Below are 112101 nucleotides of genomic sequence, written 5' to 3'. Positions count from 1 at the left end.
AAGCTCTTCCAGAGCCAGCCGAGGTCCTTGGACTGGAGGACCGTGATGTCCGTGTGTTTCACGGGGATCTTCGACGCGAACGGTACGCCGTCGTCGACCAGTTGCTGCTTGACCTGCTGGGTGATGGGCGCGAGGTCGATGGTGACCTCGCCGTTCGAGTCGTCGTTCAGGGCCGACTGGACGGCGTCGTGCGCCGCGCGGTTCGCCGCGTTCCAGGCCGTCTTGTACGACGCCGTCTCCGTGAAGGAGCGGACCGCGTCCCGTACGAACGACTCGACCGTGCCCTGCAGCGGGCCCACGTCGATCTCCTTCATCACCGAGCCCGTGACCTCGTCCGCGACGGCCGCCCGCACCGCCGGGTCGGAGGCGAGCGGCGCCATCGTGGCGACGTAACTGTCGCGGTCCCCGATCTCGTACTTCGCCCAGATGGAGAGCACGCCGAGCGGCACCAGGACGCAGGCGAGGACCAGGAGGACGACGGACAGCGGACCGCGGACGGATTTCGGCACGCCTCCCAGGCAAGACCCCGGTCACGCGGGACGCGACCGGGGCGACTGCATATGGGGCAACGCGACCTACTTACGGTTGTACAGACGCATCGTCACCGGACCGAACACCGCCACGAGCAGCAGCGCCCAGCCGAGCGTCCACGCCAGCTCCGTCGTCGGCGACGTGCCGTCCATCAGGGCGCGGACCGCCGACGAGCAGTGGGTGATCGGGTTGTTGTTGACGAACGCCTGCAGCCAGCCCGGCATCGTCTCCGGCTTCACGAAGATGTCGCTGAGGAACGTCAGCGGGAAGATCACCATCATGCTGACGCCCATCACCGACTTCTCCGTGCGCAGCAGCAGCCCGAACATCGTCCAGATCCACGAGAACGCGAAGGAGAAGACGAGCAGGACCGCGATCCCGGCCACGACGCCCACGAAGCCGCCGTCCGGGCGGAAGCCCATGATGAGGCCGACGGTCAGGATCACGACCGACGCGATGGCGTAGCGCAGGGCGTCGCCCAGGAGGTAGCCGACCATCGTGGACGGGCGCCAGATCGGCAGCGTGCGGAAGCGGTCGAAGACGCCCTTCTCGATGTCGGTGTTGACCGACACACCCGTGTACATCGTGATCATGACGACGGACATCACGAGGATGCCGGGCAGCAGGTACTGGATGTACTCGGACGGGGAACCGGCGAGCGCGCCCCCGAACAGGTACGTGTACATCAGCACCATCATGATCGGGAAGGCCGTGACGTCGAAGAGCTGCTCCGGCACGTGCTTGATCTTGAGGATGGCGCGCCAGCCGAACGTGAGGCAGGCGGAGAGCGCGGTGGGCCGGGGCGGCCGCTCGGTGGCGATGAGGAGCTCGGCGAGGGACTCGGTCCTGACCGGCGCGAGGTCCTGCGTCTCGGTGGTGGCTGCGGTGCTCATGCCGTGGCCTCTTCCTTCAGGTCCGACGTGGGGGTCTGGGTCCGGTGCGAGGCGTCCGTGCCGGTCAGGGCGAGGAACACCTCGTCGAGGCTCGGCTGGCCCAGGGAGAAGTTGTCGACGGTGATCCCGGCGCGGGCGAGTTCGGCGAGCGCCCGTGAGGCCTGGTCGGCGGCGCCTCCCCGACCGGACCCGGTGCTCGCCCCGTCCGTCCCCACCCGCGCCGTCAGCGCGACCGGATCCGGCTCCAGCTGCACCCGCGCGTCGAGGACCGCCCCCAACAGCCGCGCCGCCTCCTCGCGCTGCGCGGCCTCCCGCAGCCGCACATGCACCGAGCCCGCGCCGACCGACGCCTTGAGCTCGCCCTTGGTGCCCTCGGCGATGACCTTCCCCCGGTCGATGACGGCGATCCGCGCCGCCAACTGGTCGGCCTCGTCGAGGTACTGGGTGGTGAGGAGGACCGTCGTGCCGTGGCCGACGACCGCGCGCACGATGTCCCAGACCTGGTTGCGGCTGCGCGGGTCGAGCCCCGTCGTCGGCTCGTCGAGGAACAGCAGGTCCGGGGTGTTCAGGATGGACGCGGCGATGTCGATGCGGCGCCGCATGCCGCCCGAGTAGTTCTTCACCTGCCGCGCCGCGGCCTCCGTGAGCCCGAACGCTTCCAGCAGCTGCCCGGCACGCCCGCGCGCCGCCTGCTTGGAGTGTCCGGTGAGGCGGCCCAGCAGGATCAGGTTCTCCAGGCCGGTCAGATCCTCGTCGACCGACGCGTACTGCCCGGTGAGGCTCACCCGGGCGCGCACCGCGTCCGCCTCGCGCACGATGTCGTGGCCGAAGACGTGCGCCTCGCCCCCGTCGGGCCGCAGCAGGGTGGCGAGCATCTTGACCGCCGTGGTCTTGCCCGCCCCGTTGGGTCCCAGTACGCCGTAGACCGTGCCGGCCGGGACGGTGAGGTCGATGCCGTCGACCGCGCGGTTGTCGCCGAAGGTCTTCACCAGACCCGCGGTCTCGATGGCCATGCTGCTCATGTCCGCCCGCCTTCTCACGTCTCACAGGAGCAAGAGGTAAAGGAATCGTCATGAGGGCAGACCGGGGCCGCCCCGGAAACTCATCGATCTCAGCCCAGGGAAGCTTCCGGTGGAGCGCTCGGCCGATCGGGTGTTTCCTGGATGAGGGGGCGAGGAGGCTGATCATGCGAATCGCTCTGAGCGCGGGGGCCGCGGGGGTCGCGGCGCTGCTGACCCTCGGAACCGCCGCCACCGCCACCGCTTCCGCCGGAACCGCCGTTCCCGCCCACAACGACGACGTCATCTGGGGCACTGTCGTCTCGGGCCCGGACCTGAAGGTCAGGGACGAGCCGAGTACGCACGGCAGGATTCTGGCGAAGATGCCGTACGGCAGCGAGGACCGCGTCAAATGTGCCGTACGCGGCATGACCGTCCACGGCAACCCGCACTGGTACTGGCTGGAGGGCGAGCGCGGCTGGGTGAGCGCGGCGTACGTCGACACGGGCGGCCGTCACGTGCCGAGCTGCGGCTCGTCGTCCGAGGACCCGTGCCCGCAGTGGCGCGACCGGGACCACCGGGATCACAGGGACCACCAGGACTGCGACTGCGGATACCGCAACCACTGACCTATGGCGACTGACGTACGGCGAAGGGAACCGTCATGGCACACACCGCACCCGTCCCCTACGCGCCCCGCGCACGGACGACCTCGACCTCCGCGTCCCGCTGGGCCGGTCTCGCCCTGCTCGCCGGGATCGTCTACGGACTCTGGGCCTGCGCGATCCGGCGCGACGGAGGGCCGATCACCACCGGGAACGTCATGTTCGGGGTGGTGACCGGCCTGGTCTTCGCCGCCGTCATGTTCGCCCTGCACCGCATCGCGCCCTCGCTCCCGCGCGAACTGCGCGCGCTGTCCTGGGCGACGTTCGCGGGCATCGCGTTCGGCTTCCTCTACAGCCTGGGCGGAGCGAGTGTGCTGCGGGCGGCCGTGATGGCACTGGTGGTCGCGGCGGGTGTCTTCGCGGTGATGTTCTACCGCTACTACACGACCGAGTGAGCCGGATCCTTCGGACGCGGCCCGCCGAGCCGGTGCGCCACGAGGAGTGAAGCCCCCAGCACCAGAGCGGAGTTGACGGCGACCGCGACACTCACCCCGGACAGGACGCCCCGCGCATCCGCGTGGCCTCCTGTCCGGGCCGCCACGATCGCGCTCATCACCGGGATGCCCAGCGTGATGCCGACCTGCTGGGTCATCGTCGCGAGACCGGTCGCCAGGCCCTGCTCGGAGTCGGCGACGCCCGACGTGGCGGTCACCATGAAGCCGACGATCAGCAGCATGTTCCCGACACCGCCCACGAAGGTCGCGGCGAGCAGCAGGTACAGCCACCCGCCCGACGTCCCCAGCGCGACCAGCGACACCGTGGCGGCGGCCTGCACCACACCTCCGCCGAGGATCGTCGCCCGCCCGCCGAACCGGCTCACGGCCCGCCCGCCGAGCAGCCCGCCGGCCACGGTGCCGACGCCGAGGACGCCGAAGGCGAGCCCCGTCGCGAGAGCGGAGTAGCCGAGGACCTCTTGCAGGTAGAGCGTCATGAGGAAGACCAGCGAGGTCTCCGTGGCGAAGGCGACCAGACCGGCCGTGTTGCCCCAGACGACCGAGCGGCGCCGCATGATGCGGACGGGCACGAGCGGCGCGGGCGAGCGCTGTTCCACGAACCAGAAGACGGCGAGGAGCCCGGCGCCCGCGAGCAGCGCGCCGACCGCGACAGGCTCGGTCCAGCCGCTTTCCCCGGCCCGCGTGAGCCCGAGGACGAGCGCCAGCAGTCCGCCCGTGACGGTGACCGCGCCCGGCAGGTCGAGACGGTGTCTGCACACGATCCGCGAGTCCGTCAGGAGGCCCGGCGCGAGGGCGACGACGGCGGCCGCGACGGGCACGTTGACGAAGAACGCCCAGCGCCAGGAGAGCAGTTCGGTGAGGACTCCGCCGAGGACGGCACCGGTGGTGAAGCCGGCGGACATCAGCGCGCCGTTGAGGCCGAGGGCCCGGTCCCGCAGCGGGCCCTCGCGGAACGCGGTGGTGAGCAGGGCGAGCCCCGCCGGGGTGACGGCCGCCGTGGCGAGGCCTTGCAGCACGCGCGCCGTGAGCAGGACCTCAGGGGAGGTGGCGAGACCGCCGAGGGCCGAGGAGAGGCCGAGCAGCGCCATGCCGCCGACGAAGAGCCGTTTCCGTCCGAAGAGGTCGGCGATCCGGCCGAGGAGGAGCGTGAATCCGGCGGCGGCGAGCGCGAAGGAGGTGGCGATCCACTGGAGGTCGGCGAGGGCGAAGCCGAGCCCTTCGCCGACGACGGGCAGGGCGACGTTCAGGATGGAGAAGTCCACGGCGATCATGAACTGGGAGCCGAGGAGGAGGGCCAGGACGAGTTTCTGCCGCCTGTTCATGGTCGCGGGCGTCATGGCCGCGGGCGCACTTGTGGTTGTGTCCGTGGTCATCGCAGGTTCTCCAGGTCCACCGCGCGGGCCATGGCCCGGTAGCCCGCGTCGTTCGGGTGCAGGTGGTCGCCGCTGTCGTACGCGGGGGCGATGCGCTCGGGGTCCTTCGGGTCGGCGAGCGCCTTGTCGAAGTCGACGTACGCGTCGTACTCGCCGGAGGTCCGCACCCACTGGTTGAACTCGTCGCTCACGGCGGCGGCGTGCTTGCCGTAGTGGTCGGAGCCGCCGAGGGGCAGGAGGGTGGCGCCGACGATCCGCACGCCCTTCGCTCGTGCCTCCCGTATCAACGTGCGGTGTCCGTTGATGAGTTCGCGGGCGGAGACGACGGGGGCGGGCTTGTAGGTGGGCTTGTCGGTCTCGCTGTAGCCGATGTCGTTGAGGCCTTCGAGGACGACGACCGTGCCGACGCCCGGCAGGTCGAGGGCGTCGCGCGAGAACCGGTTGGCGCTCTTCTCGCCGTACCAGGCCGAGTCGTTGAGGACCATGTTGCCGCCGATGCCGGAGTTGAGGACGGGGCGCGGCTTCCCCGCCTTCTCCAGTCGCTCGGCGAGCGCGTCGGACCAGCGGCGGTCGCGGTCGGTGGAGGAGGCGAACCCGTCGGTGATGGAGTCGCCGAAGAGGACGACGCCGTCGCGCTTCTCCGGCGTGCGGGAGCCTCCGACGTCCACGCCGGAGAGGTAGTACCAGGACTCGGTGGACTCACCGAAGGCACGGCCGTCCGCGTCGGTGGTGTGCTTCCCGTCGGCGCGGTAGCTGGTCGCGAAGGACTGGGCGTGGAAGGTGGCGGGCCCGGTCGTGCCGGAGAGGTGGAGGGTGACGGTGACGGACTCGAAGGGGTCGAGGTCCAGCCCGGCGGCGTCGCTGGTGAGCCGGCCGTACGCGGGAATGGTGACGCCCGCTTTACCGCCGAAGGTGAGCCGTGTGATCGACCTCTTCTCCACGGCGGCCGAGGCCTTCCCCGCCGTACGGGCGATCGTCGCGCTCTCGATCCGCAGCGGCGAGCTGCCGTACGCGTTGGAGAGCCGGATGCGGGCTCTGTCGCCGCCCTCGGTGACACGGACGACTTGGCGGAGGGTCTGGTCGTCGAAGCCTGCTTCGGACCAGTTGGGCTTGAAGCCGGTGCTGGGGCGCTGTGGGGCGCTCGCCCAGGCGGCGGTCCAGGACGTGCCCCGCGCACCCCGCTCGTCCTGCTCCCAGGGCGAGGCCTGGGCTCCGGTCACGGCGAGCCCCGCGGTGAGGGCGAGGGCGAGGGCAGCGGCGGTGGCGGTGGTCGCGAGGGGCGTGCGGGCGCGCGAAATCATCGTGAGCTCCTGGTGGTTGAGGAGGGAGGGTGTCCGTCCGGCGGGCCGCCGTCCTGACTCCTCAAAGATCCGCCGGTCGCGATCCCGCATCAACGGCGATCTGTGGAACGATCGACGCGCTCGGGCTTATCGATGCAGTTCACAGGGGGTATGCGGTGGAGCGGCAAGAGCTGGAGACCTTCTTGACCCTGGCCGAGGAGCTGCATTTCGGGCGTACGGCGGAGCGGCTGCTGCTCTCGCAGGCGCGGGTCAGCCAGACGCTGAAGAAGCTGGAGCGCAAGATCGGCGCCCCGCTCTTCGAGCGCACGAGCCGCGTGGTGCGGCTCTCGCCGCTGGGGCGTCAGCTGTACGACGAACTGGCCCCGCTCCACCGGGAGATGGAGGCGGCGGTGGCCCGTGCGAAGGACGCCGCGCGGGGTGTCGGGGGTGCGCTGGACGTGGGCTTCCTCGGCGCGGGTGCGGGCACGCTGACCGCGCCGATCCTGACGCTGTTCCGGGAGCGCAGCCCGGGGGTCGAGGTGCGGATGCGGGAGACCCAGTTCCAGGATCCGCTGGGCGCGTTGCGCGGCGGCGAGATCGACGTGCTCTTCACGTGCCTGCCCGTCCGGGAGCCGGACCTGGCCGTCGGCCCGGTCGTCATCAACGAGCCGCGCCTGCTGGCGGTGCCGGTCGGTCACCCGCTGGCCGGGCGGGCCTCCGTCTCCCTGGAGGAGCTGGCGGGCGAGACGTTCTTCGGCGTCGTGAACGGGGCGCCCGCGTACTGGTGGGACTTCCACGTGCCGCCGCGTACGCCGCGCGGGCGCGAGATCCACCGGGGGCGGGCGGTGGCGTCCTTCCAGGAGCTGATGACGCTCGTCGCGGCGGGGCAGGGCATCTCGCCGGTCGTCGCGTCCGTGGAGAAGTACTACGCGCGTCCCGGCGTCACGTTCGTCCCCCTGGACGACGTGCAGTCCGCCGATGTCGCGCTGATCCACCGTGCGGTGGGGGTGGATGCGCGGGTGGAGGGGTTTGTTCGGGTGGTACGGGATGTGGTGGAGGCGAACGGGGGGCCTGCGGCGTTCTAGGTGGGCGTCTGGCGGCCCCGGTGATCAACCGGCTCGGGCCGGCCGAAGTCGCCGAGCGCCCGCCTCCAGGGCGTACGCGGCACCGCCGTGCAGGATGCCCCCATGACCGCTCTGAGCTATTCCGCCGCATTCATCACGTTCTTCTCCGTGGTCGGCCCACCGAAGGTCCTGCTCGCCTTCGCCGGGCTCGCGCAGGCCCACCCCACGGCCGAGCTGCGCCGGATCGCGCTGATCTCGTCGGCGGCGGCGATCCTCGTCGGCCTGGTGACCGGCATCGCCGCGCCCTGGCTCCTCGACCTCTTCCACATCTCGACACCCGCACTTCAGCTCGCGGGCGGAGTCATCTTCTTCATCTACGCCGTCGGCCTCGTCCTCGGCATCCACCTCGGCACGGATGCCTCGGGACCCGACACCCCGGACCTGGTCAGCGGGGTGCGGCAGCTGCTCATGCCGTACGTGGTGAGCCCCCTCGCCATGACGGCCGTACTGATCGAGGGGGCGGCACGCGACTCCTGGACGTGGCGGTCCACGGTGGTCGGCGCGTACGTCACCGTGGTCGTCGTCGACCTCCTGTGCGTCGTCGTCCTGGCACGCGTCCTCAGCCGTACGCACCACGCGACGATCGAGCTCCTCGGCCGCCTGCTGGGCCTGCTGCTCGCGGCGGTCGGCGTGGACCTGGTCCTGGACGGCCTGACGTCACTCGGCGTGCCCGCGGACCGGACGGGTCCTTGACCCCGCGCCTCAGGGGCCTGCGACGTCCGAGCGGTCGTTGCAGAGCGCCCAGATGACGAAGACGCCGATCGCGATGGAGATGAGCGCCCACACCGGCGTGTACGGCAGCCACAGGAACTGCGCCACGATCGCGAGCGCCGCGAGCGCGACGCCGGTCGCCTTGGCCCAGCTCGCGCCCTTGAGGATGCCCCAGCCGACGACGGCCACGAGGATGCCCAGGACCAGGTGGATCCAGCCCCACGTGGTGAGGTTGAACTTGTAGACGTAGTCGCCGACGCGTTCGTACACGTCGTCCTTCGCGATGCCGGCGATGCCCTCGAAGATGCCGAGGATGCCGTTCACCATCATCAGGACACCGGCGAACATGGTCCCGCCGGACGCCCAGAGCGCCGAGCCGCTCTCGTCGTGACGGTGGTCGCCCGGCTTGTTGGGCGCGGTGGCACTGCTGCTCATGGCGCCGCCCCTTCTCTTCCGTGGGGACATGCATGACTTTCAGCGTCAGACGGCGTGGAGGGCGCGGCGAGCGGGTGTGGGCCGAACGGGTGACGCGATGAGTTGCGTGATTTCCATCACCTGATGGTGTTCGCCTGATTACTCTGTGCCACATGGTCAAACTGCGTGACCTCGACCCCAGCGCGTCCCCGCTCGACTACTACGGCTCGGAGCTGCGACGCCTGCGCGAGGCGGCGGGCCTCAGCCAGTCCCAGTTGGGTTCGTGTGTCTTCGTCACGGCGTCCCTCATCGGCCAGGTGGAGACGACGAGGAGGGTGCCGACGAGGGACTTCTCGGAACGGGTGGACGCGGCGCTGGGGACGGACGGGTTGTTCTCGCGGTTGGTGGGGCTGGTGTTGCGGAGCCAGTTGCCGACGTGGTTTCAGGCGTACGCGGAGATGGAGGCGAGGGCGAGCTTCATCTCCACGTATCAGTGCCAGTTGGTCTACGGGCTGTTGCAGACAGAGCCGTACGCGCGGGCGGTGCTCGGCGTGGAGCACCAGGAGCGGCTCGACGAGATGGTGGCGGCGCGGATGGAACGACAGCGCATCCTGGGCAGGAGCAGTCCGCCTGCGCTCCTCGTGGTGCTGGACGAAGCCGCGTTGCACCGGCGGGTGGGCGGTCCGGCCGTCATGCGTGATCAACTGGCCCACCTGCTGGGCTTCCGTGACAGCCCGTGGCTGAACCTTCAGGTGCTGCCGTTCGCTGTGGGGCAGCATGCTGCAGTCATGGGGTCGTTCAATCTGCTGCGCTTCGGTGATGACCCTGACTTGTTCTACTCGGAGAGCTACGACACTCCGCACATGACTGCCAACCCGCAAGTAATCAGGGAGCGTTCGCTCGGATACGCTCGCCTGCAAGGCGCGGCGCTCTCTCGGGAGGACTCGGCCACGCTGATCGCTCGCGTGATGGAGGAACGGTATGGGCAGCCAGAACCTGACGGGCGCGCAGTGGCGTAAGTCGTCCTACAGCGGCAGCAGCGGCGGTGATTGCATCGAGTGCGCCCCCCTAAACGGCGCCGCGTGGCGCAAGTCGACGTACAGCAGCGACACCGGCGGCGACTGCATAGAACTCGCCCAAGCCCAGTGCAACGTGGCCGTGCGGGACAGCAAGAACCCCACCGGCCCCACCCTCACCCTCACCCGCACCGCCTTCACCCACTTCGTGGACGCCGCCGTCAGCGGAGATCTGCCGCGACCCGCGAGGTGACCGCTTCGGTCATCCGCCGGATGCCCGGCGAACGCACCGGGCAGGGGCGGGACTTGGCCGTCGTGGGCGCAAGACAGAAGTGCAGGTAGTCCTTGTCGCGGTGGAGAGCCGTGAGCCCCGCACCCGGCTCTGTGCAGTACGCCGCGTGGTCCCGCTCGTACGCCGTGCAGGGCAGCTTCTCGACCCATGTGTAGCGATCCGCGCCGGGGGCCACGGTCTTGCCCGCATCGGCGACGATCCCATCGGACGCGCGGGCCTGCGCCTGGTAGATGGCGTTGACGCGGCGTACGCGGTCGGGCGTGATCGGGTCGGGACCCTGGAGGACCCAGACGACACGCGTACGCCCACCCCCCGCGCCCCGGATCTGCGCGGCGAGGCGACGCGCGTCGGCCGCGTACCGGTCGAAGTACTCCGCGCGCCGCTTGTCGTAGGTGATCCCCTTCATGCACGGCGTGTAGCCCCACGCGTTGCCCCAGAACTGGAGGACGACGTAGTCGGGCCGCTGCGCCCGCACGAGGGCCGCCGCCTTGTCCTTGTCGGGGACGAGGGAGTCCTCGCCCGTGCCGTCGAGGTAGTCGCAGAGGGTCGTGCCGGAGTACGGCGCGCTCTTGTACCGCGCACCGAGGCGGTCCTTGAGCTGCTGGCCGAGGACGTTCTGGTTCTCCATGGCGAGGGAGTCGCCGAGGTACAGGACCTTGGGCGCGCGCGAGGGCTTGTCCGCGGCGTCGCGCGCGGCACGCTCGCGGGTCGTTGCGGACGGCGCGGCGGACGGCTCGGACGGGGCCGCGGACCCCGACGCCTCGGGAAGGTCCGCCGGCGCCGCGTCCCCGGACCCGGGGTCCCCGCACGCGCCCAGCAACAGCAGCCCCGCGACAACCCCCGCGCCCCAAAGACTCCGCTTCCGCATGCGGCAACTCCCGCCTCAGACAGCCGAAATGGCCCTCAGGCAAACACACGGGCGACGGGGAGGGAAGACCTCCGCGGGCCAAGCGGGGCGCGCACGGGTCATCGACGCCCGGCGTGTTCGAAACGGTGGGCCAGCGCCCGGAAGGACTCCTTCGGCTCCCAGTGCCAGGGGGACTCGGGATCGTCGGGCCGCTTCCGCAGAGCCTTGACGAGGCCGTAGCTCGCGACGTCGAGGTCGTGGCGGGGGGAGTCGGGCCGGTGCGGCAGCTCGGGGCTGACGAACTGGTAGACCAGCGCGGCGTGCAGGTCCATGGACTCGAAGACGTCGAAGACGTCGGAGAGGTAGGCGGCCTGGGTCCGCTCGCTGCGCTTGAGCCCGCCGGTGATCACCGGCGGCTCCACGGAGTAGTCGATCGACTCGTACCACCCCATGCCGCCGTCCTGCGGGGCCCCTTCGTACGTGCAGGAGCCGCACTCGGTGATGGCGACGGGCTTGCCCCAACGGGTGTGCGGGGAAAGGTCCTTCACGTATCCGCGTCGGCTTCCGTGATACCCGTAGTAGTTCACGCTGACGAGGTCGAAGAGGGACCAGTCGACGTCGTCGTCGTGGGCGGCCCCGTAGGTGAGGGGCCCCCGGAAGACGCGGCGGCCGGTCTTCGCGGCGAGCCCGGTGAAGCGCCGCAGTTCCCGGACCATCCGCTCGGGGTCGTAATTGCCCTTGAGGATGTTCTGGACCCGCTCCACGGCATCGTCGCCCGGCACGATCCCGGGCACGAACAGCACGAACTCGCACCCGACGCTGAGGTACACGCGGGCCCCCTGCCGCCGCATGCGTTCGGCGTGCCGCCCGGTCTCGGCGAGGTGATCGAGAATGTCCCGTTCCGGCACGTCGGCGAGGCGCGGCTGGAGCCAGACGTGGAGCCCGCGCTCGGCGGCTTCGGAGGCGGTGGCGGCGAGGCGGTCGACGCCGGTGCCGTACACGGAGACGGAGTTGGCGTGCAGCTGGTGCCGGATGGCGCGGACGTCGCGCCGCATGCGTCCCGCGCTCCACGCGGTGGCGGGTCCTTCGCCGTCCCCGACCTCGTAGCAGACCCCGCGATACCGCAGGCCTTTCCGGTCCCCGGCGTCGGCGGCCCCGGCCTTCCCGGCCCCCGCGAGCGCCCCGGTGGCGACCGCGGCCCCCACCGCCGCACTCCCCGCCAGAAACTGGCCCCTGCTCAACCCGGTGTCGTTCCGCACAGCGCCTCCCGTGATCCCGAACCGGCGGCGGCCCCAACCGCCGCCGTCCGGTGATCCCGAGCATGCCGATCAGCGCACGCCGCGCTCATCGCACTTTGGTCTACGCGTGGTCGCCGAAGGTCTCGTCCGTCAGCGGGCCACGAACTGGGTCAGGATCGCCTGGACCTCGTAGATGTCGACGCCCTTCGTGAACGTCTTCTGCATCGGCGCGGGATTGCCGGAGACCCAGATCTTCAGCTCGGCGTCGAGGTCGAAGTGGCCGGCCGTCTCGACGGCGAAGTGCGTGATGCTGCGGTACGGCACCGAGTGGTACTCGACCTTCTTGCCGGTGATCCCCTGCTTGTCGACCATGATCAGCCGACGGTCCGTGAACAGCATGGTGTCGCGTATCAGCGTGTACGCGGCGTGCACCTGCTCGCCGTGCCCGAGCAGACGCGCGTACTCGTTCTGCGCCTTCATCGGGTCGACGGTGTGCGCGTTTCCGAACAGTGCCATGTCAGGCCCCCCATTGATGGAACTACAGCCCTCGCATCCCGGGTGGAATGCGGGATCTTGCCACTGTACGGGGGTGAACGGGGATGGTCGAAGGTCTGTGCGACGGGCGGGGCGGTCGGGGCGGGTCGGAGCGGCGCTCAGGCGTGCGGGAGGCGGTCCGGGGGGAGGTCCGCGCCCCGCGCGAACGCCTCCGCGTACGCGCTCTCGCCGAGCGCCGCCCGCGCCGCCGCCGAGATGCGGTTCACGTCCCCGCGTTCGGCGGGCGGGAGCGGCGCGCCCACGCTTCTGCGGGCCGCGTCGGCCGCGCCGAGCAGCTCCGCGGCCCGTGCCGGTGTGCCCGCCACGGCCGCCGCGCCCGCCAGGCCCTCCAGGGAGAGGGCGACGGCACGCGGTTCGGCGAGGGCGCGGGCGGTCCTGAGCCCGAGGAGGTGGTGGGCCTCGGCACCGGCCGCGTCGCCGCGCAGCTCCGCGATGAAGCCGAGCTCGGCCTGGCGCAGGTGGTCACCGGCCGGGGAGGACACGTCGGCGTGACGGTCCCGGATGCGCGTGAGGTGTGCCTCCGCCGCGTCGAGGTCGCCGGAGCGGCGGGCGCCGAGGGCGAGGCCCATTTCGGCGTGGATGCGGCCGTAGCGGTAGCCGTGCGCGGAGGCCAGGTCGAGGGCCTGGGTGTGCAGGTCGTGGGCCCGGTTCCAGTCGTGGGTGAGGAGGGCGAGGCGGCCGAGGCCGGAGAGGCGGGCGGATATCTCCGCCTGGAGGCCGAGCTCGCGGGCGATGACGAGGCCCTCCTCCTGGCGGCGCGCGGCCTCTTCGTAATCGCCTCGGATCTCGGCGAGGGCGGCGAGCGGTGCGACGGTCTGCAACGCGCCCCAGCGGTCGCCGAGTTCGGCGAAGAGGTCCGCCGCGCGTGCGCCGTCGCGGGCGATCGTGTCGAGGTCGCCGCGGATCAGCGCGTGCATCGCGCGCAGGGCGAGCGCGGCGGCGGTGGTCCACGGGTCGCCCGTGCGGTCGGCGAGGTCGAGGGCCAGTGCGTTGGCACGCTCGCTGGCGGCGGGGTCGCCCGCGCTGAAGACGGCGTAGGCGTGCAGCCAGAGGGTGCGGGGGTGTTGCGGGGGCGCGGAGGGGGTGTGTGGGGTGGTTTGGCCTTGCGCCTGCGCGTGCTCTCCCGTGAGGAGCCTGAAGGCGGCGTGCAGGGTGGCGAGCTGGGGTCCGGCGGGCGGGGCGGCGGGTGCGGTACTGGGTGCTGCTCCGGGTGCTGTTCCGGGGTCCGCTCCGGGTGTCGCCCCAAAGTCCGCTCCGTGGGCCGTTCCGAGAGTCGCCCCGTGGCCCGTTCCGGGGGTTGTCCCGGGGTCCGTTCCGGGTGTAGCCCAGGGGTCCGCTTCGGGGGCCGTTCCGGGTGTCGTCCCGGGGTCCGCTTCGGGTGTAGCCCAGGGGTCCGCTTCGGGGGCCGTTCCGGGTGTCGTCCCGGGGTCCGCTTCGGGTGTAGCCCAGGGGTCCGCTTCGGGGGCCGTTCCGGGTGTCGCTCCGTGGTCCGTTCCGGGGGTAGCCCAGGGGTCCGCTTCGGGGGCCGTTCCGGGTGTCGCTCCGTGGTCCGTTCCGGGGGTAGCCCAGGGGTCCGCTCCGTGGTCCGTTCCGGGTGCCGTCCCGGGGACCGCTCCGGGGGCCGCCCAGGGGGCCGCCCCGGGGTCCGCTCCCGGTGTCGCTCCGCTTACCGCCGCCAGGGCCCGTCGCGCCTCCGTGAGGCGACCCCGTAGCAGCCACCACCACGTCAGCGCCGTGGCGAGCCGTACCGCCTCGCCCCCCGAGGGGCGTCGGGTCGCCTCGTCCAGCGCCGCGCGGAGATTCGCCGCCTCCGCGTCCAGACGGGCCAGCCACACCCGCTGGCCGTCGTCCCGCAGCCGGGGCTCGGCGCGTTCCGCGAGGTCCAGATAGTGGTGGAGGTGGCGTTCCCGTACGGCGACGTGGTCCTCCAGCGCGTCCAGCCGCTCCATGGCGTACGCGGACACGGACTCCAGGAGGCGGTAGCGCGGCGCCGTCCCTGCGGGGCCGGGCGCCATGACGACCAGGGAGCGGTCGACGAGGCGCGTCACCAGGTCGAGTACCTCGTCGCGGGTCACGCCGTCACCCGCGCAGACCGCCTCCGCCGCGTCCAGCGTGCAGCCGTCGCGGTGCACGGCGAGGCGGCGCAGCACGATGCGTTCGGGCGCGGTGAGCAGCTCCCAGCTCCAGTCGATCATCGCCCGCAGCGTCTGCTGGCGGGCGGGCGCGCCGCGCTGCCCGGAGGTGAGGAGCCGGAACCGGTCGCCGAGCCGGTCCGCCAACTCCCGTACGCCGAGAGCCCGTACGCGTGTCGCGGCGAGTTCGAGCGCGAGCGGGATGCCGTCGAGGCGGCGGCAGATCTCGGCGACGGCCGCCTCGTCGTCACTGCCGGGGACCAGGGAGAAGCCCGGGGCCGCGGCGGCCGCGCGGGCGGCGAAGAGCTGGACGGCGTCGGCGGCGGGGAGCGGCTCCACGAGGAACACGGTCTCGCCGGTGAGGCCGAGGGGTTCCTGGCTCGTGGCGAGGACGCGGAGGCCGGGCGCGGCACGCAGCAGGGCGTCGGCGAGGGCGGCGGCCTCCTCGACGACCTGCTCGCAGTTGTCGAGGACGAGGAGCGTGCGGCGGTCGCGCAGGGCGGTGGTCAGACGGTCGAGGGGGGTCGCGGGGGCGGCGGCGGGCACGCCGGTGGGGGCGTCGTCGCGCAGGCCGAGGGCGGTGGAGACGGAGACGGCGAGGTCGGCGAGGGTGCTGTCGCCGCGCAGCGCGGCGAGCTCGACGAGCCGGACGTCGTCGGGGGACTTGGCCAACCGGGCGGCGGCTTCCAGCGCGAGACGCGTCTTGCCGACACCACCGGGCCCGGTGAGCGTCACGAGCCGCGCGGAGCCGAGGAGCCCGCCGACGTCCGCCACGGCTCGGTCGCGTCCTATGAGGGCGGTGAGGGGGGTGGGGAGGGGCGATCCCCCCTGGCGCACTGCTGCGTCGGCGCTCAGGTCTGTGGCGGGACCGACGTCCGGACCGACGTCCGGGGCGACACCCCGTCCCGCCGTGCGCTGCGTCAGGGACGGGTCCTGGCGGAGTATCGCCTCGTGGAGGGAGGTCAGTTCCGGGCCCGGGTCGACGCCGAGCTCCGCCGACAACCGCCGCCGCAGCCCCTCGTACGACGCGAGCGCCTCGCTCTGCCGCCCCGCGAGGTACAGCGCCCGCAGCTGCACCGCCCGCAACCGCTCCCGCAGCGGATGCCGGGCCACCAGGTCCGCCAACTCCCCCGTGAGCAACGTGTGATCGCCCGCCGCGAGCCGCGCCTCCGCCCGCTCCTCCAGCACGGCGATGCGCTGCTCCGCGAGCCGGTCCACTGACGCGCGTACGAACTCCGCATCGGCCAGATCCGCGTACGCGGGCCCCCGCCACAACGCGAGCGCCTCGCCCAGCGCGGCCGCCCGCGACGCCGGATCCGGCGCCCGCCGCGCCTCCTCGACCAGCGCACGGAAACGGTCGGCGTCCACCTCGTCGCCCGCCGCCGCGTCCAGCCGCAGCCGGTAACCGGGCGGCCGGCGCACCACGCGGTCGCGGCCGAGGACGCGGCGCAGCTGGGAGACCTTGGCCTGAAGGGCGTTGGCCGGGTTGCCGGGCGGCGCGTCGCCCCACAGGTCGTCGATGAGCCGGTCCGCGGAGACCGGCCGCCCCTCGTGCACCAGAAGGTCGGCGAGGAGCGCCCTGACCTTCGCCTCGGGAACCTTGACGGGTTCCCCCTCGCCGTCCCACACCGCCAGTGGGCCCAGCACCCCGAACCGCATGCGGATCACCGTACACAGCGCGGACCCGCGCCCGTCCGGCCGGACCATCAGCGAACCGTCAGCCGCCCCGAAGCGCCCGCGAGCACAGTCGTCCCCGTCAGCAACCACCGAAGGGGGCCGCGCACATGCCCAAGTACGCCGGCAGGAAAGCCGTGGTCCTGGGCGGGGCCACCGGACTCGGCCTCGTCATCTCCAAGCGGCTCGTCGAGGGCGGCGCCGACGTCCTGGTGACCGGCGGCCCCGGCGCCGACCTCGGCGCGGCCGCCGCCGAAGTGGGCTCCTGCGCCCACGTCGTCCGCTGCGACCCCGCGGACCCCGCGGCCGTCGAGGCGCTGGCGCCCGTCGTCGAGGCGCGACTCGGCCGCGTCGACCTGCTCGTCGTCCTCACGAGCGCCGGGTGCGGCGACCCGGCGTTCAACTCCGTCGCCCCGGCCGACCGTTGTCGACCCACCCGTACCCCGTGAACCCGTGAACCCGTGAACCCGTAACCCTCCGCCCGCCCCGTACCGACAGGACACCCGAGATGCCGACCCTGCGCCGCCCCCGGATAACCCTCCCCACAACAACCGCACCCGCCGCCCCGCCCACCAGACTCCCCCTCCCCGCCCTCCTCGCCCTGGCCACCGCCGTCTTCGTCACCAGCCTCACCGAGACCCTCCCCGCGGGTCTGCTGCCCGCGATGAGCGCCGACCTCGGGGTCAGCGAGTCGGCGGCCGGACAGACCGTCACCGTCTACGCCGTCGGCACCGCCCTCACCGCGATACCCCTGACCGCCGCCACGGCGGGCTGGCGCCGCAAGAAGCTGCTCCTCGCGGCGATGTCCGGATTCGCCGCCGCCAACACCGTGACCGCAGTATCGGAGAACTACACGCTCACGATGGCGGCCCGTTTCGTCGCCGGTGTCGCCGCGGGACTCGCCTGGGCGCTGCTCGCCGGCTACGCCCGCCGCATGGCGCCCGCCCACCTCCAGGGCAAGGCGATCGCCATCGCCATGGCGGGCATCCCGGTCGCCCTCTCGCTGGGCGTGCCCGCGGGGACGTTCCTCGGCAAGGTGCTGAGCTGGCAGGTCGCGTTCCTGGTCATGACCGGGCTGACCGTGGGCCTGCTGGCCTGGATCGCCGCGCTCGTCCCCGACCAGCCCGGTCAAAAGCCGGGCGGCGCGAAGACCCCGATGCCGCACGCCCTGCGCGTACCCGGTGTGACCCCGGTCCTTTTCGTCACCCTCGTCTTCGTCCTGGCCCACACGGTCCTCTACACGTACATCGCCACGTTCCTCGACGAACTCGGCATGGGCGGCTCGACCGATCTCGTCCTGCTCGTCTTCGGCGCGGCGTCCCTGGTGAGCATCTGGATCGTGGGCGCGCTGATCCACCGCAGGCTGCGCGCGCTGACGCTCGCGAGCGTGCTCCTGGTGGGTGTGGGGGCGGCGGTGCTGGCCGCGTTCTCCGGCAGTCCGGCGCTCGTGTACGTCGCCGTGACGCTGTGGGGCCTCGGCTGGGGCGGCGCTCCCACGCTGCTGCAGACCGCGGCGGGTGACGCGGCGGACAAGGGCGACGCGGCGGACGCGGCCCAGGCCATGCTGGTCACCCTGTGGAATGTCGCCATGGCGGGCGGCGGAGTCTTCGGCGGCATCCTGCTGGACCTGGCCGGCACGTCGTCCTTCCCCTGGACGATCCTGCTGCTCCTGATCCCGGTGCTGTTGGCCGTGGCCGCGGCGCGCAGGAACGGCTTCCCCGCGCGCACGCCGGGGAACCCGGCCTGAGAAACTCGCGTCTCCCACAACGGAGAAGGGGGAAGCCGATGATGATCGTGCTGCTGAGCATCGTGATGGTGATCGTGGCCGCCGGGCTCGCCGCGGTCGTCTGGGCCGCGCGGGGCGGCCCGCGCTGGGTCCACGGTGTGGCGAAGGCGACGCTGGTCACCGCGGAGGTGGTGGCCGCGGCGCGGAAGAGGAAGAGCCGCGGGTTCGCCGTCAAGTCGGGCAGCACCCTCGACGGCGGAGGCTCGGGCGACTCCGGCGGCTGACGCGGGAGACTCCGGCGACTTCGGCGGTTCGGGCGGCTGACGGGCGCGGCCGGGGCGCGTGCTCGCGTCAGCCGCCGGAGGTGCCTGGCGAGGCGGGCCCGGCGGTGCACCTCTTCGGTGCGGGGGGACACCGAGGGGGCAGCGCCCCGGCCCGCCTCGCGCAGGCGGTCTAGAAGTCGTCCGCGCCGTTGCGCAGCTCGTACGTCCAGTAGCCGGTCAGCGCCTTCGCCGGGTCGACCGCGATGCCGCCGCTGCCCGGAGCCCTGACGGCGGCCATGCCGCCGCCGCCCTGGAGCGACACCTGGAAGGCCGAGACGGGCTCGTTGTCCTCGTCGACACCGCCGTCCGACACCTTGACCAGCGCGTAGGCGGGCGCGCCCGGCTTCAGGACGACGGGGGACGCGGGCTTGCTCTTGGCGACGGCCGGCACGTCCTGCTTGTGGCTCTCCAGGAACTGGATCTCCGGGAAGCCGGTCATCCGGCAGCTGTGGGCCGACGTGTTCTTCGCGGTCAGGACGATGTGGGTGTAGGGCGGGCCGCCGTGGCGGGCGGCGCTGATGGCGACGTCCTTGGTGGTGCAGACGGGCGCGGCGGCCGCGGCCCGCTTTCCGCCGGGCTTGGCGGCCACGGTCGCGCCCGCGGCCTGCACGTCGTGGGATCCGCCGACGGACACCGTGGTCTCGGTGGCCGACGCCGCCACCGTCGCCCCCGCGGGCTCCGCGGCCTTCGTGTCGGAGCCGCCCCCGCAGGCGGTGAGGGACAGGGCGAGCACGGCGGCGCCGGTCGCGGCGAGGACGGTGGAGCGGCCGAGAACGGCGGAGCGGCTGCGGAACGTACGCATGGGAAATCCCCCGGGAGTCGTAGAGCTGCGGTGAATCAGCGCCTGACCTGCAGACTTGCTGACACGCACTACTCTGACCGGCCCCGCTCACGTTCCGCTGCCGTACCGCTCACGTCCCGCTGCCGCGCCCTGGAGCCGTGGCACGGCAGCGCGGCGGCCGGGGTCATTCCGAGAGATGCGACTCCGTCGAGGGGTCGGTCAGCGACGGATCCGCCAGCCCGTCGACCACCTCGTGCGCCACGTCGTTCAGCAGCCGCCGCCGGGACCTCGCGTGGGATCGCAGCACGTCGAAGGCGTCGTCCATGCTCATCGACCTGCGCGTCGCGAGGACGCCCTTCGCCTGCTCGATGATCACCCGGCTGGTGAGGGCCCGCTCCAGCTGGCCGTTGAGCGCCCGGCCCTCCTCGGCCTCCTGCGCGCGGTGCAGCATCAGGGCGGTGAAGTCCACGAGGGACCGGGCCAGCGCCCGGGCATCCGGGCTGGGGGCGTCCCCGTGGTCGGAGAACAGGACGAGCGCCCCCAGGGCGCGGGCCGGCACCTGGAGGGGCAGCGCGACGACGTGGGTGTGGCCGAGCGCCAGGGCCGCCGGGGTGTAGCGGGGCCAGTGGCGCTGCGTCGCGCCGTCGAGGTGCAGCGGTGCCGTGAGCCGCGCGTCGGTTCCGTACGCGCCGTGGCCGGGGCCTTCGTGCCAGGAGAGCGCCTCGTGCTCCAGGCCGGCCACGTCGGGGTCGGAGCCGCTCGCCTGCGGCTGCTCGCGACCGCCTGGCGCGTACACCACGGACGCGGCGCGCACACCGAGGAGCGACGTGCTGCGGGCCGCCAGCGTCGCGAGGGTTTCGGGTACGTCGGGTGAGCCTTCGGTCGCGCTGCCGGCCAGGGCCACGAACGCATCGGCCAGCCGCTGTTGGGGCGTCATTCCGAGCTCCTCTGAGAAGTCAAAGATACGGATCTTCGTCCAGGATCCGCCGGGCCACGGCCTCGGTCGTCGTCTCATCCGTGAATGCCCGGGCCTTGATCAGCGCCAGCGCGTCATCGACACCGCAGGCGAGCCGTACGGAAAGGGCACCCGCCGCCTGCTGGACGGTGTCCCTGTGGTCCGTCCCGCCGTACAGTTCCGGGTCGGCGTCGGGTCCGAGCAGCACGATGCGGGTGAGGGCGGCGGTGACCTCGTCGAGATCCGCCGACCCCACGAGCCCGGCGCGTGGATCGAACACCGCGAGGGCCCCGAAACACCCGGCCCGTGTCTCCAGGGGAACGGCGAGCACCGAGCTGATGCCCATGGAGGTGAGCGCCGGCCCGTACCCCGGCCAGCGTCGTCCCATCTGCTCCCCGGCGGAGTGGACCGGGCGCCGTTCGTACGCCGCGTCACGGCACGGGCCCTCACCGAGGACGTACTCCAAGTCCTGCGCGTTCAGGGCCGGTTCGTCGGAGACCGCGATCGCCAGCTGGTTCTGCGCGGAGTCGACGAGGGCGATCGCGGCGCTGCCCGTGCCCAGCGCCTCCGCCACGCCGGTCATGAATCGGGGACGGCTTCCCTTGCCGCGCACCCACGCCGCGGTGCGGTCGGCGAAAGCGGCGTGCAGGGCGGCGGAGGAACGGTGGCAGGCGGCCGAGCGCCGGTGCATCTCGGCGGCCTGGGCGTGGAATTCGTCGCTGTCGGGGTCGGACACCCTCTGACGTTCGCGCCGTTCGGCCGAAGCCGTGGCCCGCTCGGCCCGCTCCAACGCCCGGGCGGCGCGCCCACGGGCAGTCGACACGACGCCGAGGGCATCGTCGTACCACTGCGGCTCCATACCCGAAGCGTACGCCCGTGTCGTCAGTCGGACGAGGAAATCCGGCTCTCCTCCATCATGAGGACGACACCACCGTGGTGCCCGTCGAACGGGGAGCAGAAGACGTCGCACATGATGGGGCGCCCGATCCGGCTCAGGGCGTTCACGGGAACCGGCCCCGTGCGCTTGCGGCTCTTCAGACAGTCCTGCACCACAGGCCGCAGCTCCTCCGTCGGCAGCCCGAAGTCCAGGTCGAAGAACGGCTCGTTGATGACCTCGTCGCTGCGCAGACCCCACAGGTCGACGGCGCCCCGGTTCCAGCTCTTGACCCTCAGCTTGCTGTCCAGCACCACCACGCCCGCCGCGATGCTGGTGAGCACCGCTTCCAGGAACGCCCGCGCCTCGTCGAGCTCCTCGGTGCGGATGCGCATCTCGTCATTCATCGTCTCCAGTTCCTCGTTGCCGGACTGGAGCTCTTCGTTGGTGGTCTCCAGCTCCTCGTTCGTGGACTGGAGTTCCTCATTGGTGGTCTCCAGCTCCTCGATGCTGGACTGGAGTTCCTCGTTGGTGGTCTCCAGCTCCTCGTTCGTCGACTGGAGTTCCTCGTATGCCGTCTCCAGGTCCTCGCGGACGCGCTTGACCTCGGCCTTCAGCTGAGTGGCCACGGTGACGTCGGTGAAGGAGATCGTGGTCGCGACGTGCAGGCCATTGGGCCCGGAGAGCGGCTGGATGAGGATGTCGAGGTACTGGACCTCCTCGCCGACCCGCCGCTCCGCCCGGTTGACCCGCAGCGTCCTGCGCTCGTGCGTGGCCTGCTCGATCAAGGAGCGGAGCTCGACCGGCCGGTAGGAGATCTCCAGGTCCTGGAAGGGGCGGCCCACATCGCCCGAGCTCAGCCCGAACTGGCTCCTCGCCTGGCTGTTGATCACGACGACCGCGCCGTCGCCGTCGATCGCGATCCACGGGGTCGGACCCGCGTCGAGGACCAGGTCGCGCAACTGCCGGGTGCGCGCCACGGAGTGCAGTTCTAGCCCCGAGCTGCTGCGCACCTTCAGGGGTGCGGGCTGGTAGGGCAGCCCGGCCTCGCCGGTGCGGCGCCGGAAGACCCGCTGGCGCATGTCGGCCACCTCGAACCGCTCGGCGTCGTTCAGCAGCATCTCGGCCTTGCCGAGGAAGAGGTAGCCGCCCTGGCGCAGGGCGAAGTGGAAGCGGTCGACGATCTGCGTCTGCGCCTCGACGTTGAAGTACATCAGCGTGTTGCGGCAGAGCAGCAGGTCGAGCCGGGAGATCGGGGCGTCACGGGTGATGTCGTGCCGCCCGAAGATCACCCGGCGCCGGAGGTCGGGGCGGAAGCTGAGCTGCGCGCCGTTCGGCTCGAAGTACTTCTCCCGCAGTTCCGGAGCGAGCGGCTCCAGCGCCTTCGTCGGGTACAGGCCCGACCGGGCCTCGCGCAGCGCTTCCTCGTCCACGTCCGTGGCGTAGATCTTGACGCGGCGCAGGCACTCCGCGATGCCCAGGGCCTCCGCGAACATGATGGCCAGCGAGTACGCCTCCTCGCCGCTGGAGCAGCCGGCGCTCCACACCCGGATCTCCTGGTCGGGGGCGAGGTCCGCGATCAGTTCGGGGACGACCTCGTGCTGGAGGAAGGTCCAGGCGTCCGGGTCCCGGAAGAACGACGTGACGTTGATCAGGATCGTATTGAAGAGAGCGCTGAACTCGTCGGAGCTCGTCTCCAGGAGGTCCTGGTAGTCCCGGTACGAGTCCATGCCGACGTCGGACATCCGCTTGTTGATGCGGCGGCCCAGGGTGGAACGCTTGTACCCGGTGAAGTCGAACCCACGGGCCTCCCTGATGAAGAGCAGCAGCTCTTCCAGGGCTTCATTGGGTTCCGCGTTCTGGGCCTCCGCGCGCGCGGCTTGCCGTGTCTCTTGGCGAGAGTCATGGCGCTTCTCCTGGCGAGGCTCGTGGCGAGTCTCGGGGAGAGGTTCCTTGCCAGATTCGTTCATCACTGCCCCGTGGCGTCGAGAAGTCCGCGGACGACTTCCGCGATCTCCACAAGAGGTAGCACGAAATCCACCGCGCCCGTGGTGACGGCCGCCTGGGGCATCCCGGAGAACTGCGCGGTCTGCGGATTCTCCGCGATCACGGTCCCGCCGCGCGAATGCACGGCCTCCACGCCCATCGCCCCGTCCACACCGGTCCCGGTCAGCACGCAGGCGATGGCACGGGACCCGTAGAAAGCGGCGACCGATTCGAAGAGGAGGTCGGCGGAGGGCCGTACGAAGTGGACCAGCTCCGCGTCGGAGAGCGTCAGCTTCCCGTCCGAGCCGACGAGCAGGTGCCGCCCGGGTGGCGCGATGTGGACGGTGCCGGGGATCGGTTTCTCCCCGGCCTCCGCGATCTGCACCGGCAGGTCCGTACGCCGGTCGAGGACGTCGGCGATCACGGTCCGGTGCCGGGGGTCGAGGTGCTGCACCACCAGCACCGGCACCGGAAGCCGCGGGCCCAGCGCCCCCAGAAGCTCGCTGAGCCCCTGGACGCCGCCCGCGGACGACGCCACGGCGACGACGGCGTAGGAACCCGCGGCGGCCTGGCCGGTCAAGGGCTGGCGGGCGGTGGGTCGGCGGGCGGTGGGCTGGTCGGCCGTCACATATTGAGCCTAGCGGAGGCGGAGCCACCGGGTGAGAGGGGAAAGTGGCCGACGAATATGACGAACCGAACGCACGAACCACTCCCTGCCTGCTCTCCCCGCCCACTCGTCGCTACTCGGCGAGGAAGGTGATCCGGCCGGGGTCGGGCGGGTCGAGGGGCGCGTTCGGGGCGGAGTTGTTCTCCAGGTAGTGCACCAGCGCGTCGAGGTCGGTCACCGATCCTCCGCCGCGCTCCGTTCCCTTGGTGAAGGTGGAGAAGCCGTTCCCGCCATTGGCGAGGAAGTCGTTCACGGTGACGCGGTACTTCCCTGTGGGCCGCACCCGCTCGCCCTTCACCTGGACGGTCTCGGTCAGCAGCCGCGCCGCCCCGGAGCGCTTCATGTCGACCGAGTACTTCAGCGCGGAGGACAGCTGCAGGAACCGCGGCTCTTCGGCGTTGGCCCCGGAGAACTGCTCCCTGAGTACGGTGAGCAGCTGATCCCCGGTGAGCGTCATGGTCATCAGCGGCGTGCCGAAGGGCTGCGTACGGAACGCGTCGGCGAAGGTCACGGACCCGTCGCCCCCGCGGACGAGGTCGGCGCGCATGCCTCCCGGATTCAGCAGCGCCAGCTCGGCGCGCTCGCCCCGGGTGGCCTCCGTCTGCGCGTCGGCGATCAGGCTGCCGAGGGGCGTCTCCTTCTCCTTCGACCCGCGGCCCGGCATGTCGGCGGAGATGTGTCCGACGGTCCGGTCGGCGACCTTCGCGGACCGTGCCCGCCAGGTCTCGATGAGCTTGCGCATCGCGGGCTGCTTCGCGCTGTCGACGGGCACGATCCGGTTCCGCGCGGTCACGGACGACCGTACGACGTCTCCGTCCGCCCCCAGACGGAACCGCAGATCGGTGAAGGACCGCCCGAAGGAGTCGGCCTGCGTCACGGAGCGGGGCGCGCCGGAGGGATCGGTGACCGTGCACTCGTACGAGTCGTGCGAGTGCCCGCTGACGATGAGGTCGACGGCGCTGGGCGTCCGCTCGGCGATGCCCTTGATCCGCCCCCGGAGCCGGGAGCCGGGCCCGTCGGCGTCACAGTCCCCACGCCCGGCGACGCCGTTGGCGGCCTCCCCTTCGTGCACGAGCAGCACCTGGGCGTCGACACCGGCGCGCCGGAGCTCCTCCGAATACCGCTTCACGACGGGAACTTCGTCGTGAAACTCAAGATCACGCACCTGGGAGGCATTGATCGCCTGAGGCGCGTCTTTGGTGACGACCCCGATGAACCCGATACGCAGCCCACCGGCCAGCGTTTCGATCGCGTACGGCTTGAGCAACGGCTCGCTGCTCCCGGCCCGGCTCACATTGGCGGCCAGATACGGGAATTGGGCCCCGTCGTACTTCCCACCGGGCGCACACCCGTCCTCCGGGTGACACCCGCCCCGAGCCATCCGCTCCAGTTCCCTCGGGCCCTCGTCGAATTCATGGTTCCCCACGGAACTGACATCGAGCCCGAGCCGCTCCAGAGCCTGCACGGTCGGCTCGTCGTGAAACAGCGCGGACAGCAACGGACTCCCCCCGATCATGTCCCCCGCCCCCACGGTCAACGACCTCCGCTGCCCGCCCCGAGCCTTGGCGACAAGCGCCGCCAACTGCCCCATTCCCCCGGCCTGCACATCCTTGCCCCCCGCCCGCCGCACCTGCCCGGCGGCCCCTTCGACGGGGTCGAGATTCCCGTGCAGGTCATTGAGCGCGATGAGCTGAACGGGGACGTCGGCACGGGGCGCGGGGGCGGCTTCGGCACGGGGCGCGGGGGCGGCGGTCGACGACCCCGGCAGGCAGAGGGCGACGCCGACGGCGACGGCGACACAGCCGAGGGCGGCGCGCTTGAAGGCGGCGTGCCGAGGGGTGAGGGTGGTGTCGGTGGTGTCGGTGGTGACGGAGGACGAGGAGGAAACACCCGAAGCGGATTGAGTCACGCTGCGAAGCTACGAACTCCCGATTCGAACACATGCGGGACACGCCAGGGGTTACGGGTTGTCCCCCGTACGCCGGGTGTCGTCCCCCGCTGGGCCGACTGTCCAGCACGGGCCGGTGTCGGGCCCGGCGATGCACCGATCCGGGTTCGACCGCCCCTGCCCCGGGCTCACGCTGTGGGGCTGGTGGCTGACGTTCCGACCAGCGGGTACCCGCGACGCGTGCTGGCCATTGTGTACTCGTCCTACGACACAGCGACGACGGTGTGGGCGTTCGTCGTCTCGGCTCTGATCGTGCTGACCGTGGCCTGGTACGTCCGGCGCAGAAGGTAGGAAGGCAGCGGTCAACTCGTCCCGCCGGCCGACGAAGCCGACGAAGCCGATGAAGCCGACGACATCCAGGCGAAGGCGTCCGCTGTACGGGGGCCCAGCGAACCGTCCCGCCAGGAGTCGGTGATGTCGGCCCACCGGCCGAGTCGAGCACGACTCGCCCCGTGCTCGTCCGCCTGGTCGTAGTAGAGGGTGAATTGATAGACCCGACCGTCCCCGGAGACGACGCGACCATCTTCATGATCGGGCCCCTCTTGCAGAAGTTCGACGACGACCGTCCGCTGCGGATCGAGCCCTTGCCCCCTCAAAAGCTCCCGCAACCGAACCCAGAGGTCGTAGTCGCTGGTCCGCAGAAGATCCGTGTACTGGGTGACGATGCTGGACACCATGGCCCAATGATCGGTCACCGCTGCGGGCCCCCTCGTACGGGCAAGGCTCGCGGAGACGACCGGCGCTGCCGACGCTGTACCTTCCGTGCATGGCCGATCTCGCCTCCCTGATCCAGTTGCTCGGAGCCGGCAGCGTCGGTGCCGTCGTGACGCAGTACGTGTCGGCGGGCCCGGAGCGCCGCCGAGCGCGCGCCACGGCCCGCGAGGCGATGGCGACACTTGAGCAGGCGCACTGGGCCCACGGCCGGGACAACGAATGGCCCCAACTGCGCACAGCGGTCCACGCCTTCGAGTCCGCCGCCATGGCGGCCGGGGTGCCCCGCGAGGTCTCCGGCTGGTACGTCAAGACACGCGTGGCGATCTACCTGGAAAGCCGCCGGGAGTGGGACCGCCACCCGGACCCGGAGTTCGGCGGAGGCGTGTCCACCACGTACATGGACGCGTTCTCCGGCGCCACGGAACTCGTCCACCAGGCCCTGTGGCACCCGCAGCGCTCCCGCTTCACGTGGCGCCCCCGCCTGAGGAAATCCAAGGAACGCACCAGGGCGGCGGTCGCGGACGCGCCCTCGATCCTCCGCGACCTGGAGGACCGGCCTGCGGCACTCTGATCTACGGCGCGGATTGCCGCAGCCGCAGACGTCCGCCCTGGCGGACGCGCCGACCGCAAACCGTCGCAGGACTCACTGCCGCCACCGCCATGTTCACGGACCTCTTCGGTCCCACATGGGCGCTGAGGCGATCAGGCGTCCGTGTGCTGCTCGTTCCCCGGGACCGTTCGGATCCAGGTGCGGAATTTCCAGCAGACGATGGGCGGGGCCGTCAGCATGGCCAGGAGGTAGAGGGCCACGCTCGCGGGGGAGATGAGGTAGTACTCCCAGCGGGGCGGCAGCAGGGCGGGGAGCGCGATCAGAAGGGTCAGAACCAGCCATGTGGCCAGGGTGGTGAGTATGACCTTGGAGACGATCACGACTGCTCTCATCGGGCTCGGGCTCCCCTCATGTCTGTCCAGATTGAGACTCCGAAGAGGCGTTCCGGTAAGAAATGACCTCTTGAAGTCCAGATCAGCAGGGGTGTCGCTCGTGCGGCGCCCTCCGTTCTTTCCGCCCTGTCGATCCATGCGCATACAGCTGGGCGCAGGGATATCGATCAGGACGACCCTCGAAACCGCAGTGTGTCAGCAGCAGTTGCAGTCCACGCGCGCGCCCCGGGAATCGGGGTCGTGCTCCTCGCTGGTGCAGCAGCCATCGCCACCGCCATCGGCCCGGACGCTCTTGCCGAGGGTGTCGGCGTCGGCCTTGACCACGTAGACCTCCCAGGGCTCCTGGCCGGGGCCGCGGACCCAGACCTTGTCCTGGAGGGCGTAGCAGCAGGAGGTGTCGTTCTCCTCGAACGTCGCCAGCCCTGCGTCCTTGAGGCGACCGGTGGCCGCGATGACCTGGTCGGTGGAGTCGACCTCGACGCCGAGGTGGTCGAGGCGGGTGTCCTGCCCCGGGTCGCCCTCGATGAGGACGAGCTTGAGCGGGGGCTCGGTGATGGCGAAGTTGGCGTAGCCCTCGCGCCGCTTGGCCGGTTCGGTGCCGAACAGCTTCGAGTAGAAGGTGATCGACGCTTCCAGGTCGCTGACACGCAGGGCGAGCTGAGCACGGGACACGGCGGTACTCCGATTCGCTTGTATCGATGTCTGTCGATGTAGCATTGCGCTCTGTATCGAAGGATGTCAACATAGAGGAATGTCGAATCAAGAGCTTGTGGTGCTGGGAGAGTCCGGCGGGCCCGACGCATGCTGCCCGGGGCTGCTGACCACCCCGCTCGACGAGGAACAGGCCGTTGACCTCGCGAAGGTCTTCAAGGCGCTCGGCGACCCGGTGCGCTTGCGGCTGCTGTCGCTCATCGCTTCGCAGGCGGGCGGGGAGGTCTGCGTGTGCGACCTGACCCCGGCCTTCGACCTGTCGCAGCCGACGATCTCGCATCACCTCAAGCTGCTGCGGCAGGCCGGTCTGATCGACTGCGAGCGGCGCGGCACATGGGTCTACTACTGGCTGCTGCCGGAGATGACCGACCGCCTCGCCGGCATCCTGACCCGCCCCGCCGGCACTCCGCTGCCCGACCGCGGTGAGACGGCCGGTGCTGCCTCGTGAGCGCTGCCGCGCCTGAACGGAGCGTGGCCGGGCGGCTGTCGTTCCTGGACCGCTACCTGGCCGTGTGGATCCTCGCGGCGATGGCCGTGGGCCTCGGCCTGGGCCGCCTGGTCCCGGGGCTCGGGGACGCGTTGGCCACCGTGACAGTGGGCGGGGTTTCCCTGCCGATCGCGCTGGGCCTGCTCGTGATGATGTATCCGGTGCTGGCCAAGGTCCGTTTCGACCGGCTCGACACCGTGACCCGGGACCGGCGCCTGCTGCTGCCTTCGCTGCTGCTGAACTGGATTCTCGGCCCGGCCCTGATGTTCGCCCTGGCCTGGCTGTTCCTGCCGGACCTGCCCGAGTACCGCACTGGTCTGATCATCGTCGGTCTGGCCCGCTGCATCGCCATGGTCATCATCTGGAACGACCTCGCCTGCGGACACCGGGAAGCTGCCGCTGTCCTCGTCGCGCTCAACTCGGTGTTCCAGGTGATCGCGTTCTCTGCGCTCGGCTGGTTCTACCTCCAGGCACTGCCAGGTTGGCTGGGCCTGGAACAGACCGGACTCGACGTGTCCGTCTGGGAGATCGCCCGCGGCGTCCTGGTATTCCTCGGTATCCCGCTCGCGGCCGGGTACCTGACGCGCCGCATCGGTGAGAAGCTCAAGGGCCGCGACTGGTACGAGGCGGAACTGATCCCGCGCATCGCCCCGTTCGCTCTGTACGGGCTGCTGTTCACCATCGTCGTCCTCTTCGCTCTCCAGGGCGACGCCATCACCAACCAGCCGCTGGACGTGGTGCGTATCGCGCTGCCGCTGCTGGTCTACTTCGCGCTCATGTGGGCCGGATCGATGCTGCTGGGCAAGGCTGTCGGCCTCGACTACCCGCGTACCACCACGCTCGCCTTCACTGCCGCGGGCAACAACTTCGAGCTGGCCATCGCCGTGGCGATTGCCACCTTCGGAGCCTCCTCGGGGCAGGCCCTGGCCGGTGTCGTCGGCCCGCTCATCGAGGTGCCCGTGCTGATCGGCCTGGTCTACGTGGCCTTGTACGCGCGCCGCTACTTCACCGCCCCTACCGAGGTCGCTCCGCAGGAAGAGCCCACCCATGCCTGACACCCCGCAGCAGCCGTCGGTGCTGTTCGTCTGTGTCCACAACGCCGGACGCTCACAGATGGCGGCGGCCTTCCTCACCCACCTCGCCGGAGACCGCGTCCAGGTCCGGTCCGCGGGCTCGGCCCCGGCCGAGACGGTCAACCCGGCCGTGACCGAGGCCCTCGGCGAAGTCGGCATCGACATCTCCGCCGAGGTGCCCAAGGTCCTCACCGTGGAAGCCGTCCAGGCCTCCGACGTCGTCATCACCATGGGCTGCGGCGACACCTGCCCCGTCTTCCCGGGCAAGCGCTACCTCGACTGGCAACTCCCGGACCCGGCAGGCCAAGGCGTCGACGCGGTCCGCCCCATCCGCGACGAGATCGAACGACGCGTGCGCACCCTGATCGACGACATCGCACCGGCGGGCGGCGCATGACCGGCACCCGGAACGTTCGCATCGAACCGCCCACCTCGGGACTATGGGCGTCGAACCGACGGATCAGCGCCCTGTGGGCGATCGCGACCCGAGGCCCGCATGCCGTTGCGGCCCGGCTACGGGAGCTCGTGCTTGCGCAGGGCCAGTGATCAGCGCGGACAGCAAAAAGGCCCGGGTCGATGACCTGGGCCTTCTTCGTGGAGCGGGTGACGAGAATCGAACTCGCACTCTCAGCTTGGGAAGCTTAGGCGGTAGAGCGGCTGTTGCCCGGCTGACCTGGGGTCGGGCGCCCTCAGCGCGTAGCCGGACCATCGGCTGATTCCCCGGTACTCCCTGTGGTTCCCCGCATGATCTGGCACGGGTCTGGCACGACATCTCCTTACTGAACGCGATCACGCGGGTCTGGTGCTTCGCCTGCCCTCCGGGCCAAGAGTCAGTGATCACGGTGTCAGCCCATGCAGCTGGAAAAACCTCTCCCATGCCGTCCTGCAACGCTGAGCCAGGTCGAGAGCGTCTTCGGTACCAGTTGAGCCGCTGGGGGTCGACCACTCGATCTCTGCACGCACCCCTTGCCCCCCATGCACCCTGGCGATCCTCACGGTGATGGGGTCAGGGTTTCTGTTTCGACTCTTCCTGGTGTGGTGCTTGGTCGTTTGAGTCATGCCGTCGCACAGCTTCAGAGCCGGGTCGCTCTTGAGGTAGCTCATGGCTTGAGGCTTGCTGGCTTGCTCTTGCAACCAATCTGCTAGCTCACAACAGTCCTTGAAAAATCCCTCAACTTGCCTACGCACGACTTCGTTATTGAGGTCGCTTTGCTGATAGGTCGCTTGAAGAGCGTGTAGGCCGCTGATCACGTCGCGCCACTTCTGCTGCCATGGCCTCTGAGGGTTGTAGCCGATACTTGCCGAAGCATTGAAGGTGCAGGTGGCTCCCAGAGCGGCTTCTGCGTACACCACGGCGTTGCGTCGTTCGCCACCGCAGGTTGGGCACGGCTGCCCAACGGGCGTCTCATCCAAGCTGGTGCCGCAGTCGGGGCAATTCATCACGGTCGCAGTGTATGAGGGCCAAGAGACTCATTTCGACCAGATATATGCAGCCTTAGGTGCATAGGCTCGGGCTTGAGACCACGACCTCTTCGCCCTGAAGCAACTCGGACGAGGCCGTTGCCTGGGGCTGATGCGCCTCTCACCTGCGCTGATGGTCCCTAGGCGTTCGTACTCGTCCGCCGCTGTTCGCTGGCGTTGTCACGCAGTTAGACACTCCCGGCAGCTGGTCCCCTAACAGCTGATCACTCGGGTGCAACCTGGCGCCAGATTCGCATGCAGGTGGGGGCGTCCCTCAAGATGCCTACCTCGGCCCCGAACGACCGTCCATCTGGATGGCTGAAGGTGAAGTGGAAGCTGTGATTTGCCGCGTCTGTCTCCGACCGGGAAAGTGTGAGGCTGTCGCCCTCCACGTCGTACTGACTTGCGATGCGCTGCTTGGCAACCGCAATGGCGGTCTCCTCTGAGATCACATTCCCCCAATGGTCGCCCTGGGAGCGTCTCCGGAGCTTCGAGTAGAGCGCCTTGACTGCCTCGGAGACAACTACAGTTGTTACACCTCCCATGCCGTTGGAGCTCATTTCAAGGACGAACTCCATGAACGAAGATGAGGCGCCCCAGTTAGTGATCCCCTGCCGAGAACTGATGTGGCTCATGGCCGGGTACTCGGCTCCACGGAGCCACGTCAGAGCCTCAAGCTCCTTGATGATGTCGTCGGCCGGCATCTCGAAGCTGTCGAGGCTGAGGACCCAAACCTCGTCGGGCTCTGAAGTGGGGTGGTCGGTGAGCTTCACTATGAAGGTAGCTGTTATGTATTCCACTGCTCTCCGCTGCTCATCGCTTGGATAGTTCGCAGCAGAGTAGCCATCGCACCAGGGTCATGAGGGGGTTTTGCGTGGGCCTCGCCTCGGCCCACCACTAGCCCCAGCTCCCATCCCGTCCGCCGTCGACCCACACACCGTGGAGCGGGCGTGGTTCAGGGCGTCCAGGTGGAGCGCGCCACTGTACGAACGACCTGGACGCCCTGGGCCGCGTCTGCTCGGCTCTGCCTGGGTCGACGGTGGACGGGATGGGAGCCCCCAACGCTCGCCACGATGGGCCCGCAGTCGCGTACGGCGCCCCCTCCATCCCAGAGTCAGAGCGCCCCCGCCGGAGGCATTTCCTTGTCCTTGGATCGTTGTGTCGGGTGATCGCCGATTGGCCTCGGCTTTATCCCTGTGTGGGCGGGCGTCGGCGCAGCCGGGGCGGAGCGGGCCGAAGGCAGGAGCGGCAGCCCCGAGCGGAGCCGTGAGCCCGCCCGGCGGTGCGGAGCGGCGCCGGGCGCTTGAACCAGTAGAGAAAGTTGTAACTCAGTCGGTCTGCCGGGGCTTGAAGTCGTGTGCGCAGGCTGGGAGTTCTGCCGCTTGGCGGTGTGCGAGGGGCAGGAACAGGACTGGTCGTATCGTCCAGGTGATGCGTGTGTCCGCGTGAGTCACTGAGACCGTGCAGGGCTGCATCTGGAGAAGGGCTCTGCGGGTGCGGACGCGGCCCTCGTAAAGCCACTCCCAGGCTTCGCCTGAAGCGTGAGTGTTCAGTGCCGGGGAGATCGTGCGGAGTGCCACCGCTACCCACCGATCCGCCTGCGGTGCAGAGTAGGCGTCGAAGGATGCTCGTAACTGGGGCCCCGCCTGGCCGTCCGTGGCGGTGGGCTCCGTCCAGCACTCGCACCAGTAGCCGCGTCGGGGCCTGCTCACCCGCATAGTTGGCCTCCCCTGCCGGCCTCGGTGAAGAAAGCCGCGGTGACCGTGTGGCCGTGGTCGCTGTCATTGACGATGACGCGGTGAGCGATGGCGCTGACCATCTCCAGGCCCCGGCCGTGTTCAGCCTCTTCGTTCTGATGCTCGACCTTGGGGGCGGTTCCCGTGTCTCCGCCGTCGGTGACCGACAGGGTGAGCATCTGCGGGGATACCTCGATGGCCAGGGAGAAGCTGCCCGACTGACGCCCGCTGGCTGTGTGCAGGATCGCGTTCGCGCTCAGCTCGCTCACGATCAGTTCGGCGTCATCTGCCAGGGGCGAGTCACGAAGGATGTCCCGCGTCCAGCGTCGGGCCCGGCTGACCTCTTCTGGAAAACCTGGGCAAGTGAGGCCCCAGACTCGGATAGTGCTCGTATACTCGTGCATACAAGTTCCTTCGCGCTGGTAGGCCGCCATGTGCAGCGGGTTCGAGCTAGACGAGTTTCACGCCGTCATGGGCGCGAATGGCCGGCGGGGATGCTGCGTCGAGTGCGTCCAGGACGCGGATCGCGTAGGCCTCGTCGGCGAGTTCGGTGACTTCTTCGCGGGTCGCCCAGCGCAGAGCGCGGGTCTCGTCGCCGGTGGTGGGCGTACCGTCGGCGGCCTCGCAGCGGAAGACCATGGAGACGATCAAGCCCGTCATGTTCTTGTAGATGCCGGTGAGGGTCGCCGGAAGCACGATCTTGATTCCGGTCTCTTCGAGGACCTCGCGTTGCAAGGCCTCGGGGATGGTCTCTTCGCGTTCGAGGATTCCGCCCGGGGGCTCCCACTTGCCGTTGTCCCGGCGCTTGATCAGGAGGGCACGATCCTGATCGTCGACGATGACTCCGGCAACGCTCACGGAGTGCGGACGGTCAGCGCTCACGGTCCTCGGCCCTCTCGGATAGCTAGGCTTTCCACCGTAGCAACAACACTCGCCCACTCGTCTAGATACCTAAAGGAGTACACGTGACGTCACTCCCGAGCCTGCTCGGCGACATCGACCCCACGAGTGATCGTGCGGTCTTTCGGCAGATCGCCGACCAGCTGCGCGAGGCCATCGACCGTGGGCGGTTCAAGGAGAGCGAAAAGCTTCCCTCGGAGGCCGAACTCGTCGAGCACTACGGCGTATCCCGGATGACCGTTCGGAACTCCTTCTCCGTGTTGCAGGGTGAGGGCCTGGTCCACGCCGAGCATGGCAAGGGCGTCTTCGTACGACCGCGGCCTCCCGTGCGACGGCTCGCCTCCGACCGCTTCGCCCGACGCCACCGCGAGCAGGGCAAGTCCGCCTTCATCGTCGAGGCCGACGCGGCAGGCAGTCACCCGCAGGTCGACAGCTTGGAGGTCAAGGAGGAGAAGGCCACGCAGGACATCGCCACCCGCCTTGGGTCTGTGCGGCGTGTGCTCGCTCGGCGGCGGCGGTATCTGCTCGACGGCCGGCCGGTCGAGTTCGCCACCTCCTACCTCCCACTCGACATCGCGCGCGGCACGCAGATTGCCGAACCCAACCCCGGTCCCGGCGGCATCTATGCCCGCCTCGAAGAACTGGGCCACCACCTCGACCACTTCGACGAGGAGATCCGGGCCCGGATGCCCGCACCGTCCGAGGTGAAGACGCTCCGGCTGGCCTCCGGTGTACCCGTGATCCACCTGGTCCGCACCGCGTACGACACCGAAGGACGGGCCGTGGAGGTCTGCGACACCGTCATGGCGGCGGACGCCTACGTCCTGTCGTACCAGCTCCCGGCCACGTGAGGGCCTGACGGCTGTGGCGCGCGGTGGTCCACACCCAGAACTCGTATACGCCAACAGGCCTACTCGTATAGACGAGTTGGCAAGTTGTGTGGCACAGTGGACGGCGTTCCCGGAGATCGGGTTTGAACGCCGCATCTTGTATAGACGAGTAGATGGGAAGAACCTTGCGAACCATTCGCGTGGAGACCTCGGCCGCGACGATCCTGCTCACCGAGGCGCCCGAGCCCAAGGTCCGCGACCGTCAGACCGGCGAGATCGCCAAGGACGTCACCAGCGGTGAATCGCTGATGACGATCGGCGTCGTCTACATCGAGGAGGGCGAGTCGTCCCTGATCAAGGTGACCATCCCGGAGAGCGGAGTGTCCGAGGGGCTGACGCTCGGTGCGCCGGTCTCGCTGCCGGGACTCGTCGCCCGACCGTGGGAGAGCGTCTTCAACGGCCAGCAGCGGCACGGCATCGCCTACCGCTGCGCCGCCGTCACTCCGGCCGCCTTCCCGGCCGCCATGGGGGCCTCGGCCTGATGACCGATCTGACGACGTTTCTGGAGGTGGGTGGTCCTGTCGCCGCACTCGGCGGCGGGGCTGCCTACACCCGGGCCAAGCACCCCGGGGTCTACTGGTCTGCGGTCGGCCTGCCGATATCCACGGCCCGGCTGCTCAGCTCCTACGGCTCGGTCATGGAGGCCTGCGGCCTGTCCGTGACTCCATCCCGACTGCGTGTCCTGGTGGTCAAGGCTACGACGCGTGGGGAGATCCGTCCCGTACCGCCTCGGCGCGGAATCATCCGCCCGACCACGACCGGCTTACGGCTCCGTCTGCGGCTCGCACCGGGCCAGGAACCCGCCGATGTGGCCGCGTCGGCCGAACGGCTGCGGCACGCCTGGGGAGTTCACGCCGTCTACGTGACCACGGTCAAGCCTGGAGTGGTCGACCTGCGACTCGTCGGCTATGACGTGCTGCGAGAGGTCCGTATGCCGCGCAAAGCGGTGGGCGGATCCCTGAAAGTGCCCGTAGCGCTGCGGGAAGACGCCACCCCTTTCGTACGTGACTACCGCGTGGTGCCGCACGGCCTCTCCCTGGGAGCCACGCTGTCGGGCAAGTCCATGTACCTGCGGCATCTCGTTGCCGGACTCGCGCCACAGCCCGTCGCCCTGGTCGGCATCGACTGCAAGCGCGGTGTGGAGCTGGCGCCCTTCGCCTCGCGGCTGTCGGCGCTCGCCACCGATCCCGAGCAGGCTGCCGAATTGTTGCCCGTTCTCATCAAGGAGATGGAGGACCGGTACGACCTGATCAAGGCACGCCAGAGGATCGCACCGGGCACGCCGAACGAGGAGATCACCTCCGACATCTGGGGGCTTCCCGAGCAGGAACGGCCCGTGCCCGTAGTCCTGTTCGTCGACGAAGTGGCGGAACTCTTCCTCGTCGCCACGAGGAAGGAGGAAGAGCGGCGGGACGAGATGGTCACTCAGCTCATCCGGCTTGCCCAACTCGGTCGCGCGGCGGGTATCTACCTGGAGGTGTGCGGGCAGCGATTCGGCGCCGAGCTCGGCAAGGGCGCCACGATGCTCCGGGCCCAGTTGACCGGCCGCGTCTGCCACCGCGTGAACGACGAAGCCTCCGCGAAAATGGCGCTCGGCGACATCGCCCCCGAAGCGGTCTCCGCCGCCTGCGCCATCCCTGCCGAACGGCCCGGTCTCGCCGTCGCCGGTGACACCTCGGGCGGCTGGTCCCGCATCCGTACGCCGTATCTCTCCCTGTCCGACGCTGCCGAGACCTGCCGCGCGTCGGCCCACATGGTCCCCGACCTGCCCGCGCTGGAGACCTTCCGGCCCTCCGTGCCCGCGCAGCCGGTCGAGTCCCCGGCCAACCCGGTCGTGCAGCCGCGACCGGTCACCGGCTGAGCCGCACCTTCCCGCACCCCCGGTCGGCGTGACCGTCTCGCGCCACGTCCCTACCCCTGCCATGCCAGAATCCGGAAGGAGCCGCAGCATGCGCGCCCAACTCGCCCGTATCGATGCGGTGCTCGTACAGGCCGTCATCGCGGCAGCCTTGTCCTTCGCCCACCTGCACGACGTCGCCTCGGCGTCCGGACAGGACGGGTGGAAAGCGTGGGCCTATCCGGTCTCGGTGGATCTGTTGCTCGTCGCCGCCTGGCGTCGGCTGCGGACCGGTGACGCCAAAGCCGCGGGCTGGTGCTGGTTCGTCATCGCGCTCGCGGCCTCCCTCGGTGCGAACGTCGCCACCGCCGGACTGCTCGACATGAACCACGTGCCGGCCTGGCTCCGCATCCTCGTCGCGGGCTGGCCTGCGGTCGCCTTCCTCGGCGGGACGCTCCTGGCGCACTCGACGCCGACACCGCCCGACGAGGTCCTGGAGCAAGACCCCGAGGGCGTCGACGACCAGGAGGACGCGCCCGATCCCGTACCGGAGCTCTCGTCGGCACCGGCACCGGCCGCCGAGTCCGTCCCCACCTCGACCCCTCCGCCCACCGTTGCCGTCCCGGCTGCCCTCGTCGACCACGCCCGCAAGGTCGCCACCGAGCACCACACCCGTACCGGAACGGTCATCGACACCACGACCCTGCGCGCCCGTCTCGGCGTCCCGATGCCCATGGCCGACGCCATCGCCGCTCAGCTCTGAACGCCCGAAAGCTCTGAACGCCCGAAAGCTCTGAACGTCCTGAAGGGAGATCCACATGAGCGCCAACCGCCGTTTCCGCTCCGTCGCCCGTATCGGTCCCGTACAGGTCGGCACGTCGTACGACGGCCGTGGCCGTGAGAAGCACACCGCCGCCTGCACGGCCCCGCGCTGCGGCTTCTCCGCCGACTACGACAGTCGCGCCGCCGCCGAACTCGCCGCCCGCACCCACCGCTGCCCCGTCCGCTGAAAGGACCCGCTTCCGTGACCGTCAGCCTGCCGCTCGTGTTCGTCCTCGGCCTCTTCGCCTGGGGAGCGGTCAAGTTCCTCGGCGTCCGTACGTGGATCGTCGTGATGATCGCCCTGTTCGGCTTCTGGCTCTCGCACACCTTCATGGCCCCGGCCATCGAATCCGGTACGCGCTCCGGCGTGGACGTCGTAAACGGCTCTCATGTCTAGACGAGTAGGTAAGGAGAACTTCGCCGTGTTCCTGCCCAAGTACCCCGACAGCCCGACGCCGCCGCCCGTCCACCACCACACGGTGGCCGACCCGAATCCCGTACGGCGATCCGCGCCTCAGATCTCCATCACGAGCGGGGCGGTCGTGGCCGTCCTCGTCGGCGGCGTCGTGCTGACCGCGCTCCTGGCCGCCGTCGCCGTGACGGCCATCTCCGTCGCGGTGTGCGCCGTCGTCATCCGCTCGATGCTCCGCGACCAGCGGCGGCGCTAGTCGCCAGCACTGCCAGACCCCCGGGGCGGCCCTGATACCGCCAAGCATCCGCCGCCCCGGGGGCCCTGTCCCTCCTGACCGAAGCCAGAAGGAGAAGCCATCATTACCCGCGCCACCCCGCCCCCGCTCAGCGAACTCGGTCAACTGGCCGCAACCGGCACCATGCCGGGACTCTTGCGTCAGCTCTCCGGCCTCGGCGGCTGCACCCATCCGATCCGCCTCGACGGCCACCGCACCGAGCACACCGTCGACGCCCGGACCGGCGAGATCGGCAACGTCCTCCACCACCTCGACTCGGCCACCCTTCCCGCCGGTCACCTCCTGGTCCGCTGCAACAACCGCCGTACGACCCGCTGCCCTGCCTGCGCGGAGGTCTACCGCCGCGACACCTTTCACCTGATCACCTCCGGCCTGCGCGGTGGCAAGGGCGTCCCCGAACGCGTCGCCGCGCACCCCCGCGTCTTCGCCACCTTCACCGCACCCGGCTTCGGGCCTGTCCACAACCGCCCCACCGGCCCGGCCCGAACGGTCCGTCCTTGCCGTTGCGGCTTCGTCCACGACCAGGACGACACCGCCCTCGGCACCCCGCTCGACCCGGACACCTACGACTACGAAGCAGCCGTGCTCTGGAACGCTCACGCGGGCCTGCTCTGGCGGCGCTTCTCGGTCTACCTCCGCCGGGAGGTCGCCAAGCGTGCCGGCCTCACCCAACGCGCCTTCCGCGAGTACGCCCGGGTGTCCTTCGCCAAGGTCGCCGAGTACCAGAAACGTGGTGCGGTCCACTTCCACGCGGTCATCCGCATCGACGGCCCGGACGGCGGCGACACCCTGCCCCCTGCCTGGGCCACCCCCGAGCTGTTGACCGACGCCATCCGCGCCGCTGCGACCGCCGCCCGCGTGGATGGCCCGGTCATCGACAACCGCGCGCACACCTTCGCCTTCGGCCGCCAACTCGACGTACGCACCGTCCGATCCGCCGACTTCGACGGTGGTCAGGAGCTGACCGAACGGGCCGTCGCCGCGTACATCGCCAAGTACGCGACCAAGGGCGCCGAGACTGCCACGGGTGCGCTGGACCGGCCCCTGAAGTTCCTCGCCGAACTCGCCCAGCTCGACATCAGCGAGCACGCCCGCCGCATGATCCGTACCGCATGGGCCCTCGGCGCCCGCAAGGAACTAGAAGAACTCCGGCTCCGGGCCTGGGCCCACATGCTCGGCTTCCGCGGCCACTTCTCCACCAAGAGCCGCCGCTACTCCGTCACCCTCGGCGCCCTCCGCGACGCCCGAGCCGAATGGCGTCGAGCCCAAGCCGTTACCGACGACCAGGCCGCCCCGGACTCGACCCTCGTCCTCGCCCACTGGGTCTACGCCGGAACCGGCCTCACCGACACCGAAGCCTGGCTTGCCGAAACCTTCGAACCCGCCCCCGGAACCGAAGGGGAGCCCACGCATGGCTGAGCGCCATCTCTCCGTCGACCAGGTCGCCGAGCTGCTCGGCACGACCGCCCGTTTCCCGCGGCGGCTCATCGAGGAGCGGCGCATCCGGTACGTGAAGGTCGGCCGCCACGTGCGCATCCCGGAAAGCGCGGTCGAGGAGTTCATCACCTCCCACACCGTCGAGCCGATCAAGCGGTCCCGTGCTCGCTACGGGAGGGCTGCCTGATGGCGAACAGCAGGGGGAGACGTCGCCGCTTCGGTGCGATTCGGCGGCTGCCGTCTGGCCGCTACCAGGCGCGCTATCCCGGGCCGGACGGCGTGATGCGCCCGGCGCCGTTCACCTTCGAGACGACGGCCGACGCTGACGACTGGCTGGCCGAGAAGCAGACCGAGATCCGCAGAGGTGATTGGCGGGACCCAGAGGCCGGGGCCGTCAACCTTCGCGCCTACGCAGACAAGTGGGTCGAGGAGCGCGAACTCAGCGTGCTCACGCGCGACCTGTACCGGTACCTCCTGGGCCGGCACATCCTCCCGACCTTCGGTGACGACGACCTCGACGAGATCACCGCGCCTCGCGTCCGTACCTGGCGTACCGAGCGTCTCCGCACTGGCGCCAAGACGGCAACGGCCAAGGCGTACCGCCTCCTCAAGGCCATCATGGAGACCGCCGTCGATGACGACCTGATCCGCCGCAACCCGTGCCGGATCAAGGGCGCGGGCGCCGAGAAGGCACAGGAACGGCCTACGGCCACCGTCGCGCAGGTCGATGCCCTCGCCGAAGCGGTCGGCATGCGGTGGCGCCTCATGGTCTACCTCGGCGCCTACGGCCCGACCCGGCCCGAGGAACTGGCCGGGCTCCGGCGCCGGGACGTCGACCTCGACGCGCTGCGCATCACGGTGCGGACCGCCGAGCCGGAGAGGACGAACGGGCGACGCGCGCCCGGCGACACCAAGTCGGACGCCGGTACCCGGACGATCTACCTGCCCGCGTTCCTGGAGCGTGAGGTTCGCTGGCACATGGAGTCGTTCGCCGAGGAAGGGCCGAACGGTCTCGTCTTCGTCGGTGATCGGGGAGCGCCCTTCCGCCGGAGCACCTTCGGCAAGTACTGGCGCAGGGCGCGCACGGTCGCCGGTCTGCCGGGCAACTTTCGGTTCTACGATCTCCGCCACACCGGGCACACCCTGTCCACCCGATCCGGCGCGACCCTGAAGGACACGATGGTCCGCGCCGGCCAGTCGTCAGAGAAGGCGGCGATGATCTACCAGCACTCCGAGGAGGAGCGTCAGCAGGAAGTCGCCGGGATGCTCGATCGGAGTGTTCGGAAGGCCCGCCGGGCTGTGGCACGGAAGCCGGATGGTCAAGCATCTGGCACGGATGTGGCACGCGACGAGTGAGAGAAGGCGGACAGCAAAAAGGCCCGGGTCGATGACCTGGGCCTTCTTCGTGGAGCGGGTGACGAGAATCGAACTCGCACTCTCAGCTTGGGAAGCTGATGTTCTACCACTAAACTACACCCGCGAAAGACGCCGTATGAACCGGTGTCGTAACGTCGCACACTCTACCTCATCCCGGGCCCCCGGCGCTCTCGCCGCGGGGCCCGCGTGCTGTCCGGGAGGCGGATGCGCCGTGCGTCCGCGGGGAGTTGGGGCGTACCGTGGCACGCGGTCGTGCCGCCTGGATGAGCGTCCCTTTCATACCGTAATGTGGCCTTTCGTCGTCGGCTCGGAGGCGAGCGTGAGACGAGTTGGTACGGGTACGTACGAGCTCACCTACGACTGGGGAAGGGACTACAGGACTTGATGGAGCGCACCGTCGTCCGATGTGCCGAAGGGCACGTGTTCAGCACCGCTTCGTTCCCGATGCAGCAGGCGGACCGGCTCGGTCCTGGCCGGCTCATCCGCTGCCCGCGCTGCGCCCGGCTCCGGCACGCCGTGCCGGTGACCTTGCAGCGGCGGTAGCGGGTGAGGGAGAGAGGGAGCGGGAGCGGGAGCTAGCACAGCGAATACAGGGCGCGTGGGTCCTGTCCGATTGGGGACGGCCCGCGCGCTCTGCGTATCCTCGGTGCGTGCTTCTCTCAGACAAGGACATCCGGGCCGAGATCGACTCCGGACGGGTGCGGATCGACCCGTACGACGAATCCATGGTGCAGCCCTCGAGCATCGACGTGCGGCTGGACCGCTACTTCCGGGTGTTCGAGAATCACCGCTACCCCCACATCGACCCCTCCGTCGAGCAGGCCGACCTGACGCGGCTCGTGGAGCCCGAGGGCGACGAGCCGTTCATCCTCCACCCCGGGGAGTTCGTGCTCGCATCGACGTACGAGGTCATCTCCCTGCCGGACGATCTCGCCAGTCGGCTCGAAGGCAAGTCCAGCCTCGGGCGGCTCGGACTCGTCACGCACTCCACCGCCGGGTTCATCGACCCGGGGTTCAGTGGGCACGTGACCCTGGAGCTCTCGAATCTGGCGACTCTGCCGATCAAGCTCTGGCCCGGTATGAAGATCGGGCAGCTCTGCATGTTCCGGCTCACCTCGCCCGCCGAGGCCCCCTACGGGTCGGAGCGGTACGGGTCGCGTTATCAGGGACAACGGGGGCCCACCGCCTCCCGGTCCTTCCTCAATTTCCATCGGACACAGGTGTGACATCCAGCATGAGTGACATGCGCGAGAACCTTACGTACGAGAAGTTCGGCCATGCGGTGCGCGAGCTCGCGCAGGCCGTCGCCGACGACGGGTACCAGCCCGACGTGATCATCTCCATCGCCCGCGGTGGCGTCTTCGTCGCGGGCGGGCTCGCGTACGCACTCGACTGCAAGAACATCCACCTCGTGAACGTGGAGTTCTACACGGGGGTCGGGACGACGCTCGAGATGCCTGTGATGCTCGCGCCCGTTCCCAACGTCATCGACTTCACCGACAAGAAGGTGCTGATCGCCGACGACGTCGCCGACACCGGCAAGACGCTGAAGCTCGTCCACGACTTCTGCCTCGACCACGTCGCCGAGGTGCGGTCCGCCGTCATCTATGAGAAGTCGCACTCCCTCGTGAAGTGCGAGTACGTGTGGAAGCGCACCGACGAGTGGATCAACTTCCCGTGGAGCGTCGAGCCGCCCGTCGTGAAGCGTGAGGGGCAGATCCTCGACGCGTGAGGGGCAGCGCAGCTCCTCGACGCGTGAGTACGTGAGTAAGGGCCCGGTGGACTTGGTCGCCGGGCCCTTCTCGTTGCGCCTCTTACCTAGAACGTGCCCAGCTTGATGATCGACAGAATCGCCAGCAGCTGGATCGTCGACGCGCCCAGCGCCTTCGGCCACGGCAGGTCGTGGGACTTGCTGACCATCGTCGTGAGCAGCGCGCCCGCCGCGATCCACGTCGCCCAGCCGAGCAGCTGGACGAAGGGCTGGCCGCCGCCGAGGAACATCGCCACGATCACGCGGGGCGCGTCCGTCAGCGACATGATCAGCATGGAGAGGCCGACCGTCGGCTGCCACGCGCCGTTGCCGCCGAGCTGGCGGGCGAGGGTGTGCGTGACCACGCCCAGGATGAACGCGCTGATGGTGATCGCGACGCCCGTGGTGAGGACGAACGGGACCGCCGAGGACAGCGTCGCGTTGATCGCGTCCTCGCGGGCCTCGTCGAAGCCGAAGATCGCCAGCGTGCCGTAGAGGAACGTGACGATGAGGGCGGGGGCCCACATCGCGTAGTCCCGCATCTGGAAGAAGGTGGGGCCGGGGCGCAGTACGACGCCGCGGAGCAGGTCCTTCCAGTGCAGGCGCGGGCCCACGGGGGCGGCGCTCGCCTGGCCCGCGCGGTACGTGTCGCCTTGCGTGTACGGGTCCTCGCCGATGGAGAAGGCCTGCGTGTGCCCGGGGTTGTTGGCCGCGTACGGGTCGTAGCCGCCCTGGGGGGCGCCGTGGCCGTGGTCGTCGGGGCCGCCGAAGTACTCCGGCTCGCCGTGGTTGCCGGCGCCGCCGCCCGCCTGGGGCCACTGCTGGTTGCCGCCACCGCCACCGTAGGGCCGGCCGCCGCCACCGTGCGGTGCGCCGCCCCCGTACTGCGGGGCCGACGGCACAGGCGGGTAGCCGTACGGCTGCTGCCCTCCCTGCTGCGGGGCCTGCTGTCCGTACGGCTGCTGCCGCGGTTGTTGGTGCGGTTGCGGTTGTTGTTGCGGTCGCGGGGCGCGGTTGTCCCGGCCGCGTCCGATCCTGAATCCAGCCACGAATCGAACGTACCTGGTCTGCGGGGGTGGGGTCGTCCCTCCTCGGGAGGAGACGCGGCTTTGCGGCCGACCTGTGACAACCCCTAGGGGTTCCCGGAAGGGTGTTCCCGCACGGGTGTGCCTGGGAGGGTATGCCTGGAAGGGTGCTCCCGTACGGGCAGATCTAGCGCGCCAGCGACGCCCCGTACGTCAGCGGGCCCGAAGAAGTCGGCAGCCCCAGCGAGTTCGGGGTGACGACCGAGGCGCCTGTCGTGCCGGTCGCGAGGTGGGGGAGGTTCCACACGCCGCCCGCCGACGCGTTCTCACCCGGCGCGGCGGCCGAGAGGTCCGGGCTGCCGTCGCCGTTGTGGTCCGCGAAGGCGAGCGCCGCGCCGAACAGGTCGCCCGCCTCGGCGCCGCCGGGGACGCCGGGGGAGTTCTGCTGGTACGAGACCGCGCCGACGGCCTGCCCGTCCTCCGTGAGGATGCCGTTCGCGCCGCCCTTCAGGACGGTGACGGCACCCGCGCGGGCCGCGCTGCCGATGGCCTCGCCCGGGGCGCCCGCGATCAGGTCGTCCTTGCCGTCACCGTCGATGTCCGCGGCCGCGAGCGCGTTGCCGAAGTCGTCACCCTTTTCGGCGACACCCGGAACGCCGGGGGTGTCCTGGTTGAGGGTCTGGCCCTCCCATACGAGTCCGTCGCCGTCCCCGTAGTGGATGTGGGTGCCGCCGCCCTCGGCGAGCTCCTCGGGGCCGCACGGGTCGTCGATGTTCTCGTCGGCGATCTCGCGGCAGTTGCCGAGGGCGAGGTCGGTGTGGCCGTCGCCGTTGAAGTCGCCCGCGGCCAGCGCGTTCGCCGCGCTGTTGTCGCTGCTCCAGGTCAGGTCGAAGGCGTCGGGGACCTCGTCGTTCTTGTCGTAGCGGTAGAGCTGGACGTGGGACTGCGTGCGGGTGGCGCTCTGCTCGTAGTACGCGACGGCCAGCTCGGGGAGGCCGTCGGAGTCGAAGTCGCCGGTCGTGAGGACGGGGGCGCGGCCGCCCATGCGGCGGGCCAGGCCGGGCGAGGTGTCGGCAGCGTACGGGTTGCCGTTGAAGACGACCTGGTCCTTGCCGCCGATCGCCAGGTCGACGTCCGTGTCGCCGGTGAAGTCGGCGGCGGTCAGCGCGTTTCCGTACGCGTCGCCGGTCTTCGCGCCCCGGGCCGCCGTGTTGGCCAGCGCGAAGCCGTCGCCCGTCCCGTAGAGGACGGTGACGGAACCCGCGTCGGTCTTGGCGTCGATGTCCTCGCCGGGGGCGCCGATGACCAGGTCGGCGTACTTGTCGTCGTCTATGTACGCGGTGGTGACCGCCGCGCCGAAGCGGTCGCCGGCCTCCGGCGTGCCGGGTACCTCGACCGTGGCCTGCGTGATGCGCCGCACGTTGCTCGACCCCGGGCCGCCCGGGCCGCCGAAGACGACGCTCACGTATCCCGCCTTCGCCTTGCCGTCGACGGTTCCGCCGGGCACGCCCACGGCGAGGTCCGCGTATCCGTTGCCGTCGAAGTCGGCCTTCAGCGGGGCGGACGGGGCGGGTGGGGCGGCGGGGGCTGCGGTGGCGGCGGTCGTGAGGGGGAGGGTGAGGCCGGTCGCGGCCAGGACGGTCGCCGCGGCCAAGGCGAGGGTGCGGGGACGTGGGTGCGTGGCTGAGCGCATGAGGGCTCCAACTCTGCGGGTAGCGGTCAAGGGGGTCGCTGGGGTCGCTGGGGTCGCCGGGGACACAGGGGTCGCTGGGGTCGCCGGGGACACAGGGGTCGCAGGGGTCGTGTGCGTCACGGCGCCTGCACCGACGCCCAGTTCGTGTCCGACATCGTGGGCAGACCGACCTCGCCCGCCATCACGTCGTACGACGTGCCGAGGCTCAGGCCCGTCGCCGTGCCCCGGAACACCCAGATGCCGCCCGTGTCACGGTTGGCGCCGGCGGGCGCCTCGCCCGGTGTGCCGACGACGAGTTCGGGGCGGCCGTCCTTGCTGAGGTCGGCGAAGTGGACCGTCGTGCCGAAGCGGTCGGCCTTCTCGGCGGTGCCGGGGACGCCCGCCGAGCTCTGGGAGAGGGAGAACGAGCGTGCGCCGGTGGGGCCTTGGGGGCCGCCGGGGACGACGACGACCGTGCCCGCGTCCCCCGCCGAACCGAGGTTCTCGCCGGGCGTGCCGACGGCGATGTCGCCGTATCCGTCGTGGTCGATGTCGGCCACCGCGACGTCGGTGCCGAAGGAGTCGCCGGACTCGGCGGCGCCGGGGACCCCGGGCGTGGACTGGTTGATCAGGATGGGCCGGGCCGCGGGGTCGATGCCCCGCGCGCTGCCCGGCCAGATCGCGATCTGCCCGCCCTTGTGGCCGGTGCCGGGCTGCGGGGTGCCGTCGACCTCCATGTCGCCCGGGTCGCCGATGACGAGGTCGCCGAAGCCGTCGCCGTTGACGTCACCGACGGTGGCGTTGTCGCCGTCGGTGGGCAGCGGGCGGTTGCCGCTCGCGGCCGGGTTCACGTACACGGCGCCCTCGGGGAGGTCGGACATCCCCACGGTGATGGCCACCGTGTCGGCGTAGCCGTTGCCGTCGAGGTCGCCGAGGACCGTGTCGTCCACGGAGCCGGTGCCCATCGCGCTCGTGGAGGCGGAGGCGGGCTTGCCCGCCCTGGTGAAGGGGCCGGTCAGACTGCGGGTCGCGCACCATCCGGCGACGGATACCGCGCTCCGGGCGCGTCCGGACGCCTGCACGGCCGCGAGCCCCACGCCGTAGATGCAGCCCGCGTCGCCGTACCTGCCCCCGGGAGTGGGCAGCAGCGCACCGGACTTGAGGCCCTGGGCGCCGCCCCACAGCACGGTGACGCTGCCGCGGTCCCTCGCGTCGCCGACGTCCTCGTAGGGAGTTCCGACCAGCAGATCGGCGTACCCGTCCGCGTCGAGGTCCGCGACGGCCACGGTCTGGCCGAACCGGTCGTACGACTCCGCGGCCCCCGTCACCCCCGAGGAGGCCTGCGAGATCAGCTGCTTCTTCGCGGCGCGCGGGCCCGACGCCGAGCCGTACAGGACGACGACGGCGCCCGCCTCGGCCTTGCCGGAGATCTTGGCGTCGGGCGCCGCCACGACGACGTCGCGGTACCCGTCGCCGTTGAAGTCGCCCGCGAGGCGGGAGGGCGCGGCGGCCGCGGTCGTGGTGGGGAGGGCGAGCAGGCCGGTCGCCGTCAGGGACGCGGCGAGGAGGAGGACGCGGGTGCGCACGGGGGCTCCGGGAGGAAAGGGAGGGGTAGGGGCGGCCGGGCCCGCACCGGCGGTGCGGGCCCGGTGATCAGCGGTAGGGGTGACCTGTAGGGGTCAGTCGGCGAAGTTCATGCCGAGGCGCGGCGTACCCGTCGCCGAGATCCCCACCGTCGACGTGTAGACGCCCGACGAACCGGCGAGGGTGCCGTCCTGCTTGCTGATCAGGGGGTAGAACGCGCCGTTCGTGCCGTTCTCCCCGTACGAGCCGACCGTGACGTCGCCCCGGCCGTCGCCGTTCAGGTCGTCGACGTGGACGTCCGAGCCGAAGAAGTCGTGCGTCTCGTTGGAGTTGGGGACGCCCGGCGTGTTCTGGTCGAGGAAGACCGCGCCGTCCGTGGAGAGGCCCGAGCCGTCCGCCTTGCCGTAGATGACGGTGACCGCGCCCGCGTCCTTGACGCCGTCGAGGTCCTCGCCCGCCGCACCCACGACCAGATCGAGGTGGCCGTCGCCGTTGATGTCGCCGAGGTCGAGCTCGTTGCCGAACGAGTCCCCCTTCTCGCCCGCGCCCGGGACGCCCGCCGTGTCCTGGGTGAAGACCTGCGTCTCGCCGTACGGGCCGTTCGCCGCGCCGTGGGCGACGTACACCGTGCCGCCCTTGTTCGCGCCGTCGATGCCGTCGTCCCACTCGAGACCGATGACGATGTCGCCGTAGCCGTCGTTGTCCGTGTCGCCGACGTCGGTGATGATGCCGCCGGGCAGCCGCTGCTGGTTGGTGGTCTTGAGTCCGTCGGGGGTGCCGGGGACCCACAGGTTGGCGTTGTAGCTGTCGCCGGTGGAGTAGCCGTCGACGATGAGGTCTTCCCTCTTGTCGCCGTTCACGTCGCCGGAGTGCAGGTTGAAGGGGCCCGCGCCCTCGCCGCTCTGGATGGCGGGCTTGATCGTGTAGTGGCGGCTGCCGGTGCCCGTGGAGCGGGAGATCTTGCCGTTCACGACGTCGATGGTGGCCGCGCCGGACCGGGCGCCGATGGCGAGGTCGGTGCCGCCGTCGCCGTCGAAGTCGCCGGCCTCGATGGGCGCGGCGAAGAAGTCGTGGCCGCCGGGGCGGGGGTCCTTGAGCGTGGTGCCGCCGGACAGGCCGTTCGCGGAGCCCCACAGGATCTGGGCGGTGCCGCCGTCCGTGTCGCTGCCGACGTCCTCGCCGGGCGCGCCGATCGCGAGGTCGTCGTAGCCGTCGCGGTCGAAGTCGCCGTACGCGGTGTCGTAGCCGAAGAGGTCGCCGGTCTCGGCGGAGCCGGGGACGCCCGCGCTGTTCTGGCTGAAGGTCTTGTGGCGCAGCGTCGAGCCGCCGTACGTGACGGTGACCTGACCCGCGGACTCCTTGCCCGAGACGTGGGCGTCGGGCGCGGAGGTGGCGAGGTCGGCGACGCCGTCGCCGTTGAAGTCGGCCTCGTGCGAGGGCAGCGGCTCGGCCGGGGCGGCGGAGGCGGTGGCTCCCGTGGCGGCGAGCAGTCCACCGGTCAGCGCGGCCGTGGCGGCCGTCGCGGCGGCGAGCCGCGTACGTCTGGAGCGGCCGGTGGTGGAGGTGCGCTTGTGCTTGGCCATGCGGTTCTCCTGCAGCGTGCGGGGATGCCTGGCGGGCATCCGCAGTCGATGTCCATGGGGTGCGTCGGGCGTGACGTGTTTGCCGGGCGTTGGCCCGGGCGTCATGCCGCGGTCGGCGAAGGAGAGACCGATGGTGGGGGGCAAGGGTTGTACGGGGGCGCCGAGTTGTCTCACTCCTCGGTCGCCGGACGGGCGGGGCGGAGATTCCAGCCCGTCCGGCGTTTGAGGACGAACCCGGCGAAGCCGGTGATTCGACGGTGTGGAGTCTGACTGCGGCGGGTGGCCGACGGCGCCCGCCTACCGCTGCCTACCGCCCGAGAACCATCCCGTACTCCCGTGCCCCCGCGAGCCCCAGCTTGCCCGGCGTCACGGACGTGACCGCCGGGCGCGGGCCGCCGTCCTTCGGGCTCGGGGCGTACCAGACGCCGCCCTTCAGGCCGTCCTCGCCGGGCGCGCCCACCGTGACGTCGGGGAGGGAGTCGCCGTTGTAGTCGCCGGTCGCGACGGACTCGCCGAAGTGGTCGTCCGCCTCCGCCGTGCCCGCGACGCCCGCCGTGTTCTGGCTGAAGGCGGGGCCCGTGAAGGGCTTGCCCGCGCCGGACGAGGCGAGGGTCCAGTACGTACCGGCGTTCTTGACCGTTCCGACGGCCTCCGCGTCGGCGCCGACGATCAGCTCGTCGCCGCCCTTCCGGTCGAGGTCGCCGACGGCGAGGTGCGCGCCGAAGTTGTCGTCGGCCTCCGCCGTGCCGCCGACCTCGGGCGAGGCCTGGGTCGTGCACGCGGTGCCGCCGTCGCCGAGGGCGCCGTCCTTCTTGCCGTAGACGCTGAGGACCGCGCCGCCGAGCCGGTCCGCGCAGGTGGTCTGCTCGGTCTCGGGGTTGGGCTGTACGTTGCCGACGGCGAGGTCGGTCGTGCCGTCCCCGTCGAAGTCGCCGGCCGCGAGCGACGTGTTCGTGCGGTCGGACGTGTGCCACGTCTCCTTCCACTCGCCCGACGCGCGGTTCATGACCGTCGTACCGCTGATCTCCATGCCGTTGTACGAGACGGCCAGGTCGTCGCCGCCGTCGCCGTCGAAGTCACCGCTCGCGAGGGCGGTGGAGCCCGCGAAGTGCCAGCCGATGACCCGTTCGAGCGTGGCGGGCGAGCCGGTGGTGAACGGTCCCGGCCGCACCCGCACGGAACTGGACTCGTCGAAGTGGGCGTTGAAGGCGATGTCCTTGTCGCCGTCCTTGTCGAAGTCGCCGGTGGCGAGCTGCGCCCCGTACTGCGAACTGTCGAAGTTCCCGTTGGCCGCGGTGAAGCCGCCCTTGAAGCCGTTCGCACCGCCCCAGACGACGGCGACGGTACCGACGCTCATGCCCACCGTGGTGTCCTCGTCGGGCGCGCCGACGATCAGGTCGCTGTAGCCGTCGCCGTTCATGTCGTCCGACGCGACGGCGAACCCGAACGCGTCGCCCGCCTCCGCGGTGCCGGGCACGCCGGCCGTGGCCTGGCTGACGGTCGTCGACCCGTGCTTGCCGAGGCCGGACGCGCCGCCCCAGACGACGTTGACGTATCCGGCCTTGGCCTTGCCGTCCACGGTGGCACTGGGCACGCCGACGGCGAGGTCCACGTAGCCGTCGCCGTTGTAGTCGCCGCGGATCTTCGAGGGGGCGTCGACGCGGGCATCGGCGGAGGCGTCGGCGGGGCCGGCCGCGGCGGCGTTGCCCGCGGTCAGGCCGGTGACGGCGAGGGCGGTGGCGGCGCAGAGCGCGGCCGCGCCGAGGAGGTGGTTACGGGCGTGCGTAGGCATGATGGGGTCCCCCAACGTGGTTCTGAGATGAGCAAGTTGCTGTAGTGGTGCTCGAAGGTGCAGTTCAGCGCAGTTCAGCGCAGTGCGCGCCCGAACCCCGCCCCCGGGCCGTCGGCCCCGAAGTCCGTGCCGTTGAACGAGGCCGCGGAGGACGTGGTCAGGCCCGTCGACGTGCCGCGCAGGACCCATACGGCGCCGACGTCCCGCGTCGTGCCGATGTCCTCGCCGAGCGCGCCGGTGGCCAGGTCGGCCCTGCCGTTCTTGTTGATGTCCTTGAGGCGTACGGACGTACCGAAGCGGTCGCCCTCCTCGGCGACGCCGGGCACGCCCGCCGTCTCCTGGTGCCAGGCGCGACCCGAGGAGTAGGCGCCACGCACCGACGTGAGCAGGGTGACGCTGCCGCTTCCGGCCACCCCGTCGACCGTCTCGCCGGGGGCGCCCACCGCGAGGTCCGCGAGGCCGTCGCCGGTGACGTCGCCCGCGGAGACGGCGGCGCCGAAGCCGTCTCCCGCCTCGTCCGCGCCCGGCACGCCCGCGCTGTCCTGGTTGTACGTCACCGGGGCGCCGAACTTGCCGTCGCCGCCGCGGCGCACGGTGACCGAACCGCCCCTGCCGCCCGCCGTGTCGCGGGAGTTGCCGGTGATGAGGTCGTCGTAGCCATCGCCGTCGACGTCACCCGCGGTGGCCGCGTCGCGCGTCGCCGTCGGGTCGCCGCCCTCGGCGAGGATCTCGGCGCGGTAGCCGTAGTCGCCGACGCCGCCGTTCATGTGCGCGGTCCAGGCGCCGCCGTCCGCGCGTTCACCGGACAGGACGAAGCCGACACCTTCCTTGTACTTGAAGGTGCCGGCGACCATGCCGTCCAGGCGGACGCCTTCGGGTATGAAGTCGACCTCCAGGCCGTGCACGCGCCCGTTCTCGCCCGCGCCGGAGTAGAAGTACCAGTTGTCGCCGCTTATGACGGCCAGCTGGGGCGAGCCGTCGTAGTCCAGGTCGGTCCAGACGGCGGCCTCGCCGAAGCGGCCCGAGGTGTCGGCGGGGGAGTTCAGGGCGCGGCCGCCGGAGGTGAAGGGGTTCCCGCCGCCGTAGACGATGGAGACGGAGCCGGACGGCTTGCCCTCGACCTGCTCGCCGGGTGCGCCGACGATCAGGTCCGCGAAGCCGTCGCCGTTCACGTCGCCGCTGGTCACGTTCTCGCCGAACTCGTCGCCCGGCTCGGTGACTCCGGGCACGCCCGCGGTGTTCTGGGTGACGGTGACGGAACGGCGCTCGGACACTCCGGCGGCCGAACCGAACGTCACGGTGACGGAGTTGGAGTCGGGAGATCCGATGGCGAGGTCGCGGTAGCCGTCACCGTTGAAGTCGTCCTTCAGGGTGGAGGCGGCGCTCGCCGTACCGGCCATGGGCAGCGCCAGCCCTGCCGCGGCGAGGGCCGCGACGGTGGCGGTGACGGCCAGGTTTCTTACGCGCACGTGGGTCTCCCGTGGGGTGGGCCTTGGGATGGGCCTTGGGGCGAGCCTTTGGGTATGGCTTCCAGGGGGTGTGACACGTGAGGCGTATGAAGGGTTGTGTGGGGGGAGTTGTGCGGTTGCCGTGAGGTGAACGGCAGTTGGTCACTCCCCGCTCAGGGTGAGGAAGTCCGCCGTGGAGAACGTGATCCTCGGCTCGCGCGCCACGAGGTCTCCCGGGCGGCCCGGGTAGACGTCCACGACGTCCTGGCTGTCCCCCCGGTGCGTACGCACGACCAGGTCGGCCCGCTTGTCGCCGTCGAAGTCCGCGACCTGAAGGACTTCGGTCGTGCCCTTGCCCGGCGGCTCGATCAGCGCGGTGGCGTTGGGCGCCAGGTCCGACGTACGGCCCCGGAAGACCCGCACGTCCCACGCGCCGCCTCCGGACCCGCTCGCCGCGCCGCTCAGCACGAGCTCGCTCAGGCCGTCGCCGTCGAGGTCCCCCGTGTCGACGGCCATGTCCTTGGCCTCCATGGAGCCGCGCAGGGTGCCTGGCACGTCGTAGCGCAGGGCGACGCCCTTGGGCGACGCGATCGCCGCGTCTGTGCCCTTCCCCTCGCCGAAGCGGCCGAAGGTGATGTCCTTGCCCGCGGGGAAGAGCACGCCGGTCTCGTCGGGGCCCTGGGGGCCGCCCATGACGAGGGCGCTCCTGGCTGCGCCCTTCGCGTCGGCAGCCTTGCGGACGAGTACGTCGTCGTAACCGTCGCCGTCGACGTCCGTGGCCTCGCCGGTCACCAGGCTGTTGCCGGGCGCGGTGACGGGCTTGCCCGCCGCGCGCGGGGCGCCGCTCCGCTTGAACGGGCCGCGCAGGTACGTGAGCCGGGCGCCGCTCGCGTGCAGTACGAGGTCGTTGGCGCCGTCCCCGTCGAAGTCGCCGCAGACCGGCTGGTCCGGCCAGTCGTTGCCGAAACGTGCCTGCGCGGGCACGTCGAGCTTCACGGCCTTGCCGGTGAGGCCCTTCGGCGAGCCGAAGAGGATCTGCAGCGGTACGGGGGGCTGCCCCTGCCCGTCGTAGGGCGGATCTGTCGACACGACGAGGTCGCTGAAGCCGTCCTCGTCGAGGTCGCAGGAGGCCTCGGCGTCGAAGGCGGCGGGCAGCCGGCCCTTCGTACGGGCGCCGTTGGTGTGCGCGCTCACGAGTTGCCGCGCGCCGGGGGTGAGTCCGCGCTTGCCCCGCGTGCCGCCGTACACGATCCCGATGCCCGCGTCGTCGCCGTGGTCGGGGTGCACGAGATCGTCGAGTACGAGGTCACGGGCGCCGTCGCCGTTGAAGTCGTCGTCGACCTTGCTGCCCTTGCCGGGCGGTATGGGCTGCTGCGCCGCGCTCTTGCCCGCCATGCTGACGGGCCGGTGTTTGTCGGCGCCGGGCTTCGCGTCGCCGTCGCCGTCGCCGCCTCCGCAGCCTGCGAGGAGCAGTGCGCAGCTCACGACGGCGGCCACTCCGGCGGACCGACCGGGTCGCATGCCCCGTTTCGCGCCCCGCACCCCGGCACTCCGCATGCCTCTCACCCATCCCGAACGCCACAGTCGACAACAACCAGCCCATGATGCTCCTGTGCCCTTCGCGGGAGGAGCCCGGGAGGGTCCCGTTTCCATCACGTCCAGTGCCGTGGGAGGGGTGGGCGGCGGGGACTTCGGTGGGTCTGCGCCGGATGGTTGCCGGGGCCGCCCGGACTTTTGCGGAGTGTGGCGGTTCCGGGCCGGCAGTAAAGGGCGCTCCGCTGCGCTGCGCGTCGGCTTCGCCGATTCCGCTGCGCTTCACCCTTGACTACCGCCCCTCCACCGCGACTTGAACTTGACCCGGACGGCCAGGGGTGGGGCCGACGGGGACGGTTGCTCGGGTCATTCCCTTTCGCTGCCGGGTGCGGACCGGCCCAACGTGAGCGGACGTCACCGTCCGGCGGCGGCCTCCCCGCTCGGGCCATCGGCTCGCGCTGCCGGGTGCGGCCCGGCCCAACGCGAGTCGCCCTCACGGTTCGGGGCGGGTCGGCCGCTTTCGTTGCCGGGTGCGGCCCGGCTCATCGTGGGTGGGAGTGAGGGTGGATCTGCCGGTGGGCTGCCTGGGCTTTGCCCTCCGGCACCTACTTTCGGAAAGTTGCGAAGCGACTCACCGCGCGCCCCCTCGGCGGAGCGAATGCGCCCCCGGTGGGCGAGTCGGGCCGCCCCTTCCGGCACCTACTTTCGGAAAGTTGCGAATCGGTTGGCCGCGCGCCCCCTCGGCAGGACGAATGCGCCCCTCTGGCGGTCGAGCCGGGCCGCCCCCTCCGGCACCTACTTCGGGAAAGTTGCGAATGCCTTCGCCGCGCGCCCCCTCGCAGGATCGAGTGCGCCCCTTGGTGTGCCCGTTTGCTGTGTCCGGTGCGCTTGATAGGTGGGGGGGCGAGGAGGCGCGCGGGGTGCGGGAGGGGGCGCGCGCCGGGTCGGTTCACAACTTTCCGAAAGTAGGTGCCGGAGGGGGGTGGGGAAGCGGCGGTCCTACGGTCGGTCCCGCATGATCCCCCCGGGTCCACGGCGTGCCGACCCTCGCCGCCCCTCACCCCAGGCCCCGGGCACCGCCCCACCCCCCACCCATCTCACACATCCGACCCGGCGAACTGGCATGGCGGGGGCGCATCCATGCCACCGAGGGGGTGCGCGGCTAACCGATTCACAACTTTCCCGAAGTAGGTGCCCGGGCCCGCCCCACACAGTGAACCGGCATAGCGGCAGGGGCGCATTTGGTCTGCCGAGGGGGGGCGCACGACTACGGCATTCACAACTTTCCCGAAGTAGGTGCCGGAGCCCGCCTCCCACACAGCGAACCGGCATGGCGGCAGGGGCGCGTTTGGTCTGCCGAGGGGGCGCGCGGCGACTCCATTCGCAACTTTTCAGAAGTAGGTGCCGGAGGGCGCGGCCCCCTGACCGGACACGGCACATCGACCATGCCACGCGCTCACGATGAGCCGGTCCGCACCCGGCGACGAGAGCGGATGACCCGACCCGAACCATGACCACCGCTTGCGTTGGGCCGGGCCGCACCCGGCCACGCGAGGGGATGGCCCGAGCGGCGGGGCCGCGCCCCGGACGGTGACGTGCGCTCACGTTGAGACGGGCCGCACCCGGCCACGTGAGGGGATGACCCATCCCAGCCGTCCCCGTCGGCCCCACCCCTGGCCGTCCGGGTCATGGTCAAGTCGCGGTGGAGGGACGGTAGTCAAGGGTGGAGCGAAGCGGAATCGGCGAAGCCGACGCGTAGCGCAGCGGAGCGCCCTTTACTGCCGGCCCGGAACCGCCACACTCCGCAAAACCCCGGGCGGCCCCGGTGACCATCCGGCGCGGGCCCCGAAGTCGCCGCCTCGGTCACTTGCGGATCACGGCCGGCTGCGTGGCGTGCGATATCAGGGCGGAGAGGGCGGCGGGGGTGAGGGTGAGCACGCGGTCGGGTTCGTCGCTCTCGCGTAGCAGCAACGCGTCTCGCCGAAGCGTGAGTTCGAGGCAGTCCGCACCGTCGGTGCCGTTGGAGTACGAGGATTTCTGCCACTGCGGCATGGCTTACAGCTCCTTGACCAAGTGCAGGATGAACTCTCGTGTCTTGGCCGCGTCAAGGGAAAGGGACTCGGCTTTGCTGAAGATCCTCCGCAACCTGCGAAGTTGCGAGGCCTCGTGTACGAAGAACGGCCCGTTGGGAGTGTCCATCTGAACCGTGTCCAATGCTGCTACCGGTCCCGCTGCGTACAGCATCCCCGCGCCGCCGCCTCCGAAGCCGTCCACGTCCAGGGGAATCATCCGCACTGTGACGTGCGGGAGTTCCGACAGGCGGAGAACGTGGTCGAGCTGGGCGCGTGCGACGCGTCTGTCCGCGACGCGGGTGCGTAGGACCGCCTCGTGCATGATCGCGGTGTACGGCACCGCTTCCGCGCGGTTGAGTACGGCCGCACGTCGCATGCGGTGTTCCGCCCTCAGACGCACTGCGTCCTCGTCGAGGTCAGGACGCCAGTACGTGAAGACTGCTCGCGCGTATTCCTCGGTTTGGAACAGCCCCGGCACGTGAGAGGTGCCGATCACTGTCATGCGGTGCGCGTGATGATCGAGCTCGGCCAGGTTCGCGAAGGCGGGCCCCAGGACTTCCCGGTACTCCTCCCACCACCCCCGTGTCCGATCAGTCGCCACGTTCACCAGCGCGTCGATCAACTGCCCGTCCGTACAGCCGTAATTCGCTGCCATTTTTCGCAATCGCGCCTCGCTCACGCCCGTGACCCCGGACTCGATCTGGCTCATCGTCACGGGCACGGCACCCAGTAGGCGGGCCGCCTCGCGCGCTGTCAGTCCGGCCGCCTCGCGCATCTTGCGCAACTCGCAACCGAGCCGCTCCTGCCGCGCTGTGGGCTGCTTCCGTGGCACTCGTATCTCACCCTTCCCGCAACGCGCGTCACGGATCCGGCAGTTGGTCACTCCGTTGGGTGACCAGACTACGACGACCGGTTGCGCGAGACTAACCTTAGTCTCTACCGTCAGTGACGCGTCGCACACGCTGAGGTCCCGGACCAACGGAAGCGCACCGCACCGCCATGCCATGGCCGCTGCGCCACAGCCACCGCCAGGAGACCGCCGCGTCAGGCCAGACATCCGTACTGAACAACGGAGTTCACCGATGCCGGAAACCGTGACCGAGACCTGGGCCTACACCCTCACCATCCCCAACGACCCCCTCGCCGTCCCCGTGAGCCGCCACACCCTCCGCCTCATCCTTAAGGCACACGGCCTGCCCCACTTCGCGGAAGCCGCCGAGCTCGTCGCCACCGAGCTGATCGCCAACGCCGTGCAGCACACCAAGGGCCCCGCCGCCCTGCGCATGCAGTGGGCGGGGGCGGTGCTCCGCATCGGGGTGTGGGACACCGACCCCACGCCTCCGTCCCCGGCCCGGGGGACCACCGGGTGGGACGAGACGGCGGGCAGAGGGCTCGGGATCGTACGGGAATGTGCTGACGGGTGGGGGTGGTGCGCGCGGGAGCGGGAGGACGAAAACCGCCGCGGCAAGCTCGTGTGGTGCGAGCTGACGGGCGCCGTGGCCGCCGCCTGAAACGCGAAGACCCCGCCCCCTCCGGAAGGAGGGAACGGGGTCGGGCGACGGAGCCGGTTACTTCACCGGCTCCGGCTCCGGCGCGTCCTCCGACTCCGCCTCGTCCGCCGGGTCCGCCGGCGTCTTGACCGAGTCGAGCAGGAGCTGCGCGACGTCCACGACCTGGAGGGACTCCTTGGCCTGGCCGTCGTTCTTCTTGCCGTTGACGGAGTCGGTCAGCATGACCAGGCAGAAGGGGCAGGCGGTGGAGACGATGTCCGGGTTCAAGGACAGCGCCTCGTCCACCCGCTCCGTGTTGATGCGCTTGCCGATCCGCTCCTCCATCCACATGCGCGCACCACCGGCACCGCAGCAGAAGCCGCGCTCCTTGTGACGGTGCATCTCCTCGTTGCGGAGGCCGGGGACCTTGCCGATGATCTCGCGCGGAGGCGTGTAGATCTTGTTGTGGCGGCCCAGGTAGCACGGGTCGTGGTAGGTGATGAGACCCTCGACCGGCGTCACCGGGATCAGCTTGCCCTCGTCGATGAGGTGCTGGAGCAGCTGCGTGTGGTGGATGACTTCGTAGTCGCCGCCGAGCTGCGGGTACTCGTTGCCGAGCGTGTTGAGGCAGTGCGGGCAGGTGGCGACGATCTTCTTCGCCGTCTTCGGCTTCTTCGTCGACTCGTCTTCGTCGTCCTCGCCGAACGCCATGTTCAGCGTCGCGACGTTCTCCTGCCCGAGCTGCTGGAACAGCGGCTCGTTGCCCAGGCGGCGGGCCGAGTCACCCGTGCACTTCTCGTCGCCACCCATGATCGCGAACTTGACGCCCGCGATGTGGAGCAGCTCGGCGAAGGCCTTCGTCGTCTTCTTGGCGCGGTCCTCCAGGGCGCCGGCGCAGCCGACCCAGTACAGGTACTCGACCTCGGTGAGGTCCTCGATGTCCTTGCCGACGACCGGCACCTCGAAGTCGACTTCCTTCGTCCACTCCAGGCGCTGCTTCTTGGCGAGGCCCCAGGGGTTGCCCTTCTTCTCCAGGTTCTTGAGCATCGTGCCCGCCTCGGAGGGGAAGGCCGACTCGATCATCACCTGGTAGCGGCGCATGTCGACGATGTGGTCGATGTGCTCGATGTCGACCGGGCACTGCTCGACGCAGGCGCCGCACGTGGTGCAGGACCACAGGACGTCGGGGTCGATGACGCCGTTCTCCTCGACCGTGCCGATGAGGGGGCGCTCGGCCTCCGCGAGGGCGGCCGCGGGCACGTCCTTCAGGGCCTCGGCAGAAGCCTTCTCCTCGCCCTCCATGGTCTTGCCGCCGCCCGCGAGCAGGTACGGCGCCTTGGCGTGCGCGTGGTCCCGCAGCGACATGATGAGGAGCTTCGGGGAGAGCGGCTTGCCCGTGTTCCACGCGGGGCACTGCGACTGGCAGCGGCCGCACTCGGTGCAGGTGGAGAAGTCGAGGATGCCCTTCCAGCTGAACTGCTCGACCTGGGAGACGCCGAAGACGTCGTCCTCGCCCGGGTCCTCCCAGTCGATCGGCTTGCCGCCGGACGTCATGGGCTGCAGCTCGCCGAGCGCCGTGCCGCCGTCGGCCTCGCGCTTGAACCAGATGTTCGGGAAGGCGAGGAAGCGGTGCCAGGCCACGCCCATGTTGGTGTTCAGGCTGACCACGATCATCCAGATGAAGGAGGTCGCGATCTTCAGCCCGGCGAAGAAGTACGTGAGGTTCTGGAGGGTGGAGAGGTCCATCCCCGCGAACCAGGAGACGAACGGGTACGAGATGAAGAACGACGCCTCGTAGCTGTCCACGTGGTGCTGGGCACCTTCGAGGGCGTGCAGCGTGAAGATGCAGACGCCGACGATGAGGATGACGGTCTCGACGAAGTACGCCTGGCCGGTCTTGGAGCCCGCGAAGCGGGACTTGCGGCCCGGCCTGTCGGGGCGGTTCAGCTGCCGGATGACGATCAGCGTGAGGATGCCGAGCACGGTCATCGTGCCGATGAACTCGACGAACATGTTGTACGGCGCCCAGTCGCCGATGATCGGCAGCATCCAGTCGGCCTTGAAGAGCTGGCCGATGGCGTTGACGATCGTCAGCAGCAGCGAGAAGAAGCCCACCGCCACGAACCAGTGCGCGAAGCCGACGATGCCCCACTTGTTCATGCGCGTGTGGCCGAGGAATTCCTTGACCACGGTGAGGGTGCGCTGCCAGGGGTTGTCGGTCCTGAGTCCGGCGGGCACGGGCTGGCCGAGTCGCACGAACTTGTAGATCTGCACGATGGCACGGCCGAACAGCGCGACGCCGACCGCGATTAGGACCAGCGACACGATGATCGCGGCGAGTTGCATTTGGGGGCTCCTCGGGCCTGCGAGGCGAACTATTACTAAGCGGTAACTTATGCAGTCCGTCTGAGACTACCCACTTACTCCGCCGCACTGTAGCCAGCAAGGCGGTGATCTGCGTCGCTCAGGCAACCCTTCGCGCGTACGGAGGGGCGCCGGGCGCGGTGGTGCTGCCAGGGGCGCGGGGAACTGCGCGACCAGCCACGACGCACCCGCAGTCAAGCAACCCACCCCCGGAAGGGGTCCTACCTGCGCGTAAGTGCCGGATAAGAGTTGAGTGCCCTCGACTCACATCTGTTGACGCCAGCGCAGCGCTCATGCATGCTTGAGTCAGATCCACTCAAGAAGTACATCTGGAGGAACCGAAATGGCACGTGCGGTCGGCATCGACCTGGGCACGACTAACTCCGTCGTCAGCGTTCTCGAAGGCGGCGAGCCCACCGTCATCACCAACGCCGAAGGCGCCAGGACCACGCCGTCCGTCGTCGCCTTCGCGAAGAACGGCGAGGTGCTCGTCGGCGAGGTCGCCAAGCGCCAGGCGGTCACGAACGTCGACAGGACCATCCGGTCGGTCAAGCGCCACATGGGCACCGACTGGAAGGTGGACATCGACGACAAGGGGTTCAACCCCCAGCAGATCTCGGCGTTCATCCTCCAGAAGCTCAAGCGCGACGCGGAGTCGTACCTGGGCGAGAAGGTGGCCGACGCGGTCATCACCGTCCCGGCGTACTTCAACGACTCGGAGCGCCAGGCCACCAAGGAGGCCGGCGAGATCGCGGGCCTGAACGTCCTGCGCATCGTCAACGAGCCGACGGCCGCCGCCCTGGCGTACGGCCTCGACAAGGACGACCAGACGATCCTCGTCTTCGACCTCGGTGGCGGCACCTTCGACGTCTCGCTCCTCGAGATCGGCGACGGCGTCGTCGAGGTGAAGGCCACGAACGGCGACAACCACCTCGGTGGTGACGACTGGGACCAGCGCGTCGTCGACTACCTGGTCAAGCAGTTCAACAACGGCCACGGCGTGGACCTCTCCAAGGACAAGATGGCGCTCCAGCGCCTGCGCGAGGCGGCCGAGAAGGCCAAGATCGAGCTGTCCTCCTCCACGGAGACCACGATCAACCTGCCCTACATCACGGCGTCCGCCGAGGGCCCGCTGCACCTGGACGAGAAGCTCACGCGCGCCCAGTTCCAGCAGCTCACGTCCGACCTCCTGGAGCGCTGCAAGACGCCGTTCCACAACGTCATCAAGGACGCGGGCATCCAGCTCTCCGAGATCGACCACGTCGTTCTCGTCGGTGGCTCCACCCGCATGCCCGCCGTCGCCGAGCTCGTCAAGGAGCTCACCGGCGGCAAGGACGCCAACAAGGGTGTGAACCCGGACGAGGTCGTCGCCATCGGCGCCTCGCTCCAGGCCGGTGTCCTCAAGGGTGAGGTCAAGGACGTCCTGCTCCTCGACGTGACCCCGCTGTCCCTCGGCATCGAGACCAAGGGCGGCATCATGACGAAGCTCATCGAGCGGAACACGACGATCCCGACCAAGCGGTCGGAGATCTTCACCACCGCCGAGGACAACCAGCCGTCCGTGCAGATCCAGGTCTACCAGGGCGAGCGCGAGATCGCGGCGTACAACAAGAAGCTCGGGATGTTCGAGCTGACGGGCCTGCCGCCGGCCCCGCGCGGTGTCCCGCAGATCGAGGTCTCCTTCGACATCGACGCCAACGGCATCATGCACGTGACCGCGAAGGACCTGGGCACGGGCAAGGAGCAGAAGATGACCGTCACCGGTGGCTCCTCGCTGCCGAAGGACGAGGTCAACCGGATGCGCGAAGAGGCCGAGAAGTACGCGGACGAGGACCACGCCCGCCGCGAGGCCGCCGAGTCCCGCAACCAGGGCGAGCAGCTCGTCTACCAGACCGAGAAGTTCCTCAAGGACAACGAGGAAAAGGTCCCCGGTGACGTGAAGACCGAGGTCGAGGAAGCCGTCAACGAGCTGAAGGAGAAGCTCAAGGGCGAGGACACGGCCGAGATCCGCACCGCCACCGAGAAGGTCGCCGCCGTCTCGCAGAAGCTGGGCCAGGCCATGTACGCCGACGCCCAGGGCGCGCAGGCCGCGGGCGGTCCCGAGGGCGCCGCCCCGGGTGCCGACCAGGCCAAGGAGGACGACGGAGTCGTCGACGCCGAGATCGTCGACGACGAGAAGCCCGGTGACGCGAAGGGCGGCGCCGCCTGATGACCGAGGAGACCCCGGGCTTCGGCGAGAACGCCGAGAAGCCTGACGTCCCCTCCGGCGCCACCCCTGATGACGCGGCGCCGAAGGCCGCCGAGCCCTCCACCGAGGAGGGCCCGGCGGCCCCGGCCGGGGACGCAGCAGCGAACAAGACGTCCGCACAGGACGCCCAGGACGTCGGCCTGACCGCCCAGCTGGACCAGGTGCGCACCGCGCTCAACGAGCGCACCGCGGACCTCCAGCGGCTGCAGGCCGAGTACCAGAACTACCGGCGTCGTGTGGAGCGGGACAAGGTGACGGTGAAGGAGATCGCCTCGGCGAACCTCCTCTCCGAGCTCCTCCCCACCCTCGACGACATCGGCCGCGCCCGTGAGCACGGCGAGCTGGTGGGCGGCTTCAAGTCGGTCGCCGAGTCGCTCGAGACGGTCGTCGCCAAGCTGGGCCTTCAGCAGTTCGGCAAGGAGGGCGAGCCCTTCGACCCGACGATCCACGAAGCCCTGATGCACAGCTACGCGCCGGACGTCACCGAGACGACCTGCGTCGCGATCCTGCAGCCCGGGTATCGCATCGGCGAGCGCACCATCCGCCCCGCGCGGGTGGCCGTCGCCGAGCCGCAGCCCGGCGCGCAGACCGTCAAGGGCGAGGAGTCGGCCGACTCCGCTCCCGACGCGGCGGCGGCGGACGAGAAGGAGACCGGTGGCCCGGACGAGGGCTGACGGTCACGACATGAGTGAGGAGGGACGTCGGGGATGAGCACCAAGGACTTCATCGAGAAGGACTACTACAAGGTCCTCGGCGTCCCCAAGGACGCCACCGAAGCCGAGATCAAGAAGGCGTACCGGAAGCTCGCACGCGAGAACCACCCGGACGCCAACACCGGCAACACCAAGGCGGAGGAGCGCTTCAAGGAGATCTCCGAGGCGAACGACGTCCTCGGCGACCCCAAGAAGCGCAAGGAGTACGACGAAGCGCGTGCTCTCTTCGGCAACGGCGGATTCCGGCAGGGCCCCGGAGGCGGCGGCGGTTCGTTCAACTTCGACCTGGGCGACCTCTTCGGAGGCGGCGCCCCGGGTGGCGGTGGAGCGGCCGGCGGCGGCTTCGGGGGCGGCCTCGGTGACGTCTTCGGGGGCCTGTTCAACCGGGGCGGCGGCCCCGGCGGCGGCACGCGTACGCAGCCGAGGCGCGGCCAGGACATCGAGTCCGAGGTCACGCTGAGTTTCACGGAGGCGGTGGACGGCGCGACGGTGCCGCTCCGCATGTCCTCCCAGGCGCCCTGCAAGGCGTGCTCGGGCACCGGCGACAAGAACGGCACACCGCGCGTGTGCCCGACCTGCGTCGGGACGGGCCAGGTCTCGCGGGGCGGCGGCGGAGGGTTCTCCCTCACCGACCCGTGCATGGACTGCAAGGGGCGCGGGCTCATCGCCCAGAACCCCTGCGAGGTGTGCAAGGGCTCGGGGCGCGCCAAGTCGTCGCGCACCATGCAGGTGCGCATCCCGGCGGGCGTCAGCGACGGTCAGCGGATCAGGCTGCGCGGCAAGGGAAGCCCTGGTGAACAGGGCGGCCCGGCCGGCGATCTGTACGTGGTCGTGCACGTCGACACCCACCCGGTCTTCGGCCGCAAGGGCGACAACCTCACGGTCACCGTCCCGGTGACCTATCCGGAGGCGACGCTCGGCGGCGAGGTGAAGGTGCCCACCCTGGGTGGCCCGCCGGTCACCCTGAAACTGCCCGCGGGCACGCCGAACGGCCGTACCATGCGGGCCCGGGGCAAGGGCGCGGTCCGCAAGGACGGCACCCGGGGCGACCTGCTCGTGACGGTGGAGGTGTCGGTTCCGACCTCCCTGTCGGAGTCGGCGAAGGACGCCCTGGAGTCCTACCGCAAGGCGACTGCGGGCGACGACCCGCGGGCAGAACTGTTCCAGGCCGCGAAGGGAGCGTGACCCCATGGACAGGGTCGGCCGTCGTCGTAATCCGTACCAGCTGACCGATGAAACGCCGGTGTACGTCATCTCGGTGGCGGCCCAGCTGAGCGGTCTCCATCCGCAGACCCTGCGGCAGTACGACCGTCTCGGTCTGGTCTCCCCGGACCGCACCGCGGGCCGCGGCCGACGCTACTCCGCCCGCGACATCGAACTGCTGCGCACCGTGCAGCAGTTGTCGCAGGAAGAGGGCATCAACCTCGCCGGCATCAAGCGCATCATCGAGCTGGAGAACCAGGTCACCGCGTTGCAGGCCCGTGTCGCGGAGCTCTCCGCGGCCGTGGACGGCGCCGCGGCGGCGATGCAGCAGCGTGAAGCGGCGGTGCACGCCTCGTACCGCCGTGACCTCGTCCCCTACCAGGACGTGCAGCAGGCGAGCGCGCTCGTGGTGTGGCGGCCGAAGAGATCGACGGAACAGTAGGTTCCGTACGCTGGTTTCGTACCCTGATACAGGGCCGGGAGGTGACAACCTCCCGGCCCTGTATCGCTGTATAGGGAGGGGAGCCGTTCGTGGCCATGGTGGGGCTGTTCTGGATCGCCGAGGGCGACGTGTACGTGGGGGCGAAGCCGGCCGGGCTCGCCCCGGGGGTGCGCCTGACCGCGGAGGGCGTGCTGGCCCTCGGCGACAAGCAGTCCGGCATGTGGTCCTGGGAGGACGTGCACGCGCTGACGATCGACGACGTGCCGGTGAAGACCCTGAAGCGGCACGTGGGCGTGGCGGTCGACATGGTGCTCACGGTGGGTCTCGGCGGCAACGACGAGGCGCCGACGATGACGGTCCGCGTCAAGGACGCGACGGAGACGGAGACCGAGCTGACGGCGTACACGGCGGCGGCGGTCGGCTACTCCCGGACGGAGTACGACCTCTCCCGCACCGTCCTGGCCCGCCTCACGGAGGGCGCGGGTTCCCTCCTGACGACGCTGACCGCGATGTCGGACTGGGGGCGTCGGCACGAGGGCGGGTCGCCCCGGGCGGCGGAGCGGGAGGCGTTGCTGCGGGAGTGGGCGGGGGCCTGAGGCCGCGCGGGACGGAGGGCGGGGGCGTCAGCCCTGCTGGTTGAGGAGCCCCGACCGGGCGATGAGGAAGCCCAGTTGAGCCCTGCTGTGGCTGCCGAGGGTGGCGGCGAGTTTGGCGATGTGGACGCGTGCGGTGCGGATGTTCATGCCGAGCCGGTCGGCGATCTCGGCGTCCGTGAGCCCTTCGACGAGCAGTCCGGCGATGGCCCGCTGACGGGTGGTGATGCCGCCTTCGGAGGGCTGCGGCGCGGCCTGGGGCCACATGGGGGTGGCCAGGCGCCACAGGCGCCAGAAGGTGGTGGCGAAGTACTCGACGAGGGCCGGGTGGCGCAGTTCGAGGGCGATGCTGCGGTCCTTGCTCGCCGGGACGAAGGCGACAGTCCTGTCGAAGACGAAGAGCCGGTCGGTGACCTCGTCGAGGGTGCGGGCCTCGATGTCGCCGTCGAGCTGTTCGAAGTAGGCGAGCACGGGCAAAGAATGGCGTGTTGTGTGCTGGTACAGGGTCCGCATGCGGCATCCGCGGGTCAGGAGAGCCTGGTCCCGGGGGAAGACTTCGGCCAAGGTCTCCGGCGGCCGGGTGCCGCCTGGCTGTACGGCGAGGAACTCGTCCCTGACGTCTTTCATGGCCCGGTCGATGGCCGAGTTGATGCGGCTGATCCCGTCGAGGACGGTGATGGAGGAGCCCGCGGCGGCGGCTTCGGAGGCGGGCAGGTGGGCGGCGCATCCGTCGTGCGGTGCGGGGAGGGAGCCGGGGCGCAGCCACTGCCGATCGTCGAGGTCGGAGCGGAGGAGCCCCAGTTCCACGAGGCAGGGGACGGCGCCTGCCTCGCTGCGGTGGATCCGGCCTTCGCTCACGGCACGGGCGTAGACGGACAGTCCTGCTTCACAGAGTTCCTCGACTGCGTGCGGCAAGCGCTTCGTGGCCATGCGAGCCCCCTCCTGCCTGGTTGAAGCGTCGCGATTCTATGCAGGGTGGGAGTGGCCGGGCCGAATCCCATAGGTGAAGTGACTGCTTCTGGACGGGGCGTCAGTGCGCCTGGTCGAGGATTCCGGACCGGCCGATGAGGTAGCCGAGCTGGGCGCGGCTGTGGCTGCCGAGGGTGGCGGCGAGCCGGGCGATGTGGACGCGTGCGGTCCGGATGTTCATGCCGAGGCGTTCGGCGATCTCGGCGTCGGTGAGGCCTTCGACGAGGTAGCCGGCGATGGCGCGCTGGCGGGCGGGTACGCCGGTGTCGGACGGCTGGGGTGCGGCGCGGGGCCACAGGGGTTTGGCCAGGCGCCACAGGCGCCAGAAGGTGGTGGCGAAGTACTCGACGAGGGCCGGGTGGTGCAGTTCGAGGGCGATGCTGTCGCCCGTGCCGGCTGCGAGGAAGGCGGTGGTCCGGTCGAAGACGAAGGCGCGTTCGGTGACCTCTTCGAGGGTGCGGGCCTCGATGTCGCCGGTCAGCCGGGCCAGGTAGGCGAGTTCGGCGGAGGACTGCTGGGCCGTGTGCACGCGGAGCATCCGCAGCCGGACGCCGCGGGACAGGATGATCTGCTGACGATTGCCGATGTGGACCAGCGCCTCGGGCGGCCGTTCGCCGCCGGGCTGGATGATGAGCACCTCGTGGTCGGCCTCGCCGACGGCGTGCTCGAGGGCGGCCTGGATCCGGGGGCCGCCCAGCAGGACGCTGAGGGCGGGGCTCTCCTCGTCGGGCGGGGAGGCGCCGCCGAGCTCCATGAACGACTCGAACAGCGTGGTGAGGTCGTCCTCGCGGCGTCGGTGGCGGGCGAGCCGGTCCTCGATGGGGCGCAGGAGCATGGGGAGGGCGGCGGCCGGCGCGGTCGGGTGCAGCCACGTCATGTCGTCCGGGCCGGGGTGGAGGAGGCCGAAGTCGATGAGGCAGGGCGCCGGTTCGGCGTCGCTGCCGCTGACCCTGCCTTCGCGCAGGGCGCGGGCGTAGACGGCGGCCCCCGGCTCGCAGAGGTCCTCCGCTCCGTGCGGTATGTGTTCCACGGGCACGCTGTACTCCTCCCTGCCGGTCGGTCCGAACGGCCGGTGATTCTATGCGTGGTCGTCCCGGTTGAGTACGCCGGATTTGCCGATGAGGTAGCCGAGCTGGGCGCGGCTGTGGCTGCCGAGGGTGGCGGCGAGCCGGGCGATGTGGGCGCGTGCGGTGCGTACGTTCATGCCGAGGCGTTCGGCGATCTCGGTGTCCGTGTGGCCCTCGACGAGCAGCACCCCGATGGTGCGCTGCCGGTTGGTGATGCCGTTGTCCGCGGGGAGCCGCGCCGGCTGCGGGAACAGGGGGGTGGCCGGACGCCAGAGGCGCTCGAAGATGCTGACGAGGTAGTCGATGAGGACGGGGTGGCGGAGTTCGAGGGCCTTGCTGCGGTCCTTGTTCGCCGGGATGAACGCCACGGTGCGGTCGAAGATGAAGAGCCGCTCGGTCACCTCGTCCAGGGTGCGGACCTCCGCGTCGCCCTGCAACTGTTCGTAGTAGGCCAGAACGGGGAGCGAGTGGCGGTTCGTGTGCTGGTACAGCGTCCGCATCCGGCCGCCGCGGGAGAGCAGGCCCTGCGCGATCGGATGCGACTGGGCCAGGTCCCGGGCGAGCCGTGCCCCGCCGGGCTGTATGGCGAGCGACTCCTGGCTGGACGCGTTCAGCGCGTCGGTGACGGCCTGCCGGATGCGGGGGAATCCGTTCAGGACGGTGACGGAGGGGTCCGTGACCGGTGGCCGGCCGTCGCGGGCGATCGCCAGGAGCGGTTCGAACTGCTCGGCCAGGCGCACCTCGCGGCGCACCTCCGCGGCGACGTGTTCCTGGATGGCCGCGCGGAGCCGGGGGAGGGCGAGGGCGGGCGGGGTGGGGAGGAGCCGGCCCGGGTTCTCCGGGGCGGGGTGCAGCAGCCCGAAGCGGACGAGGCACGGCAGGAGTTCGGTGTCCTCGCGCGGTACGTGGCCCTCGCGCAGGGCGCGCGCGTACAGCTCCGAACCCGCGTCGCACAGCTCGTCCGGACCGTGGTCGTGGGGGCCGGGGTTCACTTCGGGTGGTCCTGGTCGAGGATCCCCGACTGGGCGATCAGGTACCCGAGTTGTGCGCGGCTGCCGCTGCCGAGGGCGGCGGCGATCTTGGCGATGTGGGCGCGGCAGGTACGGACGTTCATGCCGAGCCGCCGGGCTATGGCCTCGTCGACGTGGCCCTCCACGAGGAGTTTGGCTATGGAGCGTTGGACTCCCGTGATCCCCCCGGTGGGCGGGTCGTAGGGCGCCTCGTCCAGGAGGGGTGACGCGCGGCGCCAGAGTTGCTCGAAGACCTTCGCCAGGTAGGCGACCAGTCCGCCGTGGCGCAGTTCGAGGGCGACTTGGCGGTCGTCCTGCGCGGGAATGAAGGCGACGGACCGGTCGAAGATCATCAGCCGCTCTATGAGCTCCTCCAGCGTGCGCACCTCGACTTTGCCCTGCCTCATGTACTCGGCATAGGCGATGGTGCCTTGGCTGTGCCGGGCGGTGTGCTGGTACAAGGTGCGCATGGTGATGCCGCGCTCGATGATGCCCTGACTGCGTTGCACCGCTTCGGTCAGAACCGCTTCGCTCCGGCCGCCCCCCGGCTGGACCGTGAGAATTTCGGACTGGCACTCTGCGGTGGCGACATCGATGGCCGCATTGATCCGAGTGGCGCCTTCCAGGACAGTGATGGCGTGATCTGCCGGCCGGTCCAGGGCACTGATGGCCATGAATGGCTCAAAGGCATCGGTCAGTTCGATGGCATGCGATCTGCGTTGCAGGATCTCGCGTTCGATGGGGTGGAGGCGCTGCGCGAGCACGGCAGTGGGCGAAGCCGGCCGCAGCCACTCGGGATCTTCCGGGTCGGGGTGCAGGAGAGCGAATTCCATCAGGCAGGGAGCGGGCTCCGCTTCGCTGCGGCGGACCCGCCCGGAGCGCAGGGCGCTGGCGTAAAGCCGCTTGCCATCGGCGCAGAGTTCAACCACGGAGTGCGGATGTGCCCCAATTGTGCGTTTTGTTGTCATGCCTCCACCCCCCAGGGTCCTGAACGTGCAGGAACATGATGCATCTCTTCTGTGGTGTTCGGATGGCTGAATGAGCCATCGTCTTGGAAGGCCGGGGGAGAGTCGCGATGGAAGTGAGGACGAAGCCCGCTATGTGCAAGGGAAAGCTTCGCTCGGTACTTGTCGGTACCTTCTCCGTTGGGTTGGCCATCAGTGCGTTCAGTGGCCTTGGTCTTGGTTCAGGAGCCGGGAATTCCGACTCGGCCGCCGCCGACCCGGGGGCGGTGACACAGGACATCGTCTGGTCGTCCCCGAAGGCGGGCGACATTGTCTGGACCTCGGTTTCGGCGAGCGACATCGTCTGGGGTGCCAAGTCGGCTGAAAACAATGCCGTGGCGCCTGTGGCAGAGGGGACGGTCGAAGCATGAGCACCCCTCCCGACGACCGCACTTTCCGCCGTGAAATGGCCACCGCCTATCGATCCGGATGGCACTTCATCGACCTTGTGACCGCGATCCCCCACCGCGGCGACTCGTTGATGGTGACCTTGCTCGGTGAGCCGATCGTCGTCACCCGTGACGACGAGGAGGAGATCCGGGCCTACCGGTGCCTGCGGCGGCCCCGCGGTGCGCCGCAGCCGGTGCGGTGTGCCATTCGGTACGGGATGGTCTTCGTCAATCTCGACCGGCGCGACCACCAGATGGTCGGGCAGCAGGAACAGCAGGGCCCGGACGCCGTGAGCGTCCCGGACAACATCACAGCCACCCCCCGCAGTGCCTGACGCGATTCCCCCGTCGTTGTAAATCGCGCAGGTACTTCCCCCAGCAGCGGCGCCACCGTGGACCTGAACACGGTGGCGCCGCTGTGGTGTGTCACGAGGAGGGGGCGGGGTACTCAGACCTTGCCCAGCGCCTTCGTCAGGCTGATCTCGATCAGGACCCGGTCGGGGTTCGGGGACGGACGCCGCCCGTAGCGCTCCTCGTACCGGCGCTCCGCCTCCGCTATCTCCGCCGGTTCCGTACGGATCCGCGCGAGCCCCTCCAGCGTCGCCCAGTTCCTGCCCTCGAACTGGCAGACCGCCACCCGCGCCCCGGGTCCCTCCGCGTCCGCCGCCGCGAGGACGTGCGCGACCTTGCGGCTCGTCCTGCGGGCGAGGACCCGGGCGACCTTCGCCTCCGGGTCGTACGTCACACCGACCGGCACCACGTGCGGCGTGCCGTCCGGGCGCAGGGTCGTCAGCGTGCAGACGCGCCGTTCCCGCCAGAAGCTGAGGTAGGGCTCGGGAGGGTCGGACAGGTCGACGCGTCGGCTCGCGGTGGTCGTGGGTGCCATGGGTACGGAACTTAGCCGCCCGGAGGCCGCCCGGACTTCCCGGGTCCCCCTTGAGTGGAATAGACTCAACTTTGTGTACGTTGGGCAAGTCAGAGCCCGCGATGAGTCGGAGCCGTAGTCGGACCCGTAAGGAGGAGAGACGCACGTGGACGCCGAGCTGACCAACAGGAGCCGGGACGCGATCAACGCGGCCACCAGCCGTGCCGTCAAGGACGGTCACCCTGACCTGACACCCGCGCATCTGCTGCTCGCGCTGCTGGAGGGCGAGGACAACGAGAACATCGTCGACCTGCTCGCCGCGGTCGACGCGGACCAGGCCGCCGTCCGCGCGGACACCGAGCGGGCGCTCGCCGCGCTGCCCAGCGTGACGGGGTCCACCGTCGCGCCGCCGCAGCCCGACCGCGATCTGCTGGCCGTCGTCGCGGACGCCGGACAGCGCGCCAAGGAGCTCGGGGACGACTATCTCTCCACCGAGCACCTGCTCATCGGCATCGCCGCCAAGGGCGGCAGGGCGGGTGACGTACTCACCGAGCACGGAGCCGGCAGCAGGAAGCTGCTGGACGCATTCGAGAAGACCAGGGGAGGGCGCCGGGTGACGACACCCGACCCCGAGGGCCAGTACAAGGCCCTGGAGAAGTTCGGCACCGATTTCACCGCCGCGGCCCGCGAGGGCAGGCTCGACCCGGTCATCGGGCGGGACCAGGAGATCCGGCGCGTCGTTCAGGTGCTGTCCCGCAGGACCAAGAACAATCCCGTGCTGATCGGCGAGCCCGGCGTCGGCAAGACCGCCGTCGTCGAGGGCCTGGCCCAGCGCATCGTGAAGGGGGACGTCCCCGAGTCGCTGAAGAACAAGCGGCTGGTCTCCCTCGACCTCGGCGCGATGGTCGCCGGCGCGAAGTACCGCGGCGAGTTCGAGGAGCGCCTCAAGACCGTCCTCTCCGAGATCAAGGAGAGCGACGGGCAGATCATCACCTTCATCGACGAGCTGCACACCGTCGTGGGCGCCGGCGCCGGCGGCGACTCCGCCATGGACGCGGGCAACATGCTCAAGCCCATGCTCGCCCGCGGCGAGCTGCGGATGGTCGGCGCGACCACCCTGGACGAGTACCGCGAGCGGATCGAGAAGGACCCGGCCCTGGAGCGCCGCTTCCAGCAGGTGCTCGTCGCCGAGCCGAGCGTCGAGGACTCCATCGCGATCCTCCGCGGGCTCAAGGGGCGGTACGAGGCGCACCACAAGGTCCAGATCGCCGACAGCGCGCTCGTCGCCGCCGCGACGCTCTCCGACCGGTACATCACCTCCCGCTTCCTGCCCGACAAGGCCATCGACCTCGTCGACGAGGCCGCGTCCCGGCTCCGCATGGAGATCGACTCCTCGCCCGTCGAGATCGACGAGCTCCAGCGCGCCGTCGACCGGCTGAAGATGGAGGAGCTCGCGCTCAGCAAGGAGACGGACGCCGCGAGCAAGCAGCGCCTGGAGAAGCTGCGGCGCGACCTCGCCGACAAGGAGGAGGAGCTGCGCGGCCTCACCGCACGCTGGGAGAAGGAGAAGCAGTCCCTCAACCGCGTCGGTGAGCTGAAGGAGAAGCTCGACGAGCTGCGCGGCCAGGCCGAGCGCGCCCAGCGCGACGGCGACTTCGACACGGCGAGCAAGCTCCTCTACGGCGAGATCCCCGCCCTGGAACACGACCTGGAGGTCGCCTCCGAGGCCGAGGAGGAGGCTGCCGCGCAGTCCAAGGACACCATGGTCAAGGAGGAGGTCGGCCCCGACGACATCGCCGACGTCGTGGGCTCCTGGACCGGCATCCCCGCCGGGCGGCTCCTGGAGGGCGAGACGCAGAAGCTGCTGCGCATGGAGGACGAGCTCGGCAAGCGGCTCATCGGGCAGGGCGAGGCGGTACGGGCCGTCTCCGACGCGGTGCGGCGCACGCGCGCCGGGATCGCCGACCCCGACCGGCCCACGGGTTCCTTCCTCTTCCTCGGCCCGACCGGCGTCGGCAAGACCGAGCTCGCCAAGGCCCTCGCGGACTTCCTCTTCGACGACGAGCGGGCCATGGTCCGCATCGACATGAGCGAGTACGGCGAGAAGCACAGCGTCGCCCGCCTGGTGGGCGCGCCTCCCGGGTACGTCGGGTACGAGGAGGGCGGCCAGCTCACCGAGGCGGTCCGGCGCCGTCCGTACAGCGTCGTCCTGCTCGACGAGGTCGAGAAGGCGCACCCCGAGGTCTTCGACGTCCTGCTCCAGGTCCTCGACGACGGGCGGCTCACCGACGGACAGGGGCGGACGGTCGACTTCCGCAACACGATCCTGATCCTCACGTCCAACCTGGGCAGTCAGTACCTGGTGGAGCCGCTCACCTCCGAGGAGGAGAAGAAGCAGCAGGTGCTCGAGGTGGTGAGGGCCTCGTTCAAGCCGGAGTTCCTCAACCGGCTCGACGACCTCGTCGTCTTCTCCGCGCTCACGAAGGACGAGCTGGCGCACATCGCCGAGCTGCAGATCGGCCGCCTCGCCAAGCGGCTCGCCGACCGGCGGCTCACGCTGGACGTCACGCCCGAGGCGCTGGCCTGGCTGGCGGACGAGGGCAACGATCCGGCGTACGGGGCGCGGCCGCTGCGGCGCCTCATCCAGACGTCCATCGGCGACCGGCTCGCCAAGGAGATCCTGGCGGGTGAGGTCAAGGACGGCGACGTGGTCCGCGTGGACCGTGTCGGGGAGGGGCTCATCGTGGGCCCGGCGACGGGTTCCCCTGCGGGCAAGTCGCTGTAGGCCGGCATCCCGTCTGCCGGGGGCGCTCGGTGCCCGTCCGCGGGCAGTGGTCCGTCCTCGCGCAGTTCCCCGCGCCCCTGAGGGGCGCGCAGCGCCCCTCAGGGGCGCGGGGAACTGCGCGACCAGCCATGGCTTGTCCGCAGTCGGCGAACGGCGGAAACCCGGCAGTCGCGGGGCCGGGCTTGCCCCGGGGGCCCCATCCTGGGAGAGGATGGGCCCATCCATACGAAGGGACAAAGTACGTGAGCATCGACCCGTCCTCGATTCCGAATTTCGGGGGCCAGCCCGAACCGCAGCAGGGCGCAGGACCGGCGGGCCCCGTCGTCCCCGACCAGGACCTGGTCAAGCAGCTCCTGGACCAGATGGAGCTCAAGCACGTCGTCGACGACGAGGGCGACCTCGCGGCGCCGTGGGAGGAGTTCCGCACGTACTTCATGTTCCGCGGCGAGGGCGACCAGCAGGTCTTCTCGGTGCGGACGTTCTACGACCGGCCCCACCAGATCGAGGAGAAGCAGCAGCTTCTCGAGTCGATCGACGACTGGAACCGCCGGACGCTGTGGCCGAAGGTCTACAGCCACACGCACGACGACGGCACGGTCCGCCTCATCGGCGAGGCGCAGATGCTGATCGGCACCGGCGTCTCGCTGGAGCACTTCGTGTCGTCGACCGTCAGCTGGGTGCGCGCCGCGATCGAGTTCGACCGCTGGCTCGTCGAGCAGCTCGGCCTGGAGTCCGAGGTCGACTCCGCCGAGGGCGAGACCGGCGAGAAGCCGGGCGACGACGAGGCCTGAGGGCCGCCCGTACGCAGGTGGGAGCCCGGCGGGGAGGATGTCAGTCCTCCCCGCCGGGCTCTCGGCGTCCGGTGGGACCGAGCCTCAGCCCGCCAGTGACTTGAGGCGCGTCACCGCCTCCGCAAGGACGGACGTCTTCTTGCAGAACGCGAAGCGCACGAACGGAGCGCCCGCGTCCCGGTGGTCGTAGAAGACGGCGTTCGGGATGGCGACGACGCCGGCCCGCTCCGGCAGCGCCCGGCAGAAGGCGAAGCCGTCGCTCTCGGCGAGGCCGAGCGGGGTGATGTCGGTCGTGATGAAGTACGTGCCCGCCGGGCGGTAGACGTCGAAGCCCGCCGCCGTCAGGCCCTCGCTCAGCAGGTCCCGCTTGGCCCGCATGTCCGCGCGGAAGTCGTCGAAGTAGGAGTTGGGGAGGGCGAGCGCTTCCGCCACGGCGTACTGGAACGGGCCCGAGGAGACGTACGTGAGGAACTGCTTGGCCGAGCGGACCGCGGAGACCAGCTCGGGCGACGCGGTGATCCAGCCGACCTTCCAGCCCGTGAACGAGAACGTCTTGCCCGCCGAGCCGATGCTGACCGTGCGCTCGCGCATGCCGGGGAAGGTGGCGAGCGGGATGTGCTCGGCGTCGTCGAAGACGAGGTGTTCGTAGACCTCGTCGGTGACGACGAGCAGGTCGCGCTCGACCGCGAGGTTCGCGATCTCGGTGAGCTCGGCGCGGGTGAGGACCGTGCCGGTCGGGTTGTGCGGGGTGTTCAGGAGGATCAGGCGGGTGCGGTCGGTGACCGCGTCGCGCAGCTCGTCCAGGTCCAGGCGGAAGCGGCCCTCGCCGGGGCGCAGGGTGACCGGGACGCGGGTGCCGCCCGCGAGGGCGATCGAGGCGGCGTACGAGTCGTAGTAGGGCTCAAGGGCGATGACCTCGTCGCCGGGCTCGACGAGGGCGAGCAGCGACGCCGCGATGGCCTCGGTCGCGCCCGCCGTCACGAGGACCTCGCGGTCGGGGTCGTACGAGAGCGCGTACCGGGAGAGCTGGTGCTCGGCGATCGCCGTGCGGAGCTCGGGGACGCCGGGCCCCGGCGGGTACTGGTTGCCGCGGCCGTCGCGCAGCGCCCGCACCGCCGCCTCCCGCACGGCCTCGGGACCGTCGGTGTCCGGGAACCCCTGACCCAGGTTGATCGCGCCCGTGGACACCGCGAGGGCGGACATCTCGGCGAAAATCGTCGTACCGAACTCGGCGAGGCGGCGATTGAGCAGCGGGCGCCCGCTCCCGGAAGTGGAGGTCATGGCCGTCATCCTGCGCCGAACCTCTGGAGTTCCTCAACTCTGCTTTGCGCCGGTGCGCGCGAGGGCATCCCCCTGTCACGCACGGAGCACGGCCCACGGGGGACCTGCTTCGGGGGAACGGAAGGAGTGTGAGGGCCATGATCGTGGCTTTCGTCTTCGTTGCGGTGCTCGTGTTCGCCCTGGCCGCGGTGGTCGGTTCCAGGGGAAGCAGCCGGCGCAGGAAGCGGGCGGGGTGGGGCGGCTCGGGGGCCGCGTCCGGTTCGGCGGGCGGCGGCAGCTGGTGGGCCGGGAGCGGCGGGCACGGCGGCGGGTCCTCCTGCGGAGGCGGGTCCTCGTGCGGCGGCGGCTCCTCGTGCGGAGGCGGGTCCTCGTGCGGGGGCGGTGGTTCCTCGTGCGGAGGCGGCGGGGGCGGATGCGGCGGAGGCAGCTGACACGGGGCAGCTGGTCCACCGGTTCCACACAAACGCCCGGCGGGGCGGTCAAACCCCGCCGGGCGTTTCTGTGTGGTGCCGTGTGGCTGTACTGAACAGTTGAACTGTGTAGCCCTCATGGGGATGGAAACCACACGAAGTTGGGTAAAAGTGCAGTGGCAGTGTCGCCGACCATGATTCCCTCTTAAACGTCAGCACCGCCCTCGGACGTCCGGTTCAGATTTCGCAACCGGCGCAGGTTTCACGGACATCGATCGGGAAACCCGTAAGACGTTCTCGTGGGCACGAGCCGGCATACCGACCGCCCGGAGCCTCCTCCGGGTGCGCCGGCCCCACCTCCATTGCGTGTTAGCGGAGCCGACCCATGCTCACGACCCTGAAGACTGGCTATACCGACACGCGCGCCGCGGATCTCGCCTGGGCCCTGGGGCGCGAGCCGTTGCCCGCGCTCGCCACCCTCGATCTCGAACTCGACGACGCGAGAATGCAGTTGAGGCTCCTGGGAGCCTCGCACCAAGTCCTCCTGGAGGAGGAGCGGGGCGGCTGTTCCGAGACGGTCGCCTGCATCCCCGGAAGTAGTACGCCGCTGCCGCTCGGCGTCTCCAAGCGCGTCGGCGAATGGGAGTACGAATTCGCGGCGCGCGTGGAGATCCTGTCGCACGGTCAGTTCGCGGGTCGTGCCCAGGAGTTGCTCGCCCTCGTCGCCGAGCACCCGCACGGACTCGCGGGTGTCTTCCCCGGCAGCCCGCACGCGTTCACCGCGCTCCTCGCGCAGCGGCACGAAGGGGCCCTGATGTGGCGTACGTGGCACGCGTACCCACAGGAGGGCCAACTCGTCGCGACTCGTACACGAGTGGGGGTGCGCACCCCCGTTTACACCCATGTGGGGGACCCGGTGTGAGCGTGCGGTGACGTAGCGTTCCAGGCGTGATCGAGTCGACGGTGCGCCTGCCGGTCTCGCCCCGGGCAGGACGCTTCCTCGTCCTTGCGGGCGTATTCGTCTGCGCTGCCTGCGGGCTCGTCTACGAACTGGAACTCGTCGCCCTCGCCGCGTACTTGATCGGCGACTCCGTCACCCAGGCCTCCGTCGTGCTCTCCGTGATGGTCTTCGCCATGGGCATCGGCTCGCTGCTCGCCAAACGGCTCCGTCACCACGCGTCCGCCTGGTTCGGCCTCCTCGAATCGGTGCTCGCGCTGGTCGGCGGGTGCAGCGCCATGGTGCTGTACGCGGCGTTCGCGTGGTCCGGCGGCAGGGGTGAGATGTGGGCGGGCGGTTCGCGCTATCTGCTCGTCGCGTTCTCCCTCGCCATCGGCATCCTCATCGGCGCCGAGGTACCTCTCCTCATGGTGCTCATCCAGCGCATCCGCAGACAGGACGCGGGCGGCGCGGTCGCCGACCTGTTCGCCGCCGACTACGTGGGGGCGCTGGTCGGCGGGCTCGCTTTCCCCTTCCTGCTCCTGCCGTTCTTCGGGCAGCTGACGGGCGCCCTGTTCACCGGCTCCGTCAACGCCGTCGCGGGCGGCGCGCTCGTGTTCGGCCTGTTCCGGCAGGACCTGAGCGTCCGCGCCCGCTGGGTGCTCCTCACCGCGAACGTCGTCGTCCTCTCCCTGCTCGCCTCCGCCGCCGTGCTCGTCGACGACTTCGAGCGGGCCGCCCGCCGCGCCGTGTACGGCAACGACGTGCGGGTCGCCGTGCAGACCGACGTCCAGGAGGTCGTCCTCACCGGCGGGCGGCGCGGCTCCCTCGACCTCTTCCTCGACGGCCGCCTGCGCATCAGCGGACGCGACGAGGCGCGCTACCACCGGGGCCTCGTCGCCCCCGCCATGCGCGGGCCCCACGCGCGCGTGCTGATCCTCGGCGGCGGTGACGGCCTCGCGGCGCGCGAGATCCTGCGCCACCCGGGCGTGCGCCGCGTCGACGTCGTCGAACTCGACACGGGCGTCGTCGACCTCGCGCGGCACGACCCGGCCCTCAGCGAGCTCAATGACCACGCCTACCGCGACCCGCGCGTCCGCGTGATCCACGCCGACGCGTTCCGCTGGCTGCGCCTGGCCCGCGCGCGGTACGACGTGGTGATCTCCGACCTGCCCGACCCCGGCATCACGCCCAGCACGAAGCTCTACTCCCAGGAGTTCTACGGCCTGGCCACCCGCGTCCTCGCCGACGGCGGCCGCCTCGCCGTCCACGCAGGACCCCTGTCGACCCGGCCCCGCGTCTTCTGGACGGTCGAGGCGACGCTGCGGGCCGCGGGGCTGCGGACCGTGGCGTACCGCGTGGGCGGCAGGCAGTCCGGGTTCGCCCCCGGGCCCGACCGCACGGCGGGCGGGCCGACGGCGCCCCGCGACTGGGGTTTCGTGCTGGCCTCGCGGACCCGTCCGGTCCTGCGCAGGGCGGCGGGCTCGGCGGTCGTGCGCGCCGGGCGGCCCGCGGCCGAGCTGACGCGGCAGCGGGATCTCGCGCCGTCCACCCTCATGCATCCGCGTTACGCGAACTGACGTACACGGACCGGCGAACCGTCGCACATGGTGGCGGACACGTGGGTAGGCTCAATGGCCATGGAGCATGAGGTGTTCGTTCCGGTCTCAGCAGAGCGGCTCCGGCAGGTCCTGGCCGACCCCGAGAGGGTCGCCGGGGCGGTGCCCGGGCTCCAGCGCGCCGAAGGGGGCGAGGAGGAGACGGCGGGGCCGCTCTCCGGGCGCCTCAAAGTGCGCGTCGACGGGCACTCCATCACCTACCGCGGCTCGGCGCGGACCGACGCCCGCAAGGACGGGACGTACGCGCTGGAGGCCGAGGGCGAGGAAGTGCGCGGCTCCGGTTCCGTCACGTTCACGCTGACCGTGCGGCTCGAACCCGTCCCCGAGGGCACGAAGGTCGTCTTCGGCGGGAGCGGGACCGCCGACGGGCGGATCGCCGAAGCCTCTCCACAGGCTGTGGAATCCGCGGCGCACCGGCTCCTCGAACGGTTCGCCGAGGCGCTCGGGGCGGGGGCGCCGCCCGACACGGCGCCCGAGGAGCCCGAGGAGCCCGAGGAGCCGGAGGAGCCGGAGACGCCCGCGACCCACACGGTGACCGTGTTCCGGACGGAGGTGCCGCCCCCGTCGCTGGACCCGCTGAGCGACGCCGACGACGACCTCGACGCGGATGACGTGGACGGTGTGGACGACGTCGACGACCTCGACGACGACGGCATCAACCTCGACGACACCAACGTCCTGGACGACGCGGACGACATCGAGGACCTGGAGACCATCGAGGATCTCGAGGACCTGGAGACCATCGGCGTACCGCCCGCCGAGGCCGCGCACGCCCGCCGCACCATGATCGGCCGCAGCGCGGAGGAGGTCGACCACGCCCCGCCCCGCGGCCGGTACGCACCCGCGCCCGCCCCCGAGTCCCTCGCCGCGAACGCCACGCTCCGCTGGGCCGCGCCCGCCGCCGCCCTCGCGCTCGCCTCGGCGATCGTCGTCGGCCGGGCCCTGCGCCGCCGCCGTTGAGCGTCCACGTCATAGGGTCGGCCCTGTGAGTACCGAAGACGTGACCCTCACCGCGGGCGACGCGGAAGTGACGGTGCAGCCGGGCAACGGCTGCCGCATCGGAAGTCTGCGCGTCGGCGGCGTCGAGCTGCTGCGCCAGGGGAAGAAGTACGGCTGCTTCCCGATGGTGCCCTGGTGCGGCCGGATCGCGGACGGACGGTTCCGCGACGGCGCCGCCGTCCACCAGATGCCGCTGAACTCCCCGCCCCACGCCATCCACGGCTTCGCGCGCGACGCCGAGTGGCGCACCGCCCGTACGTCGGAGACCGAGGCGGTCTTCACGTACGACCTGACCGACCCCTGGCCCTACCCGGGCCGCGTCACCCAGATCGTGGAGCTCACCGAGGACGGCCTGACGCTGCGCATGGGCGTCGAGACGTACGGCGACTCGTTCCCCGCGCAGGCCGGCTGGCACCCCTGGTTCAACCGGGTCCTGGAGGACGGCGGCGAGCCCGTCCGCATCGACTTCGACGCGGCCTGGCAGGAGGAGCGCGGCGACGACCATCTGCCCACGGGCCGCCGCGTCGACGTGCGGCCCGGCCCCTGGGACGACTGCTTCGGCATGCCCGACGGCGTCGACGTGACCCTGACCTGGCCCGGCCGGTTCGAAGTGAACGTCAAGAGCCGCGAGCCGTGGGTCGTCGTCTACGACGAGCAGGACGCCGCGGTCTGCGTGGAACCGCAGACGGGCCCGCCCAACGGCCTCAACACCGACCCGCGCCTGGTCACCCCCATCGAGCCGCTGGAGACGGCGACGACGTGGACGTGGCGACGCCTTTAAGCTTCTGGACATGACTGACGTACGCGGCGAGCTGCTGCAGCAGATCAAGGACAAGGCCGTCGTGCACGGCAAGGTGACGCTCTCCTCCGGCCTGGAGGCCGACTACTACATCGACCTCCGCCGGATCACCCTCGACGGCGAGGCCGCGCCGCTGGTCGGCCAGGTCCTGCTGGACCTCACCGCCGACCTGGACTTCGACGCCGTGGGCGGTCTGACCATGGGCGCCGACCCGGTGGCCGGCGCGATGCTGCACGCGTCCGCCGCGCGCGGCAAGCGCCTGGACGCCTTCGTCGTCCGCAAGGCCGCCAAGGCCCACGGCATGCAGCGCCGCGTCGAGGGCCCCGACATCAAGGGCCGCCGCGTCCTGGTCGTCGAGGACACCTCCACCACCGGCGGCTCGCCGCTGACGGCCGTCGAGGCCGTCCGCGAGGCGGGCGCCGAGGTCGTCGGCGTCGCCACGATCGTGGACCGCGCCACCGGCGCCGGCGAGAAGATCACCGAGGGCGCGGGCGTGCCCTACCTCTTCGCGTACTCGAAGGACGACCTCGGCCTCACCGACTGAGGACTTCCGACCGGCCGGTATCGCCCGGCGAGTCTGGAAGGATGGGGGCGACGATGATGTCGCCCCCATAGGTCAGGGCCCAGCACATACCCCGCACATCACAAGGAGCGGACACATGCCCATCGCAACTCCCGAGGTCTACGCCGAGATGCTCGACCGGGCGAAGGCAGGCAAGTTCGCCTACCCGGCGATCAACGTGACGTCCTCGCAGACCCTGCACGCTGCCCTGCGCGGCTTCGCCGAGGCCGAGAGCGACGGCATCATCCAGATCTCCACCGGTGGTGCGGAGTTCCTGGGCGGCCAGCACAACAAGGACATGGTGACCGGCGCCGTCGCGCTCGCCGAGTTCGCGCACATCGTCGCCGCGAAGTACGACATCACGGTCGCGCTGCACACCGACCACTGCCCCAAGGACAAGCTGGACACGTACGTCCGTCCGCTGATCGACGTCTCCGCCGAGCGCGTCAAGGCCGGCCGGAACCCGCTGTTCCAGTCGCACATGTGGGACGGCTCCGCCGAGACCCTCGCCGACAACCTGGCCATCGGCCAGGAGCTGCTCGCGAAGGCCGCCGCCGCGAAGATCATCCTTGAGGTCGAGATCACCCCGACCGGTGGCGAGGAGGACGGCGTCACGCACGAGATCAACGACGAGCTGTACACGACGGTCGACGACGCGCTGCGCACGGCGGAGGCCCTCGGCCTCGGCGAGAAGGGGCGCTACCTGCTCGCCGCGTCCTTCGGCAACGTCCACGGCGTCTACAAGCCGGGCAACGTCGTCCTGCGCCCCGAGCTCCTCAAGGACCTCCAGGAGGGCGTGGCCGCCAAGCACGGCAAGGCCGCGGGCTCGCAGCCGTTCGACTTCGTCTTCCACGGCGGCTCCGGCTCGACCGCCGAGGAGATCGCCACCGCGCTGGAGAACGGCGTCGTGAAGATGAACCTCGACACCGACACGCAGTACGCGTTCACGCGTCCGGTGGCGGACCACATGTTCAAGAACTACGACGGCGTCCTGAAGGTCGACGGCGAGGTCGGCTCGAAGAAGACGTACGACCCGCGCACCTGGGGCAAGGCCGCCGAGGCGGGCATGGCCAAGCGCGTCGCCCAGGCGTGCGAGAACCTGCGCTCCACGGGCACGAAGCTGAAGTGACCCGCGTTCCGCGCGTGTGAAGGCCCCGGGTCGGGCGACCCGGGGCCTTCGCCGTTTCCGCATGGCGCAGACTTGGTCCATGGCCATTCACAAGGATCTGCTCGGGGGACCGCCCCCGACCCACCTGCCCGACGACCCGGAGCCGCGTGAGCTGCTCGCGAACGGCGCGGCGCCCGCCGATGTCGCCGCGAAGTACCCGACGTCCTCGCTCGCCTGGGCCCAGCTCGCCGACGAGGCGTACGAGCGGGGCAGCGTCGTCGAGTCGTACGCGTACGCCCGCACGGGCTACCACCGTGGTCTGGACTCCCTGCGCCGCAGCGGCTGGAAGGGCCACGGCCCGGTGCCGTGGGAGCACGAGCCCAACCGCGGCTTCCTGCGCGCGCTGCACGCGTTGGCGCGGGCCGCGCAGGCGATCGGGGAGCGGGAGGAGTACGAGCGCTGCGCGGGCTTCCTCCGCGACTCCTCGGAGACGGCGTCGAAGACGCTCGGCTGACGACGACGGGGGTCCGGGCCACCGCCCCGGGGGCGGTGCCCCCGGACCCCCTCATCGGCCTGAACGGCCTCGTCATCGATCGCCGGACGGGCTGAAACCCTCCCCGGCGTTCAAGGCGCGCGGGGGCACGTTCTCAGGGGCGCGGGGAACTGCGCGACCAGCCACAGCGGGCCCGCAGACAAAGTCAGACCAGCCTGCGCAGCATCTTCGCGTCGTACGGGGTCGCCTCCCCGAGGCGGTCCGTGAGGGCCTTGTTCGCCCACTCCGGGTCCGCGATCAGCGCGCGGCCCACCGCGACGACGTCGAACTCGTCCCGCTCCATGCGGTCGAGGAGCAGGTCGATGCCGACGGACGACGTGGTCTCCGTGGAGAACGTCTCCGCGGTCGTGAACTGCTTGTCGAGGCCGACCGAGCCGACGGACAGCGTGGCCTTGCCGGTGAGCTTCTTGATCCAGCCCGCGAGGTTCAGGTCGTCGCCCGCGAACTCGGGGAGCCAGTAGCGGCGCGTGGAGGCGTGGAAGGCGTCGACGCCCGCGGCCGCCAACGGGGCGACCAGGGAGTCCAGTTCGGCCGGGTCCGCGGCCAGCTTCTCGTCGTAGGCGTTCGCCTTCCACTGGGAGAGCCGGAGGATCACCGGGAACGAGGGCGAGACCGCCGCGCGCACCGCCTCGACGATCTCGGCCGCGAAACGGGTGCGGGAGGCGATGTCGCCGCCGTAGCCGTCGGTGCGGCGGTTGGTGCGGTTCCAGAGGAACTGGTCGATCAGGTAGCCGTGCGCGCCGTGCAGTTCGACGCCGTCGAGGCCGTTCCGTTCGGCGTCGGCCGCCGCGCGCGCGAAGGCGGCGACGACCTCGTCGATGTCGGCGGACGTCAGCGCGTGGCCCTTCGGTTCGCCGTTCAGGTTCAGGCCCGAGGGGCCGGCCGGGGGCGCGTCAGGGAAGGGCCCGTCGCCCTCGTTGCGGACCGCGCCGACGTGCCACAGCTGCGGCACGATCTTGCCGCCCGCCGCGTGCACGGCCTCCGCGACGCGCCGCCAGCCCGCGAGCGCGGCCTCCCCGTGGAAGCGCGGGACGCGGTGGCTGCTGCCCGCCGAGTCGTGGCCGACGTACGTGCCCTCGGTGACGATCAGGCCGACGCCGCCCGCGGCACGGCGCGCGTAGTACTCGGCCACGTCGGCGCCGGGCACGCCGTCCGGGGAGAACTCGCGGGTCATGGGGGCCATGGCGATGCGGTTGCGCAGGCTGAGGCCGTTGATGTCGAAGGGGCGGCCGAGGAGTCGGGCGGCACGCGAGGTGGTGGTTTCCGTGGCATCCATGCAGGCATCGTACGCCCATGACAGCAGTGTCAGCCTTTAGGTCATGTCCATCGATGGATGGCGGGCGCGAGGCTAGTACCGTGGACGGCATGAACTGGCCCGCGACCGAGCGCTTCAGTCTGACCCCCGCGCCCGGCGGCCTCGCCCTTGTCCAGGACCTCCTGAACACCGCGCCCGCCGACCGCCCCGACTCCGCCGACCTGCTCGCCGACGGAGCGCTCGACCGCGCCCAGGAGTGGGCCGACCCGGCCGTGCGCGGCTGGGCGGAGGCGACGGGCCGCGGTGATGTACGGCTGACCCTGTCGGCGGAGGACCTGCCCGCGCTGCGCTGCCTGCGCGACCAGGTGCGGCGCGCCCTCGCCGCGGGCGACTGCGGCGGAGAGGCCGTGCGGTTCACCTCCGCGCCGCTCGTCGTCGGGCTCGCGGGCGACGGCACCCTCACCCTGGAACCGGAGGGCGCGGGCGCGCGCTGGCTGGCGTCCGCGGTGCTCGCCGAGGGGCTCCTCGCCCAGGCGTCGGGCACCTGGCGCCGGCTGAAGATCTGCCGCAACACGGCCTGCTCCGCCGCGTTCTACGACCGCTCGCGCAACAACAGCGGCGTCTGGCACTCGGTCCGCGGCTGCGGGAACGCCGCCCATCTGCGGGCCTGCCGGGAGCGCCGCCGCGGGCACGCGGGTGCGGGGGAAGGCGTCGAGGAAAGAGGCGTGACCGTTTAGCTGCTGTCTGCCCAGGGTATGCCTTGCCGATTCGGGGAAAGTTGCAGAGGATTCCCGTGGGGACCGGGGCCCCCGTGCCGGTAACGGCAGGGGCGGACCGCTACCCGGAGTACGTATCGAGGAGACAGTGATGTCCCCCAAGACGCATGAGGCATCCCCCGAGGAGAGCGCGGCGTCCACCGAGGCAGGCGAGGCGGAGAGCCCGAACCTCGACTTCGCAGGCACCACCCCCTACGAGGACTACGTGCAGGCGGACGTCCTCACCCACCTCCAGCACCTGCGCTCGGACGATCCCGGCGAGATGGTCTTCCTGGTCACCACCCAGGTCATGGAGCTGTGGTTCACGGTGATCGTCCACGAGTGGGAGACCGCGGCGCACGCCCTGCGCCGCGACGACATCCCCACGGCGGTGGCCGCGCTCAAGCGCAGCCTGCGCGAGCTGGAGGCCCTCAACGCCTCCTGGCGCCCGCTCGCCCAGCTCACCCCCGCCCAGTTCAACTCGTACCGCGGCGCGCTCGGCGAGGGATCCGGCTTCCAGTCCGCGATGTACCGCCGCATGGAGTTCCTGCTCGGCGACAAGTCCGCGTCCATGCTCGTCCCGCACCGCGGCGCCCCCCGCGTCCACGCGGAGCTGGAGAAGGCCCTGCAGGAGCCGAGCCTCTACGACGAGGTGCTCGGTCTCCTCGCCCGGCGCGGGTACGCGATTCCGGCGTCCGTCCTGGAGCGCGACCTCTCCAAGCGGTACGAGCCGTCGCCGGAGGTCGAGGCCGTCTGGACCGAGCTCTACTCCGGTGACGAGAGCGCCGACCTGGCCCGGCTCGGCGAGACGCTCACGGACGTCGGCGAGCTCGTCTGGCGCTGGCGCAACGACCACCTCGTCGCCACCCGCCGCGCCATGGGCTCCAAGACGGGCACGGGCGGCTCGGCGGGCGTGGCCTGGCTGGAGAAGCGCGCCACGAAGAACGTGTTCCCCGAGCTGTGGACTGCGAGGAGCCATGTCTGACCTGCGGGCCGAGGCGGAAGCGCTGGACGGCAAGGACGAACTCGCCGCCAAGCGCGAGGAGTTCGTCCTCGACGAGACGGTGTACCTGGACGGCAACTCGCTGGGCGCCCTGCCGGCGAACGTGCCGGGCCGCCTCGCCGAGGTGATGACCCACGAGTGGGGCGAGCTCCGCATCCGCTCCTGGAGCGAGAGCGGCTGGTGGACCGCCCCGGAACGCATCGGCGACCGCATAGCCCCGCTCGTCGGCGCCGCCCCGGGCCAGATCGTCGTCGGCGACTCCACCAGCGTCAACGTGTTCAAGGCGCTGGTGGCCGCGGTCCGCATCGCAAGGGACCCCGGCAACCCCTCCGGGGGGCGCGACGAGATCGTCGTTGACGCCACGACGTTCCCCACGGACGGGTACATCGCGGAGTCGGCGGCCCGCCTCACCGGATGCCGTCTGATCCCGGTCGCCCCCGGCGACGTCCCCGGCGTCCTCGGCGACCGCACCGCCGCCGTCCTGCTCAACCACGCCGACTACCGCACCGGCCGCCTGCACGACCTGCCGGGCCTCACGGCGGCGGTCCACGCGGCGGGCGCCCCCGTCGTCTGGGACCTGTGCCACACGGCGGGCGCCCTCCCCGTCGGCCTGGACGAACACGGCGTGGACCTCGCGGTGGGCTGCACCTACAAGTACCTGAACGGCGGCCCGGGTTCGCCCGCGTACCTCTACGTACGCGAAGCCCTCCAGCCCCGCTTCGACTCCCCGCTGCCCGGCTGGAACTCGCACGCCGAACCCTTCGGCATGCGGGCCGAGTTCGAGGCCGCGGACGGCGCGCTGCGCGGCCGCGTCGGCACGCCGGACATCCTGTCGATGCTCGCCCTTGAGGCGTCCCTCGACGCCTGGGACGGCGTCTCCATCGACGCGGTCCGCGCCAAGTCCCTCGCGCTGACGGACTTCTTCCTGCGGTGCGTCGGGGCGTACGTGCCGACGGGCCGCGTCGAGTCCCTCACCCCGGCCGCGCACGCCGAGCGCGGCAGCCAGGTCGCACTGCGCTGCGAGGGCGCCGGTGACGTCATGAGGCGGCTCATCGAGCAGGGCGTGGTCGGGGACTTCCGTGCGCCGGACGTGCTGCGGTTCGGATTCACGCCGCTGTACGTCTCGTTCGGCGATGCCGAGCGGGCGGCGCGTATCCTCGCGCGCACGCTGGCCTGATAGCGTCCGGCGGATCTTGCCCCGCTCTTCCGCACGCCGGAAGAGCGGGGGCCCGAACGCCAGCCGCACTGCTGTGGAGAGGTTGCCGCATGCCGGACGACGCCGCCGTGGCCCGCGATGCCGCCGAGGCCGAAGCCGCCTTCTCGCATCCCGCCGTGGAGCCGGACGCCACCGTCGCGTACGGCGACCATCCCGACCAGGTCGTGGACCTCTACGCCCCCAGGGGCGAAACGCCCCGCCCCGCCCCCCTCGTCGTCCTCCTGCACGGCGGCGCCTGGCGCTCGCCCTACGACCGGCGGCACGTCACCCCCTTCGCGGACTTCCTGGCCCGCCGCGGCTTCGCGGTGGCCAACGTCGAGTACCGCAGGGGCAGCCCGATCCCCGCGCAGGGCGGCACGGCCCCGGTCGCCGGGCGCTGGCCGGAGACCTTCGACGACGTGGCCGCGGCGTTCGACGCGCTCCCCGCGCTCGTACGGGACGCGCTGCCGTCGGCCGATCCGCGCCGCACCGTCGTGACCGGGCACTCCGCGGGCGGCCACCTCGCGCTGTGGGTGGCCGCGCGCCATCTGCTGCCCGCCGACGCGCCCTGGCGCACCGGCCGGCCCGCACCGCTGCGCGGCGTCGTCGCCCTCGCGCCGATCGCGGACCTCCGCGCCGCCGAGGAGCTGGCGGTCTGCGGCGGCGCCTGCGCGCAACTCCTGGGCGGCGCGGCCCGCTTCGAGGAGCGGCTGCCGTACGCCGATCCGGCCGCGCTGCTCCCCTCCGGCATCGCCACGACCGTGGTGCAGGGCCGCGACGACATCGTCGTGCCGCAGGCCGTGTCCGAGGCGTACGCCGACGCGGCGGCCAAGGCGGGCGAGGTGGTGGGCCTCACCCTCCTGGAGGACGTGGGGCACTTCCCGCTGATCGACCCGGCGGCCGACGCGTGCGCGGTCGTCGCGGAGGAGATCGCGCAACTGGCCTTCTGAGGCCCCCGCGACCGGCGTTCGGACGACCAGGGGTTGATCACCCGTGGGGCCTGGGGATACCCGTCATACCTGAGAGCTACGTGCGGCTGTATACCCCAGCGTGATGTGAGCTACAGAGCCCGATCCATAACTTCCTTTCCGTGACGGCGAGTCGGAACACCGGCCCGCGAAGGAGCGGAAGGGCAGGACATGATGAGGTTCCGGGACGGGCGGCTGCGCCGCACCCTGTTGGCCTTCGGCGTCGCCGCCGCCGTGGTGGTCCCGGTGTCGGGCGCGGCCCGCCCGGAGATCCCGGCCCCCGCGCCCGCCTCCCTCGGCCGCGTCACGGCGGCGACGCTCCCCGGCGCGTACGCGGCGAACCGCGCCAACGCCGCGGAGGCGGCCGCGCGGGCCGAGGGGTACGGCGCCGGGGAACGGGCCGCGACCCTGCGCGCCATGGCCTCCCCGCACCGTGACTTCCTCGCCTTCGACGGCCGCGGCACCGGCCGCACCGCCGAGGTGTTCGGCGACCTGGCGGCCGCGGACCGCGTGGCCGTCCTCGTCCCGGGCTCGGACACGTCCCTCGACTCGTACAGCAGGCTGCGCTCCGGCGCCCTGGCGCTGCACGCGGAACTGGACCGGCACGCGAAGCCGGGCACGCGCACGGCCGTCGTGGCCTGGCTCGGGTACGAGACACCGGGCACCGTCAGCCCCGCCGTCCTCACCACGGGCCGCGCGGACGGCGCCGCGCCCGCCCTGCGCTCCTTCGTCGGCGAGCTCCACAGGATCAACGCCCACGCACGCGTGTCCCTGCTCTGCCACTCGTACGGCTCGGTGGTGTGCGCCGGCGCCGCGACGGGCCCGCGCGGCCTGGACGTCGCCGACATCGCGCTCTACGGCAGCCCGGGCACCGGCGTCGACGAGGCGGCCGACCTGCGCACACGGGCCCGGATCTGGGCGGGGCGCGGCTCCGGCGACTGGATCGCGGACGTGCCGCACACCAGCGTCGGCCTCTTCGGCACGACCGTCGGCTTCGGCACCGACCCGGTCTCCGACGGCTTCGGCGCCCGCGTCTTCGCGGCGGGCGACGGCGGCCACAGCGACTACCTGAAGCCGGGCTCGGTCCCGCTCGGCAACCTCGCACGCATCGTGCGCGGCGACGCAACGGAGGTCACTCATGCGTGAGCACCGCCTGTCCGCCCTCGTCCGGCGTGTGGACGCCGCCACACCCCCCGGCAGGGACCGCGCCGTCGACGCCCTGCGGGCCCTCGCCATCCTCGGCGTGGTGGGCGGCCACTGGCTGGTCACCGCCCTGGTCCCGGACGGCGGCACGCTGCACACGGCGAGCCCGCTGAGCGGCATGCCGTGGCTCGCCCCGATCTCCTGGGTCTTCCAGACGCTGGCCGTGTTCTTCCTGGTCGGCGGGTTCGTGGCCGCGAAGGGGTACGCGGCGGCGCGCGAGCGCGGCACCGGGTACCGCGCGTGGCTCGCCGCCCGGCTCGGCCGCCTCTTCAGGCCGGTCGTCGCCGTCCTCGCGCTGTGGACCGCCGTCACCGCGGGCCTGCTCCTCTCGGGCGCGGACCCTGCCACCGTCCACACACTGGTCAAGCTGGCGCTCTCACCCCTGTGGTTCCTGCTGGTCCACGCGGCGCTCACCGCCGCCACCCCGCTGGTGCGGCGGCTCAACCCGCTGTGGCCGCTGGCCGTCGTTCTCCACGTGGACCTGGTGCGGTTCGGCTTCGGCGGCCCCGCCTGGCTGGGCTGGGTGAACGTGGCGGCGGGCTGGCTCGTGCCGTACACGCTGGGCGCGGCCTGGTCGCGGGGCGAGCTGACGCGGAACGCGGGGCGGGTGCTGCTGGTGGGCGGCGCGACGGCCACCGCGGGGCTCGTCCTGTGGGCCGGCTATCCGGCCTCGATGGTCGGCGTGCCGGGCGCCACGGTGTCGAACCTGGACCCGCCGACCCTGGCGGCCGTCGCCTTCGGCCTCGCCCAGTGCGGCCTGGCGGTGCTGCTGCGGGAGCCCCTGGCGCGGTGGCTGCGCAGGCCCGCGGCCTGGGCGGCGGTGGCCCTCGTGAACCTCTCCGCGATGACGCTGTTCCTGTGGCACCAGACGGCACTGATGGCGGTCACCGCGCTCGGTCTGCTCGCCGGGACCCCGCTGCCCGGCCTGCACACGGCGCCGGACGGCTTGGGCTGGGTCCTGGCCCGCGTGGGCTGGCTGCCGGTGTTCGGGCTGGGGCTCGCGGTGTGCTGGTCGGCGTTCCGGACGCAGGAGAGGGGCGGCCGGGCCGCACCGGAACGGCGGGGTCAGGCCGTGGGAGCGAAAGCGGCACGGCGTGTCTAGGGTTGATCTCGTGGATGGGGCGGACCGCGGGCGCGGCGACGGGGAGCGGTTCGACGGCGCGTTGACGACCGGTCTGCGCGGCCTGGCCGGGGAGCTGTGGACCACGGCGCCGATGCCGCTGCCGCCGCTCGGGAAGCCGCGCATGCTCCGCTGGCTGCCGCACGTCGTGGTCGTGGCGATCGTCGTCGGCACGACGCTCGGCAACCTCGACCAGGTGTCGGCGCGCTACCGGCTCGGCTTCACGGTCGGCTCGTTCCTGTCGCTCGCCCAGGCCGTGGGTCTCCTGCTCGCGCTGGTGCGCCCGGTCCCCGCCTGGTGGCTGTCCCTCGGGGCTAACGCGGTCATCGCGGGCCTGGCGATGATGCCTCGTGACCAGGAACCCGAGCCGTGGCCGTGGTCCCCGCCCTCGCTCGTCGCGCACGCCACGGTGACGCTGCTCGTCGCGCTGCGGCTGCCGCCCCGGGCCGCCTGGGCGGCGTGTGCCCTCGGCGTGGGCGTCCCCTGGCTGCTGCAACAGACGATGGACCCGGGGGCGTACGACACGACGGTGCCGCTCTCGGTGGTCGTCTTCGGCGCCGTCACCCTCGTCGGCACCCTCCTGCGCGGCCGCCGCGAGGCCCGCACCCGGCTCGTCGAGCAGGAGACCATCACCGCCGAGGAACGGGCCCGCCGCACCCTTCTTGAGGAGCGCAGCCGCATCGCCCGCGAACTGCACGACGTGGTCGCCCACCACATGTCCGTCATCTCCATCCAGGCGCAGGTCGCCCCGCACCTGGTGAAGGACCCGCCCGACGAGCTCAGGGAGAACCTCGCCGGCATCCGGGAGAACGCCCTCGAAGCCCTCACCGAGCTGCGCCGCGTCCTCGGCGTCCTGCGCTCGGAGAACCCCGGGGACCCGGAGACCGCCCCGCAGTCCCCACTGCCCACCCTGGAGCGCCTGGACGTCCTCGTCGACAACGCCCGCGCGGCCGGTCTGACCGTGTGCCGCGAGAGCGCGGGGGAGCCGCGCCCGCTGCCGCCGGGCGTCGACCTGTCGGCGTACCGCATCGTGCAGGAGGCGCTCAGCAACGCGATCCGGCACGCGCCGGGCTCGACGGTGCGCATCGACCTCACGTACGCGCGGACCGGGCTGCACGTCCGGGTCACCGACTCCGGCGCGCGCACCGCCGCGCCGCCGTCGCCGGGCGCGGGCCACGGGCTGCTCGGCATGCGGGAGCGGACGGCGATGCTGGGCGGCGACCTCGCGACGGGCCCCACCCACGACGGCGGCTACGAGGTGTCGGCCTTCCTGCCGACCGCGCCCCCGACCACTCCGAACACCCCGACCACACCGACCGACGGAGAGACCACGCCATGACGATCAAGGTCCTGATCGCCGACGACCAGATCATGGTCAGGCAGGGCTTCTCCGTCCTGCTGAACGCGGAGCCGGACATCGAGGTGATCGGCCAGGCCGTCGACGGCGCGGACGCCGTCGCCCAGGTCGCCGGGCTCGCGCCGGACGTGGTGCTCATGGACATCCGCATGCCCGAGCTGAGCGGCATCGAGGCGACCCGCCGCATCACGGACGAGCTGCCCGACGTCAGGGTCCTGGTCCTGACCACCTTCGACCTCGACGAGTACGTGTACGACGCGCTGCGCGCCGGTGCCTCCGGCTTCCTGCTCAAGGACGCGTCGGCGGACCAGCTCGCCGAGGCGGTCCGTGTCGTGGCGGCCGGGGACGCGCTGCTCGCGCCCGGGATCACCCGGCGCCTCATCGCGGAGTTCTCCCGCATGGACGGCGGGACGCGCGGCCCGCTCAAGCCCCGGGTCGGCGAGCTGACCGGACGCGAGACGGAGGTCCTCGCCCTGATCGCGCAGGGCCTGTCGAACGCGGAGATCGCGGCGCGGCTCGTGGTCGCCGAGCAGACCGTGAAGACGCACGTCGGCCGCATCCTGGTGAAGCTGGGGCTGCGCGACCGCACGCAGGCGGCGGTGTACGCGTACGAGACGGGCGTGGTGCGCCCCTCGGGCCGGAACACCCCGTAGCACCCCCGAGTAGTACCTGCGACGGACCCCGCGGAACCCGTCTTGCTGTGGACGACCCGTTCGCCGCCTGCCCGTACCTTCGTAGACGTGACCGATACGACTGAGCAGCTCAAGGCCAGAGGCCGGAAGAGCCCCGAGTACCACCTCGTGCGGGAGGCCTTCGGCGGCCTGCGCGAGGCGCTGTTCCACGACGCCTTCGCCTACCGGCTGCTGCCGCCCAGAACGACGGAGGGCCGCCTGGCCCGCCTCCTCCCGCAGCGGATACGCCCCTACGCCGTGTGGACCCCGCACGCCCTGGTGGCCGCCGCGGCCCTGTTCACCCTGGTGCTCGCCTACAACGTGGGCCTCGGCACCGACGAGGTCGCGCACCTCCTCACCGGCTTCATCCCGTCGGCCGCCATCCTGATGACCCTGGTCAGGCCGGTCGGCGCGTTCTGGGTCTCACTCGTCACGACGCCGTTCACCGCGGTGCTCGGCAACACCTACGACGGCTGGCCGTGGACGCCCGCCGCGTTCTTCGCGCACATCGTCGTGATGGTCGTCGTCGCGGCCAGGACCGGCCCGCGCACCGCCCTGTGGATGTGGCTCGGAACCGCCGCGTACGGCCTGGTCACGGAGGTCTGGCTCGGGTCGCCCGGCGCGTCCGACGCCCCCATGATGCTGTTCTTCTCGGCGCTCGCGCTGCTGGTCACCACCGTGGTGCACGTGCGCCGCGAGGCGCAGCGCGAGGTCACCGTGCAGCGCACCGTCACCGCCATCGAACGCGACAAGCGCACCCTCCTGGAAGAGCGCACCAACATCGCCCGCGAGCTGCACGACGTGGTCGCCCACCACATGTCGGTGGTCGCCATCCAGGCCGAGGCCGCGCCCTACCGCGTGGAGAACCCGCCGCCCGAGCTGGAGCAGGCATTCGTCACGATCCGCGAGAACGCGGTGTCCGCGCTCACCGAACTGCGCCGCGTCCTCGGTGTCGTACGGGCCGAGGACTACGAGGCGCCGGACGCCCCGCAGCCCACGCTCGCCGACCTCGACCGGCTCCTGGACAACGTCCGCGACGCCGGCCTCACCGTCGACAAGGTGATCACCGGGGCGGTCCGCGAGCTGCCGCAGGGCGTGGAGCTCTCCGCGTACCGCATCGTGCAGGAGGCGCTCAGCAACAGCCTGCGCCACGCGCCGGGCGCCGCCGCGCGCGTCGAGGTCGGCTACGTACTCGGCGGCCTGGGCCTGCGCATCGTGAACGGTCCCGCGACCGGCCTGGTCAAGCCGTCCCCGGGCGCGGGCCACGGCATCACCGGCATGCGGGAGCGCGTGACGATGCTGAACGGCGAGATGACGGCGGAACCGGCCGCGGACGGCGGCTACGAGGTCACGGTCTTCCTGCCGGTGCCGCTCGCGGACCGCATGGACCCGGCGGGAGAGGACGCATGACGATCAAGGTGCTGATCGCCGACGACCAGATGATGGTGCGCGAGGGCTTCTCCGTCCTCCTGAACGCCATGCCCGACATCGAGGTCATCGGCGAGGCCGTCAACGGCCGCGAGGCGGTGGACCGCGTCCGCGAACTCGCCCCCGACGTCGTCCTGATGGACATCCGCATGCCCGAGCTGAACGGCATCGAGGCGACCCGCGAGATCATCGCGTCCGAGGGCCACTCGAAGGTGCTCGTCCTGACCACGTTCGACCTCGACGAGTACGTCTACCAGGCGCTCCGAGCGGGCGCGTCCGGGTTCCTCCTCAAGGACGCGTCGGCGCGCCAACTCGCGGACGGAGTGCGGGTGGTGGCGTCCGGCGAGGCGCTGCTCGCGCCGACCGTGACGCGCCGCCTGATCACGGAGTTCTCCAAGCTCGCGGAGACGCCGCGGCTCTCGGCGACGGTCCAGGCGCAGCAGTACGGGGAGCTCACCGAGCGCGAGACGGAGGTCCTCGTCCTCATCGCGCAGGGCCTGTCGAACGCGGAGATCGCCTCCCGGCTCGTCGTCGCCGAGTCGACCATCAAGACGCACGTCAGCCGGGTCCTGGTGAAGCTGGGGCTGCGGGACCGCACACAGGCGGCGGTGTTCGCGTACGAGGCGAGGCTGGTCACGCCGGGCTGAGCGGGGCTAGCGTCGCGCCATGGACGCAGCGTACGAAGCGGTCGAGGCCTTCGCCCCGTCGTCACCGGAGTTCGTGGCCGACCCCTACCCGGCGTACGCACGCCTGCGCGAGGCGGGCCGCGCCCACTACTGCCCGCCCACCGGCCAGTGGCTGATCCCGCACCACGCGGACGTCTCGGCCCTGCTGCGCGACCGGCGCCTCGGCCGCACCTACCTGCACCGCTTCACGCACGAGGAGTTCGGCCGCACGCCCCCGCCGCCCGAGCACGAGCCGTTCCACACCCTCAACGACAACGGCATGCTCGACCTGGAGGCGCCCACGCACACCCGCATCCGCCGCCTCGTCTCCAAGGCGTTCACGCCCCGCACGGTCGCGCGACTCCGTCCGTACGTCGAGCGGTTGGCGGACGACCTCGTGCGCGATCTGGTGGCGGACGGCGGCGGCGACCTCAAGGCCCGCGTCGCCGAGCCGCTGCCGGTGGCGGTCATCGCCCAGATGCTGGGCATCCCGGAGAGCGACCGGGGGCTGCTGCGCCCCTGGTCGGCGGCGATCTGCGGCATGTACGAGCTGAACCCGTCGAAGGAGACGGCGGCGCACGCGGTCCGCGCCTCCCTCGAATTCACGGCGTACCTGCGCGAGTTGATCTCCGCGCGCCGCGAGAAGCCGGCCGAGGACCTGATCTCGGGCCTGATCGCGGCGTACGAGGACGGCGAGTCGCTCACCGAGCAGGAAATGATCTCGACCTGCGTGCTCCTGCTCAACGCGGGCCACGAGGCGACGGTGAACGCCACGGTCAACGGCTGGCACGCGCTGTTCCGCGACCCCGCCCAGCTGGCCGCGCTCCGCGCCGACCCGGCAGGACTCGTCCCCACGGCGGTCGAGGAACTCATGCGGTACGACACCCCGCTCCAGCTCTTCGAGCGCTGGGTCCTCGACGACATCGAGATCGACGGCGTGACGATCCCGCGCGGCGCCGAGCTCGCCCTCCTCTTCGGCTCCGCCAACCACGACCCCGCGGTCTTCGCCGACCCTGCCGAGCTCGACCTCTCCCGCCGCGACAACCCGCACATCTCCTTCAGCGCGGGCATCCACTACTGCATCGGCGCGCCCCTGGCCCGCATCGAGCTGACGGCGTCCCTGCACGCGCTGCTCCGCCGGGCCCCCGCCCTGCGCCTGGCGGCGCCCCCGCCCCGCGCCCCGAACTTCGTGATCCGGGGCTTCGACGAACTCCTGGTGACGCTGTAGTCGTCCGTGCCCCGCCCCGTCCAGCAGGAGTAGGGACGCCCCCACCGGCCCCGCACCCACACACGGACCCGAGGCACCCCGCCAGCCCCTCACCGCGGCAACGTGAGCCCCCAGGCCCGAGCCCGCACCGTCCACGTCCGCGTGCGCACCGGGCCCGCCACCACCGAGTCCGCCCGGTACCGGAAGTCCGCTCCGGACACCGTCACCGTCCGCGCCCGGACCCGTACCGGCGACGCGTCCGCCCCGGCCGACGGGGCCGGGCGGACCTCCACGCGGGCCAGGCCGCCGCCCCCGGCGGTCACGCGGACGCCCTCGACCGGCTGGTCGAGGCCCACCAGCGTGACCCCGTCCGCCTCGATCCGGAGCCGAGCCGGTGGCGCGGGTCTGGGCGGGCGCGCGGGACGTGCCGCGAGCGTGCGGACGAACGACTGGCACGAGCGCAGCCACGCGTGTCCCTCCGTCGCGACACCCGCCCTCCCGGCGATCACCCGCGAGGAACCCCCCGCGCCCACGGGCGAGGAGACGCCGTCCCCGGCCACCGTCGGGCGGGACCCGTCCGCCCCCACCGGCGGAATCCGGAGATCGCCGAGCACGACCCCGTCGCTGTCGTCCACCAACAGGTCGAGCCTCCGTTCGGAGCCCTCCAGGACCGCCCGCGCCGCGGCCACCGCCCCCGCGGGCACCCCGAGCCCGCGCGTGAGGGCGAGCGTCTGCGCGGCCCCCACGGGGACGACGGAAAGCGCGCACCCGGCGAGGTCCCGCTCCCGGTGGAGGGCCGCCACCGCACGCAGCAACGCACGGTCGTCCCCGATCACCACGAGCCGCCGCGCACCCCGTCTGGCCAGCGCTTTCGTGAAGTCTTCGGGGCCGTCGGGCAGACAGACCCGGACCGCGGCGCCGGCGCCGAGCACATCCTTCGCGATCCGTACCGACTCACCGTCCGTGCGCCGGGCGACCGGGTCGATGACGACTAGGAGCTGGTCGCGAGCCGACAACGTGCGCCCTTTCTTTTAGCCGTTCTTTGAGACCTCGGGTAGCATCTTTGTGCAAGAGCCCCTTGCGCTATTGCGCCAGGGGCTTCGTCTATTCCGGGGCAGCATCCAAGGCACACCCATACGGCGGCTACGGCCCCAGACCTTGGACATGCCCCGCCCGGAAGGGGTGTACGCCTGTGCCCGCACTTGTGCTGCTCGGTGCTCAGTGGGGTGACGAAGGCAAGGGAAAGGCCACTGACCTGCTCGGTGGCTCCGTGGACTATGTAGTGCGCTACCAGGGCGGCAACAACGCCGGCCACACGGTCGTCGTGGGCGACCAGAAGTACGCGCTGCATCTCCTCCCTTCCGGGATTCTCTCCCCGGACTGCGTGCCCGTCATCGGCAACGGAGTCGTCGTCGACCCGTCGGTCCTGCTCTCCGAGCTGAGCGGTCTGAACGAGCGCGGCGTCGACACGTCGAAGCTGCTGATCAGCGGCAACGCGCACATCATCACGCCGTACAACGTCACGGTCGACAAGGTCGGTGAGCGCTTCCTCGGCAAGCGGAAGATCGGCACGACCGGGCGCGGCATCGGCCCGACGTACGCCGACAAGATCAACCGCACCGGCATCCGCGTCCAGGACCTCTACGACGAGTCGATCCTGACGCAGAAGGTCGAAGCGGCCCTGGAGCAGAAGAACCAGCTCCTGACCAAGGTCTTCAACCGCCGCGCGATCGAGTCGGAGCAGATCGTCGAGCAGCTCCTGGAGCACGGCGAGAACATCAAGCAGTACGTCGCCGACACGACGCTGATCCTGAACAACGCGCTCGACGACGACAAGGTCGTCCTGTTCGAGGGCGGCCAGGGCACGCTCCTGGACGTGGACCACGGCACGTACCCCTTCGTCACCTCCTCGAACCCGACCGCGGGCGGCGCCTGCACGGGCACGGGCGTGGGCCCGACGAAGATCACCCGGGTCATCGGCATCCTGAAGGCGTACACGACCCGCGTCGGCGCGGGCCCGTTCCCGACGGAGCTGTTCGACGCGGACGGCGAGGCGCTGCGCACCATCGGCGGCGAGCGCGGTGTCACCACCGGCCGTGACCGCCGCTGCGGCTGGTTCGACGCCCCGATCGCCCGCTACGCGACGCGCGTCAACGGCCTGACGGACTTCTTCCTCACGAAGCTCGACGTCCTCACCGGCTGGGAGCAGATCCCGGTCTGCGTGGCGTACGAGATCGACGGCAAGCGCGTCGAGGAGCTCCCGTACAACCAGACCGACTTCCACCACGCGAAGCCGATCTACGAGATGCTGCCGGGCTGGTCCGAGGACATCACCAAGGCGCAGACCTTCTCCGACCTGCCGAAGAACGCGCAGGGCTACGTGAAGGCGCTGGAGGAGATGTCCGGCGCGCCGATCTCCGCGATCGGCGTGGGCCCGGGCCGCACGGAGACGATCGAGATCAACTCGTTCGTCTAGGGCTCACCGCTCTGCGAGCTCCCTGAGAGGGGCGTCCCGGCACCGCCGCCGGGGCGCCCCTCTCCGCATACGCGCAGCCCCTCCGGCGTCGCGCACGGCAGGTGCCCGTGGGTGCGGATGACGTCGAGGCCGGTGCCGCGCGCGTAGGCGAGGAAGCCCGCGGCGAGGGAGTCGGCGGGCGGCAGGCCGTACGTGTAGGCGTACTCGATCTCGCGGTAGGGGTAGCCGCTCTTCTCCAGGTGTTCGGCCGAGGGCGCGTGGCCCTCCAGGTCGAGCCGGTGCAGGCCCTTGAGGCCGGACGCGGCGCGGAGCTCGCTGTAGCCGATGGCGCCGGGGATGCGGCCGACGGCGTCGAGGACCTGGTCGGTGGAGTCGAGTTCGCAGCGGGTGACGGGCACGGACCGGTCGTCCTTGCCGAGGCAGTCGTTGGACGACGCCTTGATCTCGAAGGAGCCGCCGAGCACGCGGCGCTGGAGCGTGTCGCGGGTCCCGGAGCTGGAGCCGCGGCTGACGAGGACGACGGGCAGATCGGGCCCGCCGAGCTCCTTCCAGTTGCGTACGTCGCCGCGATAGATCCGCCGCACCTGCGGCAGGGTCAGATCGCGCACCGGTACGCGGTCGTTGAGGACGAGCGCGAAGACGGAGACGGCCACGCGGGTCTCGGCGAGCCGGGGAAAGCCGTCGGACTTGGGCCCGTCGGAGAAGGCGAGCAGGGGCGGCGCCCCCTTGCCGCGCCTCTCTTTCGCGAACTTCCGCCCCGCCTCGTCGAGTTCCCGCACGCCCGCCGCGCTGCCGTGGGCGCCGACCGTGATGTCGGAACCGGGGCAGTCCTCCTCGTACTTCTCGGCGAGCTCCTCGACGACCGGCGCGAACGCCGTCGAACCGAGGACCGTCAGCTCACCGGCCGCGCACTCGATCGGCGGCGGCGGGTCGTCCTCGCGGAGCACGATGATCGAGGCGAGGGTGACGACGGACAGCGTGAGCAGGACGGTCAGGAGCTGCGCGGGCCGCGACAGCAGCGGCGGCTTGTCGTCGAGGGTGGTGGACCGGTTGGGCTGTACGTCACCGGCCTGGATGCCGCCGGACAGGGTGACCTCGCCGCCCACGGGCCCGCCGGTGAGCAGCACGAGCAGCTTGTAGTGCTGCCCCCTGTTGAGCGGGACGCGCGGGACGTGCAGGGTGCTGCCCTCGTACCGCAGCCCGGCCGCCGCCGTGAAGTGCTCCATCAGGTGGTCGTCGCCGGACGGCGCGGTGACGGCGAGGCCGCGGACGGTGCGTCCCGTGAAGACCGCGGTGAGTCCGTGGAGCGCGCGCCCGCTGTAGTCGGCGTCGGTCACGGCCTGCGAGCCGTCGTTCTCGACGCGCAGCAGGACGAGCGTGGCGTCGGACATCTCGGGGGTCTCGTCGAACAGACCGAGCCGGGCGTTGGCGCCGCCCGTCCGCACGTTGTCGCCTATGGCGGTGTCCAACTGGACGCGGTACCCGATCCGTTTGCGCCGCGGCACCCGCCGCTCGTACCAGAGGGCCCCCACGGTGGCGGCGAGTCCGAGGGCGGCCGTGAGCACGGCGATGGTGTTCTCGGCGCTCAACCAGTCCATGGGCGGTGAGGGTAGGCGGCGCGGTGCGGGCGGGTGCCCGCTTCGCGGACCCGTCGGCAGCTGTTGGCGGAGGGTTCAGTTCCCCTTTTCGTACGTCAACTCGCCGCTGCCGTCCGTGTTGGCACGCCGCAGCTTGCCGTTGCCGAGGACGGTGATGACGCTCGGGTCGCCGGGCGTGCAGGACGTCATGGGCTCGCCGACGGTGACCTCGGTGGGCCCGATGCGCAGCCGCTCGCCGGACGCGGAGACGAGCTTGCCCTGGAAGACGCAGTGATAGGTGCCGCCGCCGTCGGCGGGCCCGTCGGCCGTCACGGACAGCACGGTGTCACCGACCCCGCCCTGCTGGAGGGTGAGTTCACGGGTGCTGTGACCGTTGGCGGTGTCGAGGCCGCCGGACCAGGTGCCGAGGTACTTGTCCGGGACGGTGCCGTCGTCGGAATCGGACGGAGACGGTTCGGGGCCGCTGGACTCGGGGGAGGGCGTGGCGGACCCCGGAGTCTTTGGCGCGCTGCTGGCGCCGGTCCCGTTGGCGGAGTCGTCGCGCTGCTTGTCGTCGGCGCTGTCGCCGTTCATGACGGCGTAGACGGTGCCGCCCGCTCCGAGGGCCACTATCAGGGCGACGACGACGAGCGCGGCGGTGGACCGCCCGCTGCGCCGCGCGGGCTCGGGCGGCGGGACGGGCCCGTACGGGGGAGTGGGCCCGAACCCGGGCGGGGCGGCCTGGGGGTGCTGGTGTGGGTACTGCGGGTAGCCGTAGCCGGCGGGCTGATGGGGTGGCTGGTGCGGGTAGCCGTAGACGGGGGCGCCGGGCGGGGGAGCGGGCGTGGGAGTGGGCGCGGGCGCGGGCGGAGCCTGGCCACCGCCACCGCTGCCACTGCCGCTGCCGCCGGAAACCATGGTGGGCAGATGGTCGAGGGGAGCGGTCCCGGGCTTGCCGGGCGGAGGAGGCGTGGCGTCCCGCGCCGCACCGCTGCCCGCACCGGCCCCGACTTCCGCACCCTCGCCGGCCTCCTGCGCGGCGGCCTCCTCCGGATCCTCGGCATCCAGCAACTGGACGGCATGACGACCCAGTTGGGCGACGAGAGCCCCCGGCAGCCAGGGATCTAGGGTGTGCCCGTCCCCCAACGCATCGGCGGCCCCCGTACGCTCAAGGACTTCATCGAGGGAGGGCCGGTCCCCCGGCTCCTTGCGAAGGCAGGCGGCGATCAACTCCGTGAGCCCCTCGGGAAGCTCCTCCAGGTCGGGCTCCTCCTGCGCGATGCGGAACATCAGCGCGTGCACGCCACTGTTGGCGGTCCCGAAGGGCAGGGCGCCGGACGCGGCGTAGGCGAGCACGGACCCGAGACAGAAGACGTCACAGGCGGGAGTGATCCGATCCCCCCGCACCTGCTCGGGAGCCATGAACCCGGGCGACCCGACGAGCGCGCCGGTACGGGTCAGCCCCCCGTCGGTCACCGTCTCCAGGGCCCGCGCGATACCGAAGTCGATGACGCGCGGCCCGTCGATGGTGACGAGGACGTTGGACGGCTTGAGGTCGCGGTGGACCATGCCGGCGGCATGAATGTCCTTGAGGGCGTGGGCGAGCCCGGCACCGAGGATGTTGACGGACCGCTCGGGCAGCGGCCCGTGATCGTGCGAGACGACGGCCTGGAGCGAGGGCCCCGCCACGTACCCGGTGGCGAGCCAAGGGATGGCGGCCTCGGTGTCGGCATCCAGAACGGGCGCGGTCCACGCACCCCCCACCTGCCGCGCGGCCTGCACTTCCTGCCGGAACCGGTTCCGGAACTCGTCCTGCTCGGCAAGCTCTTCCCGGACCAGTTTCACGGCGACGGTGCGCCCGCGCTCGGACCGCGCGAGATACACCTGCCCCATCCCACCGGCCCCGAGCCGCGCCAACAGCCGATACGCGCCGATCCGCTGCGGATCCCCAGGCACGAGCTTCTCCATCGCCGCACCGACCTCCCCCACTGGTGTGCAACAGGGTGAGGAGTCTACTGACCGTTGACACGGCGGACAGGCAATAGGGCGCTGGTGGACGCCCTTTCACGAACCTTCCCCCGGCGAAGAGGCCGCCTCCGTGCGTTCGGCCCGGCCGAGAGCGACCCGCGTCGCCCGGTGCGCGCGCCGCAACCGCCCGCCCGCCTCGCAGTAGTTCTCCACTCGACAGGACCCGCAGTCTTCGTAGTGCGCCAACAGGGAGGCGTACACGTGCTGGGCCTGCCGCTCCTCGGCAGGCGTCGCGACCGGGCTCACTGCGGCCCCCGGCGTGACTCGCTGCGGGCGATGTGCACCAGAGTCGCGACGGACCGGACGGGGCACAGGCCGCCGACGATGCGGGGGCGCACCGCCCAGTACAGGCCGGTCGGCCCTCGGAGGTCGGACGCAGGAACGGAGAGATGGTGGCCGATGCCCAGCATCGGAGCCTCGCTGTACTCCCGCATCCACCGCTGAGTGGGTGAGCACTCGACGAGGGCGTGGTACCGGTGCTGAACGCGGTTGTGGATGACCGGCCCACCGAGCAGTTCGGCCAGCGTGGCCGCCACGGTGTTCAGGTCACCCGTGCCGACCGCCTCGTACACGAGGGAGGCGGGCAGACACACCGAGTTGAACCGCGTACCGAGCGGCAGCAGAGCGATCCCTTGCTCGGCCCACTCCAGCCGGGCCTTGCGTGGCTCGTCCTGTGCGCGTGCCAGCCAGTCGAACGCGGCGCTCACCAGCCCCGGGGAATCTACGGCTGCAACGCTCAGGGCTCGGCCCGTGAATCCGGCCATGGCGTCTCCTTGTGGATCGATCGTGCCCTGGAACCGTCCGCGCTGCCGCCAGGGCTTTTCGTCACGGGCCACGTTGGCCCCGCCCCGGCAGGCCCCGCGACGCCGGTTGCGACGTCATATCGGCGTTATGTGGGGCGTCATTTCGGTGTCATTACGCGGCGTTCGCGCGTACGCTCGCCACATGGCGACACCGAACGGAACCCTGCAAGCGGTCCGAAAGGGCCTGCTCATGTCCCAAGACGAGTTCGCCCGCGCCGTCCGTGACGCAGGACAGCAACTCGGTCAGCCCAACGAGGCGTCCAAGCGACTCGTGCAGCGCTGGGAATCCGGTGACACCGCGGCTCCCCGCCAGCTGTACGCGCGCGCCCTGGAACGGGTCACCGGAGTGCCCATCGAGGCGCTCGGCTTCGGTGTGCCGTCCGTGGCCGTGACGGAGGACGGCCGCGGCGGCCACGACCTGGACGACGCGACGTTCTCGGTGACGGCCGGACAATCCGCACCGGCACCGTCGGCCGCGCCCCGGGGCAACTTCACGGGAGTGTGGCTGTCGACGTACGAGTACGTGTCGAGCGGCCGCGATGACGCGGTGTTCATCGGGAAACACCACGTCGTGCTGCTCCAGCACGGCAACCGTCTGACGGGGCGGAGTCTGCCGAACGGGTCCCTGAACCCGGCCAGTCCTTTGACGCTGGACCTCCAGGTCGAGGGCGCGACCGTGACGGGCACGTGGGCCGAGCAGACGGCGTCCGACGGTTACTACCGTGGCGCGCGCTACTTCGGTGCACTCCAGCTGCTCGCCGAGCCCACCGGACGCCGCATGGTCGGCAAGTGGGTCGGGTTCGGCAAGGAGTTCGACGTGAACACGGGGCCGTGGGAACTGCGCCTCATGGACTCCGCGACATCGAAGGCGGCGCTTGCCCAGTACGACCGGGCCCCGGAGTAGCGGAGCGGGTGGGCGTGCCGACCAACCAAGTCGGCTGCGGCGGGGTGACCTCCTGGCGGAGGCTGCGGGACTGGATCATGGCCGGGATCTGGCCGCAGCCCGCAGGCAACCGTCCGCACATGGTCAGTCAGGCCTCGGAGGTGCCGGTACGCGCGTCCGCGTCGACGACGTCGTCCAGGACCGTGGCCAGCCGTTCCAGCACCCGTGCCGTCTCCGCGAACTCCGTCTCGCCGAGCGCGTCCGCCAGGCGGGCTGCCAGTCGTGCGTGGCCCGGGTCGATGTGGGCCACGGCTGCCCGGCCCTCGGCCGTCGGGCGGAGGAGTTTGGCGCGGCGGTGGGCCGGGTTCGGGGCGTATTCGGCGAGGCCCTCGCGGACCAGGAGGTCCGCGACGCGCTGCACGCTCTGGCGCGTGATGCCCATGGTGCGGGCGATGCCCGCGACCGGCAGCGGGTCGCGCAGCACCGCGCCGAGCACCTGCCACCAGGCCGCGGTGAGCCCTGCGGGCTTCGCCAGTTCCTCGGACACGGTGAGGAACTGGCCGTTGAGGCGGAAGACCGTCAGGGCGGTGCGGGTGAGCAGGTCCTGGGGGGTGTGAGGGGCAGGCATCCGTGCGTCCTCGTTCACGAGTTCAGCGTTTCGTAGGCCGCCGGGTCCGAGTCGTGGAAGAGGCGGTACCACGCGTCGAGCTTCTCGGCGTCGAGTACGTCGCCGAGGCGGGCGAAGATCTCGCGGGCGAACGCGACCGGCTCCGTCGGGCCCGCCGTGATCAGGTCGCCGTCGGTCACCGCGTCCTTCTCGGCGTATCTCTCGCCGCCCTTGTAGCCGGTGGCGGCCAGGTACATCGACGCACCGCTCGTGTGGGTGCGGTCGTCCAGGAGGCCCTCGCGGGCGAGGCCGGCCGTGGCTCCGCAGATCGCGCCCACGGGGACGCCCGCGTCCAGGAACGCGCGGGCCGTGTGGGCGAACGGGGCGAGGTCGTCGCTCGTGTCCCACAGGTCCGCGCCCGGCAGGATCAGCAGGGAGCTGTCCTCGGGGCGCAGTTCGGCGAGGGAGAGGTCGGGCTGTACGCGCAGGCCGCCGATGGAGACGACGGGTTCGGCCGACGGGGCGACCGTGCGGATCTCGTAGCCGAAGCGGGCGAGCCAGGCCGTGGCGTGGCCCGTCTCCCAGTCGGCGAACGTGTCGTAGAGGGCCAGGTGCACGGGCTTGCGGGACGTGAGGGACATACGAGCCTCCAGGGCGGCGAGTTACGTGCTGTGCCTGCTGCGTCTGCTGTGCGCTTCTGTGTCCGTCGCGTGCTTCTGTAAGCATGCTGTCGTAATGACAGCTTGCTGTCAATGGCCTTGGGCGGGGCTCGTTCGTTAACGCTTGCCGGGGGCGGCCTTAACCCGCCGCTCCCTAGCGTCTTCGTCATGGACAGCACACTGACCCTCTGCGCCCACCTGGGGCTCGACCTGGCCGCCGTCGCCCTGCTGACCTTCGGCGTGTTCTATCCGCGGCACCGCAGGCGCGAGCTCGTCCCCGCGTATCTCGCCCTGAACGTCGCGCTGTTCGCGATCGTCGCCGGGCTCGGGACGGTCGGCGGCGACGGCGGGCTCGCGCTCGGGTTCGGGCTCTTCGGCGTGCTCTCGATCGTGCGGCTGCGCTCCGACGCGCTGCAGCACCAGGAAGTCGCGTACTACTTCATCACCCTCGTGCTCGGCCTGCTCTGCGGGCTGCCCGCGCTCGGCCTGCCCGTGGCGGCGCTCCTCGCGGGTGTCCTGCTCGTCGTGATGTACGGCGCCGACCACCCCCGCCTCTTCGCGCGGGACCGGCGGACCGTCGTCACCCTCGACTCCGTCCACCGCGAGGAGGAGTCCCTGCGGGCCGAGCTCGCGCGGCGGCTCGGGGAGCCGCTCGGATGGACCGTCCAGGAAGTCGACTACGTACGTGACCTCATGGTCCTGGAAGTACGTTTCCGTCAGCCGGAACCTTCCGTGACCTCCCGGGAGTTGACGGTACGACGACGCACGACCCGGTCCCGCACGATCGCCCCCAGCCACCCGAAGGAGACCGTGTGAACCCCGCCGTACGCGCCATCGGCCGCGCCGCCACCGCCGCGCACCCCATCGCGCTGGACGAGGTCAACGCCAGGGCGGAGCTGCTCGCCCGCTTCGACAACAGCTATCTCGTACCGGTCGAGATCTTCGAGGATCTCGCCGCCCTGCTCACCGATCCACGCCGGTCCGGCGGCCCGTTCCGTGCGCTCAGCATCGGCGGCAAGCGCTGGTTCCGGTACCACTCGACGTACTACGACACTCCCGACCTCGGCACCTTCCACGACCACCGCCAGGGCCGACGGCTCCGCTACCGCATACGGGAGCGCGTCTACCGCGACAGCGGCGAGCGGCAGTTCGAGATCAAGCTGAAGAGCGGGCGCGGCGAGACCGTCAAGCACCGGCAGCGGCTGGAGGGCGACGACCACGCTCTCGACGCCGTGCGGCTCGGCTTCCTCGACGGCGTGCTGCGCGGGTCGTACGGCATCGAGGCACCGGACGGCCTCACCCCCTCGCTCGTCACCGACTACCAGCGGGCCACCTTCGTCGCCGACGGACAGCGCATCACCTGCGACGCCGGACTCGTCGTGCGGGACACGGCGACGGGACGCAGCGCCGCCGCCGACAGCGGGCTCGTGCTCGTGGAGACCAAGACGAAGGGCCACCTGACGGACGCCGACCGCGTGCTGCACCGGTACGGGGTGCGGGCGGCGGACTTCACCAAGTACTGCGGGGGGTACGCGGCGGTGCGGCCCGAGCTCGGCATCAACAAGTGGGCGCGGGCGGTGCGGACGGCGTTCCCGCGGGGTGCGCGCGCGGGGGTGTGAGGGGGAGGGGGAAGGTGAGCGTGACGCGGGCGCCGCCCTCCCGGGGTGTGGCCGTCGCGGTCTCGAAGGTGCCGCCCGCCTCCTCCGCCGTGCGGCGAGCGATGTCCAGCCCGAGGCCCGTGGAGCCCGCACCGCTCCTGCCGCGGTCGGGGGCGGCCCCCGGGTCGGGGAAGCCGGGCCCCTCGTCGGCGACGGTCAGCTCCGCCGCGCGCCCTTCGGACGTGCGGCGGACGGTGAGGGAGAACGCCGTGCCGTGCGGGGTGTGGTCCAGGACGTTGCCGATCAGGGCGTCGAGAGCGGCGGTGAGTTCGTCCGCGGGGACGGGGACGGGGACCTCGCCGTCGTCCGGCGTCGTGGTGTGCACGGTCCGGTTCTGGTCCTCCGCCAACGGAGCCCAGAAGGCCGTACGTTCCCGTGCCACCGCCGCCAGATCCGCGCGCGGCGCCTCGCGCAGGGGGCGCCGCGCCTTGCGGATCACGTCGTTGACGCTGCGCTCCAGGGCCAGGACGTCCGCCGCGATGCGGTGCGCCTCGTCCGGGTCGCGGAGGGTCTCCGCGTCCAGGCGCAGGGCGGCCACGGGGGTGCGGAGCCGGTGCGCGAGGTCGGCGGCGTTCTCGCGCTCGGCGGTGAGGAGCTCGTCGATGCGGGAGGCGAGACGGTTCAGCTCGCCCGCGATCAGGCGCAGTTCGGGCGGGCCCTCGGGCTCGGCGCGGGCGGTCAGGTCACCGGCGGCCAGCCGGTCCGCGGTGCGGGCGAGCCGGCGCGTCGCCCCGACCAGACGCGCGCCGAGCCGGTCGGCGAGGAGCAGGCCCACGAGCACGAGGCCGACGCCGATGCCGACCAGCACGAGCCAGGACGCCAGCGTGCCCGCGTACAACTGCCGTTCGCTGAGCGTCACCTGCACGACGGCCGTGCCGTCCTTGGCGCCCTGTACGGGGACCAGGACGAGGCGGCCGCCGGAGCTGGTCTCGTAGGTGAAGGCGCGGCCGGTGCGGGCGAGCCGTACCGGGTCCGTGACGGCGGACCCGTGTCCCAGCCGGGGGCCGATGACCTTGCCGTCGGCGAGGATGAGCGAAGTGCTGGGCAGGTCCTTGCCGTTGACGCTCTCGACCGTCTGCTCGGCCGTCTCCCGTTCGTCGGTGGTCGCCAGGGCCGGGCCGAGGGCGTGGGCGACCCACTGGGCGCGGGCGGTCGCCTCGGCCGTGGCGCGGTCGGCCGCGTGGCTCCGGGTGAGGAGCGTGAGGGGGACGAGGAGCGCGGTGAGGACGAGGGCGGTCGTGGCGGCGGTCAGGAGGAGAAGGCTGCGGCGCATCAGGCGGGGCCGCCCTGCTCGTTCTCGTTGGGGCCGTGTTCGCCGTGGGCCCGCTGGTCGGCTCCCTGCTCGCTGGGTTCCTCTTCGCTGTGGCCCTGCCCGTCGGGGGCCGCGAGTTTGACGCCGACCGTGCGGACGGTGTGCAGGTAGCGGGGGCGCTGGGCCGTCTCGCCGAGCTTTCGGCGGAGCCAGGACAGGTGGACGTCGACGGTCTTGTCGGCGCCGCCCAAGGGCTGTTGCCAGACCTCGGCGAGGAGTTCGCGGCGCGAGACGACCTGGCCGGGGCGGCGGGCCAGGTAGGCGAGGAGGTCGAACTCGCGGGGCGTCAGGTCGAGCGCGGCCTCGTCGAGGGTGACTTCGCGGGAGGCGGGGTCGATGGAGAGGCCGCCCACGCGCAACGGCTCCTCGGTCTCCGTCACGCCGAGCCGCCGCAGCACGGCCTTGATCCTGGCGTCGAGTTGGGCGGCGCCGAACGGCTTGACGATGTAGTCGTCCGCGCCGGCCTCCAGGACGGTGACCATCCCGGGCTCGTCGTCCCGCGCCGTCGCCACGATGACGGGGACGTCGCTGACGGCCCGCAGCATGCGCAGCACCTGCGCCCCGTCGACGTCGGGCAGCCCCAGATCGAGCACGACCAGGTCGGGCCCGCTGGTCACGGCCGCGTCCAGCCCCGCCATGCCGCTCGGCGCGGTGGCCACGGCGTGCCCCTTGTCGCGCAGGGCCCGTACGAGCGCGCCGCGGAGCTGGGGGTCGTCCTCGACGACGAGAAGATGCGCCATACAACCACCGTAGTCCGAACCCTTAATCGAGCTCTTAACCGGGCGTTAGGAAACGATGCGGCACAGTGGCGGAATGAGGAAGTGGCGGAACGCGGTCGTGACGGCGGCGTGGGTGGCCGTGGGGACGGCGGCGGGGGCGCTGGGCGCCTGGCAGTTGGCGAGTGCGGACTCCGACGGGGCGGGGGGTGCGGCGCACAGTCGTCCGCTGGACGAGGCGGCGGTACGGAGAGCCTTGGCGGCATCCGACCCACCTCCCACGTCACGGTCGACGCCCACGCCGCCGTCCCCGCCCCCCTCCCGGTCCCTCACGCCGCCTGCCTCCTCGCCGCCCTCGGCCGAGCGCTCCACGGTCCGGTTCACCGGAGGGTCGGCGACGGTGGAGTGCCGGGCCGACGGCACGGTGCGGCTCGTCTCCTGGAGCCCGGCGGACGGGTTCCACATCGACGACGACGTGGAGCGGGGTCCTGCGGCGGTGGCCCGCCTGGAGGCGGAGCCGGGCGACGACGACGAACAGCCGGACCTCCCCTACGAGATCCGCTGCGTGGGGGGCACGCCGAGGGCGCAGGTCGTACCCGACACGGACGACGACTGAGCCCATCGCTTCACGGTGCGGCCCGGCGGGGGTTGCTCGCGCAGTTCCCCGCGCCCCTGGGTAGTCCCCCCCATCCGGCGCCTATGAGGGGACGCCCCGTGCGGGCCGGTGGGGGTTGCTCGCGCAGTTCCCCGTGCCTCTGGGTAGTCCTCCCATCCGGCACCCTATGAGGGGACGCATACGGGGGCGCCCAGGAGTCTTCCCCAGGGGCGCGGGGAACTGCGCGCCAAGCCCCCACCGGCGGGCAGCCGAAGCATCACCGCCGCCCCGGGTGACTTCAGGGGCGCGGGGAACTGCGCGAGCAACCCCCACCGGCCGGCCGCCGGACAACCCGCCCCCCCGGGGGGCGACCGAGACGACTCCCCGACACTCTGTCGCGTTCACAACGCCACGTACGACAAGACGCCCATGTCCCGTCCACTCCGTGGACATCTACCCTCGGCCCCATGACCCCTCAGCCGAATCCCCAGGTCGGCGCCGCCGTGAAGGCCGCGGACCGCGCACACGTCTTCCACTCCTGGTCCGCACAGGAGCTCATCGACCCGCCGGCCATCGCCGGCGCCGAGGGCGCCTACTTCTGGGACTACGACGGAAACCGCTACCTCGACTTCACCAGCGGCCTCGTCTACACCAACATCGGGTACCAGCACCCGAAGGTCGTCGCCGCCATCCAGGAGCAGGCGGCGACGATGACGACGTTCGCCCCCGCCTTCGCCGTGGAAGCCCGCTCCGAGGCCGCACGCCTCATCGCCGAGCGGACCCCCGGCGACCTGGACAAGATCTTCTTCACGAACGCCGGCGCCGACGCGGTCGAGCACGCCACCCGGATGGCCCGTCTGCACACGGGCCGCCCCAAGGTGCTCGCCGCCTACCGCGGCTACCACGGCGGCACCCACCAGGCCATCAACCTCACCGGCGACCCGCGCCGCTGGGCGTCCGACACCGGCACGGCGGGCGTCGTCCGCTTCTGGGCGCCGTTCCTGTACCGCTCCCGCTTCTACGCGGAGACGGAAGCGCAGGAGTGCGAGCGCGCCCTCCAGCACCTGGAGGACACGATCGTCTTCGAGGGTCCGCAGACCATCGCCGCGATCATTCTGGAGACCGTGCCCGGCACCGCCGGGATCATGATCCCGCCGCCCGGCTACCTCGCGGGCGTGCGCGCGCTCTGCGACAAGTACGGCATCGTCTTCATCCTCGACGAGGTCATGGCCGGCTTCGGCCGCACCGGCGAGTGGTTCGCCGCGGACCTGTTCGACGTCACGCCGGACCTGCTGACCTTCGCGAAGGGCGTGAACTCCGGATACGTGCCGCTCGGCGGCGTCGCCATCTCCGGCGAGATCGCGGAGACCTTCGCCAGGCGCCCCTACCCGGGCGGCCTCACGTACTCGGGCCACCCCCTGGCCTGCGCCGCCGCCGTCGCCACGATCAACGTCATGGCGGAGGAGGGCATCGTCGACCACGCGGCGGACCTCGGCGCGAGGGTCATCGAGCCGGGCCTGCGCGCGCTCGCCGAGCGCCACCCGTCGGTCGGCGAGGTGCGCGGCGTCGGCATGTTCTGGGCGCTGGAGCTCGTGAAGGACCGCGAGACGCGCGAGCCGCTCGTGCCCTACAACGCCACCGGCGAGGCGAACGCCCCGATGGCCGCGTTCGGCGCCGCCGCGAAGAAGCAGGGCCTGTGGCCGTTCATCAACATGAACCGCACCCACGTGGTCCCCGCGTGCAACATCACGGAGACGGAGGCGAAGGAGGGCCTCGCGGCCCTGGACGTGGCCCTGTCCGTGGCGGACGAACACACCGTGTAGGGGCGTTCACCTGCGGTGACGGGGGCGCGGGGGCCACCTCTCGGGCCCCCGCCCCCGGAACCCCGACCGCGTAGTCTGACGTGCTCGTAAGCGAAGCGACCACGTACTCGACCTCCGCGGGGGAACCCAGATGCCCGGCACCGACGGCCCCGCCGTCATCCGCAGCACTCTGCGCCAGCAAATAGCCGACGCCCTCCGCGACGAGGTCCTGGCCGGCAGGCTGGAGCCGGGCCAGGAGTTCACGGTCAAGGAGATCGCCGAGCAGTACGGCGTCTCCGCGACCCCCGTCCGCGAGGCGCTCGTGAACCTCACCGCGCAGGGCCTCCTCGACGCCGACCAGCACCGCGGCTTCCGCGTCCACGAGCACACCCTGGACGACTACCGCGGCATGCTGGAGGCCCGCGGCCTGATCGCCGACGGCATCTTCCGCGACCTCGTGGCCCACCGCGCCCGCCGGGACACCGCCGACGCCCTGTTCTCCGTGCGCCGCCGCGGCGAGGAGGCCGCCCGCGCCGCCTGCGCGGGCGACCTGACGGTCCTCATCGGCTACGACCTCCGCTTCTGGCGCGAGCTCAGCGCCCTCTTCGGCAACGCCTACCTCTCCGACTTCCTGCACCGCCTGCGCGTGAAGTCCTGGGTCTGCGCCGTCACCCACCTCCGCCGCTGGAGCGACATCAACGGCGGTGACCTGCGCGGCCTGCTCTGGTCCCGGCACACCGAGCTCGTGGACGCCCTGGTGCGCGACGATCCGGAGGCGGCGCACGGGATCGTCAGGGAGTACAACGCGCACTCCCTGGCCCTGATCGAGCGGCTGGCCGCTGCATGAGCGTGGACCTGTCCGTCGTCGTTCCCGCCTACAACGAGGAGCAGCGCCTGGGCCCCACGCTCGACGCGCTCCGCGACCACCTCGAAACGACCTGCCGGGGCGCCTGGGAGCTGATCGTCGTCGACGACGGCTCCACCGACCGGACCGCGGAGATCGCCGCCGAGGCCTCCGCCGCGGACCCCCGCGTCCAGCTCGTGCGCGGCGACCGCAACCGGGGCAAGGGCCACGCGCTGCGGCTCGGCGTCCTCGCCTCGTACGGCAGCCGCGTCCTGGTCACCGACGCCGACCTCGCCGCGCCCATCGAGGAGCTCGACCACCTCGACAAGGCGCTCACCGACGGCCACGCGGCGGCGATCGGCTCCCGCGCCCGCCCCGGCGCGACGATCGACACCCACCAGCACCGGCTGCGCGAGCTCCTCGGCCGTACCGGCAACTTCCTCATACGGTCGGTCGCCGTCCCCGGAATCCGCGACACCCAGTGCGGCTTCAAGCTCTTCGACGGCGACCGGGCCCGTGAGGCGTTCGCCGCGTCCAGGCTGCACGGCTGGGGCATCGACGTCGAGATACTGCAGTACTTCAGGCGGGCGGGCTGGCCCGTCGCCGAGGTGCCCGTGCGCTGGTCCCACCAGGAGGGATCGAAGGTCCGTCCGCTGGACTACGTGAAGGTCCTCGCCGAGCTGACGACCCTCAAGGCCCGCACGGTCCGCCGGGCCGACGTCGTGGTCGCGCTCCTCTTCCTGGCCCTCTCGGTCTTCCTCTACTCGAGCCGCTGGGTGGCGCCCGCCCACCGCTACATCCCGGACTCGCTCCAGGACCAGAACCAGTGGGAGTGGTTCTTCGCGGTGACGGCGGACAACGTCCGCCACCTGAACAACCCCCTGTTCACGACCCTCCAGAACGTCCCGGACGGCGTGAACCTCATGGCCAACACGGTCATGCTGGGCCTGTCCGTGCCGCTCGCCCCCGTCACCTGGCTCCTCGGCCCCGCGGTCGCCCTGAACGTGGCGATGACGGGCGGCCTCGCCGCCACCGCCGTCAGCTGGTACGCGCTGATCCGCAGACGCCTCGTCCCGCACCGGGGCGCCGCCGCCGTCGGCGCGGCCGTCGCCGCGTTCGCGCCCCCGATGGTCAGCCACGCCAACGCCCACCCGAACTTCATCGTCCTCTTCATGATCCCGCTGATCATCGAGCGGGCGCTGCGGCTCTGCGAGGGCACGCGGGTCGTACGCAACGGCGTCGTCCTCGGGCTGTACACGACGTACCAGATCTTCCTCGGCGAGGAGCCGCTCCTCCTGGCGGCGCTCGGCATGCTGCTCTTCGCGCTCGCGTACGCGGCCGTGCGCCGGGACGTGGCACGCGCCGCGTGGCGCCCGCTCGCGCGCGGTCTCGCGATCGCCCTGGCCGTCACGATCCCGCTGGTGGCGTTCCCGCTCCACTGGCAGTTCTTCGGGCCGCAGAGCTACCAGAGCGTCCTGCACGGCGACAACGTGGGCAACAGTCCGCTCGCCTTCTTCTCCTTCGCGGAGCGCTCGCTCGCGGGCAGCCACGAGACCGCCGACCACCTCGCCATGAACCCGACCGAGCAGAACGCCTTCTTCGGCTGGCCGCTCGCCGCCCTGGCCTTCGCGATCGTCGTACGCCTCTGGGAGCGCACGGTCGTCAAGGCGCTGGCGTTCACCGTGCTCGCGGCCGCGCTGCTCTCGCTCGGGCCGAAGTTCCGGATTCCGCTGACGGACGTGGTCCTTCCTGGCCCGTGGGCGGCGCTTTCCGGCCGACCTCTCTTCGAGTCCGTCATCGAGTCGCGGGTGGCGATGGTGTGCGCCCCGGCGCTCGGCATGCTGCTCGCGCTGGCGCTCGTACAACTGCTGCGCGCTCCGCGGCGCGCGCATCGGTTCGCGGGGGTGGCGGCCGTCGCCCTCGCCCTCCTGCCGGTCTTCCCGGCGCCGCTGAAGGCCGTGGACCGGGTCGACGTGCCGCCGTTCATCGCGCAGGGCACCTGGCGGACCTATCTGGGCGAGGGCGAGACCCTCGTCCCGGTGCCGGTCCCCGACCCCGCCAACGCGGAGGGCCTGCACTGGCAGGTCGACGCCGACCTGGGC

Annotated in this window: 110 protein-coding genes and 1 tRNA gene (2 of these 111 cut by a window edge); 61 read left to right on the top strand and 50 right to left on the bottom strand. The window is 71.2% G+C overall.

Features of this window, described 5'->3' with window-relative positions; all coding sequences use genetic code 11:
* The 3 genes from DEJ48_RS18950 to DEJ48_RS18940 form a co-directional block, all read right to left on the bottom strand.
* A protein-coding gene (locus DEJ48_RS18950; RefSeq protein ID WP_150217338.1) for a hypothetical protein crosses the window boundary here: on the bottom strand, window positions 1-509 show its 5' portion. The gene continues 331 nt to the left of window position 1, outside the view; 509 of the gene's 840 nt are visible here — the first part of the coding sequence; its start codon is at window positions 507-509; the stop codon falls past the left edge of the window.
* 66 nt (window positions 510-575) lie between these two features.
* Window positions 576-1424: an ABC transporter permease gene (locus tag DEJ48_RS18945; protein WP_150217337.1), complete on the bottom strand. Its 849-nt coding sequence runs from the start codon at window positions 1422-1424 to the stop codon at window positions 576-578.
* Entirely contained in the window at window positions 1421-2446 is a 1026-nt protein-coding gene (locus DEJ48_RS18940; protein ID WP_150217336.1) for an ATP-binding cassette domain-containing protein, read from the bottom strand. The genes DEJ48_RS18945 and DEJ48_RS18940 overlap by 4 nt, the downstream gene beginning before the upstream one ends.
* A gap of 164 nt (window positions 2447-2610) precedes the next feature.
* On the opposite strand from DEJ48_RS18940, the gene DEJ48_RS18935 reads away from it, so the two are divergent.
* Window positions 2611-3051 (top strand): SH3 domain-containing protein, encoded by a 441-nt coding sequence (locus tag DEJ48_RS18935; protein WP_150217335.1) that lies wholly within the window; start codon window positions 2611-2613, stop codon window positions 3049-3051.
* 35 nt (window positions 3052-3086) lie between these two features.
* Complete coding sequence (locus DEJ48_RS18930) at window positions 3087-3482, top strand: hypothetical protein (protein WP_150217334.1); 396 nt, start codon at window positions 3087-3089, stop codon at window positions 3480-3482.
* Here DEJ48_RS18930 and DEJ48_RS18925 read toward each other — a convergent pair.
* Window positions 3467-4915, bottom strand: coding sequence for an MFS transporter (locus DEJ48_RS18925; RefSeq protein WP_150217333.1), 1449 nt, complete (start codon window positions 4913-4915; stop codon window positions 3467-3469). The genes DEJ48_RS18930 and DEJ48_RS18925 overlap by 16 nt on opposite strands.
* A complete protein-coding gene (locus tag DEJ48_RS18920; protein ID WP_150217332.1) occupies window positions 4912-6216 on the bottom strand; it encodes an SGNH/GDSL hydrolase family protein in 1305 nt (434 codons plus the stop codon). The genes DEJ48_RS18925 and DEJ48_RS18920 overlap by 4 nt, the downstream gene beginning before the upstream one ends.
* Window positions 6217-6371: 155 nt before the next feature.
* Here DEJ48_RS18920 and DEJ48_RS18915 point away from each other — a divergent pair, with 155 nt between their 5' ends.
* Both DEJ48_RS18915 and DEJ48_RS18910 read left to right on the top strand, forming a co-directional pair.
* Window positions 6372-7280, top strand: a complete 909-nt coding sequence (locus DEJ48_RS18915; RefSeq protein WP_190537478.1) for a LysR family transcriptional regulator — start codon at window positions 6372-6374, stop codon at window positions 7278-7280.
* Between the two features lie 102 nt (window positions 7281-7382).
* Window positions 7383-8012 carry a MarC family protein gene (locus tag DEJ48_RS18910; protein WP_150217331.1) on the top strand — a complete coding sequence of 210 codons (630 nt, stop codon included), beginning with the start codon at window positions 7383-7385 and terminating at the stop codon, window positions 8010-8012.
* Between the two features lie 9 nt (window positions 8013-8021).
* Here DEJ48_RS18910 and DEJ48_RS18905 read toward each other — a convergent pair whose 3' ends face one another.
* On the bottom strand, window positions 8022-8465 hold the full coding sequence (locus tag DEJ48_RS18905) for a hypothetical protein (protein WP_150217330.1): 444 nt from the start codon (window positions 8463-8465) through the stop codon (window positions 8022-8024).
* A gap of 152 nt (window positions 8466-8617) precedes the next feature.
* On the opposite strand from DEJ48_RS18905, the gene DEJ48_RS18900 reads away from it, so the two are divergent.
* Both DEJ48_RS18900 and DEJ48_RS18895 read left to right on the top strand, forming a co-directional pair.
* Entirely contained in the window at window positions 8618-9463 is an 846-nt protein-coding gene (locus DEJ48_RS18900; protein ID WP_150217329.1) for a helix-turn-helix domain-containing protein, read from the top strand.
* Window positions 9426-9713: a DUF397 domain-containing protein gene (locus DEJ48_RS18895; RefSeq protein WP_150217328.1), complete on the top strand. Its 288-nt coding sequence runs from the start codon at window positions 9426-9428 to the stop codon at window positions 9711-9713. The genes DEJ48_RS18900 and DEJ48_RS18895 overlap by 38 nt, the downstream gene beginning before the upstream one ends.
* Here DEJ48_RS18895 and DEJ48_RS18890 read toward each other — a convergent pair.
* From DEJ48_RS18890 to DEJ48_RS18875, 4 genes are all read right to left on the bottom strand, one after another.
* Window positions 9682-10620 (bottom strand): SGNH/GDSL hydrolase family protein, encoded by a 939-nt coding sequence (locus tag DEJ48_RS18890; RefSeq protein WP_150217327.1) that lies wholly within the window; start codon window positions 10618-10620, stop codon window positions 9682-9684. The genes DEJ48_RS18895 and DEJ48_RS18890 overlap by 32 nt on opposite strands.
* 98 nt (window positions 10621-10718) lie before the next feature.
* Entirely contained in the window at window positions 10719-11804 is a 1086-nt protein-coding gene (locus tag DEJ48_RS18885) for an abortive phage infection protein (protein ID WP_223832098.1), read from the bottom strand.
* Window positions 11805-11987: 183 nt separating this feature from the next.
* On the bottom strand, window positions 11988-12353 hold the full coding sequence (locus DEJ48_RS18880; protein ID WP_150185195.1) for a PH domain-containing protein: 366 nt from the start codon (window positions 12351-12353) through the stop codon (window positions 11988-11990).
* A gap of 137 nt (window positions 12354-12490) precedes the next feature.
* A complete protein-coding gene (locus tag DEJ48_RS18875; protein ID WP_190537476.1) occupies window positions 12491-16183 on the bottom strand; it encodes a BTAD domain-containing putative transcriptional regulator in 3693 nt (1230 codons plus the stop codon).
* Window positions 16184-16308: 125 nt separating this feature from the next.
* Here DEJ48_RS18875 and DEJ48_RS18870 point away from each other — a divergent pair, with 125 nt between their 5' ends.
* The 3 genes from DEJ48_RS18870 to DEJ48_RS18860 are packed head-to-tail and all read left to right on the top strand — an operon-like array spanning window position 16309 to window position 18208.
* Window positions 16309-16647: an SDR family NAD(P)-dependent oxidoreductase gene (locus tag DEJ48_RS18870; protein ID WP_150217325.1), complete on the top strand. Its 339-nt coding sequence runs from the start codon at window positions 16309-16311 to the stop codon at window positions 16645-16647.
* A gap of 59 nt (window positions 16648-16706) precedes the next feature.
* Window positions 16707-17945, top strand: a complete 1239-nt coding sequence (locus tag DEJ48_RS18865; protein WP_150217324.1) for an MFS transporter — start codon at window positions 16707-16709, stop codon at window positions 17943-17945.
* 38 nt (window positions 17946-17983) lie between these two features.
* The gene (locus tag DEJ48_RS18860) at window positions 17984-18208 is read left to right on the top strand and encodes a hypothetical protein (RefSeq protein WP_190537473.1); all 225 of its coding nucleotides are present in this window, start codon (window positions 17984-17986) and stop codon (window positions 18206-18208) included.
* A 169-nt stretch (window positions 18209-18377) separates the two neighbouring features.
* Here DEJ48_RS18860 and DEJ48_RS18855 read toward each other — a convergent pair whose 3' ends face one another.
* From DEJ48_RS18855 to DEJ48_RS18825, 7 genes are all read right to left on the bottom strand, one after another.
* On the bottom strand, window positions 18378-19049 hold the full coding sequence (locus DEJ48_RS18855) for a DUF4232 domain-containing protein (protein ID WP_150217323.1): 672 nt from the start codon (window positions 19047-19049) through the stop codon (window positions 18378-18380).
* Window positions 19050-19212: 163 nt separating this feature from the next.
* Window positions 19213-19965 (bottom strand): ANTAR domain-containing response regulator, encoded by a 753-nt coding sequence (locus DEJ48_RS18850; protein ID WP_150217322.1) that lies wholly within the window; start codon window positions 19963-19965, stop codon window positions 19213-19215.
* Between the two features lie 19 nt (window positions 19966-19984).
* Entirely contained in the window at window positions 19985-20842 is an 858-nt protein-coding gene (locus DEJ48_RS18845; RefSeq protein WP_150217321.1) for a GAF domain-containing protein, read from the bottom strand.
* 23 nt (window positions 20843-20865) lie between these two features.
* The gene (locus tag DEJ48_RS18840) at window positions 20866-22827 is read right to left on the bottom strand and encodes a CheR family methyltransferase (RefSeq protein WP_150217320.1); all 1962 of its coding nucleotides are present in this window, start codon (window positions 22825-22827) and stop codon (window positions 20866-20868) included.
* Window positions 22827-23471: a chemotaxis protein CheB gene (locus DEJ48_RS18835; protein ID WP_317850923.1), complete on the bottom strand. Its 645-nt coding sequence runs from the start codon at window positions 23469-23471 to the stop codon at window positions 22827-22829. Before DEJ48_RS18835 ends, DEJ48_RS18840 begins: the two co-directional genes overlap by 1 nt.
* A gap of 112 nt (window positions 23472-23583) precedes the next feature.
* Window positions 23584-25419 carry a bifunctional metallophosphatase/5'-nucleotidase gene (locus tag DEJ48_RS18830; protein ID WP_150217319.1) on the bottom strand — a complete coding sequence of 612 codons (1836 nt, stop codon included), beginning with the start codon at window positions 25417-25419 and terminating at the stop codon, window positions 23584-23586.
* A gap of 341 nt (window positions 25420-25760) precedes the next feature.
* A complete protein-coding gene (locus tag DEJ48_RS18825; protein WP_150217318.1) occupies window positions 25761-26135 on the bottom strand; it encodes a hypothetical protein in 375 nt (124 codons plus the stop codon).
* A gap of 89 nt (window positions 26136-26224) precedes the next feature.
* Here DEJ48_RS18825 and DEJ48_RS18820 point away from each other — a divergent pair, with 89 nt between their 5' ends.
* Window positions 26225-26743: a hypothetical protein gene (locus DEJ48_RS18820; RefSeq protein ID WP_150217317.1), complete on the top strand. Its 519-nt coding sequence runs from the start codon at window positions 26225-26227 to the stop codon at window positions 26741-26743.
* Window positions 26744-26874: 131 nt separating this feature from the next.
* Here DEJ48_RS18820 and DEJ48_RS18815 read toward each other — a convergent pair whose 3' ends face one another.
* The gene (locus tag DEJ48_RS18815) at window positions 26875-27114 is read right to left on the bottom strand and encodes a hypothetical protein (protein ID WP_150217316.1); all 240 of its coding nucleotides are present in this window, start codon (window positions 27112-27114) and stop codon (window positions 26875-26877) included.
* 195 nt (window positions 27115-27309) lie between these two features.
* On the bottom strand, window positions 27310-27786 hold the full coding sequence (locus DEJ48_RS18810; RefSeq protein ID WP_150217315.1) for an ArsI/CadI family heavy metal resistance metalloenzyme: 477 nt from the start codon (window positions 27784-27786) through the stop codon (window positions 27310-27312).
* Window positions 27787-27865: 79 nt separating this feature from the next.
* Between DEJ48_RS18810 and DEJ48_RS18805 the strand changes: the two genes are divergently transcribed.
* From DEJ48_RS18805 to DEJ48_RS18795, 3 genes are all read left to right on the top strand, one after another.
* Entirely contained in the window at window positions 27866-28273 is a 408-nt protein-coding gene (locus tag DEJ48_RS18805; protein ID WP_150217314.1) for an ArsR/SmtB family transcription factor, read from the top strand.
* 80 nt (window positions 28274-28353) lie between these two features.
* Window positions 28354-29367, top strand: a complete 1014-nt coding sequence (gene arsB / locus DEJ48_RS18800; RefSeq protein WP_411757542.1) for an ACR3 family arsenite efflux transporter — start codon at window positions 28354-28356, stop codon at window positions 29365-29367.
* Window positions 29360-29782, top strand: coding sequence for an arsenate reductase ArsC (locus DEJ48_RS18795; RefSeq protein WP_150217313.1), 423 nt, complete (start codon window positions 29360-29362; stop codon window positions 29780-29782). Before arsB ends, DEJ48_RS18795 begins: the two co-directional genes overlap by 8 nt.
* Before the next feature lie 440 nt (window positions 29783-30222).
* Here DEJ48_RS18795 and DEJ48_RS18790 read toward each other — a convergent pair whose 3' ends face one another.
* The 5 genes from DEJ48_RS18790 to DEJ48_RS18770 form a co-directional block, all read right to left on the bottom strand.
* Window positions 30223-30828 (bottom strand): hypothetical protein, encoded by a 606-nt coding sequence (locus tag DEJ48_RS18790; protein WP_150217312.1) that lies wholly within the window; start codon window positions 30826-30828, stop codon window positions 30223-30225.
* 242 nt (window positions 30829-31070) lie between these two features.
* Window positions 31071-31646: a hypothetical protein gene (locus DEJ48_RS18785; RefSeq protein ID WP_150217311.1), complete on the bottom strand. Its 576-nt coding sequence runs from the start codon at window positions 31644-31646 to the stop codon at window positions 31071-31073.
* A gap of 528 nt (window positions 31647-32174) precedes the next feature.
* Window positions 32175-32564, bottom strand: coding sequence for a hypothetical protein (locus DEJ48_RS40360; RefSeq protein ID WP_150217310.1), 390 nt, complete (start codon window positions 32562-32564; stop codon window positions 32175-32177).
* Window positions 32555-32986 (bottom strand): ATP-binding protein, encoded by a 432-nt coding sequence (locus DEJ48_RS18775; protein ID WP_150217309.1) that lies wholly within the window; start codon window positions 32984-32986, stop codon window positions 32555-32557. The genes DEJ48_RS40360 and DEJ48_RS18775 overlap by 10 nt, the downstream gene beginning before the upstream one ends.
* A 46-nt stretch (window positions 32987-33032) precedes the next feature.
* A complete protein-coding gene (locus DEJ48_RS18770; protein ID WP_150217308.1) occupies window positions 33033-33440 on the bottom strand; it encodes an NUDIX hydrolase in 408 nt (135 codons plus the stop codon).
* A 107-nt stretch (window positions 33441-33547) separates the two neighbouring features.
* On the opposite strand from DEJ48_RS18770, the gene DEJ48_RS18765 reads away from it, so the two are divergent.
* The 10 genes from DEJ48_RS18765 to DEJ48_RS18720 all read left to right on the top strand — a co-directional run bounded on the left by DEJ48_RS18765 (window position 33548) and on the right by DEJ48_RS18720 (window position 40531).
* Complete coding sequence (locus DEJ48_RS18765; protein ID WP_150217307.1) at window positions 33548-34333, top strand: GntR family transcriptional regulator; 786 nt, start codon at window positions 33548-33550, stop codon at window positions 34331-34333.
* A 164-nt stretch (window positions 34334-34497) separates the two neighbouring features.
* Window positions 34498-34854, top strand: coding sequence for a hypothetical protein (locus DEJ48_RS18760; protein ID WP_150217306.1), 357 nt, complete (start codon window positions 34498-34500; stop codon window positions 34852-34854).
* Window positions 34854-36233 (top strand): FtsK/SpoIIIE domain-containing protein, encoded by a 1380-nt coding sequence (locus DEJ48_RS18755; RefSeq protein WP_150217305.1) that lies wholly within the window; start codon window positions 34854-34856, stop codon window positions 36231-36233. The genes DEJ48_RS18760 and DEJ48_RS18755 overlap by 1 nt, the downstream gene beginning before the upstream one ends.
* Before the next feature lie 88 nt (window positions 36234-36321).
* Entirely contained in the window at window positions 36322-36972 is a 651-nt protein-coding gene (locus tag DEJ48_RS18750) for a DUF2637 domain-containing protein (protein WP_150217304.1), read from the top strand.
* 55 nt (window positions 36973-37027) lie between these two features.
* A complete protein-coding gene (locus tag DEJ48_RS18745) occupies window positions 37028-37219 on the top strand; it encodes a mobile element transfer protein (RefSeq protein ID WP_055526751.1) in 192 nt (63 codons plus the stop codon).
* A gap of 14 nt (window positions 37220-37233) precedes the next feature.
* Window positions 37234-37428 carry a hypothetical protein gene (locus DEJ48_RS18740; RefSeq protein WP_150217303.1) on the top strand — a complete coding sequence of 65 codons (195 nt, stop codon included), beginning with the start codon at window positions 37234-37236 and terminating at the stop codon, window positions 37426-37428.
* A gap of 25 nt (window positions 37429-37453) precedes the next feature.
* Window positions 37454-37699: a SpdD protein gene (locus DEJ48_RS18735; protein ID WP_150221255.1), complete on the top strand. Its 246-nt coding sequence runs from the start codon at window positions 37454-37456 to the stop codon at window positions 37697-37699.
* Between the two features lie 162 nt (window positions 37700-37861).
* The gene (locus DEJ48_RS18730; RefSeq protein WP_150217302.1) at window positions 37862-39157 is read left to right on the top strand and encodes a replication initiator; all 1296 of its coding nucleotides are present in this window, start codon (window positions 37862-37864) and stop codon (window positions 39155-39157) included.
* A complete protein-coding gene (locus tag DEJ48_RS18725; protein WP_030788957.1) occupies window positions 39150-39362 on the top strand; it encodes an excisionase family DNA-binding protein in 213 nt (70 codons plus the stop codon). The genes DEJ48_RS18730 and DEJ48_RS18725 overlap by 8 nt, the downstream gene beginning before the upstream one ends.
* Window positions 39362-40531 carry a tyrosine-type recombinase/integrase gene (locus DEJ48_RS18720; RefSeq protein WP_150217301.1) on the top strand — a complete coding sequence of 390 codons (1170 nt, stop codon included), beginning with the start codon at window positions 39362-39364 and terminating at the stop codon, window positions 40529-40531. The genes DEJ48_RS18725 and DEJ48_RS18720 overlap by 1 nt, the downstream gene beginning before the upstream one ends.
* A gap of 50 nt (window positions 40532-40581) precedes the next feature.
* Here the strand turns inward: DEJ48_RS18720 and DEJ48_RS18715 are convergent.
* Window positions 40582-40655: transfer RNA gene (locus DEJ48_RS18715), tRNA-Gly, on the bottom strand.
* A gap of 547 nt (window positions 40656-41202) precedes the next feature.
* Here DEJ48_RS18715 and dcd point away from each other — a divergent pair.
* Both dcd and DEJ48_RS18705 read left to right on the top strand, forming a co-directional pair.
* Complete coding sequence (gene dcd, locus DEJ48_RS18710) at window positions 41203-41778, top strand: dCTP deaminase (protein ID WP_055565996.1); 576 nt, start codon at window positions 41203-41205, stop codon at window positions 41776-41778.
* Window positions 41779-41786: 8 nt separating this feature from the next.
* Window positions 41787-42284: a phosphoribosyltransferase gene (locus tag DEJ48_RS18705; RefSeq protein WP_150217300.1), complete on the top strand. Its 498-nt coding sequence runs from the start codon at window positions 41787-41789 to the stop codon at window positions 42282-42284.
* A gap of 86 nt (window positions 42285-42370) precedes the next feature.
* Here the strand turns inward: DEJ48_RS18705 and DEJ48_RS18700 are convergent, their stop codons facing one another.
* The 9 genes from DEJ48_RS18700 to DEJ48_RS18660 all read right to left on the bottom strand — a co-directional run bounded on the left by DEJ48_RS18700 (window position 42371) and on the right by DEJ48_RS18660 (window position 55843).
* A complete protein-coding gene (locus tag DEJ48_RS18700) occupies window positions 42371-43351 on the bottom strand; it encodes a Yip1 family protein (protein WP_150217299.1) in 981 nt (326 codons plus the stop codon).
* A 163-nt stretch (window positions 43352-43514) separates the two neighbouring features.
* Window positions 43515-45020 (bottom strand): FG-GAP and VCBS repeat-containing protein, encoded by a 1506-nt coding sequence (locus DEJ48_RS18695; RefSeq protein ID WP_150217298.1) that lies wholly within the window; start codon window positions 45018-45020, stop codon window positions 43515-43517.
* 116 nt (window positions 45021-45136) lie between these two features.
* On the bottom strand, window positions 45137-46585 hold the full coding sequence (locus DEJ48_RS18690) for an FG-GAP-like repeat-containing protein (RefSeq protein ID WP_150217297.1): 1449 nt from the start codon (window positions 46583-46585) through the stop codon (window positions 45137-45139).
* Window positions 46586-46678: 93 nt separating this feature from the next.
* On the bottom strand, window positions 46679-48166 hold the full coding sequence (locus DEJ48_RS18685) for an FG-GAP repeat protein (RefSeq protein ID WP_150217296.1): 1488 nt from the start codon (window positions 48164-48166) through the stop codon (window positions 46679-46681).
* A 307-nt stretch (window positions 48167-48473) separates the two neighbouring features.
* Complete coding sequence (locus tag DEJ48_RS18680) at window positions 48474-49958, bottom strand: FG-GAP and VCBS repeat-containing protein (RefSeq protein WP_150217295.1); 1485 nt, start codon at window positions 49956-49958, stop codon at window positions 48474-48476.
* Window positions 49959-50032: 74 nt separating this feature from the next.
* Window positions 50033-51427 (bottom strand): FG-GAP and VCBS repeat-containing protein, encoded by a 1395-nt coding sequence (locus DEJ48_RS18675; protein WP_150217294.1) that lies wholly within the window; start codon window positions 51425-51427, stop codon window positions 50033-50035.
* Window positions 51428-51568: 141 nt separating this feature from the next.
* Window positions 51569-52927 carry an FG-GAP repeat domain-containing protein gene (locus DEJ48_RS18670; protein ID WP_150217293.1) on the bottom strand — a complete coding sequence of 453 codons (1359 nt, stop codon included), beginning with the start codon at window positions 52925-52927 and terminating at the stop codon, window positions 51569-51571.
* A 1875-nt stretch (window positions 52928-54802) separates the two neighbouring features.
* Window positions 54803-54991, bottom strand: a complete 189-nt coding sequence (locus DEJ48_RS18665; RefSeq protein WP_150217292.1) for a DUF397 domain-containing protein — start codon at window positions 54989-54991, stop codon at window positions 54803-54805.
* Between the two features lie 3 nt (window positions 54992-54994).
* Window positions 54995-55843 carry a helix-turn-helix transcriptional regulator gene (locus DEJ48_RS18660; protein WP_223832096.1) on the bottom strand — a complete coding sequence of 283 codons (849 nt, stop codon included), beginning with the start codon at window positions 55841-55843 and terminating at the stop codon, window positions 54995-54997.
* A 250-nt stretch (window positions 55844-56093) separates the two neighbouring features.
* Between DEJ48_RS18660 and DEJ48_RS18655 the strand changes: the two genes are divergently transcribed.
* The gene (locus DEJ48_RS18655; protein ID WP_150217290.1) at window positions 56094-56522 is read left to right on the top strand and encodes an ATP-binding protein; all 429 of its coding nucleotides are present in this window, start codon (window positions 56094-56096) and stop codon (window positions 56520-56522) included.
* A 57-nt stretch (window positions 56523-56579) separates the two neighbouring features.
* Here the strand turns inward: DEJ48_RS18655 and DEJ48_RS18650 are convergent, their stop codons facing one another.
* On the bottom strand, window positions 56580-58847 hold the full coding sequence (locus DEJ48_RS18650) for a (Fe-S)-binding protein (RefSeq protein WP_150217289.1): 2268 nt from the start codon (window positions 58845-58847) through the stop codon (window positions 56580-56582).
* Between the two features lie 361 nt (window positions 58848-59208).
* Between DEJ48_RS18650 and dnaK the strand changes: the two genes are divergently transcribed.
* The 5 genes from dnaK to DEJ48_RS18625 all read left to right on the top strand — a co-directional run bounded on the left by dnaK (window position 59209) and on the right by DEJ48_RS18625 (window position 64067).
* Window positions 59209-61074, top strand: coding sequence for a molecular chaperone DnaK (gene dnaK / locus DEJ48_RS18645; RefSeq protein WP_150170157.1), 1866 nt, complete (start codon window positions 59209-59211; stop codon window positions 61072-61074).
* On the top strand, window positions 61074-61787 hold the full coding sequence (grpE, locus tag DEJ48_RS18640) for a nucleotide exchange factor GrpE (RefSeq protein WP_150217288.1): 714 nt from the start codon (window positions 61074-61076) through the stop codon (window positions 61785-61787). Before dnaK ends, grpE begins: the two co-directional genes overlap by 1 nt.
* 33 nt (window positions 61788-61820) lie before the next feature.
* Window positions 61821-63011: a molecular chaperone DnaJ gene (dnaJ, locus tag DEJ48_RS18635; RefSeq protein WP_150217287.1), complete on the top strand. Its 1191-nt coding sequence runs from the start codon at window positions 61821-61823 to the stop codon at window positions 63009-63011.
* A gap of 4 nt (window positions 63012-63015) precedes the next feature.
* The gene (locus DEJ48_RS18630; RefSeq protein WP_150217286.1) at window positions 63016-63471 is read left to right on the top strand and encodes a heat shock protein transcriptional repressor HspR; all 456 of its coding nucleotides are present in this window, start codon (window positions 63016-63018) and stop codon (window positions 63469-63471) included.
* A 95-nt stretch (window positions 63472-63566) separates the two neighbouring features.
* On the top strand, window positions 63567-64067 hold the full coding sequence (locus DEJ48_RS18625; protein ID WP_223832491.1) for a hypothetical protein: 501 nt from the start codon (window positions 63567-63569) through the stop codon (window positions 64065-64067).
* Between the two features lie 27 nt (window positions 64068-64094).
* Here the strand turns inward: DEJ48_RS18625 and DEJ48_RS18620 are convergent, their stop codons facing one another.
* The 4 genes from DEJ48_RS18620 to DEJ48_RS18605 form a co-directional block, all read right to left on the bottom strand.
* Complete coding sequence (locus DEJ48_RS18620) at window positions 64095-64994, bottom strand: helix-turn-helix transcriptional regulator (RefSeq protein WP_150217284.1); 900 nt, start codon at window positions 64992-64994, stop codon at window positions 64095-64097.
* A gap of 100 nt (window positions 64995-65094) precedes the next feature.
* Window positions 65095-66069 (bottom strand): helix-turn-helix transcriptional regulator, encoded by a 975-nt coding sequence (locus DEJ48_RS18615; protein WP_150217283.1) that lies wholly within the window; start codon window positions 66067-66069, stop codon window positions 65095-65097.
* 42 nt (window positions 66070-66111) lie between these two features.
* The gene (locus DEJ48_RS18610; RefSeq protein ID WP_150217282.1) at window positions 66112-67092 is read right to left on the bottom strand and encodes a helix-turn-helix transcriptional regulator; all 981 of its coding nucleotides are present in this window, start codon (window positions 67090-67092) and stop codon (window positions 66112-66114) included.
* Entirely contained in the window at window positions 67089-68078 is a 990-nt protein-coding gene (locus DEJ48_RS18605) for a helix-turn-helix transcriptional regulator (protein ID WP_150217281.1), read from the bottom strand. The genes DEJ48_RS18610 and DEJ48_RS18605 overlap by 4 nt, the downstream gene beginning before the upstream one ends.
* A 182-nt stretch (window positions 68079-68260) precedes the next feature.
* On the opposite strand from DEJ48_RS18605, the gene DEJ48_RS18600 reads away from it, so the two are divergent.
* Together DEJ48_RS18600 and DEJ48_RS18595 are read left to right on the top strand one after the other, a co-directional pair.
* The gene (locus tag DEJ48_RS18600; RefSeq protein WP_150217280.1) at window positions 68261-68485 is read left to right on the top strand and encodes a hypothetical protein; all 225 of its coding nucleotides are present in this window, start codon (window positions 68261-68263) and stop codon (window positions 68483-68485) included.
* The gene (locus DEJ48_RS18595) at window positions 68482-68838 is read left to right on the top strand and encodes a hypothetical protein (protein WP_150217279.1); all 357 of its coding nucleotides are present in this window, start codon (window positions 68482-68484) and stop codon (window positions 68836-68838) included. The genes DEJ48_RS18600 and DEJ48_RS18595 overlap by 4 nt, the downstream gene beginning before the upstream one ends.
* Window positions 68839-68951: 113 nt before the next feature.
* On the opposite strand, the gene DEJ48_RS18590 is transcribed toward DEJ48_RS18595, so the two are convergent.
* On the bottom strand, window positions 68952-69389 hold the full coding sequence (locus tag DEJ48_RS18590; protein WP_150217278.1) for a pyridoxamine 5'-phosphate oxidase family protein: 438 nt from the start codon (window positions 69387-69389) through the stop codon (window positions 68952-68954).
* 145 nt (window positions 69390-69534) lie between these two features.
* On the opposite strand from DEJ48_RS18590, the gene clpB reads away from it, so the two are divergent.
* Together clpB and DEJ48_RS18580 are read left to right on the top strand one after the other, a co-directional pair.
* The gene (gene clpB / locus DEJ48_RS18585) at window positions 69535-72153 is read left to right on the top strand and encodes an ATP-dependent chaperone ClpB (RefSeq protein ID WP_150217277.1); all 2619 of its coding nucleotides are present in this window, start codon (window positions 69535-69537) and stop codon (window positions 72151-72153) included.
* Between the two features lie 242 nt (window positions 72154-72395).
* Window positions 72396-72944, top strand: coding sequence for a YbjN domain-containing protein (locus tag DEJ48_RS18580; RefSeq protein ID WP_150217276.1), 549 nt, complete (start codon window positions 72396-72398; stop codon window positions 72942-72944).
* Between the two features lie 84 nt (window positions 72945-73028).
* Here DEJ48_RS18580 and DEJ48_RS18575 read toward each other — a convergent pair whose 3' ends face one another.
* Complete coding sequence (locus DEJ48_RS18575; RefSeq protein WP_150217275.1) at window positions 73029-74234, bottom strand: pyridoxal phosphate-dependent aminotransferase; 1206 nt, start codon at window positions 74232-74234, stop codon at window positions 73029-73031.
* Window positions 74235-75020: 786 nt separating this feature from the next.
* On the opposite strand from DEJ48_RS18575, the gene DEJ48_RS18565 reads away from it, so the two are divergent.
* From DEJ48_RS18565 to DEJ48_RS18535, 7 genes are all read left to right on the top strand, one after another.
* Window positions 75021-75557, top strand: coding sequence for a DUF2617 family protein (locus DEJ48_RS18565; RefSeq protein WP_150217273.1), 537 nt, complete (start codon window positions 75021-75023; stop codon window positions 75555-75557).
* Window positions 75558-75583: 26 nt separating this feature from the next.
* Window positions 75584-77152, top strand: coding sequence for a polyamine aminopropyltransferase (locus tag DEJ48_RS18560; RefSeq protein WP_150217272.1), 1569 nt, complete (start codon window positions 75584-75586; stop codon window positions 77150-77152).
* Window positions 77153-77212: 60 nt separating this feature from the next.
* Window positions 77213-78151 (top strand): SRPBCC family protein, encoded by a 939-nt coding sequence (locus DEJ48_RS18555; protein ID WP_150217271.1) that lies wholly within the window; start codon window positions 77213-77215, stop codon window positions 78149-78151.
* 25 nt (window positions 78152-78176) lie between these two features.
* Window positions 78177-78971, top strand: a complete 795-nt coding sequence (locus DEJ48_RS18550; RefSeq protein ID WP_150217270.1) for an aldose 1-epimerase — start codon at window positions 78177-78179, stop codon at window positions 78969-78971.
* Between the two features lie 10 nt (window positions 78972-78981).
* Window positions 78982-79533 (top strand): orotate phosphoribosyltransferase, encoded by a 552-nt coding sequence (gene pyrE / locus DEJ48_RS18545; RefSeq protein ID WP_150217269.1) that lies wholly within the window; start codon window positions 78982-78984, stop codon window positions 79531-79533.
* Window positions 79534-79648: 115 nt separating this feature from the next.
* Window positions 79649-80680 (top strand): class II fructose-bisphosphate aldolase, encoded by a 1032-nt coding sequence (gene fbaA, locus DEJ48_RS18540; RefSeq protein ID WP_150217268.1) that lies wholly within the window; start codon window positions 79649-79651, stop codon window positions 80678-80680.
* A gap of 79 nt (window positions 80681-80759) precedes the next feature.
* Window positions 80760-81173, top strand: a complete 414-nt coding sequence (locus tag DEJ48_RS18535) for a DUF3151 domain-containing protein (protein ID WP_150217267.1) — start codon at window positions 80760-80762, stop codon at window positions 81171-81173.
* Window positions 81174-81357: 184 nt separating this feature from the next.
* Here DEJ48_RS18535 and DEJ48_RS18530 read toward each other — a convergent pair whose 3' ends face one another.
* Window positions 81358-82488, bottom strand: coding sequence for an NADH:flavin oxidoreductase (locus DEJ48_RS18530; RefSeq protein WP_150217266.1), 1131 nt, complete (start codon window positions 82486-82488; stop codon window positions 81358-81360).
* An 89-nt stretch (window positions 82489-82577) separates the two neighbouring features.
* Here DEJ48_RS18530 and DEJ48_RS18525 point away from each other — a divergent pair, with 89 nt between their 5' ends.
* The 11 genes from DEJ48_RS18525 (at window position 82578) to DEJ48_RS18475 (ending at window position 94060) form a co-directional block, all read left to right on the top strand.
* Window positions 82578-83204, top strand: coding sequence for a CGNR zinc finger domain-containing protein (locus tag DEJ48_RS18525; protein ID WP_150217265.1), 627 nt, complete (start codon window positions 82578-82580; stop codon window positions 83202-83204).
* Window positions 83205-83334: 130 nt separating this feature from the next.
* Entirely contained in the window at window positions 83335-84207 is an 873-nt protein-coding gene (locus DEJ48_RS18520; RefSeq protein ID WP_150217264.1) for a tryptophan 2,3-dioxygenase family protein, read from the top strand.
* Window positions 84200-85402, top strand: coding sequence for a kynureninase (gene kynU, locus DEJ48_RS18515; RefSeq protein ID WP_150217263.1), 1203 nt, complete (start codon window positions 84200-84202; stop codon window positions 85400-85402). The genes DEJ48_RS18520 and kynU overlap by 8 nt, the downstream gene beginning before the upstream one ends.
* 89 nt (window positions 85403-85491) lie before the next feature.
* Complete coding sequence (locus tag DEJ48_RS18510; RefSeq protein WP_150217262.1) at window positions 85492-86370, top strand: alpha/beta hydrolase family protein; 879 nt, start codon at window positions 85492-85494, stop codon at window positions 86368-86370.
* Between the two features lie 189 nt (window positions 86371-86559).
* Window positions 86560-87534, top strand: coding sequence for an alpha/beta hydrolase (locus DEJ48_RS18505; RefSeq protein ID WP_150217261.1), 975 nt, complete (start codon window positions 86560-86562; stop codon window positions 87532-87534).
* Complete coding sequence (locus tag DEJ48_RS18500) at window positions 87527-88693, top strand: acyltransferase family protein (protein ID WP_150217260.1); 1167 nt, start codon at window positions 87527-87529, stop codon at window positions 88691-88693. Before DEJ48_RS18505 ends, DEJ48_RS18500 begins: the two co-directional genes overlap by 8 nt.
* A gap of 10 nt (window positions 88694-88703) precedes the next feature.
* On the top strand, window positions 88704-90050 hold the full coding sequence (locus tag DEJ48_RS18495; protein ID WP_223832095.1) for a sensor histidine kinase: 1347 nt from the start codon (window positions 88704-88706) through the stop codon (window positions 90048-90050).
* On the top strand, window positions 90047-90721 hold the full coding sequence (locus tag DEJ48_RS18490; RefSeq protein ID WP_150217259.1) for a response regulator: 675 nt from the start codon (window positions 90047-90049) through the stop codon (window positions 90719-90721). The genes DEJ48_RS18495 and DEJ48_RS18490 overlap by 4 nt, the downstream gene beginning before the upstream one ends.
* Window positions 90722-90808: 87 nt before the next feature.
* Window positions 90809-92149 carry a sensor histidine kinase gene (locus DEJ48_RS18485; RefSeq protein ID WP_190537471.1) on the top strand — a complete coding sequence of 447 codons (1341 nt, stop codon included), beginning with the start codon at window positions 90809-90811 and terminating at the stop codon, window positions 92147-92149.
* On the top strand, window positions 92146-92814 hold the full coding sequence (locus DEJ48_RS18480; RefSeq protein WP_150217258.1) for a response regulator: 669 nt from the start codon (window positions 92146-92148) through the stop codon (window positions 92812-92814). The genes DEJ48_RS18485 and DEJ48_RS18480 overlap by 4 nt, the downstream gene beginning before the upstream one ends.
* Before the next feature lie 19 nt (window positions 92815-92833).
* The gene (locus DEJ48_RS18475) at window positions 92834-94060 is read left to right on the top strand and encodes a cytochrome P450 (protein ID WP_150217257.1); all 1227 of its coding nucleotides are present in this window, start codon (window positions 92834-92836) and stop codon (window positions 94058-94060) included.
* 89 nt (window positions 94061-94149) lie between these two features.
* Here DEJ48_RS18475 and DEJ48_RS18470 read toward each other — a convergent pair whose 3' ends face one another.
* Window positions 94150-95055 carry a diacylglycerol kinase family protein gene (locus tag DEJ48_RS18470; RefSeq protein WP_150217256.1) on the bottom strand — a complete coding sequence of 302 codons (906 nt, stop codon included), beginning with the start codon at window positions 95053-95055 and terminating at the stop codon, window positions 94150-94152.
* Window positions 95056-95231: 176 nt separating this feature from the next.
* Between DEJ48_RS18470 and DEJ48_RS18465 the strand changes: the two genes are divergently transcribed.
* A complete protein-coding gene (locus DEJ48_RS18465; protein ID WP_150217255.1) occupies window positions 95232-96515 on the top strand; it encodes an adenylosuccinate synthase in 1284 nt (427 codons plus the stop codon).
* Here DEJ48_RS18465 and DEJ48_RS18460 read toward each other — a convergent pair.
* The 3 genes from DEJ48_RS18460 to DEJ48_RS18450 form a co-directional block, all read right to left on the bottom strand.
* On the bottom strand, window positions 96512-98113 hold the full coding sequence (locus DEJ48_RS18460; RefSeq protein WP_150217254.1) for a substrate-binding domain-containing protein: 1602 nt from the start codon (window positions 98111-98113) through the stop codon (window positions 96512-96514). The genes DEJ48_RS18465 and DEJ48_RS18460 overlap by 4 nt on opposite strands.
* Window positions 98114-98188: 75 nt before the next feature.
* Window positions 98189-100060 (bottom strand): serine/threonine-protein kinase, encoded by a 1872-nt coding sequence (locus DEJ48_RS18455; protein WP_150217253.1) that lies wholly within the window; start codon window positions 100058-100060, stop codon window positions 98189-98191.
* 302 nt (window positions 100061-100362) lie between these two features.
* Entirely contained in the window at window positions 100363-100884 is a 522-nt protein-coding gene (locus DEJ48_RS18450) for a hypothetical protein (protein ID WP_150217252.1), read from the bottom strand.
* Window positions 100885-101065: 181 nt separating this feature from the next.
* On the opposite strand from DEJ48_RS18450, the gene DEJ48_RS18445 reads away from it, so the two are divergent.
* Window positions 101066-101827: a helix-turn-helix transcriptional regulator gene (locus tag DEJ48_RS18445; protein WP_150217251.1), complete on the top strand. Its 762-nt coding sequence runs from the start codon at window positions 101066-101068 to the stop codon at window positions 101825-101827.
* A gap of 127 nt (window positions 101828-101954) precedes the next feature.
* Here the strand turns inward: DEJ48_RS18445 and DEJ48_RS18440 are convergent, their stop codons facing one another.
* Together DEJ48_RS18440 and DEJ48_RS18435 are read right to left on the bottom strand one after the other, a co-directional pair.
* Window positions 101955-102434, bottom strand: coding sequence for a MarR family winged helix-turn-helix transcriptional regulator (locus DEJ48_RS18440; protein WP_150217250.1), 480 nt, complete (start codon window positions 102432-102434; stop codon window positions 101955-101957).
* 14 nt (window positions 102435-102448) lie between these two features.
* Complete coding sequence (locus tag DEJ48_RS18435) at window positions 102449-103054, bottom strand: type 1 glutamine amidotransferase family protein (RefSeq protein ID WP_150217249.1); 606 nt, start codon at window positions 103052-103054, stop codon at window positions 102449-102451.
* 186 nt (window positions 103055-103240) lie between these two features.
* Here DEJ48_RS18435 and DEJ48_RS18430 point away from each other — a divergent pair, with 186 nt between their 5' ends.
* Window positions 103241-103888, top strand: a complete 648-nt coding sequence (locus DEJ48_RS18430) for a DUF4956 domain-containing protein (RefSeq protein ID WP_150170232.1) — start codon at window positions 103241-103243, stop codon at window positions 103886-103888.
* Window positions 103885-104691, top strand: a complete 807-nt coding sequence (locus DEJ48_RS18425; RefSeq protein ID WP_150217248.1) for a VTC domain-containing protein — start codon at window positions 103885-103887, stop codon at window positions 104689-104691. Before DEJ48_RS18430 ends, DEJ48_RS18425 begins: the two co-directional genes overlap by 4 nt.
* On the opposite strand, the gene DEJ48_RS18420 is transcribed toward DEJ48_RS18425, so the two are convergent.
* Both DEJ48_RS18420 and DEJ48_RS18415 read right to left on the bottom strand, forming a co-directional pair.
* Window positions 104630-106003, bottom strand: a complete 1374-nt coding sequence (locus DEJ48_RS18420; protein WP_150217247.1) for a sensor histidine kinase — start codon at window positions 106001-106003, stop codon at window positions 104630-104632. The two genes, DEJ48_RS18425 and DEJ48_RS18420, sit on opposite strands and share 62 nt — an antisense overlap.
* On the bottom strand, window positions 106003-106782 hold the full coding sequence (locus DEJ48_RS18415; protein ID WP_150217246.1) for a response regulator transcription factor: 780 nt from the start codon (window positions 106780-106782) through the stop codon (window positions 106003-106005). The genes DEJ48_RS18420 and DEJ48_RS18415 overlap by 1 nt, the downstream gene beginning before the upstream one ends.
* A gap of 73 nt (window positions 106783-106855) precedes the next feature.
* On the opposite strand from DEJ48_RS18415, the gene DEJ48_RS18410 reads away from it, so the two are divergent.
* From DEJ48_RS18410 to DEJ48_RS18395, 4 genes are all read left to right on the top strand, one after another.
* On the top strand, window positions 106856-107374 hold the full coding sequence (locus DEJ48_RS18410) for a hypothetical protein (RefSeq protein ID WP_150217245.1): 519 nt from the start codon (window positions 106856-106858) through the stop codon (window positions 107372-107374).
* A 446-nt stretch (window positions 107375-107820) separates the two neighbouring features.
* Window positions 107821-109176, top strand: coding sequence for an aspartate aminotransferase family protein (locus DEJ48_RS18405; RefSeq protein ID WP_150217244.1), 1356 nt, complete (start codon window positions 107821-107823; stop codon window positions 109174-109176).
* Between the two features lie 130 nt (window positions 109177-109306).
* The gene (locus DEJ48_RS18400) at window positions 109307-110002 is read left to right on the top strand and encodes a GntR family transcriptional regulator (protein ID WP_150217243.1); all 696 of its coding nucleotides are present in this window, start codon (window positions 109307-109309) and stop codon (window positions 110000-110002) included.
* A protein-coding gene (locus tag DEJ48_RS18395; protein WP_150217242.1) for a dolichyl-phosphate beta-glucosyltransferase crosses the window boundary here: on the top strand, window positions 109999-112101 show its 5' portion. Its footprint extends 306 nt past the window's final position; the window shows 2103 of its 2409 coding nt (coding positions 1-2103); the start codon lies at window positions 109999-110001; its stop codon lies beyond the right edge, outside the window. The genes DEJ48_RS18400 and DEJ48_RS18395 overlap by 4 nt, the downstream gene beginning before the upstream one ends.

Source organism: Streptomyces venezuelae, assembly GCF_008642315.1.
GTDB classification, from domain to species: Bacteria; Actinomycetota; Actinomycetes; order Streptomycetales; family Streptomycetaceae; genus Streptomyces; species Streptomyces venezuelae_D.
The sequence above is the reverse complement of the archived record's forward strand: the minus strand, read 5'-3'. Positions and strand labels throughout refer to the sequence as shown.

Bases quoted from the DNA above. Each gene is read 5' to 3' on its own strand.
- dnaK (WP_150170157.1), top strand. From the start codon at position 59,209: ATGGCACGTGCGGTCGGCATCGACCTGGGCACGACTAACTCCGTCGTC.
- pyrE (WP_150217269.1), top strand. From the start codon at position 78,982: ATGACTGACGTACGCGGCGAGCTGCTGCAGCAGATCAAGGACAAGGCC.
- DEJ48_RS18480 (WP_150217258.1), top strand. From the start codon at position 92,146: ATGACGATCAAGGTGCTGATCGCCGACGACCAGATGATGGTGCGCGAG.
- DEJ48_RS18500 (WP_150217260.1), top strand. From the start codon at position 87,527: ATGCGTGAGCACCGCCTGTCCGCCCTCGTCCGGCGTGTGGACGCCGCC.
- DEJ48_RS18410 (WP_150217245.1), top strand. From the start codon at position 106,856: ATGAGGAAGTGGCGGAACGCGGTCGTGACGGCGGCGTGGGTGGCCGTG.
- DEJ48_RS18460 (WP_150217254.1), bottom strand. From the start codon at position 98,113: ATGGACTGGTTGAGCGCCGAGAACACCATCGCCGTGCTCACGGCCGCC.
- DEJ48_RS18510 (WP_150217262.1), top strand. From the start codon at position 85,492: ATGCCGGACGACGCCGCCGTGGCCCGCGATGCCGCCGAGGCCGAAGCC.
- DEJ48_RS18720 (WP_150217301.1), top strand. From the start codon at position 39,362: ATGGCGAACAGCAGGGGGAGACGTCGCCGCTTCGGTGCGATTCGGCGG.
- DEJ48_RS18655 (WP_150217290.1), top strand. From the start codon at position 56,094: ATGCCGGAAACCGTGACCGAGACCTGGGCCTACACCCTCACCATCCCC.
- DEJ48_RS18505 (WP_150217261.1), top strand. From the start codon at position 86,560: ATGATGAGGTTCCGGGACGGGCGGCTGCGCCGCACCCTGTTGGCCTTC.
- DEJ48_RS18705 (WP_150217300.1), top strand. From the start codon at position 41,787: ATGAGTGACATGCGCGAGAACCTTACGTACGAGAAGTTCGGCCATGCG.
- DEJ48_RS18825 (WP_150217318.1), bottom strand. From the start codon at position 26,135: ATGGTGTCCAGCATCGTCACCCAGTACACGGATCTTCTGCGGACCAGC.
- DEJ48_RS18525 (WP_150217265.1), top strand. From the start codon at position 82,578: ATGAACTGGCCCGCGACCGAGCGCTTCAGTCTGACCCCCGCGCCCGGC.
- DEJ48_RS18920 (WP_150217332.1), bottom strand. From the start codon at position 6,216: ATGATTTCGCGCGCCCGCACGCCCCTCGCGACCACCGCCACCGCCGCT.
- DEJ48_RS18565 (WP_150217273.1), top strand. From the start codon at position 75,021: ATGCTCACGACCCTGAAGACTGGCTATACCGACACGCGCGCCGCGGAT.
- DEJ48_RS18910 (WP_150217331.1), top strand. From the start codon at position 7,383: ATGACCGCTCTGAGCTATTCCGCCGCATTCATCACGTTCTTCTCCGTG.
- DEJ48_RS18405 (WP_150217244.1), top strand. From the start codon at position 107,821: ATGACCCCTCAGCCGAATCCCCAGGTCGGCGCCGCCGTGAAGGCCGCG.
- DEJ48_RS18925 (WP_150217333.1), bottom strand. From the start codon at position 4,915: ATGACCACGGACACAACCACAAGTGCGCCCGCGGCCATGACGCCCGCG.
- DEJ48_RS18535 (WP_150217267.1), top strand. From the start codon at position 80,760: ATGGCCATTCACAAGGATCTGCTCGGGGGACCGCCCCCGACCCACCTG.
- DEJ48_RS18575 (WP_150217275.1), bottom strand. From the start codon at position 74,234: ATGACGGCCATGACCTCCACTTCCGGGAGCGGGCGCCCGCTGCTCAAT.
- DEJ48_RS40360 (WP_150217310.1), bottom strand. From the start codon at position 32,564: ATGCGGGTGAGCAGGCCCCGACGCGGCTACTGGTGCGAGTGCTGGACG.
- kynU (WP_150217263.1), top strand. From the start codon at position 84,200: ATGTCTGACCTGCGGGCCGAGGCGGAAGCGCTGGACGGCAAGGACGAA.
- DEJ48_RS18445 (WP_150217251.1), top strand. From the start codon at position 101,066: ATGGCGACACCGAACGGAACCCTGCAAGCGGTCCGAAAGGGCCTGCTC.
- DEJ48_RS18605 (WP_150217281.1), bottom strand. From the start codon at position 68,078: ATGACAACAAAACGCACAATTGGGGCACATCCGCACTCCGTGGTTGAA.
- DEJ48_RS18875 (WP_190537476.1), bottom strand. From the start codon at position 16,183: ATGCGGTTCGGGGTGCTGGGCCCACTGGCGGTGTGGGACGGCGAGGGG.
- DEJ48_RS18940 (WP_150217336.1), bottom strand. From the start codon at position 2,446: ATGAGCAGCATGGCCATCGAGACCGCGGGTCTGGTGAAGACCTTCGGC.
- DEJ48_RS18650 (WP_150217289.1), bottom strand. From the start codon at position 58,847: ATGCAACTCGCCGCGATCATCGTGTCGCTGGTCCTAATCGCGGTCGGC.
- DEJ48_RS18860 (WP_190537473.1), top strand. From the start codon at position 17,984: ATGATGATCGTGCTGCTGAGCATCGTGATGGTGATCGTGGCCGCCGGG.
- DEJ48_RS18895 (WP_150217328.1), top strand. From the start codon at position 9,426: ATGGGCAGCCAGAACCTGACGGGCGCGCAGTGGCGTAAGTCGTCCTAC.
- DEJ48_RS18430 (WP_150170232.1), top strand. From the start codon at position 103,241: ATGGACAGCACACTGACCCTCTGCGCCCACCTGGGGCTCGACCTGGCC.
- arsB (WP_411757542.1), top strand. From the start codon at position 28,354: ATGGCCGTGGGCCTCGGCCTGGGCCGCCTGGTCCCGGGGCTCGGGGAC.
- DEJ48_RS18590 (WP_150217278.1), bottom strand. From the start codon at position 69,389: ATGGCACCCACGACCACCGCGAGCCGACGCGTCGACCTGTCCGACCCT.
- DEJ48_RS18440 (WP_150217250.1), bottom strand. From the start codon at position 102,434: ATGCCTGCCCCTCACACCCCCCAGGACCTGCTCACCCGCACCGCCCTG.
- DEJ48_RS18805 (WP_150217314.1), top strand. From the start codon at position 27,866: ATGTCGAATCAAGAGCTTGTGGTGCTGGGAGAGTCCGGCGGGCCCGAC.
- DEJ48_RS18450 (WP_150217252.1), bottom strand. From the start codon at position 100,884: ATGGCCGGATTCACGGGCCGAGCCCTGAGCGTTGCAGCCGTAGATTCC.
- DEJ48_RS18400 (WP_150217243.1), top strand. From the start codon at position 109,307: ATGCCCGGCACCGACGGCCCCGCCGTCATCCGCAGCACTCTGCGCCAG.
- DEJ48_RS18680 (WP_150217295.1), bottom strand. From the start codon at position 49,958: ATGCCTACGCACGCCCGTAACCACCTCCTCGGCGCGGCCGCGCTCTGC.
- DEJ48_RS18665 (WP_150217292.1), bottom strand. From the start codon at position 54,991: ATGCCGCAGTGGCAGAAATCCTCGTACTCCAACGGCACCGACGGTGCG.
- DEJ48_RS18630 (WP_150217286.1), top strand. From the start codon at position 63,016: ATGGACAGGGTCGGCCGTCGTCGTAATCCGTACCAGCTGACCGATGAA.
- fbaA (WP_150217268.1), top strand. From the start codon at position 79,649: ATGCCCATCGCAACTCCCGAGGTCTACGCCGAGATGCTCGACCGGGCG.
- grpE (WP_150217288.1), top strand. From the start codon at position 61,074: ATGACCGAGGAGACCCCGGGCTTCGGCGAGAACGCCGAGAAGCCTGAC.
- DEJ48_RS18520 (WP_150217264.1), top strand. From the start codon at position 83,335: ATGTCCCCCAAGACGCATGAGGCATCCCCCGAGGAGAGCGCGGCGTCC.
- DEJ48_RS18435 (WP_150217249.1), bottom strand. From the start codon at position 103,054: ATGTCCCTCACGTCCCGCAAGCCCGTGCACCTGGCCCTCTACGACACG.
- DEJ48_RS18850 (WP_150217322.1), bottom strand. From the start codon at position 19,965: ATGACGCCCCAACAGCGGCTGGCCGATGCGTTCGTGGCCCTGGCCGGC.
- DEJ48_RS18845 (WP_150217321.1), bottom strand. From the start codon at position 20,842: ATGGAGCCGCAGTGGTACGACGATGCCCTCGGCGTCGTGTCGACTGCC.
- DEJ48_RS18890 (WP_150217327.1), bottom strand. From the start codon at position 10,620: ATGCGGAAGCGGAGTCTTTGGGGCGCGGGGGTTGTCGCGGGGCTGCTG.
- DEJ48_RS18475 (WP_150217257.1), top strand. From the start codon at position 92,834: ATGGACGCAGCGTACGAAGCGGTCGAGGCCTTCGCCCCGTCGTCACCG.
- DEJ48_RS18755 (WP_150217305.1), top strand. From the start codon at position 34,854: ATGACCGATCTGACGACGTTTCTGGAGGTGGGTGGTCCTGTCGCCGCA.
- DEJ48_RS18870 (WP_150217325.1), top strand. From the start codon at position 16,309: ATGCCCAAGTACGCCGGCAGGAAAGCCGTGGTCCTGGGCGGGGCCACC.
- DEJ48_RS18935 (WP_150217335.1), top strand. From the start codon at position 2,611: ATGCGAATCGCTCTGAGCGCGGGGGCCGCGGGGGTCGCGGCGCTGCTG.
- DEJ48_RS18930 (WP_150217334.1), top strand. From the start codon at position 3,087: ATGGCACACACCGCACCCGTCCCCTACGCGCCCCGCGCACGGACGACC.
- dnaJ (WP_150217287.1), top strand. From the start codon at position 61,821: ATGAGCACCAAGGACTTCATCGAGAAGGACTACTACAAGGTCCTCGGC.
- DEJ48_RS18815 (WP_150217316.1), bottom strand. From the start codon at position 27,114: ATGAGAGCAGTCGTGATCGTCTCCAAGGTCATACTCACCACCCTGGCC.
- DEJ48_RS18685 (WP_150217296.1), bottom strand. From the start codon at position 48,166: ATGGCCAAGCACAAGCGCACCTCCACCACCGGCCGCTCCAGACGTACG.
- DEJ48_RS18905 (WP_150217330.1), bottom strand. From the start codon at position 8,465: ATGAGCAGCAGTGCCACCGCGCCCAACAAGCCGGGCGACCACCGTCAC.
- DEJ48_RS18730 (WP_150217302.1), top strand. From the start codon at position 37,862: ATGCCGGGACTCTTGCGTCAGCTCTCCGGCCTCGGCGGCTGCACCCAT.
- DEJ48_RS18530 (WP_150217266.1), bottom strand. From the start codon at position 82,488: ATGGATGCCACGGAAACCACCACCTCGCGTGCCGCCCGACTCCTCGGC.
- DEJ48_RS18420 (WP_150217247.1), bottom strand. From the start codon at position 106,003: ATGCGCCGCAGCCTTCTCCTCCTGACCGCCGCCACGACCGCCCTCGTC.
- DEJ48_RS18900 (WP_150217329.1), top strand. From the start codon at position 8,618: ATGGTCAAACTGCGTGACCTCGACCCCAGCGCGTCCCCGCTCGACTAC.
- DEJ48_RS18855 (WP_150217323.1), bottom strand. From the start codon at position 19,049: ATGCGTACGTTCCGCAGCCGCTCCGCCGTTCTCGGCCGCTCCACCGTC.
- DEJ48_RS18880 (WP_150185195.1), bottom strand. From the start codon at position 12,353: ATGGCACTGTTCGGAAACGCGCACACCGTCGACCCGATGAAGGCGCAG.
- DEJ48_RS18750 (WP_150217304.1), top strand. From the start codon at position 36,322: ATGCGCGCCCAACTCGCCCGTATCGATGCGGTGCTCGTACAGGCCGTC.
- DEJ48_RS18670 (WP_150217293.1), bottom strand. From the start codon at position 52,927: ATGCGACCCGGTCGGTCCGCCGGAGTGGCCGCCGTCGTGAGCTGCGCA.
- DEJ48_RS18555 (WP_150217271.1), top strand. From the start codon at position 77,213: ATGGAGCATGAGGTGTTCGTTCCGGTCTCAGCAGAGCGGCTCCGGCAG.
- DEJ48_RS18725 (WP_030788957.1), top strand. From the start codon at position 39,150: ATGGCTGAGCGCCATCTCTCCGTCGACCAGGTCGCCGAGCTGCTCGGC.
- DEJ48_RS18865 (WP_150217324.1), top strand. From the start codon at position 16,707: ATGCCGACCCTGCGCCGCCCCCGGATAACCCTCCCCACAACAACCGCA.
- DEJ48_RS18455 (WP_150217253.1), bottom strand. From the start codon at position 100,060: ATGGAGAAGCTCGTGCCTGGGGATCCGCAGCGGATCGGCGCGTATCGG.
- DEJ48_RS18490 (WP_150217259.1), top strand. From the start codon at position 90,047: ATGACGATCAAGGTCCTGATCGCCGACGACCAGATCATGGTCAGGCAG.
- DEJ48_RS18620 (WP_150217284.1), bottom strand. From the start codon at position 64,994: ATGGCCACGAAGCGCTTGCCGCACGCAGTCGAGGAACTCTGTGAAGCA.
- DEJ48_RS18945 (WP_150217337.1), bottom strand. From the start codon at position 1,424: ATGAGCACCGCAGCCACCACCGAGACGCAGGACCTCGCGCCGGTCAGG.
- DEJ48_RS18625 (WP_223832491.1), top strand. From the start codon at position 63,567: ATGGTGGGGCTGTTCTGGATCGCCGAGGGCGACGTGTACGTGGGGGCG.
- DEJ48_RS18695 (WP_150217298.1), bottom strand. From the start codon at position 45,020: ATGCGCTCAGCCACGCACCCACGTCCCCGCACCCTCGCCTTGGCCGCG.
- DEJ48_RS18745 (WP_055526751.1), top strand. From the start codon at position 37,028: ATGAGCGCCAACCGCCGTTTCCGCTCCGTCGCCCGTATCGGTCCCGTA.
- DEJ48_RS18820 (WP_150217317.1), top strand. From the start codon at position 26,225: ATGGCCGATCTCGCCTCCCTGATCCAGTTGCTCGGAGCCGGCAGCGTC.
- DEJ48_RS18595 (WP_150217279.1), top strand. From the start codon at position 68,482: ATGAGCACCCCTCCCGACGACCGCACTTTCCGCCGTGAAATGGCCACC.
- DEJ48_RS18795 (WP_150217313.1), top strand. From the start codon at position 29,360: ATGCCTGACACCCCGCAGCAGCCGTCGGTGCTGTTCGTCTGTGTCCAC.
- DEJ48_RS18415 (WP_150217246.1), bottom strand. From the start codon at position 106,782: ATGGCGCATCTTCTCGTCGTCGAGGACGACCCCCAGCTCCGCGGCGCG.
- DEJ48_RS18840 (WP_150217320.1), bottom strand. From the start codon at position 22,827: ATGAACGAATCTGGCAAGGAACCTCTCCCCGAGACTCGCCACGAGCCT.
- DEJ48_RS18775 (WP_150217309.1), bottom strand. From the start codon at position 32,986: ATGCACGAGTATACGAGCACTATCCGAGTCTGGGGCCTCACTTGCCCA.